Below are 115343 nucleotides of genomic sequence, written 5' to 3' on the forward strand. Positions count from 1 at the left end.
CGGCACTCGGCGCCGTGTCCGCAGCAGCAGTGCTGCGGGCCGAGCAGAAGTTTGGAGTGAAATGAGCGAGGAGCCGGCGGTCGTCACCGGACCCCCGAAGACGCTGGCCGGAGGCATCGTCAAGGCCGTCCGTCCGCGCCAATGGGTCAAGAACGTGCTCGTGCTGGCGGCCCCGCTGGCCGCCGGGTCCGTCACACAGGGCGACGTCCTGCTGCCGGTCGCGATCGCGTTCGTCGTGTTCTGCATGGCGGCGTCGGGCATCTATCTCGTCAACGACGCGATGGACGTCGAGGCCGATCGGGCACACCCCACCAAGCGGTTCCGGCCCATCGCGGCCGGCGTGCTGCCGGTCAACATGGCCTACGGCATGGCCGTCGTCCTGCTCGCCGGTTCGATCCTCCTGTCGTTCGTCGCGAACTGGCAGCTCGCGGTCGTCATGGCCGTGTACATCGGGATCCAGCTGGCGTACTGCTTCGGCCTCAAACACCAGGCCGTCCTCGACATCTGCATCGTCTCGTCGGGCTTCCTGCTGCGCGCGATCGCCGGTGGTGTGGCCGCCGAGATTCCGCTGTCGCAGTGGTTCCTGCTGATCATGGCGTTCGGATCGCTGTTCATGGCGGCCGGCAAGCGATACGCCGAGCTCCAGCTGGCGGAGCGCACCGGCGCGAAGATCCGCAAGTCCCTCGAGTACTACACCGGCACCTACCTGCGGTTCGTGTGGACGCTGTCGGCGACGGCTGTCGTGATCTGCTACGGGCTGTGGGCCTTCGAGCAGGATCGCGCGAACGACACCAACCTGTTCGCGATCTCGATGGTGCCCTTCACGATCGCTATCCTGCGATACGCAGTGGACGTCGACGGTGGCGAGGCGGGCGAGCCCGAAGAGATTGCGCTTGGTGACCGAGTGCTCCAGTTCCTCGCGATTGCCTGGATCGGAGTAGTAGGTGTCGCTCTCTACCTCATCTGAGCCGACACGCACCACCGACGAACCCGTAGTTGATCGGAGCCCCCAGGGCAACCGCATCAGCCGCGCCGTGTTCGTCGGTGGTGTCGTCGTCACGGCATTCCTTTTCGCCTGGGGTGCGTGGCAGCGACGGTGGATCGCCGACGACGGGCTGATCGTGCTGCGCACGGTCCGGAATCTGCTCGCCGGCAACGGTCCCGTCTTCAACGCGGGGGAGCGCGTCGAAGCCAACACCAGCACGCTGTGGACGTACGTCGTCTACGCCTTCGGCTGGATCACGCAGGCCCGGCTCGAGTACGTCGTGTTGACGATCGCCCTGGTCATGTCGGTCGGTGCGATGGTGCTGGCAATGTTCACCGCCCGGCGTCTCTACGCGCCGACCATGTCGGCATCGGGCAGCACGATGGTGCTTCTGCCCGCCGGAGTCCTCGTCTACATCGCCCTGCCCCCGGCCCGGGATTTCGCGACCTCCGGTCTGGAAACCTGCCTGGTCATCTTCTGGATCGCCCTGCTGGCGCTGCTGCTCGTGCGATGGGCGCAGGCCGCCGACCCGTCCCGCGCCTCGGTCCTCACACTGGCGTTCGTCGCCGGGCTGAGTCCGCTGGTGCGTCCCGAGATGGCGATCCTCGGCGCCCTCGCCCTCCTCATGGTTCTCCTCTCGACCGGAATGGACTGGCGCTCGAGGACCGCGGTCGTCGTCGTGGCGGGCCTGGTGCCGGTGGCCTATCAGATCTTCCGCATGGGCTACTACGGTCTGCCGTACCCGAACACGGCGGTGACGAAGGAAGCCGGCGGTTCCGAATGGAGCCAGGGCTTCACCTACCTCGGCAACCTGGTCGGGCCGTATCTGTTGTGGCTTCCACTGCTTCTGCTCGGCGTCGGTGCCGGGCTCGTCTGGTGCCTGACCCGGTCCACCCGCACCGCTGAGATCGCGGTTTCCGCGCCGTCGCGGGTACTCCGATTCCGCGGTTGGCTGCGCAGCACCCGTGGGGTCGTGGCCTTCATCCTGGTCGGCGGAGCCCTGTTGGCGGCGTACGCCATTCGCGTCGGCGGCGACTTCATGCACGGACGCACCCTGCTGCCGGCCCTCTTCTGCCTGCTGCTGCCGGTCGCCGTCGTCCCGATCCGCGTGCCGCGGGCAGGGGACCGGCAGGACCGGCGGGCGATGATCCTCGGTGCCGGATCGCTCGCGGTCTGGGTCGGCATCGTGGGGTGGGCCGCATGGGCCGCCAGCCTCGTCGGCATGCCGAACGGCACCGTTGTCGGCAGGAGCGGCATCGTCGACGAGCGAGCGTTCTACTCGCTCAACACCGGCCACAAGCACCCGATCCGTGCCGAGGACTACCTCGACTTCCCGCGGGTACGCGCGATCGTCGAGACGATCGCGGACACCCCGGACGGTGGTTTGTTGATGTCCTCCGGCGCCCAAGATTTCATGTGGGTGGTTCCGCCTCCGGTGCCGATCCCGCCGGGCGGCGCCGGCCACACGGTGTTCTTCCCGATGCTCGGAATGGCGGCGATGAACGTCCCGCTGGACGTTCGTGTGGTCGACAACATCGGACTGGCGAACCCCATCGCCGCGCACACGGATCGACTTGCCGACGGACGCATCGGCCACGACAAGGACCTGCTCCCGGACTGGCTCGTCGCCGACACGGGGATGGTGCCAGTGCATCCGTGGTTGCCGCCGTTCATCGATGAGCGCTGGGTGGCGGATGCTCGAACGGCGCTGACCTGCCCGCAGACCCAGGATCTGCTCACGTCCTATCGCTCGGATCTCACGTGGGCCCGGTTCAAACAGAACTTCCGACGGTCCTTCGAGTTCGCCGACTATCGGATCGACCGCATCCCGGCGTACGAGATCCAGAGGTGTGGGCTCGGAACTCCGACGTCGTGAGGGTTCACCCGGGTCGAAGTGTCTCGTTTGCGTAACGCTACGCTGCGACGAATCGATCCAATCACGTGACGAGCGGCACACGAGGAGATCCCTCGCCGTTGCATTGAGTGCCATTTGTGTCAACGCAAACCGTGACATAAAGTCCACCGAGCGCAGTGTGACTTGGATGAGGTCCGCTACCGGCCTTGTCGAAAGCGGGCCGGTAAATGCCTTGTTTCCCGACGGAATCCGACGGTGCCCACTCTCCTGAGCGGGGCGCCGCAGACGAAGACGAAGAGAGAGCAGTATCCATGCGTTTTGATCGACAAAGGTTGACCCGGCGCTTCAAGCAGCGGGTGATGGCGCTCGGTGCTGCCGCCCTGGTGCTGCCTCTCGCCGCCGGAATCGCGGGCGGTGCAGTCGCAACTGCCGCTCCGGCGCGCGCCGTTGCTCCCGCGGGCGGATACGAAGAGCTCTCGGTGCCTTCGTCGATGGGGCCGGTCAAGGTGCAGGTCCAGTGGGCCGCCCGTGGTGGCGACGCCGCTCTCTACCTGCTCGACGGTCTTCGTGCTCGTGATGACGCCAACGCGTGGACCTTCGAGACCAACGCACTCGACCAGTTCCGCCTCGACGACGTCACCCTGGTGATGCCGGTCGGCGGCCAGTCCAGCTTCTACACGGACTGGTACGCGCCCAGCAACTTCAACGGGCAGCAGATCACCTACAAGTGGGAGACGTTCCTGACCAAGGAACTTCCGGCCTACCTCGCGACCCGCGGTGTCTCGCGCAGCAACAACGCCGTCCTCGGACTGTCGATGGGTGGCTCGGCCGCACTGACGCTGGCCGCCTACCACCGGGACCAGTTCAAGTTCGCCGGGTCGCTCTCCGGGTACCTGCACATCTCGGCGCCTGGCATGCGTGAGGCGATCCGCGTCGCAATGCTCGACGCCGGCCGCTTCAACGTCGACTCGATGTGGGGCCCGCCGTGGAGCCCCAACTGGCTGCGCAACGACCCGTTCGTGTTCGCGCCGAAGCTCGAGGGCCTGTCGATGTACATCTCGGCGGCGAGCGGTCTGCCCGGCAAGTATGACAACCCGCGCAAGGCCATCGACTACTACAACGCGGCGAATGCGATGGGCCTCGAGGCGCTGTCGCTGGCGAACACCCGCGCGTTCCAGCTGCGCCTGGCCACGCTGAAGATCCCGGCCACCTACAGCTTCCCGGCGAACGGCACCCATGCATGGGGCTACTGGTCGGACGAACTGTGGAAGGCCCGTGGTCAGATCCTCGACGCGCTCGGCGCTCGGTGACCGCAACCATGACCTGAACCGATATGCCATCCTCCACGCCCTCGGGCGCGGGGGATGGCATGTCGCATTCTGTAACGACAAATTCACTATCCCACCAGCGCGGCAACCCCACTTCGAAGGTCCTTCCGTGTAGTAAGGAAGCGATGTTCTGGCCCAGTTGGGGGCGTCCGCCACGACGAAGGAGAGTTGTCCCGATGCGATTAGGTCTCGAGCGGCCACAGCGCCGCGAAGGAGCCGGGGGAGGTTGGCGCAAGCGGGCGCTCGGCTTCGCCGCGGCCGCGCTCGTGCTGCCGATCGCGGCGGGCCTGACGTCGGGTGGCACCGCTGTCGCCCAGTCGATCGGCTCCCCCGAGGCGCCCTCGACCATGCAGTCCGGGGTGCCGGGCACCGTCCAGCGCGTCGACTGGCTCACGGATCGTCGGGTCGCGGTGTGGGTCAATTCGCCGTCGATGGGCGTCCCGATCCAGGTGCAGCTGCTGCTCGCACGGGACTGGAATGCCAAGCCGGACGCCAAGTTCCCCGCCGTCTTCATGCTCGACGGCATGCGTGCGCGCGACGACGAGAACGGCTGGACGCTCGACACCGACGCCGAGGCGTTCTTCGCCGACAAGAACGTCAACGTGGTGCTGCCGATCGGCGGCAACTCCAGCTTCTACGCCGACTGGCTCGACCAGAACAACGGTCACAACTACCAGTGGGAGACGTTCCTCACCAAGGAACTCCCGCCGATCCTCGAGGGCCAGTGGCGGACCACGCAGACGCGTGGTGTCGTCGGCCTGTCGATGGGCGGCACGTCCGCGATGATGCTCTCGGCGCGCAACCAGGGCTTCTTCAAGTTCGCCGGTTCGCTGTCGGGCATCCTGACGACCACGACGCTCGGTATGCCGCAGGCCATCTCGTACGCGATCAACGACGCCGGCGGATTCGACGCCGACGCGATGTGGGGCAACCCCACCAACGACGCGTGGGCCGCGCACGATCCGTACCTGCTGGCCGACAAGCTCAAGGGCGTCAGCCTCTACATCTCCAGCGGCAGCGGAACGACGGGTCCCTACGACCAGCCGTCCGGCATCCCGGGCATCAGCACCAACTACGCGGGCATGGGTCTCGAGATCCTGTCGCGCCTCACGTCGCAGACGTTCACGACCAAGCTGCGCAAGCTGAACATCCCCGCAACCGTGAACTACCGTCCGTCGGGCACGCATTCGTGGCCGTACTGGGAGTTCGAGCTGCACCAGCTGTGGCCGCAGCTCGCCAACTCGCTCGGCGTCGAGGTCGACAAGCCGGCCTGCGGTCCGAGCGGTGCCATCGCGCCGGTCGCGAACGGCAACAAGTGGATCGGCGACTGCCTCACCGGTGAGTACTCCGTGCCCGGCGGTGTGGCGCAGGACTACCGCTTCGGTCGGATCTTCCACTCGGGTAGCGGTACGTACCCGGTCGCGGGACGCATCGGTGGTGCGTACCAGGGTGCCGGCGGACCGGCCGGTGACCTCGGAATGCCGACGACCCCCGAGATCGTGCTGGCCGACGGCCGCGGGCGTCTGAACCATTTCCAGAACGGTTCGGTCTACTGGACGCCGCAGACCGGCGCGCACGCGGTGAGCGGTCCGATCCGGGACACCTGGTCCAAGCTGGGCTGGGAGACCGGTGGACTGGGCTACCCGACTGACGACGCGGTCAAGATCCCGGGCAAGGAAGGCCTGATCCAGAGCTTCGAGGGCGGTGCCGTCTACTGGACGCCGCAGACCGGAGCGAATGCGGTTCAGGGCCTGATCATGAAGAAGTACGGCGAACTGAACTGGGAGAACGGCTGGCTCGGCCTGCCGCTGACCAACGAGGTTCCCGTGAAGGACGGCGGTCGCTTCAACCGGTTCCAGAACGGCAACATCTACTGGAGCCCCGCCAGCGGCGCATGGTCGGTCAAGAACGGCCCGATCTTCGACGCCTGGAAGGACGAGAACTACGAGAACGGCCGTCTCGGCTTCCCGATCGGTGACCAGCGAGACATCCCGGGTGGTGTCGAGCAGAACTTCCAGCATGGTGTCATCACCATCAAGGACGGCAAGGCAGCGATCCGCTGACCTGTAGCTGACCACGTGCGGGCGGTGACCGGATCAGACGATCCGGTCACCGCCCGTGCCGCATCTGTAGCCTGTTTCAAGAGTCTGTACCGGTACGTACACCGATACGACCCAAGTCAACGCAAGGACTGATATGCACTTCTTACGCACTCGTTCCGCGCTGGCCCGCACTGTGGCCGTCGGCGCTATGACGCTCGCTGCCGGCAGCCTGCTGGTCGCCTGTGGCGACGACGACACGACGGCGACGGGCAGCCCCACCACCACCACCACGGCGGCGTCCACCACGTCCAAGGCGCCCTCCGGTGGCGGCGCGTCGGCGGCCCCGGTGGCTCCGGAGCAGACTCCCGCCCAGGGATCGGGCGGCGGTGCCACCCAGCCGGTCGAGGAGCCGCAGGCAGTGCCGAGCGGCTTCCCCGGCCCGACCGAGGTGCCGATCTCCCCGCGCGGAGAGGCCTTCCTCAACGGGCTGAAGAAGGAGGGCATCACGCCCGCCTCCGACGGCCTCATCGCGGTCTCGACGGCCGACTACATCTGTGCTGCCGGCGAGCAGGGCAGCTCGGACGCGGAGATCGCCACGTTCGTCACCGCCGCCGTCGGCAGTGAGGCGAGCGCGGCCGGTCAGGAGCTGACACCGGAGCAGGCCGGGAAGAACGCCCAGGTCTACATCCGTGTCGCGCAGGCCGAGTACTGCAGCAAGTAGCAATCGATGACTGTGAGCGGACGCGGGACGCGTAAGTCGGGGAAGAATCGGGGACGTAGGCGGTTCGGGATCGTCGCCATCGTGGCGGCACTCCTCGTGCTGGTCCTCGTGCTGTTGGCGATCTGGTATCTGCTGGCGGGGCGCGTGCCCTCGCCGGTACCGCCGACGCCTCCGGGGCCGACGCCGCCCAGCGCGCAACCGGCCGACTGCCCGGATGTCCAGGTGATCTCGGTTCCGGGTACGTGGGAGTCGAGTGTCGGCGACGACCCGCACAACCCGACCGCGAATCCCGCGTCGCTCATGCTCAACGTCACCCGGCCGCTGCGGGAGAGCTTCTCTCCGCAGCGTGCCGACGTGTACACCGTCCCGTACGTCGCGCAGTTCTCCAATCCGATCGCGCTCCCGCCGGATGGTCAGGAGTCGTACAACAATTCCCGGGCCGCAGGTACCGAGGCCACCATCGACGTCATGGAGCGCCGGTACGCCGAATGCCCGCTCACGACGTACGTGCTGGCGGGCTTCTCGCAGGGCGCGGTCATCGCGGGCGACGTCGCGGCGCGGATCGGGGCCGGCGACGGGCCGGTGCCCGCGGACCTGGTGCTGGGCGTCGGCCTCATCGCGGACGGCCGGCGGGATCCGGCGGCGGCACCCACCGTCGGGCCGCCGGTCGCCGGTGTCGGCGCCGAACTGGCGCTCTCCGGGCTCAAACTTCCCGGCATCACGATGACCGGCCCGCGGCCCGGCGGGTTCGGCGCGCTCTCGGACCGGGCGTTGCAGATCTGCGCGCCCAGCGACGGAATCTGCGATGCCCCTGCCGAAGCGCTCAAGGTCGGAAACTGGCTCAGCAGTGCGTCGCGTCTCGGCGAGTACTACAACAATCCTGTTCACGCGCTGTACAACTCGTTCGTCGTCGACGGAAACGGGACCACCGCGACGCAGTGGATCACGAACTGGGCGACCGAGAAGATCGAAGCGGCTCCGACGCCTGCGCACGAGTAGCGGTTCGCGCCCGGGCGCACCGAGTCGCACCGAGTCGGCGGAAGTGGCTACCTGGCGGTCAGTTGCGCGGTAGTGTCCGTGCTCGCGGCCCGATCACGGGTCGTAGGGGTGGGTCCCTATGCTGATGGGTTGGTGCCCGACGGGCCCAACCATGCTCGCGTGCGTGAAGTGAGGAAGAAGGCTTTGATGAGTTCCACCGACGACTCGGGTATCCGAGTGCCGCGTAAGTTCCGGTTCGCGGCCGGTGGCGAGGGGAACGCCGAGGAAGGCGGTGCCCGTCGATTCGTCAAGCTGGCGCAGAAGGCCGAGGAACTGGGCTACGACAGCTTCATGATCCCGGACCATCTGGGCAACCAGGTCGGACCGATCGCCGCGCTCGGCGCGCTCTCGATCGCCACGGACAAGATCCGGCTGGGCACGGCTGTCCTCGCCAACGGCTTCCGTCATCCCGCGGTCCTCGCGAAGGACGCGGCCACCATTGACGTCCTGTCGGGTGGTCGCCTCGAGCTCGGCATCGGTGCCGGGTGGATGAAGGAAGAGTTCGACAAGGGCGGCATCGAGTACGAACGCCCCGGTGTCCGAATTGCGAAACTCGAAGAGTCCCTGCAGATTCTGGACACGCTGCTGCGTGGCCAGGAGTGCAACTTCGAGGGCGAGCACTACCGGATCAGTGGTCTCAAGGGCAGCCCGCGCCCGCGACAGGGCCCGCGCCCGCCGATCGCGGTCGGTGGCGGTGGACCGAAGATGCTGGCGCTGGCGGCCAAGTACGCCGACATCATCTCCGTGGCCACCCCGACCAATGCGGAGGGCCGGCTGCTGCTGTCGGGCATCACGATGGAGAACACCATCGCCCGCGTCGAGCGGATCCGGGACGCCGCGGGTGATCGCTTCGACGACATCGAGCTGAACTGGACCATCACGATGATCCTCATCACGGATGACCGTGAGCAGGCGGCGGAGATGGCACTGGCCGCCCTCGATCAGGGATTCCCCCCGAACATCGAGGTAGACGTCAAATTGTCGGTCGAGGAGATCCTGAACTCGCCGTACCTGGCGATCGGGTCGTACGACGAGATCGCGGATCAGATCCGTAACGTACGCGAGAAGACGTCGATGTCATATGTGGGTGTGTTCCCGACTCAGATGGAAGCTTTCGCGCCGGTGATCCCATTGCTCCGAGGCGAATAGATCGATGCACATCTGTAACATGTTGCTGGTTTCGAGTCGATGGAGTGACTCGTAGGCATGTCGTCTACGTCCCGAAAGTTGCGAGTGACTACCACTGAACAGGGTAGCCACGAGCGGCGACAAGTAGCAGGCCGGCACCGACCAAGCAGTGAGAAGCAATTGAATCCGCGCGGCGAAGGAAGTCTGGGGCGCAATCATGTCGGTTGATGGTTGTGTGATCGCTTCGACAGGAGAAGGAATGAACGCAATGTTCGACGACTACCTCGACGAACAGGGCCACATCCGGCTCACGCCGGGTCACACGCTGATCGACTATGTCGACGAGCACACGCGCAACAATGCGGGCGAACTGGTGTACCGGTACGTCGACTACTCGCGTGAGCGTGACGGTGAGGCCCACGAGCTGACGTGGGGTCAGTTCGGTCTGCGTCTACGCGCTGTGGCGGCGCGATTGCAGCAGGTCACCGAATTCGGTGACCGCGTCGCGATCCTCGCTCCGCAGGGCCTCGACTACGTCATCTCGTTCTTCGCGGCGATCCATGCCGGCCGTATCGCGGTCCCGCTGTTCGACCCGGACGAGCCCGGCCACACCGACCGACTGCACGCGGTCCTCGGCGACTGCGAGCCGGCCGCGATCCTCACCGCGACGTCGTCCGCTGCAGGTGTGCGCCAGTTCTTCCGCGCGCTGCCCGCCGCGAAGCGCCCCCGGATCATCGCCGTCGACGCGATCCCGGACAGCGTCGGCGACACGTGGGTCCGCCCGGACGTCGGTCTCGACGACATCGCGTACCTGCAGTACACGTCCGGCTCCACCCGCACCCCCGCGGGCGTCGAGATCACGCACCGTGGTGTCGCCACCAACGTGCTGCAGATGGTCGACTCCCTCGGGCTCAGTGAGCACTCGCGTGGCGTCACGTGGCTGCCGCTCTACCACGACATGGGTCTGCTGACCGTGATCCTGCCTGCGCTGGGCGGGCAGTACATCACGATCATGAGCCCCCGCGCGTTCGTGGCGCGTCCGTACCGCTGGATCAAGGAACTCGCGGCGATCGCCGACGGTGCCGGCACGTACGCGGCCGCGCCGAACTTCGCGTTCGAGCACGCCGCGGTGCGCGGTCTGCCGAAGGACGGCGAGCACCTCGACCTGAGCAACGTCATCGGCCTGATCAACGGCAGCGAGCCGGTCACGGTGTCGTCGATGCGCAAGTTCAACGAGGCGTTCGCGCCGTACGGCCTGCCCAAGACGGCGATCAAGCCGTCGTACGGCATGGCGGAGGCCACGCTGTTCGTGTCCACGACGCATCCGTCGGACGAGGCCAAGGTCATGTACGTCGACCGCGACGCGCTCAACAACGGCCGCATGGTCCAGGTCGACCAGGACGCTCCGGGCGCTGTCGCGCAGGTGGCGTGCGGTGCCATCTCGCGCAGCCAGTGGGCCACGATCGTCGATCCCGACACCGCGTCCGAGCGCCCCGACGGCTACGTCGGCGAGATCTGGCTGCACGGCGACAACATCGGCCAGGGCTACTGGGGTCGTGAGCAGGAGACTGCCGAGACCTTCCACAACAAGCTGCTCGAGCGGTTGCCGGAGAACACGCACGCTGCGGGCGCGCCCGACGACGCCAACTGGCTGCGCACCGGCGACTACGGCGTCTTCGTCGACGGCGAGCTGTACATCACCGGTCGCGTCAAGGACCTGGTGATCGTCGACGGTCGCAACCACTACCCGCAGGACCTCGAGTACTCGGCGCAGGAGGCCAGCGCCGCTCTGCGCCCCGGCTTCGTCGCCGCGTTCGCCGTGCCGGCCAACCAGCTTCCGGCGGTCGTGTTCGAGAACTCCCACTCGGGTCTGGAGTTCGACCAGGACGACGCGTCCGAGCAGCTGGTCATCGTCGCGGAACGGGCGCCGGGTGCCGGCAAGGCCGATCCGCAGCCCGTCGCCGACGCGGTCCGTGCCGCCATTTCGTCGCGTCACGGCGTCACCGCGCGTGACGTGCTGCTGGTGCCGGCCGGTTCGATTCCGCGTACGTCCAGCGGCAAGCTGGCGCGCCGGGCCTGCAAGGCGAGCTACATCGAGGGAACGCTGCGTGGCGGTCACGCCCAGACCGCTTTCCCCGATAGCGTTTCCGACTAGTCCTTTCCTGATGGGTAGCTTGGTGATTTGATGGCTGAACACGAGATGACGGTCGCGCAGCTGCGCGAATGGCTGCGTAAGTGGATCGCGGAGGCCACCGGGCAACCGGTCGCTTCGATATCCGACGATCGACCGCTGGAGGAGTTCGGGCTCTCCTCCCGCGACGCGGTCGCGCTGTCGGGCGAGATCGAGGATCTGGTGGGCGTCACGCTCTCCGCGACGATCGTCTACCAGCATCCGACCATCGCCTCGTTGGCCACCCGCATCATCGAGGGCGAGCCGGAGCTGCCCGCGGAGGCCGAGGACGCCTCGTACTATCGCGGTGGCTTCCCGGCCGGGCAGTCCCACGACATCGCGATCGTCGGTTTGGCGACGCGGTTCCCGGGCGCCGGGCACACCCCGCAGGAGATGTGGAAGCTGCTGATCGAGGGCCGCGACGCGGTCACCGATCTGCCGGAGGGCCGCTGGGCCGAGTTCATGGCCGATCCGTACGTGGCGGCGGCCGTGGAGAAGGCCGCCACCAAGGGCGGCTATCTCGACGACGTGCAGGGCTTCGACGCGGAGTTCTTCGCGATGTCGCCGCTCGAGGTCCAGAACGTCGACCCGCAGCAGCGCCTCGCGCTGGAGCTGACGTGGGAGGCGCTCGAGCACGCGCACATTCCGGCGAGCGCGCTCAAGGGCCGCGAGGTCGGTGTGTTCCTCGGCTCGTCGGCCAACGACTACCAGTTGCTCGCGGTGAGCGATCCGGTGTCGGCGCACCCGTATGCGCTCACCGGCACGTCCACCGCGATCGTCGCGAACCGTGTCTCGTACTTCTACGACTTCCGTGGCCCGTCGGTGGCGCTCGACACCGCGTGCTCGTCGTCGCTGGTCGCCGTCCATCAGGCGGTGCGCAGCCTGCGTTCCGGTGAGTCGGAGATCGCGCTGGCCGGTGGCGTCAACATGCTGCTCGCGCCGCCCGCGACCCTCGGCTTCGACGAGGGCGGCATCCTCACCGCGGACGGCAAGATCAAGGCGTTCTCGTCGGACGCGAACGGCATCGTCCGCGCTGAGGGTGGCGGCGTCGTCGTGCTCAAGCGTCTCGAGGACGCCGAGCGTGACGGCGATTCGATCCTCGCGGTCATCGCGGGCACCGCCGTCAACCAGGACGGCCGCTCCAACGGCCTGCTGGCGCCCAACCCGGACGCGCAGGCCGACTGCCTGCGACACGCGTACCACGATGCGGGGATCGCCCCGACCGGCGTCGACTACATCGAGGCGCACGGCACCGGCACCATCCTCGGCGACCCGATCGAGGCGGATGCCCTGGGCCGCGTCGTCGGGCGGGGGCGCGACGACGACAAGCCGGCGCTGCTCGGCTCGGCCAAGACCAACTTCGGTCACCTCGAGGCCGCCGCGGGCGCCGCGGGCCTGATCAAGGTTGTGCTCGCGATGCGTGAGGACGTCATCCCGGCGTCGCTCAACTACGCGGGCCCCAACCCGTACATCCAGTTCGACAAGGCGCACCTGCAGGTGATTCCGGAGGCCACCGCGTGGCCGCGGTACACCGGCAAGGCCGTCGCGGGCGTGTCCGGTTTCGGTTTCGGTGGCACCAACGCGCACGTCGTGGTCCGCGAGTACACCGGTCCCGCCGCGGTCGCCGACGCCGATGCGGCTCCCGTCGACCTCGACCACGAGAACACCACCATCGAGGCCGAGGCCGAGCGGATGCTCGCGGAGGCCGCCGAGTCGGTGGGCCTGTCGGATGCCACCGAGACGGCGGTCGTGCTCGCGGTGTCGGCGTCCCTGCCGTCCCGCCGTCGCCGCGCCGCGGAGGACCTCGCCAACTGGCTCGAGACGGAGGAGGGCAGCCGCACGCCGCTCGCCGACGTCGCGCGCACCCTCGCCAAGCGCAGCCACGGCCGCTCCCGTGCCGTCGTCATCGCCAAGACCCGCGCCGAGGCCGTCACCGGCCTGCGCGCCGTCGCCGCCGGCAAGCCCGCGCCGGGTGTGCTGTCCGCCGACGCACCCGCGTCGAAGGGCCCGGTCTGGGTGTTCTCGGGCTTCGGCTCGCAGCACCGCAAGATGGCCAAGCAGCTGTACCTCGAGAACGCGGTCTTCGCGGCCGCGATCGACGAGGTGGACGCGCTGATCGAGGACGAGGCCGGCTACTCCATGAAGGAGAAGTTCCTCGACGACTCGGTCGACTACGACGTCGAGACGTCGCAGGTCGGCATCTTCGCGATCCAGGTGGGTCTGGCGCAGACGCTGCGCCACCACGGCGCCGACCCGGCCGCACTCGTCGGCCACTCGATGGGCGAGGCCGCCGCCGCGTTCGTCTCGGGCGGCCTGTCGCTCGAGGACGCCGTCCGCGTGATCTGCTCGCGTTCGCGCCTGATGGGCGAGGCCGAGGGGCTGCTCGAGGGCGACGACATCCGCCTGATGGCGCTGGTCGAGTACACGGCCGACGAGATCGAGAAGGTCCTGCCGGACTTCCCGCATCTCGAGGTGTGCGTGTACGCGGCGCCGACCCACACCGTGATCGGTGGCCCCGAGCCCGAGGTGAACGCGATCGTCGCGCGCGCCGAGGCCGAGGAGAAGATGGCCCGGGTCCTCAAGACCAAGGGCGCCAGCCACACGTCGCAGGTCGATCCGCTGCTCGGTGAGCTCGCGGCCGAGTTGGCCGGTATCGAGCCGCACACGCTGAAGGTCGGCCAGTACTCGTCGGTCGACCAGGACACCTTCTACCCGGCCGGGCACGCCCCGATCCATCCGGTGGAGTACTGGACCAAGGGTCTGCGGCACAGCGTGTACTTCACCAACGCCGTCAAGGCCGCGGTCGACGCCGGACACACCACGTTCGTCGAGCTCGCGCCCAACCCGGTGACGCTGATGTCCGTCGCGGCCACCGCGTGGGCTGCCGGTGTCGCCGACACGCAGCTGATCCAGACGCTCAAGCGCAAGGAGGACGAGCCGCTCGGCGTGCTGACCGCCCTCGCGCAGCTGTACGTCCACGGGCATGCGGTGGATCTGCCGTCGCTGCTGCCCGCCGGCGACTACGCCGACCTGCCGCGCACCGCGTTCCTGCGCAAGCGGCACTGGATCGACGCGCGGGTGTCGTCGGCCGGCAACACCCGGGTCCCCGGCGCGCATGTCGCGCTGCCCGACGGCCGGCACGCGTGGGAGGTGCAGGCGTCCGCGGTCTCGGACCTGAACGCCCTGGTCACCGCCGCCGCGTCGCAGCTGTTCGCCGACGTCGCGCTCACCGGCGCCGTCGCGCACGGTGAGGTGCCGTCGACCGGAACCCTCACCACGACGCTGGTGCCGCACCTCGGTGGTGCGTCGGTGCAGGTGCATGGCAAGGCCGGCAACGCGTTCGCGCTGGTCTACGACGCCGTCGTGTCTTCGGGCGAGGCACTGCCGGAGCCCGCCCTCGCTGCCGTCGCCGCCCCGACCACCGTGTCGGACCAGGTGCAGGACGAGGTTGTCGAGACGTTCGGTGACCGGTGGGATCCGAGCAGCTCGCAGTCCCTCGAGGATCGGTTGACGATCATCGTCGCGGAGTCGATGGGTTACGCGCCGGAGGATCTGCCGGGGGAGATTCCGTTGGTGGAGCTGGGTCTGGACTCGCTGATGGCGGTGCGGATCAAGAACCGGGTCGAGTACGAGTTCGACATTCCGCAGTTGCAGCTGGCGGCCGTGAAGGACGCGAGCATGCAGGACGTCGCGAAGTACCTGCACTACGCGGTCGAGAACCGCGAGGAGGTCGCGGCCCTGGCCGCGCAGCAGCAGGCGGAGAAGGAGGCCGGGGAGACCGTTTCGGCGGCGGTCCCGGAGCTTCCGGATGCTGCCGAGGTCGAGGATGCTCCGGCCGAGTCCGGCGATGTCGATGTGCCGCCGCGTGATGCGGCCGAGCGTCTGACGTTCGCGTCGTGGGCGGTGGTGACGGGCAAGTCGGCGAAGAGCATCTTCGCGACGTTGCCGATCCTGGACGACGAGTCTGCCGAGAAGTTGGCGGCCCGTCTGACCGAGCGGTCCGGTGGCGAGATCACCGTCGACGACGTCCTCGACGCCGAGACCATCGAGCAGTTGGCCGAGACGGTGCGTCAGCATCTCGAGGACGGTCTGAAGATCGACGGTCTGGTGCGCACGTTGCGTCCCCGCGCCGAGGGTTCGGATGCGGTGCCGGTGTTCGTGTTCCATCCGGCGGGTGGTTCGACGGTGGCGTACGAGCCGCTGCTCAAGCGTCTGCCCGCGGACACCCCGATGTTCGGCCTGGAGCGGGTCGAGGGCCCGATCGACGAGCGCGCCGCGGCCTACGTGCCGCTGCTGCGCGAGATCCAGGGTGACGGCCCGTACGTGTTGGCAGGCTGGTCGCTCGGTGGCGTGCTCGCCTACGCGGTCGCCCGTCAGCTGCGCGAGCAGGGTGCCGACGTCCGGATCGTCGGACTGATCGACACCGTCATGGCCGGCGAGAAGGTCGAGGACACCCCCGACGAGATCCGGGCCCGCTGGCAGCGCTACGCGGCGTTCGCGAAGAAGACGTACGGCGTCGACGCGCCGCTGCCGTTCGATCGCCTCGCGGAGGCCGGCAGCGACGAGGAGCAGATCGGGATCCTCATGGATCTGCTGAAGCTGAGCGGCGCCAAGATCCCCGGCGGCATCATCGAACACCAGCGCACGTCGTGGCTCGACAACCGGGCCATCCAGACGGCGGACCCGCAGCAGTACGACGGCGACGTCGTGCTGTACATGGCGGACAAGTACCACGACGACGCGATCAACCTCGAGCCGTCGTTCGGGACGCGTCAGCCCGACGGCGGCTGGGGCGAGGTGGCGGAGAACCTGGAGGTCGTCTACATCGGTGGCGACCACATCCAGATCGTCGACGAGCCCTACATCTCCAAGGTCGGCGCGGACCTGTCGAACAAGCTGGCCGAGATCGAGAAGCGGAGCAACTGAGTGAGCACCACCACCGCAGAAAAACTTGCGGAACTGCACGAAAAGCTCGAGCTGTCGAAGGCCCCGGGTAACCCCAAAGCGATCCAGAAGCGCAAGGACAAGGGCCTGCCGACGCCGCGCGAGCGCATCGACATGCTCCTCGACCCGGGCACGTTCGTCGAGATGGGCCAGCTGGCCCGCCAGCCCGGTGACGCGTCCAACCCGTACGGCGACGGTGTCGTCACCGGCCACGGCCTGGTCGACGGGCGTCCGGTCGCGGTGTTCGCGCACGACCAGACCGTCTTCGGCGGTGCCGCAGGCGAGATCTTCGGCCGCAAGGTCGCCGCCGTCAACGACTTCGCCATCAAGATCGGCTGCCCTGTCGTCGGCATCAACGAATCCGCGGGCGCGCGCATCCAGGACGCGGTGACGTCGCTCGCGTGGTATGCCGAGATGGGTCGTCGCCAGGAGCCGCTGTCGGGCATGTGCCCGCAGATCTCGATCATCCTCGGCAAGTGCGCCGGCGGTGCGGTGTACGCACCGATCAACACCGACATCGTGATCGCGACCGAAGAGTCGTACATGTTCGTCACCGGTCCGGACGTCATCAAGTCGGTCACCGGCGAGGACGTCAGCCTCGACGAGCTGGGTGGCGCCCGCCACCAGGCCGAGTACGGCAACATCCATCACGTCGCGGCCGACGAGAAGGCCGCGTTCGAGTACGCGCGCGAGTACCTGAGCTACATGCCGTCGAGCTGCACCGAGAAGCCTCCGATCATCAACCCGGGCCTCGAGCCGGAGATCACCGAGGACGATCTGTCGCTCGACGCGTTCATGCCCGACGCCGACAACGCCGGCTACGACATGCACGACATCCTCATCAAGATCTTCGACGACGGCGAGTTCCTCGAGGTCCGCAGCCAGTCTGCGCAGAACCTCATCACCGGCTTCGCACGAGTCGACGGCCGCCCGGTCGGCGTCGTCGCGAACCAGCCGATGCAGCTGTCTGGTGCGCTCGACGCCGCGGCGTCGGACAAGGGCGCGCACTTCGTGCGGGTCTGCAACGCGTACGACATTCCGCTGGTGTTCGTCGTCGACACTCCGGGCTTCCTGGTCGGTGTGGAGCAGGAGAAGGTCGGCGTCATCAAGCGTGGCGGTCGCTTCCTGTTCGCGTACGTCGAGGCGACCGTCCCGAAGGTTACTGTCGTGGTTCGTAAGGCGTACGGCGGCGCTTACGCGGTGATGGGCTCCAAGCAGCTCGGCGCCGACGTCAACCTGGCCTGGCCTACCGCCCGCATCGCGGTCATGGGTGCCGAGGGCGCGGTCAACCTCATCGGCCGCAAGCAGATCGAGGCCGCCGGCGACAACGCCCCCGCCGTCCGCGCGCAGCTCATCAACTTCTACAACGAGCATGTCGCGACGCCGTACATCGCGGCCGAGCGCGGCTACATCGACGCCGTCATCGAGCCGTCGACCACCCGCCTCGAGATCCGCAAGGCACTCACCCTGCTCCGCGACAAGACGGTGTTCAAGAACCCGCGCAAGCACCACTTGCTGCCGTTCTGATCGCTTTCCCTGCTGTTGGCCGAATGTCACATACGTTCACGTCGATTGAACGTATGTGACATTCGGCCGTTCACGGGCCGACGCCTGCTCACACGCGATCACGAGATCCGCGATGACGGTGCTCGGATCGCGTTGGATCTGCTTCGGTAGGTGCGTCACGACGATGATCCCGTGCCGCTGCATCCGGGCGCGCCGGAGCATCGTCGCCTCGTGTGCCTGCGCGCTGAAATGGTGTTTGAGAGAGTCGATTTCCCAAGCGACGGCGAGGTCGTCGATCCACCCGTCGGGGCGTGCGAGCCAGGTGCCGTCGGCGCCGATGATGTCCTTGTTGTGCACCATCAGTGGCAGCGTGGTCGTCGCGTAGAGCTGCTGCGCAGCGATCTCCGCGACCGAATGAGCATCGTCGGACAGTTCGCGGACAACTCGCCGGGGCAGTGCGCTGCCACGGCAGCTTCCATTGTCGAGTTCTTCGGCGAGTTGGTCGACGTCAACGTCCCCGCGCTGTACTGCGCCGGTGAGCAGCGCCCGGCAGGCGTCGGGCAGCGATGTGCGTCGTGCCGCGTCGAGCAGGCTGCGGGCGATCGGAGCGATGCGCAGGGTGCCTCGAGTGAGATGGTCAGGCATTCGCCACGTCCGTTCGACCGTGACGAACGAGAAGTCGCGCCGGTGCTTCGTCGACGGAATGAGCAGCAGGACGTCGCCTTTGCTCGCGGACTGGTCGTATCCGTGGGCCCCGAGTGCCGCGTGGCCGGAGAGCACGGCGCCATCGCCGCCGTACAGCAGCGCTGCGGTGTTGCGTTGGAGGGTGCTCAGGGAACCGCTCTGGAGTGCTACGACACCGGGCAGCACGCGCTGCCAGGGTCCTCCGCGGCGACATCGCCCTGAGATGGCCCCGCGCGTGACGCCCTGCTCGAGGAGTGTTGCGGTTCGGACGATCCCGTTGACGCTCAGGTGGTGGAGTCCTGCCGCGCCGTCGTCGCCCCACGATCCTCGTCTCATGGAGGTCATGATTGCGGCTGGTCGAGCGAGTTCACGGCTCCTTGGCGCCTCTGTGGATAAGCAATGTGGTTATCCACAACCCTCTTAATGGCCGAATGTCACATACGTTCAATCGAACTGAACGCATGTGACATTCGGCCAACAGGCCAACAGGCCAACAGGCCAACAGGCCAACAGGCCGACAGGCCCTACGGCTCGTACACCCTCAGCGTCCCCGGGGACCAGAAGCCCGAGCGGTTGATCTGCTCGGTGTCGACGGTTGCCGTTGCGGCGTTGGGGTAGTGCCGGTCGTACCGCTCGAGGGAGCCCCAGTCGCGGCCCCAGTCGTTGTTCAGGTACGTCGGGACGGTGGTGGCGCCGGCGAGCATCTCGGTCCAGCCGAGGGGTCCGCCGTTTTCGAGGGACTGCCACGTGTCGGTGGAGCTGACGGCGAGGGGCCGGTCGGGCAGGATCCGGTAGTTCGGCATCTCGGCGACACCGTTGAGATGGTTGAACGGACGCTGGCACGGGAACTGCAGTCCGACGGCCCAGTCCAGCAGGACGGGCTGTGCGGTGCCGACGACGCTGCTGAGCGATTCGAGCTTGGGCACGCGCGGCGGCGTGAACGCGAACCACTGGTCGCCGGTCAGGTTGGGGTCGGACGCGTTGATCCGGACGACGTCGGTGTCGGCGGGCAGTTCGTCGAGCGGGATCCGCAGGTTCCGCCACGACGGCGCGGGGCCGATGTCGCGGGGGACGTAGGTGCCCTGGATGTCGACGGTGCCGTCGGGCTGACGCTTGCCGTACTCGAGGTTGAGCGGCTGTCCGTAGTTGGTCTGTCCGGTGATCTGGTCGACGGACCAGATGCGGCCGGCGGCGGAGATCACCACGAGCGGGGAGTCGTCGCTGCGTTCGGGCAGCTGGTACCAGCTGGAGACGACGGATGCCTGCTGCTGGACGCCGTCCTGGTAGCTGCCGAGGATCGGGGTGCGGGCGGGGTCGAGCCCGAACGGCAGTTTGACGGTGCTGCCGTTGACGCCGAGGGCGCCGACGCCGCCGGTGGTGCCGGATCCGCCTCCGGTCTCGAAGGTGGGCCCGATGCTCTGGCTGTCGGTGTTGCCCATGCCGGCCTTGACTTCGACGTAGTCGGCTGTCAGGTCGTCCGGCACACCGTTGGGGGTGAAGCCGACGGGCTTGCTGCCGGCGAGCGGATCGTTGGGGTCGGCCAGCGGGTTGGCCCGGTCGACGATCGGGCGCAGGGCGCCCGCGTTGGGGTCCTGTTCCACGAGCACGTCGTCGGCGAGGCCGCACGTCTTGCCGGCGAGCGCCTCGATGTTGGAGCGGCCCAGCGAGTAGGCCGGGTACTGCGACACCGCACCCTTGAGTAGCGAGAGCACCTCGAACAGCACCATGAGTCCGGCGATGACGGTCAGCGGGGCGGCCGCGAACTTGCGGATCCGCCGGCCCTTGGGGCTGGTGGGTTTCTCGGGCGGGGGGGCGTAGCCCTCACGCAGGTACTGCCACGCGATCAGTGCCACGGCGAGGCCGAACAGCACCAGGAACAGGGTGGAGGATTCGCGTCCGTTGAACTGCACCGTCTTGTCGAACCACGGCACGCCGTAGCTCGAGACGTACCAGTACCCGTTGATGCCGGAGAACGACAGCGCGAGCACGAACAGCAGGCCGGCGAGGAACATGGTGCGGTTGCGCCGCGATCGCAGCGCACTCGCCGACACGACGACGGCGGTCAGCGCGGCGAGGGATCCGGCGATGCCCGCGTACGCCCCGAAGTGGTGGGTCCACTTCGTGGGGTTGAACATCATGAAGAAGATCGTTCCGAACACGATGCCCATCAGGCGCCACGACGGTCCGGCGGCGACGCCGGGGATCCGCTTGCGGCGCAGGAACACGAACAGCACCGTGAACAGGCACAGCAGCATCGTCAGGAACGCGAAGCGGCGGGCCAGCGAGCCGTCCGTGGTCTGCACGAACAGGAAGTAGTAGCGCTGGTAGTCCTGGAACCATTCGAGGTTCGGTCCGATGATCGTGCGGACGCGCGTGGCCTCCATCACGGCCGCCCAGGTCTGGTCGGCGAACACCACGACCAGCACCAGCATGCCGGCTGCCGCCAGGGGCAGCAGCTGCGACAGTGTGCCGATCCGGTGGCGGCGTCGGACGATGATTCGGGTGATGGGGCGGATGCCGGCGAGCAGCGCGGCGATACACATCAGGCCGGTCGGGGCGGCGGCGAGAGTGAACGCGCCGATCAGCGCGGCGATCGCGGCGGGCAGGAGGCGGGCGGTGGCGATGGCGCGTTCGATCGAGCACCACGTGAGCAGTGCACCGACGGCGACGATCGGTTCGGGGCGCAGGCCGTTGTTGTAGGGCAGCCAGAACGCGAGGAACACGAGGCCGCCGGTCCACAGGGCGACGGAGTTGGTGCGCACCGCGCGACCGAGGCGCGGGACCACTTCGCGGCTGATGACCATCCAGCACAGGACGGCGGCGAGCAGTGCGGGCAGACGCATCCACGGGCTCGCGGTGGAGATCTTCGCCATCGCGGCGAGGACGTCGTAGTACCAGCCGAACGGCGCCTCGGGGACACCGAACCAGCGGAAGTAGTTGGCCATGTAGCCCGAGTGCTCGGATGCGCGGGCCATGGTGAGCAGGTAGCCGTCGTCGGCGGTGTTGGCGCCGAAGAAGTGCCAGCCGACGAGGGTGCCGACGACGACGCCGTCGACGCCGGTCAGCTTCCACCACCGGGCGGGCAGGAAGCGGCGGGAGTGGCGGCCGTCGACGCTGTCGAGGCGGTGCAGTGCGACCAGCGAGACGGCGGTCGCGAGGACGGCGCCGAGCATCGCGACGAGCTTGATCAGCGTCGGGCTCGACGAGAACCGCGAGTCGATGTCCATCGTGAAGCTCAGGCCGGGGACCGACTGGCCGTCGAGGTCGGTGAAGATGCCGACGACCTGCGGGCGGTAGTCGTGGAGCAGCTCGCCGGTGACCGGCTTGCCGTCGTCGTCGGTGAGGCCCACGAACTCGGCGGTGGTCCCGGTGACGTCGGAGGCGATGCGGATCTCGGTGCACCCGGATTCGACGTCGGAGCGCGGCGCGGTCGCGACGATGACGTTGCGGTCGAGGATGTCGACGGTCTCGGAGGAGACGCGCACGAACATCGCGTTGACCGCAGCCTTCTCACCCTGCGGGGGCGCGGTGGCCAGCAGGATGCCGCCCGCGTCGGGCAGCTCGGCGACGGCGCGGCACGGGATCGTCGCCGACAGCGACACCGGCACCTGCGACATCAGCGGCGCTTCGATGTTCGACGCGACCGGGCCGTCGGGCCACGACACCGTCGCCGCGGTCTGGGTGACCGGCAGGAACGGTGTCGCCAGCGCGAGCAGGACACCGAGGAGGCCGGTCACGACGGCGATCAGCCGAGCGTTGCGGACATCCGCGTTTCGGGCACGGGAAGCCGGGGGCGGAGCGCTGGCTTCGGGACCGGGCGCGGGGGCTGTCACAACGTCTGGCACGTTTGTCGATGGTAGGCGAGATGTTTCCGTTACCTAAATGAGCCCGATCCCTCTCAGGTACTTCACAGGCAGGTCACGCGGGCGGCGTGTTGCGGATCGGACCGGGCGACCACAGCCCTGAGCGGGTCGTTTGCTCCACATCGATGTCGGCGGCCTGCGCCGACGGGACGATCGGGGTGAACCGTTCCAGGGAACCCCAGTCGCGCCGCCAGTCCTGGTCGAGATACGTCGGGATGGTCTGCGCGTTCACCAACAGATGCGTCCAGCCGAGCGGGCCGCCACCGATCGCGTCCTGCCACGCGTTGGTCGCCTGGGCGCCGACGCGGTCCGGCAGGATCCGGTACTCGGGCACCTCGGCGACGCCGTCGTGGTGGGCGAACGGTCGTTGGCAGGGGAACGCCAGGCCCACCGACCAGTCGAGCAGCACCGGGGCGGTGCTTCCGACGACGGTCTGCAGTGTCTGCATGTGCGGCACCCGCGGCGGGGTGATGGCGAGCCACTGGTCGGGTGCGAGCCCGGTGTCGGAGGCGACGAGCCGGACGGCGTTCGCCTCGGCGGGCAGCTGGTCGAGCGGCACCCGCAGGTTCCGCCACGACGGCGCCGGACCGATGTCGATCGGGGCGACGCGTCCGAGGACGTCGATGCCGCCGTCGGCGGTGCGGGTGCCGTATTCGACGTCGAGCAGCTGGCCGTCGGTGACGACGCCGTCGGGGTCGACGGAGTGGATGCGTCCGGCGGCCGCGATCGTGAGGATCGGGGCGTCGTCGCTGCGCTCGGGCAGCCCGTACCAGCCGGTGACGAGGTCGGACTTCTGCTGGACCCCGGACTGGTAGCTGCCGAGCACCGGTGTGGTCGCCGGGTCGAGGCCGAAGGGCAGGGACACGCTGCTGCCGTTGACGCCCGCGGTGGTCTCGGTGCCGCCGCCCGTGCCGGCACCGGTGCCGGTGGTGGTCTGGGTGTCGGAGTCGGTGCCGCTGTCGACGCTGTTCGCGCCTCCGGCCGCGACGTTCTCCTTGTCGGCGGTGAGGTCGCGGGCCACACCGTTCGCCGTGAAACCGGTCGATTCGGTGGCGCCGAACGCGCCCGCACCGGCGGGATCAGTGGTCGGGGACAGGAGCTTCAGCAGCGATGCGTTCGTGTCGTCCTCGACGAGGACGTAGTCGGCGAGCGCGCACGAGTCGCCGGTCACGGACTTCAGGTTGGAGTGGGCGATCGAGTACGACGGGTACTGCGCGACGGCGCCCTTGAGGAGCGAGAGCATCTCGAAGAGCACCACCGCGGCGGCGGCCAGGGTCAGCGGTGCGGGCGACCAGCGCCGGACCCGGGCGAGTCGGCCGCCGTTGCCGTTGCCGTTCGCCTCGTCCTTCCCGGACGCCCCGCGGATGTGGTACCAGGCGGCCAGCAGCAGCGCGAGGACCGTCAGGCCCAGCAGCGCGGTGGAGAAGCCCTTCCCGCCGATGGACGGCGGCTTGTCCCACCACGGCACGCCGTAGCTCGAGACGTACCACCAGCCGTTGGAGCCGGTGAACGACAGCGCCAGGATGAACAGCACGGCCGCGGCGAACAGGGTCCGGTTGCGCTTGGAGCGCAGGCTCGCGCCGGCGACCGCGACGGCGGCGAGCGCGGCGACGGAGCCGGCGAGACCCGCGTACACGCCGAAGTGGTGCGTCCACTTGGTGGGCGTGAAGCTCATCAGCAGCAGCGACGCGAAGATGATGCCGAGGATGCGGCGGGACGGCCCGACGGCGGTGCCGGGGATGCGGCCCCCGCGGCGCAGCACCATCATCACGCACACCACCAGGCACAGCAGCATGACGAAGACGCCGAAGCGGCGGGCCAGCGAGCCGTCGGGGGAGACGTTGAGCAGCGCGTCCCAGCGCAGGCGCTCGTCGAACCACGGCACGTTGGGCCCGACGGCGGTGCGGACACGGGTGGCCTCGAGGACCGACGCGAGGGTCTGGTCGGCGAACACCGCGACGAGCACGACGGTGCCGGACGCCAGGATCGGCGCGACCTGCCCGGCGATGCCGACCTTCCGGCCTCGCTTCAGGAGCGTCTGCACGATCGGCCGGGATCCGGCGATGAGGGCGGCGAGCGCGATCAGTCCGGACGGGCCGGCGGCGAGCGAGAACGCCGCGATCAGCACCGCGACGGCGGCGGGCAGCAGGCGTCCGGTGGCGATGGCGCGTTCGATCGAGCACCACGTGAGCAGTGCGCCGAGCGCGATGATCGGTTCGGGGCGCAGGCCGTTGTTGAACGGCAGCCAGAACGCCAGGAAGACCAGGCCGGCGGTCCAGATGGCGGTCGAGTTGGTGCGCACCGCGCGACCCAGTCGCGGGATCACCTCGCGGCTGATGATCAACCAGCAGAGGATCCCGGCGATCAGTGCGGGCAGTCGCATCCACATGCTCGCGGTGCTCACCTTCGTGAATAGCACCAGCACGTCGTAGTACCAGCCGAACGGCGCCTCGGGGACGCCGAACCAGCGGAAGTAGTTGGCCATGTAGCCGGCGTTCTCGGAGACGCGGGCCATGTTGAGCAGGTAGCCGTCGTCGGACGTGTTGGCGCCCACGACGTGCCACAGCAGCAGCCCGCCGATGACGACCCCGTCGATGCCGGTGAACTTCCACCAGCGTGCCGGCAGGAAGCGGCGGGCGCGGCGGCCGTCGACGCCGTCGAGGCGGTGCAGCGCCACGAGCGAGGCCAGTGTCGCGAGCACGGCGCCGATCATCGCGACCAGCTTGATCAGGGTGGGGCTCGACGAGAAGCGGGAGTCGATGTCGGCGCGGACGTCCAGGCCGGCCGGCGGGGCGCCCTGCAGGTCGGAGAAGATGCCGACCATCTGTGGCCGGACGTCGCCGTCGATGGTGGTCGCCTGTTCGTCGGGCAGGCCGGCGACGGCGGCGGTGGTGCCCTGCGGGTCGGATGTCACGACGATCTCGGTGCAGCCCTGCAGGTCGTCGACCGGCACCGACAGCAGTGCGGTGTCACGCAGGATCGCCCGCAGGCGTGCGGGTTCGGTGCTCGACGCCGCATCCACCTTGATGACGAGGCCGTCGGCTTCGGCGCGGCCCGCCTGGGGCGGCGCGGTGGCGACGAGCGCCCCGCCGCTCTCGGTCAGCTGCCCGACAGCGCTGCACGGGATGCTCACGTGCAACTGCTGCGGGGTGTACGAGACCAGCGGCGCCTCGACGCTCGTGAGGCTGCCGTTCTGCGGCCAGCTCACCGATGCCGCGTCCTGCTTCACCGGCAGGAAGGGTGTCGCGATCGCGAGGATCGCGCCCAGTAGGCCGGTGACGATGGCGACGAGACGGGCGGTCCGCACGTCCCTCGTGGTGGAGCGATCGGCGGACGAGGTCGGGGCGGTCAGGTCGTCGGGCACGGTATTCGACTCTAGGTGAGCCGCCCGGTCAGGTCAGATTCCGCACGTCCCAGGCCCAGACGCCGTCCACCCATCGTCCGTCGACGCCGAGCAGCCGGTTCACGGTGGTGAGCAGGGCCTGCTGGTTCTTGCCGGGTGGCAGCACCACGACGTCCGCGTTCCAGAACCGCAGGTCCTCGAGCGCGGTCGCGCGGGTGGTGTCGTCGATCACCGGGGCCTGCCCGGTGCTCTGGGTCTTGCCGAGGAGCAGCGCGGTCGGACGGTCGTCGGGACCGTACTTGCCCTTGTCCTCCGGTCCGGCCGGCCCGACGAAGTAGCCTCCGGCGATGGGATACCCGAAGCGCTGGCCCACCTGCCATTGCAGGGCCTTGGCGTCCTCGGGCCGCGGCAGCGGAACGGTGACGACGGATCCGTCGGAGACGTACGACCGCCACGTGCCGTCCGCGAAGAACGCCGGCGCGGGGGCGCGCTTGGCGACGTCGAGCGGGGCCGGGGCGAGGGGGAGCAGGGCGACGGCCAGCCAGCCCAGCCACAGCAGGGTCGTCGACCGCTGTCCGGTGCGTCCGGCGGCGATCGCGCGGTCGGTGCCCAGTGCCAGGAGGATCGCGATGGCGGGGATGCACCCCATCGCGAAGCGTGATTCCAGGACCGATTCGAGCAGTGGCAGTTTCGCGAACCACGACCACGGAAGCGTGATGCCGGTCTCGGTGTGTGCGACGGTCAGTTCGACGCCCATAGAAAGCACGCCCATGACGACAGCCGTCGCGGCGGCGGCGCGGGCCATCGGCAGGCGCCACAGCCACACTGCGGTCATCGCGGCGAGCAGGAGCAGCGGCCAGCCGAAGAAGGCGTTCTCCTCGGTGGCGTTCATCGACAGGCCCGCAGCCGATCCCGGACCGCCGGCGAGCGACTGGGTGGGGAAGCGGGTGAACGCGTTGACGTCGTTGCCGACCGGCCCGTGTTCGATCGAGTGGTAGCTCTGTGGTCCGAGGAACTGCCACCACAGCGGGATCGCGACGATCGCGAGTGTGACGGCGCCGGCGACGCACAGCCCCTTGAAACCGCGCCGGACGGCGGCGACCGCCTTGCCGGGATGGGATGCACCGTAAGCGATTCCGAAGATCGTGAAGGCGATCGCGTAGATCAGCAGAGGTTCCTCGCCCAGGAAGATCTGGTAGGCGACGGCCAGGCCGAGCATGACGCCGTTGCGGATCAGGCGCTCGCCGCTGCCGAGGCGGATGACCAGCAGCGCGATGAACGGCAGCAGGAACAGCGCGACGAAATTGGGGTGACCGTTGGTGTGCGAGATCATCGCCGGCGCGAAGCCGCACACGACGCCGCCCACCGCAGCCGCGAACCGGGACTGCACCACGTACCGCGACAGCACCCAGTACCAGGCGGTGGCGGTGCCGGCCAGGCCCAGCGTGAGTGCGAGCGTGAAGGTGACGGTGGGCCCGAACAGCAGCGTGACGGGGGCGAGCGGGATGCTGACGCCGAACATCGCGGTGTTGGCCATCAGGTTCACGCCGAGCGGATAGTTCTGCAGCGTGCTCGACAGTATCTTCCCGGGACTCTCGAGGTTGGCGAGCGAGTGCGCAGTGACCGCGAAGAACCACTCCCACATGGTCTGGTCCTGGCCGCTGCGGACCAGGTATCCGTCGCCGAGGTGCTTCCACTGGCGTCCGAGTACGAACACCGCGAGCGCGAGGAACGAGACGGTGGCGACGAAGTCGGCGGGCGCGATCCGGATCCGCCGGGAGCGGGTGGGAGCGACGGTTGTCTGCGCCGGGGGAGTCGGTGCGGACGAGATGTTCCCGTCTGACAGTTGCAGGGTCTCGCTCACATCGCCCCTTTCGCGTCGCTGGACGGAAGGGGCGGGGCGCCGCGCAGCCGTCAGTTGGCCGGACGCGACATTACCGCAGCTAGCTGGGTGCCACCTGTGAGAAGAAACCGTCCTGGAACACGTAGCGGGCATAGCGGACAGCGGGACCTGGGCCGGCGGAACATCCCGATCCCTCCCGGTTGATGTGCAACTTGGGGGTTGCATCGGCCCGCGCGATCTGCAACCCTGGAGTTGCAAATAAATCTGAACGACCGGAGGGATGGAACCGATGGACGAGTTGGATCGAATCGAGCGCGAGATCGCGATCGACGCCCCGGCTGCGCGAGTGTGGAAGCTCGTGAGTGAACCGGGCTGGTACATCAACGACGAGCAGATCGTGCCGCATCGCGTCGAGCGTCGCGGCGACCTGGACGTCGTCCACGATCCCGATCACGGCGCGTTCGCGTTCGCGACGATGGAACTGGACGAGCCCCGCTACGCGGCGTTCCGTTGGCTCACCGACGTCGACGCGCCGGACGGGCCGTCGACGTTGGTGGAGTTCCGGATCGAGGAGACCTCACCGACGAGCGTCGTGTTGCGGGTCGCAGAGAGCGGGTTCGCGTCGTTGCCCGAGAGTGCGGAGGAGCGGCGCAGCCGGTACGACAGCCACGTCGAAGGCTGGCGCGCCGAGATGGCCCTCGCGAAGCGTCATACGGAGGAGGCGGTCGATGCGGTCGGGTGAAGCCCTCGATCCGCCCGTCGTGTTCGCGGCCCTCGCCGACGACACCCGCTGGAGCATCCTGCTCCGGCTCGGGCGGTCGTCGGCGTCGGCGTCGGCGCTCGCGCGCGAGCTCCCGGTGTCGCGGCAGGCGATCGCGAAACATCTCGCGGTGCTGCAGGAGGTGGGACTGGTGGAGGCCGAACGTGACGGCCGGGAGGTGCGATTCGTCGCCGTCGGCGCACGGTTGAGCGAGGCGGCTCTTCAGCTCGAGCGGATCGCGACCGGCTGGGGTCGCCGACTCGAACGCATCAAGATGCACGCCGAGGCGCCCGATCCGGATTGACGGACTCGTCCCCGAGGGCTGCGGCGATGCGGTCGAGGGAGATGTCGAGGACGCGTGCGACGGCGGCGATCGTGAAGAACGCCGGCGTCGCGATGCGTCCGGTCTCGATCTTGCGCAGCGTCTCCACCGAGATGTCCGCATCCAGCGCGACCTGCACCATGCTCGCGTCGCCGCGCGCCGATCGCAGCAGCTCGCCGAGTCGCCGTCCCCGTTCCAGTTCTTCCGCCGTCAGCGGCACGCGCACCATGATGCCTATAGTAATACCGGTATAGTTATTCGCAACACCGAACAAGAGGGCGAATCATGGTCGAACTGAAGACTGCAACCGAGATCGACGCGATGAAGCGGGTGGGACGTGTCGTCGCCGACGCTCTCGCGGCGGCGCGGGCGCACGCGGGGATCGGGGTGAGTCTGCTCGATCTCGATGCGGTAGCCGCGAAGGTCATCGCCGATGCGGGCGCCGCGCCGGTGTTCCTGGACTACCACCCGAACTGGGCGCCGTTCCCGTTTCCGGGCGTGATCTGCGCGAGCATCAATGATGCTGTCGTGCACGGTATCCCGTCGGACTACCGGCTGCGTGACGGCGACCTGGTGAGCATCGACTGCGGCGCGAAACTCGACGGCTGGTGCGGTGACGCGGCGATCAGTTTCGTCGTCGGCACCGCGGCATCCGCGGACGAGGCGCTCGTCGCTGCCACCGACGAGTCGCTGCGGCGCGGTATCGCCGCCGCGCAGCCCGGAAACCGTCTCGGCGACATCGGCGCCGCGATCGGTGACTACGCCCGAGACCAGGGTTACGGCCTGCTCGCCGACCACGGTGGTCACGGCATCGGCCGGGTCATGCACGAGTCTCCGGACGTGCCCAACGAGGCCCGCGCAGGCCGAGGCATGCGCTTGCGCCCCGGCCTGGTCCTCGCGATCGAACCGATGCTCATCGCCGACGGCTCCGACGACTATCGGCACGGCGCCGACGGCTGGACCCTGCAAACGATCACCGGCGCCCGCGCCGCGCACAGCGAGCACAGCGTCGCGATCACCGACGACGGCCCGGTGGTGCTCACGGCGCAGCACTAGGCTGCACCTATGCCGGACTGGACGCCGATCTCCGACGCGCTGCGCCGCGCTGGGGTGTGGGACGTCCGCGACGACGGCACCACCCGCGCGATGTATTCGTCGGACGCCTCGCTGTACCGGGTGCCGCCCACCACCGTGGTGTTTCCGCGTGCGATCGACGAGGTCGCGACGGTGCTCGACGTGTGCCGTGCCGAGGGTGTTCCGATCACGGCGCGCGGTGCCGGGACGTCGGTCGCGGGCAACGCGGTCGGTCCGGGCGTGGTCCTCGACTTCAGCCGCCACCTGGGCCGGGTGCTCGACATCGATCCCGAGGCGCGCACCGCCGTCGTCGAACCGGGTGTCGTGCAGTCGGTGCTGCAGGGCGCGGCGGCTCCGCACGGGCTGCGATTCGGACCGGACCCGTCCACCCACAACCGCTGCACCATCGGCGGCATGATCGGCAACAATGCTTGCGGTGCACGGACTCTCGGATACGGGCGGACGTCGGACAATGTCGTCGGGCTCGAGCTCCTCACCGGCGCGGGGGAGGCGCTGTCGCTGCCGGCGGCGACCGACACCCCGCTGCTCGATCGCCTGCGTGACGTCACGCGCACCGGATTGGCCACCATCCGAACCGAATTCGGCCGCTTCGGACGCCAGGCGTCGGGGTACGGCCTCGAGCACCTGCTGCCGGAGAACGGCTTCGACGTCGTGAGGTTCCTCGTCGGCAGCGAGGGCACGCTCGGGATCGTCACGCAGGCCACCGTGCGTCTGGTGCAGGATCCGGCGCACCGGGTGCTGGTCGCGCTCGGCTACGACGACATCGCCTCCGCCGGCGACGACGCCAAGGCCGTCCTCGGTTTCCGGCCGACGGCATGCGAGGGCATCGACTCGCGCCTGGTCGACGTCGTGCGCGAACGACGCGGACCGCAGGCCGTGCCGCCGTTGCCGCGCGGGGCGGCCTGGTTGTTCGTGGAGATCGCGGGGAACACCCGCGACGACGTGCTCGATCGGGCGCGGGCGTTGACCGACGGCTGCCGCGCGATCGACGCCCTCGTCGTCGACGACCCGGCGCGGGCCGCGGCGCTGTGGCGGATCCGGGAGGACGGCGCGGGTCTGGCCGGACGCAGTCCCGCCGGCAAGCCCGCGTACGCCGGGTGGGAGGACGCCGCCGTCCCGCCCGACCGGATGGGCCCCTACCTGCGCGACTTCGAGGCCCTGCTCACCGAGTTCGGCCTCACCGGCCTGCCGTACGGGCACTTCGCCGACGGCTGCCTGCACATCCGCCTGGACCTGCCGCTGGATCGGCCGTCCGGCACCGACGTCTTCCGACGCTTCCTGGTCGCCGCCGCCGAACTGGTGGCAAGGTACGGCGGGTCGTTGTCGGGGGAGCACGGCGACGGCCGCGCGCGCAGCGAGTTGCTGCCGCTCATGTACTCGCCCGACGCGCTGCGTCTGTTCGGCGCCGTCAAACACGTCTTCGACCCCGACAGCCTCCTCAACCCGGGTGTCCTGGTGGATCCGAGTCCGGTCGACGCCGACCTGCGCGTCCCGCAGACGTCCCCGCTGCGCACGAACCTCGCCCTGGCCTACCGCAACGACGACGGCGACTTCTCCCAGGCCGTGCACCGCTGCACCGGCGTCGGGAAGTGTCGCGCCGACACCACCGGCACCGGGGGCGTGATGTGTCCCTCCTATATGGCGACGCGGGAGGAGAAGGACTCGACGCGTGGACGCGCCCGCGTCCTTCAGGAGATGGTGAACGGCAGCCTTGTCAGTAAGGGGTGGCGATCGCCGGAGGTGCACGACGCCCTCGATCTGTGTCTGTCGTGCAAGGGTTGCGCGTCCGACTGCCCGACGGGCGTCGACATGGCCTCTTACAAGTCGGAGGTCCTGCACCAGAGTTACCGGGGGCGCCTGCGTCCGGTCTCGCACTATTCGTTGGGGTGGCTGCCGCGGTGGGCCGCGCTCGCCGGCCGGGCACCTCGTCTCGTGAACGCGATGACCCGGTTGCCGGGTGTCGCGTCGGCCGCGTTGACGCTCGGGGGCGCGGACCGTCGGCGGAACATCCCGCAGTTCGCGCCCGTCTCGTTCCGACGCTGGTTCGCCGACACCGCCGCCGATCGCCGTACCACCGGTGACCCGGTGGTGCTGTTCGTCGATACCTTCACCGACCGTTTCACGCCCGAGGTCGGGATCGCGACCGTCCGCGTCCTGGAGGACGCCGGCTTCCGGCCCCGACTGACTGCGAAGAGACAGTGCTGCGGACTGACCTGGATCACGACCGGTCAGCTCGACGCCGCCAGACGGATCCTCGGCCGCACCGTCACCGCGTTGGCGGGGGAAGGGGTACCGATCGTGGGGATGGAACCGTCGTGCACGGCTGTCCTGCGGTCCGACGGCGTGGACCTGCTCGGCACCGACGAGGCGCGCCGCGTCGCCGACTCCACCGCCACCCTCGCCGAACTGCTCACCGACCGGGACGGCTGGGCGCCGCCGGACCTGTCCGGTACCGCGGTCGTCGCGCAACCGCACTGCCACCACCACGCGGTGATGGGGTGGGGCACCGACGCGGCCCTGCTGCGCCGGGCCGGTGCGCGGGTGGAGCGGCTCGGCGGGTGCTGCGGACTCGCGGGGAACTTCGGGGTGGAGCGGGGCCACCACGACGTCTCCGTCGCGATCGCCGAGCATCAGTTGTTGCCGGCGGTCGCGAGCGCCGGACGGGACGCGGTGATCCTCGCGGACGGGTATTCGTGCCGGACCCAGATCGGTGATCTGACCGACCGACGCGGGATGCACCTGGCGGAAGTCCTGCTCACCGGCGACTGAGGCACAATCCAGTCATGGTCTCCACGCCTGTCATCGTCACCATCGTCTCCGTCTGTATCGGCTTCGTCCTGTTCGTCCTCGCGGCGAGCGGCGCGCGGGGAAAGTGGGACAAGCGGCTCGTGATCGGTCTGCTCGTCACGGCCGTCCTCTGCCTGACGGCGGTGCCGCTCTCCGTCGCACTGAGCGCGGCGGTGTGACGACGATGTCGCGACCCGACGGCTGGCCCAGCGAATGGCCGACGACCGCGCGGCAGATCGCGGTCGCCACCGACATCGCCCTGACCGCCGCCCGCGCCGCCTCCGCCGACCAGCTCGGTGAGGCCGTGGAAGAACTGATCGCCCTGCCGTTCGAGCAGGTGACCCTCGTGCACGCCGGTGTCGTGCGTGCGCTGCTCGAGGATCTGCATCCCGACGGTTTCTCGGGGGACGACATCCAGGACGCGCTGACGCGGGTCGCCGGCGCGGCACTCGCCTGGCTGCCCGGGCTCGACGTCACGGCGTTGGCTGCTGTTCTCACCGGTTCGCTCGGACTCACGGAGATGAGCGACGACGCGCAACGGATCGGTCAGGCCGACTACCTGCGCAGCGCGATCCTGGTGATCGCCGATCTCCTGGCAACCGCCGACGTGCCGTCCATCGGGTACATCCGGGCCGCGATCGGGGAGATCGCACGAGCGGAGACGGTGGAGATGCCCTGACGGGGTCCCCCGGCACCGGATGTTCACGCAAAGTACGCCGTTCATGCGCTCTGACCAGGCGATTTGGCATTCGGTGACAGGTTCGCGTAACTTATTCCAGGTCAGAGCGACACGGACACCGACCCGGACCTGAGGGACTGGGAAAACGAGGTTGTACGGAGAGCGCCTGGCGAATCTGCTTCGATCGGTTCTGGTTCACGGATTTGCGTCCGGGTCCGGATCTGGTTAGGCTGGAACAGTTGCCCCGAAACGAGGAGCCTGAGGGTTTCGAGTGGTGGTGTGCGCGTGTTCTTTGAGAACTCAACAGTGTGTCGATGAATGTCAGTGCCAATTTTTTGGTACCTCGCATCCTTTTTGGGTGCGGGTTTGCTGATCGTTCCATTCTTCCGTCTGGGATGGTCAGCGCAACAGCTAGTTTGAGTTTATTTTGCTAGTGATTTGACTCGATGTCTATGACTGATTGCCGGCTTTGGCTGGCCAATCTAGAGTCTTCAACGGAGAGTTTGATCCTGGCTCAGGACGAACGCTGGCGGCGTGCTTAACACATGCAAGTCGAGCGGTAAGGCCCTTCGGGGTACACGAGCGGCGAACGGGTGAGTAACACGTGGGTGATCTGCCCTGCACTTCGGGATAAGCCTGGGAAACTGGGTCTAATACCGGATATGAGCCTCCACTGCATGGTGGGGGTTGGAAAGGTTTACTGGTGCAGGATGGGCCCGCGGCCTATCAGCTTGTTGGTGGGGTAATGGCCTACCAAGGCGACGACGGGTAGCCGGCCTGAGAGGGCGACCGGCCACACTGGGACTGAGACACGGCCCAGACTCCTACGGGAGGCAGCAGTGGGGAATATTGCACAATGGGCGAAAGCCTGATGCAGCGACGCCGCGTGAGGGATGACGGCCTTCGGGTTGTAAACCTCTTTCAGCAGGGACGAAGCGAGAGTGACGGTACCTGCAGAAGAAGCACCGGCCAACTACGTGCCAGCAGCCGCGGTAATACGTAGGGTGCGAGCGTTGTCCGGAATTACTGGGCGTAAAGAGCTCGTAGGCGGTTTGTCGCGTCGTCTCAGAAAACCAGCAGCTCAACTGCTGGCTTGCAGGCGATACGGGCAGACTTGAGTACTGCAGGGGAGACTGGAATTCCTGGTGTAGCGGTGAAATGCGCAGATATCAGGAGGAACACCGGTGGCGAAGGCGGGTCTCTGGGCAGTAACTGACGCTGAGGAGCGAAAGCGTGGGTAGCGAACAGGATTAGATACCCTGGTAGTCCACGCCGTAAACGGTGGGCGCTAGGTGTGGGTTTCCTTCCACGGGATCCGTGCCGTAGCTAACGCATTAAGCGCCCCGCCTGGGGAGTACGGCCGCAAGGCTAAAACTCAAAGGAATTGACGGGGGCCCGCACAAGCGGCGGAGCATGTGGATTAATTCGATGCAACGCGAAGAACCTTACCTGGGTTTGACATATACCGGAAAGCCGTAGAGATACGGCCCCCCTTGTGGTCGGTATACAGGTGGTGCATGGCTGTCGTCAGCTCGTGTCGTGAGATGTTGGGTTAAGTCCCGCAACGAGCGCAACCCTTGTCCTGTGTTGCCAGCGCGTAATGGCGGGGACTCGCAGGAGACTGCCGGGGTCAACTCGGAGGAAGGTGGGGACGACGTCAAGTCATCATGCCCCTTATGTCCAGGGCTTCACACATGCTACAATGGCCGGTACAGAGGGCTGCGATACCGTGAGGTGGAGCGAATCCCTTAAAGCCGGTCTCAGTTCGGATCGGGGTCTGCAACTCGACCCCGTGAAGTCGGAGTCGCTAGTAATCGCAGATCAGCAACGCTGCGGTGAATACGTTCCCGGGCCTTGTACACACCGCCCGTCACGTCATGAAAGTCGGTAACACCCGAAGCCGGTGGCCTAACCCTTGTGGAGGGAGCCGTCGAAGGTGGGATCGGCGATTGGGACGAAGTCGTAACAAGGTAGCCGTACCGGAAGGTGCGGCTGGATCACCTCCTTTCTAAGGAGCATTCTCCAGTGCAGGTGCAACACAGGTTGCTACTTGGCTGGCAGAGCCCGTTTCTGTTCCCACATGTGGAGCGGCGGGCGCTCATGGGTGGAACACTGACTACCTCATCCGCGTATCGGGTGGCCAACATGGCCGGCCGGGCGGACGATATATCGGCATACTGTTGGGTCCTGAGAGAACACGCGAGTGTTTTTCTCCAGGAAGAAACGACAAGCGGGAAACGCAGGTCAAACCGCGGTGAGGGTGTGAGCCCATGCCGGTCCGGTGTCTGCATGAGTTTCCTGGTTGTGTGTTGTTTGAGAACTGCACAGTGGACGCGAGCATCTTTGTTGTAAGTAATGAAGAGCGTACGGTGGATGCCTTGGCACCAGGAGCCGATGAAGGACGTAGGAGGCTGCGATAAGCCTCGGGGAGCTGTCAACCGAGCTGAGATCCGAGGATTTCCGAATGGGGAAACCCAGCCACAGTGATGTGTGGTTACCCGCGCCTGAATATATAGGGCGTGTGGAGGGAACGTGGGGAAGTGAAACATCTCAGTACCCACAGGAAGAGAAAACAATAGTGATTCCGTGAGTAGTGGCGAGCGAAAGCGGAAGAGGCTAAACCATGGATGTGTGATAGCCGGCGGGCGTTGCATTCGTGGGGTTGTGGGATCCATTTTGTCAATTCTGCCGGGTTGGCCAACAGTAAGAAATCATCGTGTTAGTCGAAGTGGTCTGGAACGGCCTGTCGTAGAGGGTGAGAATCCCGTAGACGAAAACATGGTGACTGTTGTAGTGGACACCCAAGTAGCAGCGGGCCCGTGAAATCTGCTGTGAATCTGTCGGGACCACCCGATAAGCCTGAATACTCCCTGGTGACCGATAGCGGACTAGTACCGTGGGGGAAAGGTGAAAAGTACCCCGGGAGGGGAGTGAAATAGTACCTGAAACCGTGCGCTTACAATCCGTCAGAGCCTTCGAACACTTCGGTGTTGGGGGTGATGGCGTGCCTTTTGAAGAATGAGCCTGCGAGTTAGCGGCATGTCGCGAGGTTAACCCGTGTGGGGTAGCCGTAGCGAAAGCGAGTCCGAATAGGGCGTCCGTAGTGGCATGTTCTAGACCCGAAGCGGAGTGATCTACCCATGGCCAGGGTGAAGCGACGGTAAGACGTCGTGGAGGCCCGAACCCACTTAGGTTGAAAACTGAGGGGATGAGCTGTGGGTAGGGGTGAAAGGCCAATCAAACTCCGTGATAGCTGGTTCTCCCCGAAATGCATTTAGGTGCAGCGTCGCGTGTTTCACTCTGGAGGTAGAGCTACTGGATGGCCGATGGGCCCCACAAGGTTACTGACGTCAGCCAAACTCCGAATGCCAGAGTGTGAGAGCGCGGCAGTGAGACTGCGGGGGATAAGCTTCGTAGTCGAGAGGGAAACAGCCCAGATCGCCGGCTAAGGCCCCTAAGCGTGTACTAAGTGGAAAAGGATGTGGGGTCGCGAAGACAACCAGGAGGTTGGCTTAGAAGCAGCCACCCTTGAAAGAGTGCGTAATAGCTCACTGGTCAAGTGATCCTGCGCCGACAATGTAGCGGGGCTCAAGTACACCGCCGAAGCCGCGGCATTCACATAACACCCATTTCCTCCTGCGGGGGGTTGTGCAGTGGTGTGGATGGGTAGGGGGAGCGTCGTGCAGCCATGGAAGCAGCGGGGTGACCTAGTTGTGGAGGCTGCACGAGTGAGAATGCAGGCATGAGTAGCGAAAGACGAGTGAGAAACTCGTCCGCCGAATGACCAAGGGTTCCTGGGCCAGGTTAATCCGCCCAGGGTGAGTCGGGACCTAAGGCGAGGCCGACAGGCGTAGTCGATGGACAACGGGTTGATATTCCCGTACCCGTGTGAACGCGCCCCTGGTGAATCAGTGATACTAACCGTCCTGAAGCGTCCTTACTTCCCTTCGGGGAACCTGGATGTGGATGCACGGGACCTGATCTGGTAGTAGCCAAGCGATGGGGTGACGCAGGAAGGTAGCTGAGCCAGTCAGTGGTAATACTGGTGTAAGCGTGTAGGGCGTGGCCTAGGCAAATCCGGGTCACATACAGCCTGAGACGTGATGCGTAGCCGATTGAGGCGAATTCAGTGATCCTATGCTGCCGAGAAAAGCCTCTAGCGAGCTTTCACACGGCCCGTACCCCAAACCGACACAGGTGGTCAGGTAGAGAATACTAAGGCGATCGAGATAACTGTGGTTAAGGAACTCGGCAAAATGCCCCCGTAACTTCGGGAGAAGGGGGGCCTCGTCTGGTGATCCAACTTGCTTGGTGAGCTGGGTGGGGCCGCAGAGACCAGAGAGAAGCGACTGTTTACTAAAAACACAGGTCCGTGCGAAGTCGTAAGACGATGTATACGGACTGACGCCTGCCCGGTGCTGGAAGGTTAAGAGGACCGGTTAGCCAGCAATGGCGAAGCTGAGAATTTAAGCCCCAGTAAACGGCGGTGGTAACTATAACCATCCTAAGGTAGCGAAATTCCTTGTCGGGTAAGTTCCGACCTGCACGAATGGCGTAACGACTTCTCTGCTGTCTCAACCACAGACTCGGCGAAATTGCATTACGAGTAAAGATGCTCGTTACGCGCGGCAGGACGAAAAGACCCCGGGACCTTCACTATAGCTTGGTATTGGTGTTCGGTTCGGTTTGTGTAGGATAGGTGGGAGACTGTGAAGCGGGCACGCCAGTGTTCGTGGAGTCGTTGTTGAAATACCACTCTGATCGTATTGGACATCTAACCTCGGACCATGATCTGGTTCAGGGACAGTGCCTGGTGGGTAGTTTAACTGGGGCGGTTGCCTCCCAAAATGTAACGGAGGCGCCCAAAGGTTCCCTCAGCCTGGTTGGCAATCAGGTGTTGAGTGCAAGTGCACAAGGGAGCTTGACTGTGAGACTGACAGGTCGAGCAGGGACGAAAGTCGGGACTAGTGATCCGGCACCGGCAAGTGGAAGCGGTGTCGCTCAACGGATAAAAGGTACCCCGGGGATAACAGGCTGATCTTCCCCAAGAGTCCATATCGACGGGATGGTTTGGCACCTCGATGTCGGCTCGTCGCATCCTGGGGCTGGAGTAGGTCCCAAGGGTTGGGCTGTTCGCCCATTAAAGCGGCACGCGAGCTGGGTTTAGAACGTCGTGAGACAGTTCGGTCTCTATCCGCCGCGCGCGTTAGAAACTTGAGGAAGGCTGTCCCTAGTACGAGAGGACCGGGACGGACGAACCTCTGGTGTGCCAGTTGTTCCGCCAGGAGCACTGCTGGTTAGCTACGTTCGGAAGGGATAACCGCTGAAAGCATCTAAGCGGGAAGCCTGTTCCAAGATGAGGTTTCTCACCCCCTCGAGGGGGTAAGGCCCCCGGCAGACCACCGGGTTGATAGGCCAGAACTGGAAGCACGGTAACGTGTGGAGGTGACTGGTACTAATAGGCCGAGGACTTACCACAAAGAAGCTACGCGTCCACTGTGCGGTATCTGAAACAACACACAGATACCATTCACCCCCAACACCCCAGGTCTTGTGCCGGCGGGTGGTTCGGGCGGGGGAATTGAATGTGTGACAGTTTCATAGAGTTACGGCGGCCATAGCGGAGGGGAAACGCCCGGTCCCATTCCGAACCCGGAAGCTAAGCCCTCCAGCGCCGATGGTACTGCACCCGACAGGGTGTGGGAGAGTAGGACACCGCCGAACACCCTTTCACCGAAGGCCCCCACCCATCAGGGTGGGGGCCTTCGGCATTTCCGCATGTCTGCACCCGAAAACCCCTCCCGCCCGGCAGGCGGCGAGAGCGGGATGCGGGTTCCTACGGGCGGTCGGCTGCGTCGCTGTTGTACGCAATGCGACGTAGCAGCCGGGCCAACTGGGCGCGGTCGTCCTCATCGAGCCCGTCGAGAAGTCGGCGATCACGATCGACGCGCTCCGGAAACTCGGCGTCGACCAGCGCGCGTCCGGCGTCGGTCACCGCGAGCAGGACCACCCGCCCGTCGCGCTCGAAGCGCCGGCGTTCCAGCAGACCCATCTTGACGAGTCGGTCGGCGTGCTTGGTGGTGGCGGCGCCGCTGACCATCGTCACGGCCGTAACCTCACTGGCCCGAAGTGGACGATCGCTGCGGGCGAGGGCGCACAGCACCTCGAACTCTGCGCGGGAGACCCCGCTGTCGCCGAGCGCCCGCTCGAGTCGATGCAGTGCCTGGGAGCTGATGCGGGTGATCCGGCCGATGACCTCGATCGGTGAGGTGTCGACCTCCGGGTAGGACAGGGCCCACTCCTGGCGAACCTTGTCGATGAAATCGCGTTCCGGACTGTCGGTCGAATCCACACACCCATCCTATCGGTGTGCCAACATCACTTCATTAGTAATTTACTCGTGAAGTAATGCGTGTAGACTGGGGCGAGTGGCAGCACTCGATACGTCCCGAACCACCAGGATCGATCACGCGCGCAGCGCCCTCGCTCATTCCGTTTCGCCCAGAACGTGGCGTCGTGCGTTCGAGGTGCGGGCTGCGGACGCGACCATCGCGCCTGCGCTGCGGGTGGGGCTCGCTTCTGCGGTCGTGTTCGTCGGCGGTGGACTGCTCGGGTTCCAGGAGTTGGCCGGCCTGGCGACGCTCGGTGCTCTGTCGTCGGCGTTCGGCCGGTACGAGCCGTACCCGCGGCTGGCCGGGAAGGTCGCGCTGGTCGGCGTCGCGCTGATCGGGTTCGTCGCGTTCGGTGGCGCGCTCGGTGCAGCCGGGCTGCCGATGTGGGCGCAGGTGGGCGTGCTGTCCCTCGCCGCCGGTGTCGCGTCGGCGTACATGAACGCCTTCCGACTGCTCGGGCCCGGCCCGGTGATCCTCGTGTTCGCGGCCACTGGGGCCGCGGGCTACACCGCGTCCGCATCGGACATCGCCGCAGCCACTGCGGCCACTGCCGTCGGCGTCCTGGTGGGTTGGATCGCGGCGATGCTGCCGGCGCTGATCCTGCCGCTCGGTCCCGCGCGTCTCGCGGCGGCACGGGCCCTCGTGGCCGTCGGATCCCTCGAACGTGTCGGCGCCGACGGCGTCGCTCCCGCGCAGGCTGCAATCGCGCGGGCCCGTGAAGTGCTTGCGGCGAGCGGACGTTCGCGGACCGAACACGTGCATGCGCGCGACCTCGCGGCACTGCTGGACATGGCGGACGACGCCGTCGAGCTGTGGGTCGCGGAAGGTGACGTCACCCTCGTCCGGGACATCGCGCAGCACGAACGGGAGCTACGAAAGCTCAAGCGCGCCAGCGTCCTCGGTGGGGTGGCCGACGACCGGTCGTCGGGTCGATCGGAGCTGCCGACGCCGCACGGCGTCCTCGCGAACGGCGTCTCCCGCCTCCGGTCCGGCGAGGTGCGGCACACCGCGGTCCGGGTCCTTCTCGCTTCCGCGGCATCGGGCTGGATCGCGATGGCCGTGGGCGTCGAACATCCCCTGTGGGCATCGATGGGTGCGATCGCGGTGCTGCAGGGACTCAACTTCACGCACACGGTGCAGCGCGGAATCCAGCGTCTGCTCGGCAACATCGGTGGCGCCCTCATCGCCGCAGTACTCCTTGCCGCCAGCCTGGGTTACTGGCAGATGGTCGCCGTGGTCGTCGTGCTGCAGATCGCGGCCGAACTGATGGTGCTCGTGAACTACGGGCTCACGACGCTGGCCGTCACCCCGATGGCGCTGCTGCTGATCGGGTTCACGTCACCGATCTCCCCCGACGCGGGGATCAGCCGCGTCGTGGACACCCTCATCGGCGTCGTGATCGGGGTGGTCATTGCCGCGGTGACGGTCAGCCGGGCCGACCGTCACCACCTGGCCTGATCAGCCGACCCGGTTCACCACGACGAACGGGCCCGCTTCTTCGATCGTGAAACGCGGATCGTCGAACAGCTCCTTCGGGAACGTGACGCTGTATCGCCGGACGTTGGGGTCGTTGGGGTAGACGTCCTCCGCCAGCCGCAGGGTGTAGCCGTCGGAGCCCTTGCGGAACACGAACACATCCGGTGCGCGCCACGGCAGTTCGTCCAGCGCGGCGATCAGCTGGTCGGGTGTCTCGAGCTCGGTCCAGCTCTCGATGGCCGCCGCGCGCTCGCGGAACTCCGCGAGCGGATTCGCGTAGTGCGACGTGAGCGCCTGGAAACCGAAGTACGGGTAGAAGCTGAGGAAGCTGGTGTCGGAGGTCAGCACGACGGTGTCGTGGCGTTCGCCCGGGCGCTGCTCGGTGATGATGCGGTCGACGTCGCCGTAGTACGCGGCCGCGCCGGGAGGCCGCTTGTCGGCACGAACGCCGTCACCGTCGGTGTCGGTGTAGGCGATGGTGATGTCACTCGCGAGGACCTGGGGGATGTTCTGCGTGAAGGCGATCAACCCGGCGAGCCCGATCACGACGATCGAGGCCTTGACGCGGGGGTTCTCGCTGGTCGCGAGGACCAGCCAGCGGGAGAACTCGAAGAAGCCGAACACTCCGGCGGTGCCGAGCAGCAGGATCAGCACCGGCTCGAGCCGGAACGACAGCAGCGTGCTGCCGACGACGGTGGCCGTCATGGACAGCAGCGACCACAGGTAGACCGCGATCACGCCGATGCCGAGCGCCTGCGCCCGGCGCGACGATGCCGCCCGGCTGACCAGCCAGATCGTGCCCAGCATGCACAGTGCGCCGGCGAGCGAGAAGTGGAGCATCGGAAGCGGCAGGTGCGCACCGGCGTCGGGCAGGTAGTGTGTCGCGGTGCCGCTGTCCGCCGGGATCCCGCGCAGGGCCTCGAGCAGGTACGGCAGCCACACGGTGAGGGCGATCGCGATCGCGATCGCCGCGGTGACGATCAGTCGCAGAAGCGGATCCAGCATCGCACGCCACGACCCCTGCGCGCGGACGGCGAGGCCGGCCGAGACGATCGCCATGAGCGTGACCGCGAATGCCGCGAAGCCGAGGTACAGGGTGTAGAAGGCGGCTGCGACACCGAGGAACAGGCCCGTCCCGACGACGGCGCCCCATCCGCCGCTGCGGGTCTGTGTCGACTTCTCCGGCCGGTACAGGCCACCCCACGCGAGCACCAGCACCGGCGGGATCAGGACGGCGATCACGGCGCCGTACGGTTCCGCGGAGCCGTACGCGACCGTCAGCGCGGCCGCCGCGAGGGCCACCACGACAGCCCAGTCGGCGCGAATCAGCTTGTTCCACAAGACCAGCGCGAGCACGGCGGCCACGGCGATCGACGCGATCGCATACGGCTTGAACGCTTCCCAGCCGTCCATACCGAGCAGGTTCGCGACCCGTCCGCCGATCCAGAACCAGCCGGCCGGGTAGTAGGGCGGCAGATCCGCGTACGTCATGTCGTGCAGAGCCGCGGAATCGGTGAGGCGCGTGAGGTATTCGGTGCGGAACTCCTGGTCCACCGAGACCCCGTGCAGGTACAGCTTGGTCGCGCTCAACGGCATGCCGAGCGTGACCGTCACAAATCCGGAAAGTCCGGCCCACGACAGCACCGTCGCCGCGCGGACCCACCGTCGCGCTCGATAGAGGAGCACGCTCACGGCAAGGACGGCGATCGTGACGATCTGCCCCACTGTTGTCACGGCCTGCGTGACGTTCGACGACGGGAACGCGGGCCACGACACCTGGCCGAATGCGAACAGCCCCACCGCGGCCACGATCGCGGCGACCACGGCCGCGAGCAGCATCTCGACCGCGGTACCGGCAGCCCGTCGGGCAGGGGCGACGCGCGGCTCTACGAGGGGGGCGGCTCCTGATTGCGACACGGCCCGAGCTTACTTGGGTGCGACGCGCGAATCGGTGTTCAGTAGGTTCGAGGAATGAGCGACGAGCAGGCGCAGACCCCGCGGTGGTTCCTCGATGCGTTGGCGGCTCCGGTCGAGACCGGCAGCGTCGACGTCGACGGCGCCGAGGTGCGGTTCCGGGCGTGGGGCGAGGCCGGCCGCCCGGGCATCGTCCTGGTCCACGGCGGTGCGGCGCACTCGAGGTGGTGGGATCACGTCGGCCCGCAGCTGGCCGGAGACCGGCGCGTCGTCGCCCTCGACATGAGCGGTCACGGTGACAGCGGTACGCGCGAACAGTATTCGCTGGACCTGTGGGCGGACGAGGTGGCCGCGGTGGCCGGGGCGTCGGGCATCGAGGGGCGGCCGGTGGTGGTCGGTCACAGCATGGGCGGCATCGTCGCGTTCGTCGCGGCGCATCTGTACGGCGATCGGTTGGCCGGCGTGCAGATCATCGACTCGCCGATCCGTCAGCGCACGCCCGAGGAGGAGGCGGCCCGGCGCAAGGCCGCATTCGGACCCAAGAAGGTGTACGCCGATCGCGGCGAGGCACTCTCGCGGTTCCGGTTCGTGCCGCCACAGGATACCGGCGTGCCGGGCGTGCGCGATCACGTCGCCGAGACGTCGCTGACGGCCGTCGAGGGCGGTTGGTCGTGGAAGTTCGATCCGGCGGTGTTCACCCGTTCCGGCGGCAACACGTTGGCGGTCGCGCAGCCGCGGTGCCCCATTGCGTACTTCCGCGCCGAACACGGCATCGTCTCGCCCGAGCTGATGGCGGAGATGCGCGAGCGGTTCGGTCCGTCGGCGATCGTCGCCGAGATCCCGGACGCCGGGCACCATGCGATGATCGACCAGCCGCTCGCGCTGGTCACCGGCATTCGGACGGTGCTGTCCGCCTGGGCGGCCTCCGGCTGACCGCCGCTACTCGCGTTTTGCGCACTTATCGCTGTCCGGAGGGCCCCACGAACAACGATAAGTGCGCAAAACGCGGGTAGTGACGCCCTAGTCCGAGACCGTGACGGCTCGCGCCAGTGCGGTCGCCGCAAACTCGACGAACTCCGCCGTGTCCAGGTCCTGCGCCCAGTTGTTGACGATGGTGTCGGCCACGCCCTGCAACCCGGACAGGACGTACGGCAGGAGCGCGCGATCCTCGCGCAGGGTCCGGCCCTCGGCGGCCGCGGCTTCGTGGAGAGCCTTGCGGAGTTCCTCGTTGTACAGCTTGGCGGTCTTACGCACCTGGCGGACCGAATCGCGATCCGATCCCGCCGCGCCCTCGACGTCACGCCAGGTCGCGGTCAGGCGGCCGACCCGACCCCATTGTCTCGCCGACTCGGGGATCACCGCGGCGATCAGTGCGGCCACACCGTGATCGCGGGGTAGCGCCGCGACGAAGGCGGTGGACTCGATCTGGCTCTCGTTGAGCAGTGCGGTGAAGATCTCCTGCTTGTCCGCGAAGTATTGGTAGATCAGGCCGGTGCTCGTACCCGATCGTTTCGCCACCGCCCGGATCGTCAGCGCGGTGTAGCCGCCCTCGTCCAGGAGCGCGGCCGCGGCGTCCAGCGTGCGGCGGCGCCGAGCCTCCGCATCTCCGTAGATCGACTTGCTGCCCGGTACACCCATGGGACCACCGTATCGGGGGATCGTCTGAGGTCCAAGCTCGATCGAACAATGTTCATTCTGAGGCAGCGGAAACGCCCAGGAAGAATGAACAATGTTCGTTCTGGGATTGAACATGGTTCATTCTGTGGCTACAGTCACGTTCCATGAGCCATGAAGCCGCCATCACGACGCCACCCGATTCGACGGACCAGCGGGATGCGGACAGTCGCGCGGCGGTGGAGATCGCCACGGCGGCAGGCCGTCTGCTGCTCGATCATCGGCGCCGACTGGACGACACCGACGTCGATCCGGCCGAAGTCCGCAATGCCGCGGACAGGCTCAGTCACGAGTTCCTCGTCGGCGCGCTGGCGCAGTGGTTCCCGGGCGACGCCGTGCTGTCCGAGGAGGGCGCGGACGATCTCGCGCGCCTCGCCGCCGACCGCGTGTGGATCGTCGACCCCCTCGACGGCACCCGCGAGTACGGCGAGAAGGGTCGCGACGACTGGGCCGTGCACGTCGCGCTCGTCGAGGGCGGGGACCTGACGGTTGGCGCGGTGGCGATGCCTGCGCTCGGGACCACCTTCTCGACGGTCGACGCTCCCGCGTCGTACGCACCGCTGTTCGGCGCGCCCCGGGTGGTCGTCAGTCGCACTCGCCGGCCCGAACCCGTGATGGCGATGGCGGACGCGCTCGGTGCCGAGCTGATCGAGATGGGCTCGGCGGGTGCGAAGGCGATGGCGGTGGTCCGCGGTGAGGCCGACGTCTACGCGCACGCCGGCGGACAGTACGAGTGGGACTCGGCCGCGCCCGTCGCGGTGGCCCGTGCTGCGGGACTGCATGTTTCACGGATCGACGGATCCGCCCTGATCTACAACCAGGAGAACCCCTGGCTGCCCGACCTACTGATCTGCCGGCCCGAACTGGCAGGCAAAGCACTGGAGGCACTTCGGCGATGACCCGAACACTGACCCACCTCGAGCGGCTCGAGGCCGAGAGCATCCACATCATGCGGGAAGCCGTCGCCGAGAGCGAGAATCCCGTGATGCTGTACTCGGTCGGCAAGGACTCCGCCGTGATGCTGCACCTGGCGCGGAAGGCGTTCTATCCGTCGCGGCTGCCGTTCCCGCTCCTCCACGTCGACACCACGTGGAAGTTCCGTGAGATGTACAAGCTGCGCGACGAATCCGCTGCCGCAGGCGATTTCGACCTCCTCGTTTACAAGAACCCGGAATGCGTGGAGAAGGGCATCAACCCGTTCACACACGGCTCCGCGACGCATACCGATATGTGGAAGACCGAGGGACTCAAGCAGGCCCTCGACCTGTACAAGTTCGATGCCGCGTTCGGCGGCGCGCGCCGTGACGAGGAGAAGTCCCGCGCGAAGGAGCGGGTGTTCTCGATCCGCTCCGCCGAGCACCGCTGGGATCCCAAGCAGCAACGCCCGGAGTTGTGGCGGATGTACAACGTCCGCAAGTCCCCGGGTGAGTCCCTGCGGGTGTTCCCGCTGTCGAACTGGACGGAACTCGATGTGTGGGAATACATCCGGCAGGAGAACATCCCGATCGTGCCGCTGTACTTCGCGGCGAAGCGCCCCGTCGTGGAGCGTGACGGCGCACTGATCATGGTCGACGACGACCGCATGCCGTTGCTGCCCGGCGAGCAGCCGCAGCTCAAGAGCGTCCGGTTCCGCACTCTGGGCTGCTACCCGCTCACCGGTGCGGTCGAATCCACCGCCGAGACCTTGACCGACATCATCCAGGAAATGTTGTTGACCACCACCTCCGAGCGTCAGGGCCGGGTGATCGACCACGACAGCAGCGCCTCGATGGAGAAGAAGAAGCAGGAAGGTTACTTCTGATGACTCAGCCTTCGGATCTGATCGCCGACGACATCGAGCAGTACCTCGCCCGGCACGCGAACAAGTCGATGCTCCGGTTCATCACCTGTGGCAGCGTCGACGACGGCAAGTCCACCCTCATCGGCCGGCTGTTGTACGAGTCGAAGCTGGTGTTCGAGGACCAACTGTCGGCGCTCGAGGCCGACTCCCGCAAGGTCGGCACGCAGGGCGACGGCCTCGACTTCGCGCTGCTGGTCGACGGTTTGGCCGCTGAGCGCGAGCAGGGCATCACCATCGACGTCGCCTACCGCTACTTCTCCACCGAACGCCGCAAGTTCGTCGTCGCGGACACCCCCGGCCACGAGCAGTACACCCGCAACATGGTCACCGGCGCCTCCACCGCGGATCTCGCGGTGATCCTCGTCGACGCCCGCAAGGGTGTGCTCACTCAGACCCGCCGGCACTCCTACCTCGTCTCGCTCCTCGGTATCCGGAACGTGGTCCTCGCGGTGAACAAGCTGGACCTGGTGGACTATTCGCAGGACGTCTTCGAGGAGATCGTCGCCGAGTACGCGGGTTTCGCGGCCGAGATCGGGCTCACCGACGTCGTCGCGATCCCGTTGTCCGCGTACATGGGTGACAACCTCACCGAACGCAGCATGAACACCGCCTGGTACGACGGTCCGACGCTGATCGAGCACCTCGAGACCGTCGAAATCTCCAGCGAGCTGAGCAGCGGCCCGTTCCGGATGCCGGTGCAGTGGGTCAACCGACCGGATCTCGACTTCCGCGGCTTCTCTGGGCAGATCGTCGGCGGCATCCTGCGCCCCGGTGATCGTGTCCGGGTGCTGCCCAGCGGCAAGGAATCGACCGTCGATCGGATCGTCACGATGGGCGGCGATCTCGATGAGGCGATCGCCGGCCAATCGGTCACCGTCACCCTGACCGACGAGATCGACATCAGCCGCGGCGACGTCCTCGCCGTCGCCGACGCACTACCCGGGGTCGCCGACCAGTTCGAGGCGCACGTGGTGTGGATGGGCGAGCACGAGATGCTCCCCGAACGCCCGTACCTGTGTCAGATCGGGACCATGACCGTGCAGGCGCGGATCACCAAGCCCAAGCACAAGATCAACGTCAACACCCTCGAGAAGACGGCGACGAACACGCTGGCGCTCAACGAGATCGGCGTCTGCAACATCAGCTTCGACCGGCCGGTGCCGTTCGATCCGTACGCCGACAACCGGGACACCGGTGGTTTCATCCTGATCGACCGGCTCACCAACACCACCGTCGGCGCCGGCATGATCGCGCACTCGCTGCGCCGATCCGACAACATCCACTGGCAGGCCGTCGACGTCGACGGCCAGGCCCGCGCCACACTCAACGGTCATCGGCCGCAGGTGCTGTGGTTCACCGGCCTGTCCGGATCCGGGAAGTCGACCATCGCGAACGAACTCGAGCGGCAGCTGTATGCGCTGGGCTGCCACACCTACCTCCTCGACGGCGACAACGTCCGGCACGGCCTGAACCGGGATCTCGGGTTCACCGAGGCCGACCGGGTGGAGAACATCCGCCGCGTCACCGAGGTCGCCCGGCTGATGGCCGACGCCGGCCTGGTCGTCCTCGCCTCGTTCATCTCCCCGTTCCGGGCCGAACGCGACGCCGCCCGGGAGGTGATCGGCGTGGACCAGTTCTGCGAGGTGTTCATCGACACCCCCATCGCCGTCGCCGAACAGCGGGATCCCAAGGGGCTCTACAAGAAAGCCCGCCGCGGCGATCTCGCCAACTTCACCGGCATCGACTCGCCGTACGAGTCGCCGGAGGCGCCCGATCTGCGGATCGACACGACCACGACGTCGCCCGAGGATGCGAGCAGGCAGATCATCGCGCTCCTGCGCGGCCGTGGTGTCATCGCCTGATCGGACGGCTTCCGCCGATCCTGTCCCGTGTTCCACCGATCATACGAAGGAGATCCTGTTGCCCACTCGAGACGAAATCTGTTCGGCGATAGACGCGTACGTCAAGCATCTGGGAAACCACGATGTGGACCAACTGGTATCGCTATTCGCGGACGATGCGGTGCAGCACGAGCCGCTGGGAGTGCGGACCTACCGCGGTATCGACGAGATCCGGGAGTTCGACACTCAGAACGCGAAGGTGGCGTTCTCGGTGAGCCGCCACTCGCCGATCGTCGTCTCCGGTCGGTACGCCGCGACGCAGCTGCGCGTCCAGCCCGAGGGGATGCCGGCCTTCCTCGCCAGCGATCTCTTCGAGTTCGACGACGCGTGCAAGATCGTCTCCCTCAGTGTGGTTCTCGATCCCGAAGCACGCGCGGACTAGGGCGGATCGGTGACCATGTCGGGGATGGTGGACGCCGGGGCGGTGCGGACGAGACTCCCGCTGCTCGAGGGCAAGGTAGTCGTGGTCTCGGGCGTGGGTCCGGGGCTGGGTCGAGCGATCGCGGTGCGCAGCGCCGATGCGGGTGCGCGGGTGATCCTCGCCGCCCGCACAGAGTCGCGGCTGGACGCGGTGGCCGAGGAGATCCGGGACAGCGGTGGTACCGCGCTGTGTGTGCCAACCGATCTCACGGAGGCCGCCTCCGTCCAGGCGCTCGCAGACAGGGCTCTCTCGGAGTTCGGGCGGGTGGATGCGGTGGTGCACAACGCGTTCGTGCAACCCGCGTACGTCGGCCTGCTCGACGCGGCACCAGACGACGTGCGGCAGGGGATCGACATCAACCTGCTGTCGTCGCTGAACCTGACGCGGGTGGTGGCTCCGGCGCTCGTGGAGTCCCAGGGATCCGTCGTGATGATCAACTCGATGGTGATCCGCAATCAGTTGCCCAACTTCGGTGCCTATCGGGTGATGAAGGCGGGGCTGCTCGCGCTCGCCCGGAGCCTGTCGGTGGAGCTCGGGCCCGACGGGGTACGGGTGAATTCGGTTGCACCGGGATATATCTGGGCCGACTCGGTGAAGAAGATGTTCGAGCGCCGGGCGGAGGAGCGCGGAGTCGATCCCGCCGTGGTCTATGCAGAGGTTGCGGCCGACACCGACCTGCGCCGGCTGCCCGAGCCCGACGACATCGCGAACGCGGTGGTGTTCCTCGCCTCCGACTTCGCCCGCGCCATCACGGGACAGTGCCTCGACGTCAACTGCGGGCACACCCACCACTGAACCTCACTCTCACTCTCGCAAGGAATTACAGATGACACAGGAGGACGACGGTGTGGGCACGATCGGAGACCTGCACCAGGCCGCTCGCGAGGCGACCGGGCTCGACGACTTCGGTGGCACCGAGTATCTCGAGGGGCTGCGGGTGCTGCTCGATTCGTTCGAGCGGGAAGCGGACCTCACCCCGCACGGGCGTGTGATCGCCCGCAAGATGATCACCAGCGCGCTCTCGGGCCGCCTGATCAGCGAGGCCGGATTCGCCCGCCACCCCGAGCACGTCGACGTTCCGGTGCAGCGCCCCGTCTTCGTGTGCGGGCTGACGCGGACCGGGAGCACCGCGCTGCACCGGTTGCTCGGCGCGGACCCGGCACACCAGGGCGTCGAGATGTGGCTCGCCGAGTCGCCGCAGCCACGACCCGACCGCGAGAATTGGTCGCAGAACGAGGATTTCCTGCGTTCGGACGCGTTCTACCGGGCCCGCCAGGCGAACGAGGCGGCTCTCATGAAGGTGCACTTCATGGGGGCCGAGGAAGTGGAGGAATGCTGGCGCCTGCTGCAGCAGACGATGCTCTCGATCTCATTCGAATGTGTGGCGTACGTGCCGAGCTATTCGACGTGGCTGGCGGGACAGGACTGGACCGAGACCTACGCGCGGCACAAGAAGAACCTGCAGTTGATCGGGCTGCGGGACCCGGGCCGGCGGTGGGTGCTCAAGAGCCCCAGCCATGTGTTCGCGATCGACGAGATCATGCGGGTGTACCCGGATGCGTTGATCGTCCGGACGTTCCGGGATCCGCAGACGTCGATGGCGTCCACGTTCAGCCTCGCCGAGCAGGGAAAGCACGACATGTCGACTGCGTTCGACCGTGAGACCATCGGGCGTACCCAGCTCGACCTGTGGGCGCGCGGCAATGCGCACTTCAACAGTGCTCGGGCACGGTACGACCCGGATCAGTTCGTCGACGTGGACTACAAGGATTTCGTTGCCGATCCGATCGGAACGGTCGAGAAGATCTACGCCCGGTTCTCGCTGCCGTTCACCGATGAGGCGCGCCGTGCGGTGACGGAGTCTCACCAGAGCAGCCTCGCAGACCATCGGCGGCCGGCGCACCAGTACGCGCTCGAGGAGTTCGGCGTGACGGCAGCCGACGTCGAGGCGAAGTTCGCCGCCACCGCCTGAAGCACGTCCTCGAAACATCAACCAGAACAGGGATACTCACATGAACGCCACCTGGGAGAAGTTCTGCGCCGATCTGCTCGACACCGGCAACATCCTGCAGCACGAGGTCGTCCCGCAGGATCCGCTGACGCAGGCCGAGGGCGTCCGCTACCTGTCACGCCTTCTGCGTTATGCGACGATCAACTGCGTCGAGTACACCGATCCACGGTGGCCGCAGTTCACGTCGGCGCCCAACCCGAACATGATGACGAAGATCGGCGCCGACAACCCCGACAACATGTACATGCGCGCCAACATCTCCGGGAACTACACCTACCGGATCACCGGCACGCGGGGCACGGTCCCGCTGGTGACGTTCGGGTCGCGCGTCAACCGCTACCACATCGACGGCACCATGATGCAGACCGGCGACCTGCACATTCACGACATCGAGGTCGATGAGCACGGCCGCTTCGAGTTCATCGCGAGCGTCGACAAGCCCGCCGAGGGTGCCTGGCTGCCGATGGCGCCGGACAGCAACCTCATCTCCGTCCGCCAGACCTACCGGGACCGGCGCAACGAGGTCCCCGCCGAGCTGTCCATCGAATGCCTCGACCCCGACGGTGAATTCGTGCCGCTGAGTCGCGAGGAGATGGGCGAGCGCCTCGGGAAGGCGGTCGGCATGGTCCGCGGCACCGCCAACACGTTCCTCGAGTGGTCCCGCAAGTTCCAGCCTCACACCAACGAGGTCTTCGACTGGGGGCAGGACTACTTCCAGAACGCCGGCGGCGACCCGACGATCTTCTACCTGCACGGTTACTGGAAGCTCGCCGAGGACGAGGCGTGGGTGATCGAGACCGAGGTCCCGAACTGCGAGTACTTCAACTTCGTGCTGCAGAACTTCTGGGTGGAGTCGCTCGACTACAACCGGACGAACATCTACATCAACAACCACACCGCGAAGCTCAACGACGACGGCACCCTGACGATCGTGGTGTCGGCCAAGGATCCCGGCTACGGCAACTGGATCGACACCGACGCCCACACCGAGGGGACGTGGGCGATGCGCTGGATCAAGGCGGACTCGCACCCGATCCCGACATCGAAGGTCGTGAAGATCTGATCACCGTGGACTGAGGTGCGTCTGTCGGGGGAGGGGAAGGGTGGGCGAATCGGCATCCTCGGGTGCCTGGTGGCGGTCACCGCGGGAGGCCATTGTTGTTTGTGTCCAACCGGACCCGACACCGACCAGAAAGACCGCCACATGATCTCTCGAACCGTAAAGACCCTCGCCGCTTCGCTTCTCGTCGCCGGCGGCGTACTCGGCGCCCAGGCCGCAGTAGCCCACGCCGACATCCGCACCGCACCCGACGGGACACAGACGACCGTGTGTGTCTACGACGGCAAGGACTACAGCGTCGGCAGTAAGGTCTACCACCCGGACGGCACGTACCAGACCTGCAAGAGCGACGGCACGTGGCAGCGCGTCAAGCCGAACACCGGCAACGACATGAGGGCCGTCCCCGCTCAGCCCCGTTCGGCGATGTAGGAACAGCGATACCCCGGAACGAGATTCGGCCCACCACAGTGCACTGTGGTGGGCCGAATCGTGAACGGCTGTTCCTAGATGGGCAGCTTGCGGAAGATCGCGCGCGGCACGTGCCGCAGCCCCATCATGACGAAGCGCCAGGGTCCCGGCGTCCAGACGATTTCCTTGCCCTTGTCGGACGCCGCCACCGCGAGCGCGGCGACGTCTTCCTTGTTCACCGTCAGCGGGGCTTCCTTGACGTGCGCGCTGAACTGGGTGCGCACCATGCCCGGGCGGACGACGGTGACCTTGGGGCCGAACGGCGCCAGGGCCTCGCCGAGGCCGAGGTAGAAGCCGTCGAGGCCGGCCTTGGTGGAGCCGTAGACGAAGTTGGCGCGCTTGACGCGCTCACCGGCTACCGACGACATCGCGATGATGCGGCCGAAGCCCTGCGTCTTCATCTTCTCGCCGACCAGCACGCCGACGGAGACCGCGGCGGTGTAGTTGACGTTCGCGATCAGTACGGCCTTGCGCTGGTTCTGCCACAGTTCCTCGGCGTCGCCGTCGAGCGCGAACGCGACGATAGCGACGTCCACGTCGCCACCGGCCCACGCCTGGTCGATGACCTTGGGGTGGCTCTCGGTGTCGAGGGCGTCGAAGTCGATGACGTCGACCTGGGTGGCGCCCGCGGCCTTCATCTGCGCGACGGCGCCGTCGCGGCCCGGATCGTTCGGCAGCGCAGCGAGAATCACGCGCAGCGGCGCCTTCTTCAGGTATTCCTCGCAGATCGCCAGACCGATCTCGGACGTGCCGCCGAGGAGCAGCAGGGTCTGGGGGTTACCGACGGCGTTGATCACTGCAGTTCCAACCTTCTGGACATGTCGGAGGCGAAAACGCCTGTGGGGTCGACGGATCGGCGGACCTTGATCCACTCGTTGATCCGGGGGTACATGGCGTGGAACGTCTCGGCCGTGGTCCGCGAGTCCTTCGCGGTGTACAGCCGCCCGCCGAACTCGAGCACACGCTTGTCGAGTTCGGTCACGAACTCGTTCAGGCCCGGCTTGATCCGGAAGTCCACGCAGATGTTCCACCCGGCCATCGGGAAGCTCAGCGGCGCCTTGTTGCCCTCGCCGAACAGCTTGAACACGTTGAGGAACGAGTGGTGTCCCGACGACTGGATGTCGCGGATGATCTGCTTGAACTCGCCCACGGCCTCCGGCGGCACCACGAACTGGTACTGCAGGAAACCGTTGGAGCCGTAGCCGCGGTTCCACTCACCGAACAGATCCAGCGGGTGGTAGAACTGCGTCAGATTCTGGATCTGGTTGTCCGCGTTCTTCGTCTTCCGGTAGTACAGCTCGCCGATCACCGAGAAGTTGAACTTGTTCGCGAGGCCGTTGGGGAAGACGTCCGGCAGCGTCAGCAGCGTCGGAGCGTCGAACTTGAGCGGATCCTTCTGCAGCTTCGCGGGCAGCTGATCCAGCTTGGCGAGACTGCCCCGAGAGACCGCGGCCCGGCCCAGCTTCGGCTCCGGCGAGATCGCGTCGAACCAGGCGCTCGAGTAGTCGTAGTTCTCCTCGCTGCCGTCGCTGTGCAGGGCGATGGTCTCGTCGAGGTCGGCTGTGCGACGGCTGTCCGCGATGAAGTACGCGGTCTCCGTCGGCGTCATCTCGATGGTCGCCTTGAGGATGATGCCCGTCAGGCCCATGCCGCCGACGGTGGCCCAGAACAGCTTCGCGTTCCGGCCGGCCGGGGTGAGCGTGCGGATCTGGCCGTCGGCGGTCAGTAGATCCATCGAGCGCACGTGATTGCCGAAGCTACCGGCGCTGTGATGGTTCTTGCCGTGGATGTCCGACGCGATTGCGCCGCCGATCGTGACCTGGCGGGTGCCCGGAAGCACCGGAACCCACAGGCCGAACGGCAGTGCGGCGCGCATCAGCTGATCCAGGCTCACACCGGCATCCAGCGTCACCAGGTGGGTGTTGGAGTCGATGTTGTGGATTCGCTTCAGGGCGTTCATGTCGACGACGAGTCCACCGGCGTTCTGCGCCGGGTCGCCGTACGAGCGGCCCAGGCCGCGCGCGATGACGCCTCGCCGCAGGTGTGCGGGCTTGGACTCGTTCTGCTCCGCCACCTGGGCGACCGCCTTGGCGATCACCTCGACGTCGGGCGTGGACAGCACCTGTGCCGTGGTGGGCGCGGTGCGCCCCCAACCGGTGAGGGTGCGGGTCTGCGTGGGGAGGGGCTCGTGAGCCGTCTCTTCTGCTGGCGTGGACATCGCGTACGAGGTTACCTGGCGGTAGTGCGTGGGCCCCTGTGTGAGTGCGCCGATCCACAACTTCTTTACTCGCGTTTTGCGCACTTGTCGGCCTTTTCGGGGCCTCGGGAACAACGACAAGTGCGCAAAACGCGGGAGAGGGAGATCGGATCAGGCGGGGACGATGAGTCCGGCGGTCTGGGTGCGGGCGGCGGCGAAGCGGGTGGCGACGTCGTTCCAGTTGACGATGTTCCAGAAGGCGTTGACGTAGTCGCCCTTGACGTTCTGGTAGTCGAGGTAGAAGGCGTGTTCCCACATGTCGAGCATGAGTAGGGGGGTCAGGCCGATGGAGATGTTGCCCTGCTGGTCGTAGAGCTGGACGATGATCAGGCGCTGGCCGATGGAGTCCCAGGCGAGGATGGACCAGCCGGAGCCCTGGATGGCGTTGGCGTTGGCGGAGAAGTGGCTGCGGAAGGCGTCGAAGCTGCCGAACTGGTCGTCGATGGCTGCGGCGAGTTCGCCTTCGGGCTTGTCGCCGCCGTCCGGGCTCAGGTTGTTCCAGAACACGCTGTGGTTGGTGTGGCCGCCGAGGTGGAAGGCGAGGTTCTTCTCGTGCAGGTTGACCACGGGGGCGAGGGCGTCGGCCTCGCGGAGCTCGGCGAGCTTGTCGAGGGCGGTGTTGGCGCCGGCGACGTAGGCGGCGTGGTGCTTGTCGTGGTGCAGCTCCATGATCTTGCCGGAGATGTGCGGCTCGAGGGCGGCGTAGTCGTAGGGGAGATCGGGCAGCGAGTAAACGGTCATGTAGTTGATCATGCAACCTCGAGTGCGCTCGAGGTCTACCGCTTGTGCCGGATGTCACCACGGATCCGCGCGTACGGTTCGCCTACGCTCGTTCCCGTGTCCGGAACCCCCCACGCCCACGAACCGCACGTCCCGCTGCCGGTCGAGATCCCCGTCACCGAGTCCATCGCCGACGACGCGCCGGACCTGAAGACGCAGATCGTGCGCTTCGTGCTGACCGGTGGCCTGTCCGCCGTCGTCGACTTCGGGCTGTACGTGCTGATGCTCGCACTGGGGCTGCAGCGTGACGTCGCGAAGGCCATCAGCTTCGTCGCCGGCACCACCACCGCGTACCTCATCAATCGTCGTTGGACGTTCAAGGCCGAGCCGAGTCGGGCCCGCTTCGTCGCCGTCGTGGTGCTGTACGGCGTGACTTTCGGTGTGCAGGTGGGCCTCAACGCGGTGATGAACAACGTGTTCCCGGACGAATGGTGGCGCGTGCCGCTGGCATTCGTGATCGCGCAGGGCACCGCGACGGTCATCAACTTCGTGGTCCAGCGCGCGGTGATCTTCAAGATCCGCTGACGCTGCTGGACACCTGTCTGGAGACACTTCCGGTTTCGGTTGGAACAGGTTACATTTCCTGAACCGAACCACGCGGAGGAGTCAGATCGTGCGCTACGGCATCAGCCTGTTCACCAGTGACCGAGGAATCACCCCCGCGGCCGCCGCGCAGGCAGTGGAGGAATGCGGCTTCGACGCGTTCTACGTGCCCGAACACACGCACATTCCGGTGAATCGCGAGTCGAACCACCCCGGTACCGGCACCGAGGCCCTGCCCGACGATCGCTACATGCGCACCCTCGACCCGTGGGTCGCGCTCGGCACCGCCGCATCGGTGACATCGCGGATCCGGCTCGGCACGTCGGTGGCGCTGCCGCTCGAGCACGACCCCATCACGCTCGCCAAGACCATCGCGTCCCTCGATCACCTGTCGGGTGGGCGCGTCACGTTCGGCGTCGGCTACGGCTGGAACGCCGAGGAACTCGCCGACCACGGTGTCGACCCCAAGAAGCGTCGGACCGCGCTGCGCGAATACCTCGAGGCGATGCAGGCGCTGTGGACGCAGGAGGAGGCGTCGTACGACGGGCAGTTCGTGAGCTTCGGGCCGAGCTGGGCGTGGCCCAAGCCGATCCAGCAGCCGCGGCCGCCCGTCCTCGTCGGCGCCGGGGCGTCGGAGAAGACGTTCGCGTGGATCGCCCGCTCCGCCGATGGCTGGATCACCACGCCGATCGAGCAGGACATCGAGGACAACGTCACGCTGCTGCGCAAGATCTGGGCCGACGCCGGCCGTTCCGGGCAGCCCGAGATCATCGTCCTCGCCGGCAAGCCGGATGCCGAGAAGCTGGCCCGCTGGCAGGATCTCGGCGTCAGCGAGGCACTGTTCGGGATGCCCGACAGCTCCGAGGAGGAGGTCCGCGCGTACCTGCAGCGCCTGGCCGGCAAGCTCGCCATCGGCTGACACCGGTCAGCGCGGCGGGCCCTCCTGCAACACCAGCGACCCCGATCGCGGGGCGCCGGTGGCGTCGATCCACTGCAGCTGGACGGGGTCACCCGGGTGGAGGGCGTTCATCCGGATCGTGAGGTCGGCGGCGGCGCGGACGGGTACGCCGTCGAATTCGACGATCACGTCGCCGCGTGCGAGTCCGGCAACCTCGGCCGGGCTGCGAAAGCTGACGAGCGTCACCTCCGCACCCGCCGGCGTGTTCGACATCGCGTCGCGGTGGTCGCGGACACTGACCCCGAGCATCGGGGTGGGGCCGATGTGGACGGTGTCCGACGGCCGGCCGGTCAGCACCTGGTCCACCAGCTCCATCGCCGAGTCGATCGGGATCGCGTACGACTTCGGCGCGGGCGCCTGCGGCACGTCACGTTCGACGGCGTTCCCGGCGCTGCTGACCCCGATCACCTCGCCGAACGCGTTCACCAGCGGGCCGCCCGAGTCGCCGGGCCGGACGTCGGCGTCCACCTCGATCAGCCCCGACAGCTGATTGCGGGAGCCGTCGGTGGAGTTGCGGGTGGTGACCGTGACGCCGAGCCGGGTGACGGCGCCGGGTGCCGGCACCGGCACCCCGCCGCCCTCCGCGTTCCCGATCGCGGTCACCGGATCGCCGACACGCGCCGAGTGCGCCGACCCCAGCGCCGCGGTCGGCAGGGCGTTGCCGCCGGGCAGTCGGAGCACCGCGAGATCGCGGGAGCTGTCGTAGCCGACGACCTCGGCGGGATACCGGCGCATGTCGTGCATGCTGGTCGCGGCGATGTCGGTGCCGCCGTCGATGACGTGATGGTTGGTGAGCACGATCGCCGCGGAATCGGCCGGGTGCAGGACGATTCCGGTCCCCGCCGTCGTACCGAGCGCCGAGTGGGTCGTGACGGTGACGATCGTGGGAACGACGCGGGCCGAGAGTTCCTGTGGGGCAAGCGGAACGGCCGGCGGGGGAGCCGGTGCCACGACCGACGTCGTCGCCGGCGGTGACGCGTCGATTGTGCCGTGTTCGAGAGGTATGGCCAGGAGCGCGAGGCCTGCGGCCACGAGCACTGCAACGGCAGCACTGGCGCGGCGCACCCTCGTCGCTCTCATGGGTTCAGTCGCTTCCCTCCCGGTACACCGGAAGCAGACCGGAATCGCGGGCCTGCAGCAGTGTCGGCGCGGCGAGATCCTTGTCGGACAGCGTCCACTGCAGCGGTGTGCCGTCGCGTCCGACGCCCGGCCACTCGATGCCGATGCCGGGGTCCAGCGGGCTCACCTCGTGCTCGCGCTCGGGGTTGTAGCCGGACGAGCACAGGTAGATCACCGTCGAGTCGTCCTCGAGCGACAGGAACGCGTGCCCGAGGCCCTCGGAGACGAAGAGCGCGCGACGGTCGACGTCGTCGAGCAGCACCGAATCCCACTGCCCGAACGTCGGCGACCCGACCCGCAGATCCACCACGACGTCGAGGACCGCGCCCTTGACACACGTGACGTACTTGGCCTGACCGGGCGGGACGTCGGCGAAGTGGATGCCGCGCAGCACGCCCGCGGCGGACACCGAGCAGTTCGCCTGCTGCAGGTCCAGCGTCCGGCCGATCGCCGCGGAAAAACCGGTGAAGCCCGGCTCCTTGAACCATTCGAGGAACACCCCGCGGTGATCGCCGAACTGTCGGGGCGTGATCTCCCACGCCCCCGGAACCTTCAACTCCCGATAATCCATGTCACCATTCTCTGCCGCGGTCGAGCAGTCCCAGCAGGTACGTGCCGTACCCGGACTTGACCAGCGGCTGCGCGCGCTCGCGCAGTTCGTCGTCCGAGATGAAGCCGCGCCGCCACGCCACCTCCTCCGGAACGCCGATCTTGAGGCCCTGCCGCTGCTCGATGGTGCGCACGTAGTTCGACGCGTCGAGCAGTGAATCGAACGTGCCGGTGTCGAGCCACGCGGTGCCCCGCGGCAGCACCTCCACCTGCAGGCGTCCGGCCTCGAGATAGGTGCGGTTGACGTCGGTGATCTCGTACTCGCCGCGCGCCGACGGCGTCAGGTCCCGCGCGATGGCGACGACGTCGTTGTCGTAGAAGTACAACCCCGGCACCGCGTAGTTGGACCGCGGCGCCGCCGGCTTCTCCTCCAGCGAGATCGCGGTGCCCGAGTCGTCGAACTCGATGACGCCGTACGCGCCGGGATCCGACACCCAGTACCCGAACACCGCGCCGCCCTTGACGTCGTGGAATCGGGTGAGCGTGGTGCCCAGGCCAGGGCCGTAGAAGATGTTGTCGCCGAGGACGAGCGCAACCGAATCCGAACGGATGTGGTCCGCGCCCAGCACGAACGCCTGGGCGAGACCGTTCGGTTCGTGTTGCACCTGGTAGCTCAGCGAGATGCCGAACCGGGAGCCGTCGCCCAGCAGGTTGCGGAACTGGTCGGCATCGCCGGGGGTGGTGATGATCAGGATGTCGCGGATCCCGGCCAGCATCAGCGTCGAGAGCGGGTAGTAGATCATCGGCTTGTCGTAGACGGGCACCAGCTGCTTGCTCACGCCCAGCGTGATCGGGTGCAGCCGGCTGCCCGTGCCACCAGCCAGAATGATTCCGCGCATGTACTGAAGTGTTTCACGGGCGGCGGCGGGATTTCGGGGGAGTGCCGAGGCCGGTCGGCTACGACGCGATTGTGGTGGATTCGCGGTCACGTTCCGGTATTCGGCGGGAGCAGCCGATCGCCGCTGACTACGCTGGGCCGTCACAGCCTGGTCGGGGCGGATCCCACCGTGGAGGCACCCAGTGCGCTGTCCGACGATCCACCGTCTACTCGTCGCGGGAACTGCCGTGTCCGCGACCGTCCTGGCGCCGATTCTCGGTTCGCGCGCCGCGATTGCGGACCCGATACCCGGTCCGGCACCCACGACCACGGTCTTTCAGATTCCGGTCACGTTCCTGTCAGGATGCCGGGTCGGATTCCGATGTTGGATCCCGCCGGTGGTCCCGCTGGCCCCGACCGCCACGACAGCAGCCCCGGGCGAAGTGACGTTCCAGTTGGCGCGTCCGGCGACCTACTCGATCGACCTGTACGACTGCATCGGCGTCAGTGTGAACTGGAAGAACTTGACGACCGGGGCTACCGGCACCGCCGAGGTCCGCCGTGTTCCGATCGACTACAGCCGCCCGATTCCGCAGGAAGACCTCTGCCGGTACGTTCCTGCGACGGTGGTCACCGGTAGCGGCACGGTCGTCGCAACTGCAGCCTCCTATCAGACCGGGGATCACGTCCCCGTGGGGTCGGGAGTTGCACTCTTCGAGGTCCCCTGATCTCCGGTCCCGCCCCGTCCTCGTGCCAAGCAGAGTCGTACATGTCCCGTTAGCGTCGAATCGACCGATGACCAAAGACCTGCCCCCGGCAGTTCCCCGCCTGAAGGGACCAAACGCATGCAGGAATCGACGACGTGCGGTCCCGGAGAACGGTCGGCTACGAGCTCCGCCGCTGCCGGCCAGGACGTGGATCGCCGTACGTTGCGCAAAGCCATCACTGGCTCGGCGATGGGCAACGCGACGGAGTGGTTCGACTACGGCGTGTACGCCACTACCGCCACGTATCTGACCCAGAATTTCTTTCCCGGGCATCTCGGCTCGATCGGGACGATGCTCGGATTCGCGATCTCGTTCGTCCTCCGCCCGCTGGGCGGCATGATCTGGGGCCCGCTCGGCGACCGGTTGGGACGAAAAGCGGTGCTGGCGACCACAATTCTGCTCATGTCGGGTGCAACGGCGCTGATCGCAGCGATCCCGTCGTACGCGTCGATCGGCATCGCTGCTCCGCTTCTGCTGATCCTCCTGCGTGTGGTGCAGGGCTTCTCCACCGGCGGCGAGTACGGCGGCGCCGCCACCTTCATGGCCGAGTGCGCGCCCGACGACAAGCGCGGCCGGTACGGCAGCTTCCTCGAGTTCGGAACCCTCGGTGGATTCGCCGCCGGTACCGCCGTCGTGATGCTGTGCGAGCTGATGATCTCGGACGACGACATGGCGGCGTGGGGCTGGCGGATCCCGTTCCTCATCGCCCTGCCGCTCGGCCTGGTCGGGTGGTATCTGCGCAGCAAACTCGACGAATCGCCCGTGTTCAACGAGGTGGACGCGCAGGGCGACAGCCAGGACTCGATCCTGGGCGGGCTCGCCGACCTGCTGAAGAACTACTGGCGGCCGATCCTGATCCTGACCGGCATGGTCGTCGCGTTGAACGTGGTCAACTACACCCTGCTGACCTACCAGCCGACCTACCTGGAGTCGACGCTGGGTCTGAGCACGCAGTCGACCACGATCATCGTCCTGGTCGGCGAACTGGTCATGATGGCGTGCATTCCGTTCTTCGGCCGCTGGTCGGACACGCTTGGACGCAAGCCGATGTGGTGGGCGTCGCTGATCGGACTGTTCGTGGCCGCCGTGCCGATGTACTGGCTGATGGCGCAGGGATTCGTGTGGGCGCTCATCGCCTTCGCGGTCCTCGGCCTGCTGTACCTGCCGCAGTTGGCGACGATCTCCGCGACGTTCCCGGCGATGTTCCCCACGCAGGTCCGCTACGCCGGATTCGCGATCGGCTACAACGTCTCGACGGCGCTGTTCGGCGGCACGGCCCCGCTCGTCAACGACGCCGTCATCCACGCGACCGGCTGGAACCTCTTCCCAGCGATCTACATGATGGGTGCCTGCGTCATCGGTCTCGTCTCGGTCGCCTTCCTCCGCGAGACGGCCGGCGTCTCTCTCCGCGGCACCTCCATCCCCGGCGAGGCGGAGGAGGAGGCGAAGCCGGAACCGGCGTCGGCGTGAGCGGGCACTGTCCCTCGGTACTCTCCCGGTATGAGGCTGCTCGTCACCGGTGGCGCCGGATTCATCGGCACCAACTTCGTCCACCAGACCGTCGCGGAACGACCCGATGTCCGCGTCACGGTCCTCGACGCGCTGACGTATGCCGGAAACAAGGCCTCGCTGGACGCGGTCGCCGACCGGATCGAGTTCGTGCACGGCGACATCGCCGACGCGGAGGTCGTGAACCGCCTGGTCGCCGACTCCGACGCCGTGGTCCACTTCGCCGCCGAGTCGCACAACGACAACTCGCTCGCCGACCCGTGGCCGTTCGTCCGCACCAACGTCGTCGGCACGTTCACGCTGCTGCAGGCCGTCCGTGACCACGACGTCCGCTACCACCACATCTCCACCGACGAGGTGTACGGCGACCTCGAACTGGGCGATCCGGCCCGGTTCACCGAGTCCACCGCCTACAACCCGTCGAGCCCGTACTCGTCGACCAAGGCGTCGAGCGACATGCTGGTGCGGGCGTGGGCGCGCTCGTTCGGGATCCGGGCGACGCTGTCGAACTGCTCCAACAACTACGGCCCGTTCCAGCACGTGGAGAAGTTCATCCCGCGGCAGATCACCAACCTGCTCGACGGCGTCCGCCCCAAGCTGTACGGGCAGGGTCGCAACGTCCGCGACTGGATCCACGTCGACGATCACAACCGTGCGGTGTGGGACGTCCTCGAGCGCGGCCGACTGGGGGAGACGTACCTGATCGGCGCGGACGGCGAGGTCGACAACCGCACCGTGATCGCGATGCTGCTGGAGCTTTTCGGGCGACCTGCTGACGACTTCGATTTCGTCCCCGACCGGCCCGGTCACGACCTGCGGTACGCGATCGACTCGACACGCCTGCGCACCGAACTCGGCTGGGAGCCGCGCTACCGGGACTTCCGCAGCGGCCTCGAGGCCACCGTGCAGTGGTACCGGGACCATCCCGAGTGGTGGCGTCCGGCCAAGGAAACGACCGAGGCCGGATACGCGCGCACCGGGCAGTAGCCCCAGCCTGCCCGAACGCCCCGATCCGGCCACGTCGGGTGCCAGGTCGCGGTAGCGTGACCAGCATTCGTGTCGGGACAGTTCACTCGGTCGTCGAACCGGAGGGGGCACTCGTATGGGGGCCGGACCGCAGAACAAGTCATGTCGCAGCCGCCGTCTGTCCGTGAGGGCCGGCATGGTTGCAGCCGCCGTCGCGGCGGTGAGTCTGGGCACGGCAACGGGTCAGGCCGCGGCCGACCCCGTCGCCGGTTCCCCACCGTGCTCGCCGGTCCGGGTGGAAGGTCTGCTGGCCAACGTCACCAATGCGGTGGCGCCGGGCCTCGAGCTGCCGCTGCCGTGCCAGGACGCGGTCGGAGTCGGCGTCGTCGGCCCCGCCGAGGTGCAGGCCGGGGTGATCGGTTCGGCCGTCGTCGCCGGACTCGGCAGTCTCGGACTGCTCGGCGCGAGCAGCATCGACTGGAACAACATCGGCCCCGACAACACCGGTTCCTTCAACCTGGGATGGGCCAACACCGGATCGAACAATGTCGGGTCGGCCAACACCGGGTCGGGCAACGTCGGGTCCGCGAACACCGGTTCCGGCAACGTCGGTTCGGCCAACACCGGTTCCGGGAACCTCGGGTCTGCGAACACCGGGTCCTTCACCTACGGCTCGCTCAAGACCGGGATCGGTTCGCTGGCCGCCGGCTCGCTCGGTATCGGCACGCTCAGCTGAGCATGCCGGGCGTGCTCACGCCTTGCTGGGGAGCGGCACCCGTGACTGCTCGTGCACCAGCGCGTTGCGCAGGGCCCGGTTGCCGGCGAGCGCGGCCACCGTTCCCGCGAGCACCTCGCAGAGCGTGAACAGCAGCCGCGACGTCAGCGCCAGCGCGAGTGCGGTGCCGGAGTCGGCCACCGGGGCGAGCGCCGCGACGATCACCGCCTCGCGGACGCCGATCCCGGACGGCACCACGAAGACCAGTACGCCGGCGCACATCGCCAGCGCGATCGCACCGATCGACGCGATCAGCCGGTCGGTGCCGAACCCGCCGAACGTGGACGCCAGGATCCACAGGTGCACGCCGTACGCGACCCAGCTCACCGAGCACCAGATCAGCGCCAGGCCGATCTTGTGCATCGTGAGCGGCCGCTGCAGCGGCGCGCGGCGCAGCACCTTGAGTGCGATGTTCACGAGCCGGGTCAGCACCGGCGGATACGCGCAGATCAGCGCGATGGGCACCAGCGCAATCACCGCGACCGCGGCCGGGGTGCCGATCTGGAACAACGCCGGCAGCCCGAGCAGGCCCACCAGCAGCGCCGACGTGGTGCTCAGCCCCACCGTGACCAGCACGGTGATGAACGCCGCCGCCCCGGAGACGCCGGCCCGGCGCGCCAGTTCGGTCTGCAGCACGAACGCCCACACGCTGCCCGGCAGGTACTTGCCGAGCTGGCCGACGAGGTAGCAGCGGGCCGCGTCGAACGCGGGAATCGGTTGCTCGAGCGCGCCGAGCGTGTGCTGCCACGCACGGACGGCGGCGCCCATGCCGAGGAAGATGAAGACAGTCGACGCGACCAGCGACCACCACGACAGGTCGTGGATCGTCCCGCGGACCTCGGTCCACTGCGACTTCACCGCGAATCCGATCGCCACGACGATCGCGACGGTCACGACGATCCGGAGGGCGTTCACCAGCAGCGTTCGCTTGGTGTTCGGCGGCGACTCCGGCGGTTCGGCGACGGAATCGGTGTCGGATGTCATCCGAGTCCACTCCTCGCGTGGTCCGTCAGGGCTTCTCGACCATAGCAACCGGTCATACGGTGGCCGGGAAAGCGAGCGGCTTCGCTGCACGCTCACGCCACCAGTCGAACGCGGTCGCGAGGGCGTCCGGAACGGTGCCCGCGGACGTTCCGGGCGTATACAGCTGCGCGATCGCGGCGACATCGGATTCCGCGATTCCCGACCGGCTCATGCCGATCGTGTTGGCACCCCGCAGCTCCACCGGATTCCCGAACGCCTTCGCGAACGGGGGCACGTCCTTGACGACGACGGTGCCCAGGCCGGTCACCACGCCGGCGCCGACGACGCGGCGCTGATGCACCACGGTGTGCATGCCGATGTTCGCGCCGTCGCCGACGCTGACGTGCCCGGCGAATGTCGATCCCGCCGAGACGACGCAGCGGTCGCCGACCTGGACGTCGTGCTCGATCGCGACCCGGTTCATGACGAAGCACCCGGCGCCCACGGTCGTCACCCGCTCGCTGCCCTGGTGCACCGTCGACAGTTCGCGGATCGTGGTGTCGGCGCCGATCACGATGCCGCGGTGCGGCGCCGGCTCCGACCACGAGGCGGGGTGCGCGGCACCGAGGATCTCGGGGGGCGCGCCGAGCACCGCGCCCGCGCCGATCCAGCACCGGTCACCGATGGTGAGCGGACCGGTGAGGACCGCGTGCGGTCCGACGGTCACGTCGTCGCCGATGACGACGGCGTCGCCGATCACAGCGGTGGGGTGGATGTGACAGTTCTGTCCGATCGACATGGTCCGGCGGGAATCCTTCCGGGGGCGGGAGGCAGCACTTCGCTACCCTCAGGCGGTTGCCCCCGATGATTCGCGGGGTGTCTCGAAGGAATCTATCGGAGGGCCATTCAGTGATTGCAATCTCGAGCATCTCGTTCGGGGAGGACGTCGAACGGGAGGTCCTGGACACGCTGCGGTCGGGGATCGTGGCGCAGGGCCCCAAGGTCAAGCGGCTCGAGGAGGAGTTCGCGGCGCTGGTCGGTGTCCGGCACGCGGTGGCCGTGAACAACGGCACCACGGCGCTCGTCGCGGCCCTGCAGGTGCAGGACCTGCAGCCCGGCGACGAGGTGCTGACCAGCCCGTTCACCTTCGTGGCGACGCTCAACGCGATCCTGGAGGCCGGTGCGACGGCGCGTTTCGCCGACATCTCCGAGGCCGACTTCAACCTCGATCCGGCCGTCGCGGCCACCCGGATCACCGACCGGACGAAGGTCCTGCTGCCGGTGCACCTGTACGGCCAGTCGGCGGACATGGCGGCGCTGATGCCGCTCGCCGGCGAGCACGGGCTGTCCGTCGTGGAGGACGCCGCGCAGGCGCACGGCGCGACATTCGACGGCCGCGGCGCCGGCAGCTTCGGGCTCGGCTGTTTCTCGTTCTATGCGACGAAGAACCTCACCACCGCCGAGGGCGGCATGATCACCACCGACGACGACGTCCTCGCCGACCGCCTGCGCGTGCTCCGCAACCAGGGCATGCGGGAACGGTACGTCTACGAGATGGCGGGCCAGAACTACCGGATGACGGACCTGCAGGCCAGCCTCGCGCTGCCGCAGATGGCGTCGTACCCGCAGCAGGTCGAGGCGCGGCGCCGCAACGCGGAGGCCCTGCAGGCGGGCCTGAAGGATGTCGCCGGTCTGCAGTTGCCGAGCGAGCTGCCCGGCCGCGAGCACGTGTGGCACCAGTTCACGCTGCTGCTGGCCGAGGACGCGCCGATCGATCGCGACACCCTGTCGGCCCGGCTGACCGAGCGGGGTGTCGGCAGCGGCATCTACTACCCGAAGGCGGTCTACGACTACGAGTGCTACCGCGAGCACCCGCGCGTCGTCATCGAGGACACCCCGGTCGCGACGTCGGTCGCGGCCCGCTGCCTGAGCATCCCCGTCCACGCTCGACTGTCGGAGTCGGACGTGGACCAGATCATCGCCGCGGTCCGCGGCGCGATGGAGGCATGAGCATGAGCAACCCGAAGATCGCCCTGATAGGTGCCGGCAAGATGGGCTCGCTGCACGCCCGCGTCGTGTCGCAGTCGCCGCTGACCGACCTCGCGCTCGTGATCGAGCCCAACGCCGAGCAGGGCCAGGCCGTGGCCGAGCGCTGCGGTGCGCAGTGGGCGCCCGACTTCACCGACCTGTCCGGCGTCGACGCCGTCGTCGTCGCGGCGGCCACCCCCGCGCACTACGAACTCGCCGGACGCGTCCTCGACCTCGGCAAGCCGCTGCTGGTGGAGAAGCCGCTCGCCGCCACCTACGAGCAGAGCGTCGACCTGGTGGAGCGTTCGGCGCGCGCCGACGTCCCGCTGATGTGCGGTCTGCTCGAGCGCTTCAACCCGGCCGTGCGCACCGCCCGCGAGTTCGCGGGCGAGGTGTGGCAGGTGACCGGCACGCGGCACTCGCCGTTCGTGTCCCGCATCCCGACCGGTGTCGCGACCGACCTGCTCATCCACGACCTGGACCTCGCGATCGGGTTCGTCGGCTCGGAGCCTGTCCAGGCCCGCGCCGAGTTCGGCTACTTCCATCCGACCTCGATCGAGAACCGCGCCGAGGACAGCGCAGACGCCGTCATGCGCTTCGAATCCGGCGCGGTGGCAACCATTTCCGCGAGCCGGCTCAGTCAGCGCAAGATCCGTCAGCTGTCGCTGCTCGAGGCGGACCGTCTCATCGAGATCGATCTGCTGCGCCGCGACATCACCGTCTACCGGCACGTCGACGACGACATCACCGCCGACGGCAGCAGTTACCACCAGCAGACGATCATCGAGATCCCCACGATCCGGTACAGCGAGGAGCCGCTCTCCGCGCAGCTCGGACACTTCGTCGGACTGCTGAACGGCACCGGCGACGTTGCCGCCGAACGGGCCTCGATCCTGCCCGCGCACCGCGCGGTCCACGAGGCGACAGTGTCTGCGGTCTCGGCGATCAGCTGAAGTTGCGGGCGATCATCGCTTGCACCAACGCGGCGGTCGGGAAGTCGGCCATGACGACTCCCGCCCGCCTGCGACCAGTGCATCGCCGGGCGGCGAAGCGCGCCCAGTATTACTGGACCTACCCGGAAGCCACGCCCAGCGGCCGCCGGAGGCGCTGTCTCGTGGTCTCGTAGAGCACGACGGATGCCGCGTTGGCGGCGTTGAGCGAGCTGGCCGAACCCGTCATGGGGATACGCACGACCCGGTCGACGCCCTCGCGCCACGCCGCGCTCAGGCCGGTCGTCTCGTTGCCGACGACGAGCAGCGTCGGCAACGTCAGGTCGACATCGAAGACATCGGCGTCGCCGTTCTCGTCCGTTCCGACGATCTGGATGGGGACACCCGCGGCGCGATGCGACCCGACCCACGAGAAGACGTCGTGTGGGGACGACACTCGTACGGTCGGCACGGCGAACAGCGATCCGGTGCTCGCCCGCACGGCGGCACTGTCGTACGGGTCGGCCGCGTGTCCTGTCACGATGACGCCCGCCGCCCCGAACGAGTCGGCGGAACGGATGACGGAGCCGAGGTTGCCGGGGCTGGTGGGCCGGTCGAAGGCAACGCCGAGGAAGTCGTGCGCGACCGGGATGCGTCCCAGATCGTCACTGGGAAGGGACATTACGACGATGAGCTCGGGGGCGTCGGCCCCCTTCTCGCCGAGTTCGACGATCAGCTCGCGCGTGAGGGCGAATCGCTCGCCTTCGGCCCTGTCCAGGACGTCCCGCGCCCACTCGGACGGCCGGCGGTCGGCGTCGAAGAGGACGGCCTCGACGGCCCATCCTCGGTCGAGTGCGATCGTGATGGGCCGCACGCCCTGTACGACGAACGCGCGCAGGCGCTGCCGCTTGTTGCGGTTCGTCAGCAGCGCCTGCCATTGCTGGAAACGCGCGTTGCGCGTGGTGATCTTGTTGGCTGCCGGCGACATGCCGACACTCTAGAGACCTTCGACCCGAATCCGCAGCGGGGTATCCCCGGCCGGCCTACCGTCTCTCACCGGCGTTCGACGTCGGTGACGGCGACGGGGTAGGAGTCCGCCGCTTTCCGGAACTGTTCCTCGAGTCGCGGCCACCGGGGCTCGGCACCGAACCGCGAGCGCGCACGCAGATACTGCTCGCGCGCACCGGACTCGTCACCCGTGGCGAGTCGGTAACGCAGGACGTCGAAGTCGATGTCCGACCCCACGGATCGGACGATGTCGTCGGGGCCGCGAAGCTGACCCATCGCCGCCAGCGCCTCGGTGAGTGCAGCGCGCAGCTGGCCGGCGACGGCGGGAACATCGGTGTCGGCCTGCACGGTCACGTGCGGTCCGATCCCGGTCGCGATGTTCTCGATCCGGCGCCGGTACTGGCAGTCCACCTCGGCGGGACGGTCCTGCACCGGCCGTCCGATGACCCGGTCGAACTCCGGGGAGTAGACGCCGCAGTTGGTGTAGAAGCGGATCGACTCGTAGCTGTTGCCCGCCGAGCGTTGCAGGTTGACGACGTCGACCAACCCGTCCCGCTCCCGGGTGAAGGTCAACCTCCGCTTCCGGAATCCGTGCTCCTTCAGGAGCGGGACAGCGCTCTCGCCGAGGAGGGTGGCGAATACTTGCTCAGCCGATGGATGCTCCATTCGGACATGCTCGCAGACCCGGGCGGCTCCCCGCCACAGATGAATTCGTCAGGTCAGTGGTTCGGCCGGTGATTGCTCCCAGCCGTCCCCGGTCCACGAGATGTCGATGGGGTATTCACTGTTGACGCCGGTGGCCCAGTAGTCGATGGTGCCGTGGTGCGGCGAGTCGAGTTCGATCCAGCCGATGGAGAACTCGTCGCGCAGCAGGCGTCGGGCGCGACGGTCGACGGCGCCCAGCGAGGTGCACAGCCCGCGGATCCGCGACTCGATCCAGTCGGCCGAGGGGTCCGGGACCGTGATCTCCAGGCTGCTCCCGTCGCGCAACGGGATCACGACCAGCAGCTCACCGGAGTCCGGTCGTATCTCCCGGGTCGCGCGACGCTCATAGGCGCGCAACAGCTCCCGCGGGTCGTAAGGCGCACCACCGGACCGTCTGGACTGACCGAAGCGAAACACCGGCTCATTCTGGCTCACCCGACGCGGGGCGCGACCCGTTCCAGCTTCCAGACCTTCCCGGAGGGCGGCGGCCGCTTCGAGTCCCGGACAACACCGACGGGCAATAGGTGCGGGTTCCGCAGGTGGTAAATCGGTGGCGTGGGCGGCTCGGTACCGCGATCATGAACCGGCCACCGATACGCAACCGATGAGGAATCGCTCCCCATGCCTGTGTCTGCCGACCCGACGATCCTCCATCCGATGCCTGAGCAGCCGCGAGTGGTGCTACTCAGGCCGATGCTGAAGTCGCCGCTGATCGAGGTCGGGGAGTTCTCCTACTACGACGATCCGGACGATCCGACCGCGTTCGAGACGCGCAACGTGCTCTACCACTACGGGCCGGAAAAGCTGATCATCGGGAAGTTCTGCGCGCTGGGCACCGGAGTGCGGTTCATCATGAATGGCGCAAACCACCGCATGGACGGCCCCTCGACCTTTCCGTTCCCCACCATGGGCGGCTCGTGGTCCGACCACTTCGACCTGCTCACGGATCTGCCGAACCGAGGGGACACCATTGTCGGAAACGACGTCTGGTTCGGCCACAGCGCGACGGTGATGCCCGGCATACGGATCGGACACGGCTCGATCATCGGCTCCGGTGCCGTGGTCACCCGCGACGTACCCGACTACGGCATTGTCGGCGGCAATCCGGCCCGTCTCATCCGCACCCGCTACAACGACGAGGACATCGCCCGACTCCTAGCCGTGGCCTGGTGGAACTGGCCGACCGAGCACATCACTGACCATGTGCGAACGATCATGTCGGGGAGCATCGCCGATCTGGAAGCCGCTGCCCCGCACATCCCGCAGGTGTGACGCCTTTCAGCGTCGGGACATCGGCTGGCCCACCTTCCTCCGCCGCACCGCGAACCATGCGCCCTGGCCGAGGGCGACGAGCAGTCCGGCGCCGGCGAGGCCCCAGCCGAGGTTGCTTCCGGGAGGGGTGAATCGGAGGGTCAGCGTCGATTCCGCGCCGCCGCTGTCGGGCAACTCCACCTGCAGCAGCCCGCCGGGGCTTTCGGTGATGTCGACCGGCTCGCCGTCGACGGTGGCCGTCCACCCGGGCCATGCGAGGAGCGCGAACGTCGCAGTGCCCGAACCGGTGTACGTCAGCGTCTCGTGCGTGTCGGTGGAGGCGGAGTCGCCGGTGACCTCGAGTCCCGGAGTGGTCGCGGACAGTCGCCCGTCGGGCCACTGGTGCGGCGCGGTGCGGGTGCCGACGGTGACGCCGTGCTCGACGCGGACGTCCCATTCGTCGGTGGGCAGCGCGTCGAGCGCGTGCGGGCCGCCGTACGGGCCGCTGTTCTGCACGACGACGGTGTCGATGCGCATAGCGTCGAGCCACGAGACCCCGGTGCCCGGCGACTCGGCGAGCAGGCGGCCGACGCCGTCGCCGCAGGGGACGCCGCCGTAGTAGTTGATGCACAGGTCGTCGACGAACGAGTTGAAGCTGATACCCGCGTAGTTGTTCACGGCCTCCACCCCGGCGGGCTGGTACAGGCTGCCGAACAGCACGTCACCCCACTGGCCGGTTGGGTCGTCGGGGTTGATGTTCTCGCGGTCCGCGATCACGAACGTCGTGCCGGGATAGCGCTTCTCGAAGTGCTCGTCGAGGAACGCCTCCTGGCGCGGGAACTTCCAGGGCGTGACGTTGTAGTTGCCCGTGAACCACAGGTTGGTCTGCGCGGCCAGCGCCACGACGGTGCCGGCCACGAGCGCCCCCGCGAGCAGGCGGGGCTTGCGGAACGACACCACGAGCGCGAGCGTGGTGAGCGCGACGGTGATCGCGAGTGCCGCGAGGTGGGTGCCGATGTCCTCGGGGATCTCGGCCCACGACAGGTAGAACTGCGCGACGATCAGCCCGGCGGTGATGCCGAGGCGCAGCTTCCACCGGTCCCGCGCGAGCCCTGCGGACAGCGCGACGGCGGCGATGACGATCACCGGCAACTGCCCGTACTCGATGAGGCGGGCGGGCCAGCGGAACAGCCACAGATTCGACGGGCCGAGCAGCAGGATCAGGTAGATGCCGCCGAACACGGCCAGCGAGATGCTGCTGCGGCCGAGGCGCCGCAACGACCCCCACCGAATCCACGGCGCGAGCGGAACCAGGAACCAGGCGAGGTAGACGAGTGGGACGGTGGCGGCGGTCGATTCGAAGATCGGCCCGTACGGCCGGTTCGACAGCGCCGACAGGTTGATCAGGTCGCCGAGGCCGGGGCGCAGGGCGTCGTCGTTGCGGATGCCGGTCTGGGTGCGGACCGAGACGCCGGTGGTGAACGCGAGCGGCAGGTAGACGATGAGCGACATCATCACGATCGCGACGCCGCTCACGATCAGCGACCGGATCCCCGGGAACGGGCGTTCGGTGTCCCCGGCCCGGTTCCGGACGACGGTTTCGGCGAGCACCGCCAGATAGACGACGGCCACCGCGACGGCGCCGTACGGATTGCCGGTCGTCATCGCCAGGAAACCGAACAGGATCGGCACCAGCGGATTGACCCGGCCGGCCGCGCTGGCGCGCGTCGACCACCACACGTGCGGGATCCAGGCGAAGGCGATCAGGCCCGACGCCCACGTGGACGCGTCGAAGTACAGGGTGTATCCGGCGAACGGCATCGCGAAGCCGGCGACGAACGCCATCGACCGGGAGGCGCCGTACTGCCGGGCGAGAACGTAGACACCGACGGCGAGCAGCGCCAGGAACTGCATCTTCACGAGCGTCATGCCGACCGCGAGGTTGGGCACGAGCGCGACCAGTGCGGCCTCGGCGAGCAGGACCGGGTTGTAGGTGCCGTACAGCGCCTCGGCGGTGATGTTGCCGCCCGCCCACATCTCGGGGAACAGGGTGGGCCACGAGCCGTTCAGGAGCCGTTCGCCGATGGTGTGCCAGCCGGGCGCGAACGCCGCGGCGCTGTCGTCCCAGTAGTAGAACCACCGGTTCGACAGCAGCGGGACGGCCGCGACGAGGGCCACGAGCGCGGCGAGCAGGGCGGGTGGCGTCACACGTTTGAGCAGCGGCAGATCAGAATTCACGGCGGGCTTTCGTCGTCGGACGGATTGCGCGGCGGCAGCATCCCTGTCGTCGGAGCGTAATATTCCGCCCGGTTCACAATGAAGTCGGGGAAAAACGAGTAGGTCGGAGGACATCGGGTGCAGACGAGCTCCGGAGGCGGCGTCGACGGTGGCTACGACCTGTCCGTCGTGATTCCGGCGCACAACTCGGCCGACGTCCTGGCGACCACGGTGCGACGGTTCGCCGAGCGCTTCGACGGCCAGGCCGTCGAGATCATCGTCGTCGAGAACGGTTCCACCGACGCCACGGCCGCGATCTGCGCCGACCTGGCCGCCGGATGGGACGCCGACGGTGTCGCGTTCGTGCCGATGCAGAGCGACAAGGGCATGGGCAACGCGCTGCGGACCGGCGCGCTCGCGTCGCGCGGTGCGCGCGTGCTGCTGACGGCGGACGACCTGCCGTTCGGTTTCGACGACGTCGACGGCGCCGACCGGCTCGCCCGCGAGAGCGGCCGGGCACCGGCGGTGGTGATCGGCTCCAAGGCGCACCCCGAGTCGGTGGTCGACCGCGGCCTGGCCCGTGCCGTGATGACCCGCGGGTTCGCGCTGCTGCGCCGCACCATCCTCGGGACCCGCACCGGCGACCCCCAGGGCACGTTCGTGGTGGACGGCGACCTGCTGCGGGCGCTGGCCCCGCACCTGACCGAGACGGGCTTCCTGTTCACCACCGAACTCGACTACGCCGTCGAATCCGCCGGAATCAGGCCGGTGGAGGTGCCGATCCGGCTCAGCGACGAGCACCGTGCGCACGCCAGCCGCATCTCGGTCGGCGACGTCGTGCAGATGGCCAAGGGCCTGCTGACGCTGCGTCGGCGCAAGGAGTCGCTGCGCTCGGCGGCCTTCGCGGCCGCCTGACCGTACCGGCCGGTCAGGTCGGATGCGGCGCGCGTCGGCGGGCCGTGTCGCGATACCCTGCCGGGTGTGGATTCAGCTGACTCGTCCGAGACCCGTACCGCCTCCGACAGCGGGCTGACCCCTCGCCTCCTGGCGCAGCGCACCCTGTTCGCCGGCACCTCGCCGGTCGCGAACGAGGAACTGTATGCCGTGGTCGAGAAGGGCGAATCCACCCGTGATCGCTTCTCGCTGAGCCTGCACGCCGGCGCCCGCGCCAACACCAACACCTTCTTCGGACGGTTCCCGGCCAGCTACTGGCAGCGGTGGACCGCTGTCCGTGAGGTCACCGCCAGCGTGCGGGTCCTGTCCACCACGTCGTGCCGGGTGCTCCTCGTCGCGTCGGACATCGGCGGCCATCGCCGCATCGTCGGGGCCACCACCGCGGACGGTCAGGGCACCGTTGCCCTCAGCAGCGCCCTCGACCAGTTCGTCGACGGCGGCTCGCTGTGGCTCGAATTCGAGGCGTTGGACGCGGAGGTGACGTTCGACCAGATCGAGTGGAGCGTCGAGGCGGCCCTCCCGCCGCGCCCTGTCGCGGTCGCGATCTGCACGTTCAACCGCGCCGACGACTGCGCGAAGACGGTGGCGGCGCTGGCGTCGGACACGACCGTCGTCGAGCGCCTCGAGACCGTGTACGTCGTGGACCAGGGCACCGACCCGGTCCAGGACCGCGAGCTGTTCCAGCAGGTCGCGCCCGCGTTCGGAGATCGCCTGCAGTACATCCGCCAGCCGAATCTCGGTGGCGCGGGCGGCTTCACCCGCGGGCTGTTCGAGGCGTCGGCGTCCGGCGACGACACCGACGTGATCCTGATGGACGACGACATCCTGTGCGAGCCGGAGACCGTGCTGCGGCTGAGCGCGTTCGCCAACTGCACGATCACCCCGGCCCTGATCGGCGCCGAGATGCTGTTCCTGTACAACCCCAACTACCTGCTGGCCACGGCCGAGCGGGTGGACCTGGCGACGCTGCGGCGCGGATTGCCGACGGACCAGTACAGCGAGCACAACTACAACGTGCTCGAGGAGCTGCCGGAGCGGCGCGTCGACGCCCAGTACAACGGCTGGTGGTCGTGCCTGATCCCGGCCGAGGCGCTGCGCCGGATCGGGCTGCCGCTGCCCGTGTTCTTCCAGTGGGACGACGTCGAGTTCAGCCTGCGCGCGGGCCGGGCCGGGATCCCGACGATCACGCTGCCCGGCGCCGCGGTGTGGCACGCGGACTTCTACTGGAAGGACGTCGACGGCTTCGCGCACTACTTCAGCACCCGCAACGGCCTGATCACCGCGGCACTCGATCCCGGTTTCGCGCCGTCCGCGCTGGCGAAGAACCTGGCGCGCGACATCTCCCGGTCGATCGTGAGCATGCAGTACGGTCTCGCGCACACCCAGCTGCGTGCGCTCGAGGGATTCCTCGAGGGACCCGGTGCGTTGGTCGACGGCGGACAGGCGGCGCTCGCGTCCGTCAACGCCGAGCGAAAGCGCTTCTCTGAGACTGTGACCCGTCCCGCGTCGGAGCTGCCGATCGTGCCGGTGCGGCGGGCGGATCCGCCGCCGCAGTCGCACCGCGAGGACCTGGTCCTCGCCAAGCGGGCGCTGTGGCAGGCGCGTGGCCGGCTCGAGCCGGGGCCGGTGACGGTCTCGTTCGAGGACGCGCAGTGGTGGCACGTGAGTCGATTTGCGCACGTGTTCGTGACCGACGCGTCGCAGTCCGGGGTCCGGGAACGCCGGTTCGATCGCGAACTGGCGGCCGAGATGACCGGACGCCTGTTCGGGGTGATGAAGCGCTTCCGCGCCGACGCGCCCACTGTCGCGGAGGCGTACCGGCGCGAGTTCCCGCAGCTGACGAGCCGGGAGAACTGGGCGCGCCTGTACGGAAAGTGATCCGCGGCCGGATCATTCGCGGAGCCGCACCACGACCTGTTCGTGGTTGGCGGTGTACGCGAGGTAGTCGAACTCGAGTCCCGTGCGGGTGGCGAACTCGGTCCACGCGCGGTGCTCGTGGTCCTGCCAGCCGGGGTAGTTGAAGTACTCGTCGAACATCAGCACCGTGCCCGGCACCAGCCGGTCGGCGAGCAGTTCGAGCACCGTGCGAGTGGACGAGTACAGGTCGGCGTCGAGGTGCGCGAAGGCGACCGGGCCGGGATGCTCGGCGAGGAAGCCGGGCAGCGTGTCCTCGAACAGCCCGGACACGAGCTGCGCGCCGGGCACCGACGGCACGTCCTGCTGTGCGAACTCGCCGGCCGGGAATCCCGTGCGCCACGCCTCGGGCAGTCCCGTCCACACGTCGAAGCCCCACACCTCGTGCCCGGTGGGGCGCAGCGCCTCGCTGATGATCTTCAGGGTCGTGCCGCTCGCGACGCCGAACTCGAGCGCCAGCCCGTCGACCTTGACCACCTCGAGCCCGTACCGCAGCGTGTCGTGGGGGTGCCAGAACACGGGTGCCTTCGGCATGTGGTCGAGCACGAACTGGGCGCTCTCGGCGGTGGCCTGGATGTCGAGCGCGTGCGAGATGTCCCGGCGGGCGCGCTGTTCGAGCTCCTCGAGGCGCTCGGTCACCGACGCCACCTGCCCGCGCGCCTCCGCGAGTTCGTGCAACACCCGTTTCATCTCGCCGTTGTTCGCGGCGAGCTCCGCCAGCAGCTGATCGTGCCGGTTCTCGCTCTCGATCCGGGCCTGACGGTCCGAATCGCGGAGCACCTCCGCGACGGCCCGTTGCAGTTTGAGCCGGGACGACTTCTTGAACCGATCGAGCATGCGCGGACCCCTCCCACGTGAACGTCGAGTTCGTCCCCATGCTGCCAGGGTTGCCCCCGCCGCGCAGGGTGGCGCCCGGCCCCGCCGGGGTGAAGCGCGGGGGTGAGGGTCAGGGCCGCTGGAACCGCTCCCGACGTCCGAGCCCGCGCAACCGCATCCATTCGGCGAACCCCTTGGGGTCCCGGCGGGAGACGAGGAAGTACCAGCCGAAGCGCGCGTACTCCTGTGGCAGCAGCTTGCGCATGCCCGGCTGAGACATCAGATAGCCGCGGTTGCGGTACGTGAAGAAGCGCTTGGTCTCGTTGTCCGGGTACTGCGTGTGCATCCGGCCGCCGAGGATCGGCTTGAATTCGTCGGCGCCGTTGGGGTGCACGTACGCGGTCTGCAGGCAGGTGCCGAACGGCAGCCCGGAACGGACCAGGCGGCGATGCACCTCCACCTCGTCGCCGCGCACGAACAGGCGCAGATCCGGGACGCCGACGGCGTCGATCGCGGACGCCGAGAACAGGGCGCCGTTGAACAGCGACGCGATGCCGGGCAGCAGGTCGTCCTCGCCGAGTTCGGAGCGCAGCCGCTTCCATTCGGTGCCCCGTCGGAGCGGGAACGCGAGCCGGTCCGGGTCGTCGATGTCGCACACGACGGGGGAGACCTCGGCCAGGCCGTGCCTCTTCGCGCAGCCGAGCAGGGTCGCGAGCACGTCGGGGCCCTCGGGGCGGCCGTCGTCGTCGGCGAGCCACACCCAGTCGGCGCCGAGCGACAGCGCGTAGAGGATGCCGAGCGCGAAGCCGCCGGCACCGCCGAGGTTGTGCTTGGAACCCAGATAGGTGGTGGGGACGTCGGCGCCCTCGACCAGCTCGCGGACGTCGGGCTCGTCGGCGTTGTCGACCACCACGAGGTGGTCGAGCGGACGGCTCTGCCCGGCGAGCACCTTCAGCGACTGGGCGAGCAGTTCCCGACGCTTGTGGGTGACGACGACGCCCACGATCTTCTCGGTCGCCGTGTCACTGATGCGTTCGGTCACGAAGCGCGCTCCTGGCCCCGCTCGCGCTCCATGTCGGCGATGGTCTGACGCACGTGGTCGGCGGCGTCGTCGCCCTCGTACGCGCGGACCACGTCCTCGATCTCGCCGTGCATGCGGATCTCGCCGTGGTCGATCCACATCGCGCTGTCGCACAGTTGCGCCAGGAACTCGTTGGAATGGCTCGCGAACACGAGGATGCCGGAGCGCTCGACCAGCTTCTGCAGCCGGATTCGCGCCTTCTTCATGAACTCGGCGTCGACCGCGCCGATGCCCTCGTCGAGCAGCAGGATCTCGGGGTCGATGCTGGTGACCACGCCCATCGCGACACGCACCCGCATGCCGGTCGAGTAGGTGCGCAGCGGCATGTTCAGGTACTCGCCCAGCTCGGTGAAGTCGGCGATCTCGTCCATCTTCGCGAGCATCTGCTTACGCGTCTGCCCCAGGAACAGGCCGCGGATGATGATGTTCTCGTAGCCGGAGATCTCCGGGTCCATGCCGACACCCAGGTCGAAGACGGGCGCGACTCGGCCGCGGACGCGGGCGCTGCCGCGGGTCGGCTCGTAGATGCCCGACAGCAGGCGCAGCAGCGTCGACTTGCCGGCGCCGTTGTGCCCGACCAGCCCGACGCGGTCGCCCTCCTTCAACGACATCGTGATGTCGCGCAGCGCCTCGACCACGACGACGTCGGAGTCGTTGCGGCCGATCGTCCCGCCGGCCTTGCCGAGGAACGCTTTCTTCAACGACCGTGACTTGGCGTCGAAGATCGGGAAGTCGACGCACGCTCCGTGCGTCTCGATGCTCACGTTGCTCGTCATGTGGTGTCCCCCTAGACCCAGTAGGCCACGCGGGCCCGGTACTTGCGTAGCGCGAACAGTGCGACCGCCCAGCCGACGACGGTGAACGCCAGCACGATGTACCAGTGGTAGGCCTGCTGGTCCGCGCCGATCATGGGCGCGCGGATGATGTCCAGGAAGTGGAACAGTGGGTTGATCTCGGCGATCTTCGCTCGCTCGGCGACGTCGCCACCCTGCGCCTCGAGCGCGTCGGTGGACCAGAAGATCGGGGTGAGGACGAACAGCAGCAGCGTCAGGCTGCCCAGGATCTGGGCGATGTCCCGGTAGCGGGTCGCGAAGATGCCGAACACGATCGACACCCACAGCGCGTTGAGGACGATGAGCCCCAGCGCGGGGATCGCCGCCAGGGACGTCCAGCTCATGTGCCGCCACACCCCGAACGCGAACACCATGATCACGTAGATCAGCAGGTTGTGGCCGAAGAACAACAGTTGCCGCCACACCAACCGGTAGATGTGCACGCTCAGCGGCGACGGCAGCTGCTTGATCAGCCCCTCGTTGGCGATGAACACCTCGGAGCCCTCGAGGATCGACGCACTGATCAGGTTCCACACGATCAGGCCCACCGTGACGTACGGCAGGAATGTCTGCAGCGGCATCCCCAGCAGCGCCGAGTACAGGATGCCCATCGCGGTGGCCTGCACGCCGGTGGCGATCGTGATCCAGAACGGACCGATCACCGACCGGCGGTACCGCTGCTTGATGTCCTGCCAACCCAGATTGAGCCACAGCTCACGCTGCGCAAACCCCTCCCGCAGGTCCTGGAACGCGCGACGGAACGTCTGCGAATCGGACATAACGGCAGGGGTGTCGGCGTCGGACGCCGGCTCGTGATCCAAGGCTGCTGCTGACACGGGTTCCGAGCCTACCGTTCGCGGTGGAGTTGCCGGTTTCGGCGCACTCGATCTGTTCCTGCGTGCGCTACAGGTACTGCCCGGTGCCGGCCTGCGGATTGTCGTCCGGACCCTGCATGCGGTGCTGCGGTCCCATGCTCATCCCGGGCGGAAGCGCGCCCTGACGCATCTGCTCGAGCTGCGCGCGGGCGGCCATCTGCTGTGCGAACAGCGCGGTCTGGATGCCGTGGAACAGTCCCTCGAGCCAGCCGACCAGCTGGGCCTGCGCGATCCGCAGTTCGGCGTCGGTGGGCACGGAATCGTCGTTGAACGGCAGCGTGAGCCGCTCGAGCTCCTCGCGCAGCTCGGGGGCGAGACCCTGCTCGAGCTCGCGCACCGACGACTTGTGGATCTCCTTGAGCCGGGTGCGGCTGGCGTCGTCGAGCGGTGCGGCGCGCACCTCCTCGAGCAACTGTTTGATCATCGTGCCGATGCGCATGACCTTCGCCGGCTGCTCCACCATGTCGGCGAGCGCGTCCTGGTCGCTCTGGCCCGACGAGTCGTCTGCGGCCCCGTCGGTGCGGGTCGCGGCCGCGGACACCGGAACCGGATGGCCGTCGGGTCCGATCACCAGCACGCGTTCGTTCTCCGGTTGCGTCATGGCTCCATCTTGTACGTTTCGGTGCCGGTTTGCCGAGGGTGGGTCGGCAGTGTCGGAAGTGTCGTGTGCTAGAGCACGTTCCGAAAAGTCGGATCTGAATCACGCGGTGTTGACAGTGGGACTTAGAGTGTCCGTCATGGCTTACGACGTTGCCCGGGTACGGGGACTGATCCCGTCACTGGGCGATGGATGGGTCCACCTCGACCCGCAGGCCGGTATGCAGATCCCGGACGCGGTCTCCCGCACCGTCTCGACCGCGTTCCGCGCATCGGCGTCGTCGTCAGGCGGACGGCACGTGTCGTCGCGCCGCAGTGCCGCCATCGTCGCGGCAGCGCGAGAGGCCGTCGCCGACCTGGTCGGCGGCGACCCGGCGGGTGTCGTGCTCGGTGCCGACCGTGCGGTGCTGCTGGCCTGGCTGGCGGAATCGCTCAGTTCCCGGCTGGGTCTCGGTACCGGGCTGGTGCTGTCGCGCCTCGACGAGGAGGCGAACGTCGCGCCCTGGCTGCGCGTCGCGAGCCGGTACGGCGCGCAGGTCCGGTGGGCCGAGGTGGAGATCGAGACGTGTGAGCTGCCGAGCTGGCAGTTCACGGAACTGGTGCAGCCGACGACGCGCCTGATGGCGCTCACCGCGGCGTCCCCGATCGTCGGATCCGCGCCCGCCGTCCGGGCGGCCGCGGACTGCATCCACGAGGTGGGCGGACTGCTCGTCGTCGACGCCGTCGGGGCCGCGCCGTACGCGCACATCGACATCAACGACCTCGGGGCCGATGTCATCGCGGTCAGCGCGCCGTCGTGGGGCGGCCCGCAGGTGGGTGCGCTGGTGTTCCGGGACCCGACGCTGCTCGACCGCATCCCCGCGGTCTCGCTCAACCCGTACGCGCGCGGTGCCGAACGCATGGAGGTCGGCGGCCACCAGTTCGCGCTGCTGGCCGGGCTGACCACGTCGATCGACTTCATGGCCGGGCTCGAGGAGACCGCGACCGGCACCCGCCGGGAGCGCCTCGAGACGTCCATCAGCTCGCTGCAGGCCTACCACGACCAGCTGTTCGAATACCTGATGCGGTCGCTCGATTCGCTGCCTCAGGTGACGGTCATCGGCCGGTCCCCGATCCGGGTGCCCACACTCAGCTTCACCGTCGCCGGGGTGCCGGCCGACAAGGTGGCCGCGCACCTCGCCGACAACCGGATCGCGACCGTCAGCGGCCTGCAGTGCGGCAACCGCCTGCTCGACGCGCTGGGTGTCAACGACGAGGGCGGCGCGATCACCGTGGGTCTCGCGCCCTACACCACCCGCTACGAGATCAACCAGCTCGTCAAGCATCTCGGAACGCTGGGCTGACCAGGCCCGTCAGTCCTCGCGCACGCTGAGCACCACCTTGCCGACGGTGTCGGGGGAGTCGAGCATCTCGTGCGCGGTGGGCGCCTCGGTGATCGGCAGTTCCGCGTGCACCACCGGCGCGACGATGCCCTCGCCGACCAGCGGCCACAGCTTGTCCCGGACCGCCGCGATCACGGCGGCCTTGCTCGACGGACCCGTCTCGGGGCGTCCGCGCAGTCCGGTGGCCAGCACCCGGGCCCGCTTGGCGAGCAGCTTGCCGATGTCCAGTTCGCCCTTGCGTCCGCCCTGCATGCCGATGATCACCAGCTGACCGTCGGGGGCCAGCGCGTCGAGGTTGCGACCCAGGTACGACGCACCCATGTTGTCGAGGATCAGGTCTGCCCCGCGGCCGCCGGTGTCCTCGCGGAGCACCTGCACGAAGTCGGCCTCGCGGTAGTTGACCAGGATGTCGGCGCCCAGTTCGGCGCAGCGCTCGAGCTTGTCGGCGGAGCCGGCGGTGACGGCGACCCGCGCGCCGAGCGCCTTGCCGACCTGGATCGCGTGGGTGCCGATGCCCCCGCCGCCGCCGTGCACCAGCAGCACCTGGCCGGCGTGCAGGCCGCACTCCATCACCAGGTTGGACCACACCGTGCAGGCGACCTCCGGCAGCGACGCCGCCGCCCGCAGGTCCAGGCCCTCGGGCACCGGCAGCAGCTGGGTGGCGGGGACGGCGACCTTCTCGGCGTAGCCGCCGCCGGCGAGCAGCGCCGCCACCCGGTCGCCCACCTTCCAGCCGTGGACGTCGGGGCCGACCTCGGCGATCACGCCGGAGCATTCCAGGCCCAGGATGTCGCTCGCGCCGGGCGGCGGCGGATACATGCCGCGCCGCTGCAGCAGGTCGGCGCGGTTGACGGCGGTGGCGGCGACGTCGATCAGGACCTCGCCGGGGCCGGGTGTCGGATCGGGAACCTCGGACCAGGTCATCACTTCGGGTCCGCCGGGCTCGGAAATCGTGATCGCGTACATACCCGTGACGCTAGTCGGACCGCGCTAGCGTCACCGGATGACCTTCTTCGGCAACATGCAGAACGAGATCTACCTGACCGGCATCGGCGGCGCCCGCCCCGAGTTGCCGATGACCGCCGCCGGACTCGAGGCGCGGGCCCGCGAGGAACTGAGCACCGAGGCCTACGCGTACATCGCGGGCAGCGCCTCCACCGAGCGCACCGCCGCGGCGAACCTGGACGCCTTCACCCGCCGCGCGCTGGTGCCGCGGATGCTGCGCGGGACCGGGTCACCCGACGCGCGGGACCTGAGCGTCGACATCCTCGGCACCCGGCTCGCGGCACCGGTGCTCACCGCCCCGATCGGGGTGCTCGGTCTGGTTCGTGAGCGGGGTGAGGCGATCGTCGGCGAGGTGACCGCCGAACTCGGGATCGGCTCGGTGCTGTCGACGGCGGCGTCGTCCACCATCGAGGACGTGGGCGCCGTCTCGGGCGACAACTGGTGGTACCAGCTGTACTGGCCCGCCGACGACGAGCTGGCGCAGTCGTTGGTGCAGCGGGCCGCCAAGGCTGGCGCCAAGGCGATCGTCGTCACCGTCGACACCCCGGGAATGGGCTGGCGGCCAAGGGATCTGGAACTCGGTCACCTACCGTTCCTGCGGGCGCAGGGCATCGCGAACTACCTGTCGGATCCGGTCTTCCGCTCGCGGCTGGCGACCCCGCCGGAGGAGAGCCCGGAGGCGATGCAGATCGCGGTGCTCACGTGGGTGTCGCTGTTCGGCAACCACGCGCTGCGCCCGTCGGATATCGCGAAGATAAACGAGTGGACCGGTCTCCCCGTTTTGGTGAAAGGCATTGTCCACGAGGACGATGCGCGTGCCGTGGTGGACGCGGGCGCCGACGGGGTGGTCGTGAGCAACCACGGCGGCCGGCAGGTGGACGGTGCCATCGCCGCGCTGGACGCGCTCGGCCCCGTCGCCGCGGCGGTGGGGGATCGGGCCACCGTCCTGCTCGACTCCGGAATCCGTTGCGGCGCAGATGTGTTGATCGCGCTGGCGCTCGGTGCCGACGCGGTGCTCTACGGGCGGCCGTGGGCCTACGGTCTCGGCCTGGCGGGCGCCGACGGTGTCCGGCACGCGCTGCGAATACTGTTGGCGGATTTGGACGTCACAATGGGGTTGGCCGGTTTGTCCAGCGTCGCCGAGGTCGATTCGAGCGTGCTTCGCGCTGTCGGACGATAGGTAGCACTACTATGCATTCGTGACAGCAGATGCTCGAGTAACCACGGGTGCCGGGGTGGCGTGGCTCGGTGCCGACGAGATGCGCGCGTGGCGCGGTTTCATAGACGGCAGTCAACGACTGATGGACGTACTCAACCGAGAGTTGGAGACAGGGCACGACATGTCTTTAGCCGAGTACCGGATCTTGGTGATGCTGTCGGAGTCCCCGGACGGATCGCTGCGGATGAGCGACCTCGCGGACGGCGTGCTGTCGTCGCGCAGTCGCCTCACGCATCAGATCCGCCGTATGGAGGCCGAGGGCATGGTGGAGCGCAGCCAGTGCGTCGAGGACGGTCGCGGCGTGCTCGCGGTCATCACCGACGAGGGCCGGCGACGGCTCGGCGAGGCCGCTCCCACCCACCTCTCCGGGGTCCGCCACTACCTGATCAATCTGCTCAGCAAGTCGGAGATGCGGATGCTCGCCGACGTCTTCGAACGGGTCGACGAGGCCATCGGCGACCGCGCCGCCAGCTGATCGGTTTCACCCCCCGTCGCGCATGCGGTTAGGATCTGCCACGGAAGCGTGGCAGAGCGGCCGAATGCACTCGCCTTGAAAGCGAGCGTGGCGTTAAACCCACCGGGGGTTCAAATCCCTCCGCTTCCGCCAAGGTCAGGGGCGGTTTTGAGAAACCGCCCCTGACGTCGGAAGATCCAACAATGTTCCGACATGACACAGCTATGACACGCGATCGCTAGTATCGCGAGCGTGGCGTTGCGAAATGGCGTTGAGAAAGTCGAGCTGCCGAGCGGGGACATCCGGTACCAGGTCCGGGTGCGGGTAGCCGGCCCAGACGGCACGAGACGTCAGCTACGCAGGAGATTCGAGACCTCGAAGGCGGCGGGGGAGTTCCTCGACGAGTTGCAAGACAACCTCAAGGAAGAAGCCACTCAGGCTGCGGCCGACGAGGCGGGGGTCGTCACGGTGGCTCAGGCGGTCGAGCGTTGGCTCGCGGCGCAGCGGATCAACCCGACTACGCTCGCGGCCTACACGGCGGCGCTGTCGCCGCTGGTCGACCGGTTCGATAGTCGCGATGTGCGGACGATCGGCGACAGCGAGGTGGAGCAGCTCGTGCAGGACCTGGCCGCTGGTACCGGACCAGGCGGGCGGAAGTGGAAACGAACCTCGATCAATCCAATGCTCGCGCGCACCAAGGCCGTCTGGAAGGACCTGGAGCGGCGGAAGGTACTTAGCGACAATCCAATCCAGTACATGAAGCCGCTACGCAAGAAAGACGACGCCGACGCCTACGATGGCGCCTTGGACTTGTCCGACCGACTCGGTGAGGACGAGGTTGCGCGGTTGGTGAAGATGCACTCCGCGGTGGATTTGCCCTTGGTCGGCGGGCCACGGTCGCCCCAGCACATGGCCGTGGTTCATGCGCCGATGGTGCACCTTGCGCTGATCGGGCTGCGGCGCGGTGAGCTGGCGGGGCTGCGTTGGAGCGCAATTGATTTGGATGCCGGCCGTATTGCGGTGGCCGTGCGGACCCGAGTGCGCGTGACGGGCCGCACGATCGATCAGGGGAACGGCAAGACCGCTCGCGCGCGGCGATCACTGAAACTGCCAGCCTCGGTGCTGACGGTTCTGCGGGGCACGCAGGAACGACAGCAGATCGCCAGAAAGCGCGCTGGTGACGCGTGGGTAGGGGAGCGAGACTCCACGTGCTCACGCACTGGGACGGGCGGCCAGTGGCACCGCGGACTCTGGACGACTGGTGGAAGGAGGCACTGCGGTACGCCGGGGTCCCCCACCGCAGGCTCCACGCCGCTCGCCATACCGCGGCGTCACGGCTGATCGCCGCGGGAGCGACACCGTCCGCGGTTGCGGCGTGGCTCGGTCACGCAGACGGCGGGACGCTCGTGCTGCGGACCTACGCCCACACCGATGCGTCGGAAGTGGACGCGCTGGCGGAGCTGCTGGGGTAATCGAGGATCTGTCGGTGGCGGGATCTGCCGCACCACAGCAATGTGTGATCAGGGTCACACATTGAACTTGGGTCGCAGCTTTGTGGCCAGAGTCAGAGCTTCTTGCAGTTTCTCGCGCTAGTTATTCGGCAGTGGGGCCGACATGGGCCAACGGGCCGACGCGAGATATTCGGGCGATTTCTCGCTACTACTCGCCGTGAGCATCTCTGGCTCGGCGGCGGGCTGTGAGCCGAGAAGTGTTGGTGGTGAAGGTATTCAAGGTGTGCAAGGTTGGTCTCGAACCGGTTGATGCGGAAGGAGCCAACAATGGCAATGGCAAGCAAAGGACCGCGCACACTCGTCGCCTCACGCGTCCCTGACGACGTGTACCAGATCCTCGAGGAGCGGCGGCTCGCCACCGGAGTCGGTTCCGTGAGCCAATTTGTCGCCGACCTGCTGTCGGGTTATGCCGGCCGCGCCGATCTGATGCGGGAGCTCGACCACGAGGCTCTGTTGAAGGGGGTAATGCCTGCGGCCTGACGGAACAGGCCCCCATAGCCGGGCACCGCGTCTCACGGGTGACCCTCCCCAATACATCCAGCAGCGCCAGCTCACCTCGACAAGCGAAAACCCCCGCTCCTGATCCGAACAGGAACGAGGGTTATCGACTGAATTCTGGTTGAGAACCAAGCGCCAACTTGATTCTCTGCGTTGCTATTCCCCGAAGGGACTGTCTTGGACGACAGGTCTCACGGTACATCGTGCCCTCACGCCTCTTCAAGATTCGACGATGACGGCGGAGAGTCGACACCGGAAACCGTGTGGCGATCGCTCGCCCCGCTGATGGCCGCGCGCCGTTCCATGCGCCTGTCCGCGCCCAGCGACGACGGCAGTTTCGCCACGCCGCGCCCCCTGACCAGGCGATTACCCGATGCGCCGGCTGCGGTTCCGCTCTACAACCAGCACGGCCGCACCGTGCTGCTGGCATTGGACTTCGACGCCAAGCGCCACAAAGCCGCCCAGGTCGACGCCGACGTCGAGCAGGTCCTGGCCTGGCTGCACGAGTGCGGCGGCCGCGCGGTCACCGACCGATCCACCAGCGGCGGCCGGCACGTGCTCGTCCCGCTCGCCACCGACACACCGCTACGGGTCGACGACCTCCGCATACTGCTCGGGCTGCTCGAGAAGCGCCTACCCACCTTCGACAAGCAGCCCATGCTCGGCAGCTCACACGGCTGCATCAGCGTCCCCGGGTCGCTGTGCCGCGAAGGCGGTCACCGGCGCCTCGACGGCCCCCTCGCGACTGCGGTCGAGGCGTTCACCCTGCGATCCGACCGCGGTGTTGTCGCCCGCCTGGTCGCTCTGCTCGGCGGTGCCGATACGCGCCGGTCTCGTCCTCGCACCGCGGTCGCGGTCGTGGAGGCTGCGCTGGCCTGCGAGGAGCGTCTCGTCGGCGTCGGCGACGACCGCCGCCTGCATCCCCGCTACCGACTGACCAGCGCCATACCGACGCCGGTGGCCACGTTCGCGCGGACCGGCAAGATCACCGACTCCTCCCGCTGGCCGTCGCCCTCCGAGGCCAGGCAGTCGGTGATCAGCAGCGCCGTGCTGCGGGGCGCCAGCGCCGCCGACATCGAGGCTGCGCTCGGGACCGCCGACTACGCCGGCCTGCGCAAGGCCTACGCCCGGTACGTGGCCCCGAGCCAAGTCGCCAGATCCCTGCGGGGGGACGTTGCCAAAGCATTGACCTGGGCCGCGAGAGTGGCCTCCCAATTCCGTGATCTCACGCACGAGAACAAGCACACAGGGGGGCGGGGGGGACCACGGTTCCGAGAACTACCGACTTCCGCAACGATCCGATCCGACGCCGCTGGCTCGCTGCCGCACAGACGTGGATCGATCAGAAGTTCCTGGGGTCTCGCCAGCGGCCCATCCTGCTAGCCGTGATCCAGGCCCTCGCTTACTCGTCCGCACTGGCCGGTGAGCTCGTGGAGGGCGTGCCGGTGGTGGCTGTCGGCGGCCGCAGTCTGTCGCACTCGGCTGGACTGATGTCGGAGTCCACCGTGTGGGCCGCGCTGCGGCTGCTCCGGGATACACCCGGCTCCCCTGTGCTGCGTATCGCCCGCGGTGCGGGGCAGCTGCCCGATCGGTACGCCTTGACCGCGCCTGCGGGCGCGGCCGCCGATGGGCCTGACCGAGTCGCGCTCGAGAGGGCCCGTGTCGAGCCCGTCCACCATGCCTGGAGCGTGATCGGGCTGCGCGGCCGGACGCTCTACGACCTGATCCGCAGTGGTCAGGTGACCACCGTGCCGGACGCGTTGGCTGCCGCGAAGCTGGGCCAGTCGGCCGGGTACGCCATCCTCACTGACCTGCGGGTAGCCGGGCTGATCACCCTGGACAAGGGTTCGCTCGCGCTCGGCGACCGGACCCTGGACGACGTTGCCGCCGACGCTGGTCTCGCCATCGTCGCGGCCGAGCGGATCGTCCGGCACCGCGCCGAGCGCCTGGTCTGGCATGCCTGGCTCGAGTGCCGTTTCGGGCCGCCTCCGGCCGACCAGGACACCGCGGACCAGCGGGGCGCCACTCTGGCAGCCGCGATCGCGGCTGCGCCCGTACTCGATGCACAGGATTCCGAGCTGATTTGGGCCGCGACGATGGCCGCGGGTCCACTGCCGGCGGACCAGCTCCTCGACGCGCTGGACCTACTCAGTGACGCGCTCGGTGCAGTGATCGTCGCAGCACCGAGCTGAGCACCACGATCAAGTGGAGCGCCGAATCGAGCGAGATCACGCTGGTCGAGTACGGCCCGAATGCGGGGATCGCGGTCTCGGTGACCAGTCCGGCCAGGGTGCGCGTCATGAGGTCCATCACTGTCTCCTTGGGTGCTCTGCGGGGACAGGGGTACGGCGGCTTCTCGAAAGGGCGCTCGGGCACCGGAAGTCACGCGATCACCCTGTGGGCATTTTCCGTGTTTGTCTCCGGCCTGGGCGCCGCCCTGGCTGTGTTGCGATTGACGGGTGCACTCTTGGACGTCGACGCTTCTGCGAGTGACTTCCTCGCTGCTCGCCCGACTGACCGTGGCCTGCGAGACAGTCGACGATCGCGATTCCGGAACGGGAGAATGTAGGAGTGAGACTCGAGGGCTGGAACAGCATCCCGAAGGGGTTCGGGGCACGCTTCGATATGTCACGTGCGCCGTGGTGGCTGCGAGCGTGGATGAACACGCCGTTCATCGACCGGTTCGCGTATCCGGTGGTGGTCGCCCGGGGGCTCGGATACCTCACCGCCCATCCTGGATTCGATCCCGCAGCGCTGTCCTCAGATGCAGCGGCCCGTGGTTGGCGGTTGGGAGAGCCGCCCGGCAAGGGCGGTGGGACGCCTCTGTTACGGCGCGATTGACTGAGGCTGCTCCTGAACGTAACGGCGTGGGCGACATTCGCGGTAGTCGACACATGAACGGTTGGCGGGTACTGCTGGGCGTAGTGGTGGTGGCGGCGCTGGTCGGCTGCGGAAGCGGTGCCGGAGAGGACGATTCGCCCTCGCCGGTGACGACAAGTTCGTCTGCGCCGACGAGCACTCTCTCGCAGACGCCTGTCGTCGAGTCGCCACCGCCTACTGCGTCACCCGAACCCGTTGAGGAGACGGCGGAGCAGCCCGCGAGCCCGGTGGTGACGCAGCCGGCCCCCGTCATCATCAGCTGCCAGGATGGGATGGGACCGATCGAGACGTACTGGTCCGACGGCTCGGTCACCGGGTACTCGGACTACTGCCAAGCGCAGCACGACGCGGCGCTGGCCGCCGAAGTGGAGGCCAATCGCAACGCGCCGTACCGCGGGCAGGAGTCCACCTACACGCCGCTTCCGCAGGTCGAACCGAAGGACGAGTACGACACGTCGTACCGTTGCACGAACCGGATCAACTACGCGGGTGATCCCCGGTCGAACGCCGAAATCAACGGCATCGGCTTCACCACCGGTTACTGCCCCGAACCGATCAACTGACTGTTCAGGCTTCACCGTCGAGGACGGCGAGAAGCCTCTCGGGGATCGCGTCGGCCTGGCCCTCGATGTCCTCGAGTGCAGCAGTCTGCGCAGCGTGCTCGCCCAGGCTTTGTGAGCAGGATCCCCGATCGCGTCCTCAACCCCGTGCCCCTCGGGATCGTGGCCGTTGGGGCCGTCCTTGGACGGTGCAGACCCCTCGGTGACTATGCCTGTAAACGGTTTGGTAGCTATGTCTTCCGCCTAGCGCGCGGCTGTGTTGTGCAAATTCGAGGTTGCGGTCATACTCGAGACGAAGGCAGGGGTGAAGTACCCCAACCCGGATCGGGGAGTGGTTCCCCGGAGAGCATGGTGATTCCCATGACGGACGTTGTTTTCGTGTCGGTCGAGCAGACGTTTGACGAGTCGATGACCATTCCTGAGCTCGAGGAACGAGCGTCGTGGGCGTGGGGTACGACGGTTCAGGCCGTCAAGGATGCTGACCGTGTCGTGGCGGTGAAATCTCAACGGCCGGTGGCGGCGTGGGTGTTGAGGGGCGCGTATCCGACGGCGTCGTACACCTACAGCAAGGGCAACGGTGACGAACGTCCGCGGATCGCACTCGACCTCGGTGATCCGCTTCCCATACTCCCGGCGTACGGCGAGGTACCCAACATGCGCAGGGGTATCCGTGTCATTGACCTCGACGTGCAGCCACTGCCGCATGATCGGCCGCTGCCGAGCGGGCTGTAGGTCGTCAACGCATAGAAAGCCGACCGGTCCTGCCTGCCTCTCATCACCGGCAGGTCGGACCGCGCAGGCGTTGCCGGATTCAGTCGTCATCCTCGCTGGTGATCGCGCGGAGAGCTTCTTGTAAGGCTTCGAATATCCCTGCGTGTTCATCTTCCAAACTGGACGTTAGACAACCGGACCGCCGCGGTAGTCTCCGCCCGCGCCGCCGGGAGTAATTCGGTGGGCCAGGATCGCCGGGCTGATGCCGACCCCGCACCATCACCATGGCCGCGCACGCGGGGGTGATCCCGCCCAACAACCTGTTGGACGGTTGCCGACCTTTCGGTGCTTCGCGGGCTGTCTCTGCTCGTTCGTTGCGAGCAGAGGTCTCGCTCGACCTGTTCCACGCGAGTCACATGCAGCGCGCGGTGACATCGGTGTAGGCAACGAGGTAGCCGAAGCTGACGCCGAGAAAGGTCTCGGTTTCACCCTTGCACCCCAGGGGATTGACCTCGGAAAGTCGGACGGCGAACTTCGCCACGTGGTCCTTCACGCGCTTCTCGGCAACGTCCAGGGAGCAACTGCGGCGGTCCTTCCTGTCGAAGTACTCGGTCCCGGAGAACTTGTCCGTCGTCGATAGGCGCACGTCGGATATCCAACGATTCGTGACGTCCCAGCCGCGTGACGCGCGAAACTCGCGACCAACGCTGTCGAGCCGCTCCGTGTCCGAACGCGAGGAGGCCGTCTGCCCGACTTTCACCCACCCGGAACTGAATTCGATGACGTACAGGATCCCGCTCGGCGCGCCTGGGAGCAACGGCGCCTCCGAGAACTGGGGTTCGTTGAACCGCAGACCGTTGATGTCGTACTTGTAGTCACTCACCCGACCCCCATCCACCCGAATCGATGCCCCTACACCGGCGGCAATGTGTGTCAGACGGTACCCAGGCGCGCGACTTGTCATCCTGCGGTGACTAGTCAAGACACTCGGCGATGTCGCCGACCAGGAGCACCGCGGCCAGGGCCGTGAACGGGTCGCCGGGAATCCAGTAGCCGTAGGCCTCTTCGTAGCCGAACACTGTTGAGTTCGGTGCCCGTGACCGCCAGCGGGTTAGCCCGTCGTCGTGAATGTGCGGGTAGTCGCGGTGGACGGCCTCGGGGTCCTCGACGGATGCTTCGTCGGGCGGGATCTTGAAACTCGGTCGCAGCAGTGGTCCTCGGAAGATCATGACTAATCCGGCGCGCTGACCGGTCGGCGCCATCGTGTACTCCAGAGCCTTGGAGAGGTCGCCGCTGCAGAAGATCGCTGCGTCGGTGGGGTGCGCGTCGACGCCGCGGGTGATGATCGCGGGGTACCTGTCGATAGGCACGCCGCGAAACAGTGGCCAGTGGCCAGCGGATGCCAAGTTTGTTGTCAGCTCCGAAACCGGCGAATCGAACTCAGACGGCAGGTCGTCAGGTGTGAATCGCCACGTAGGAACTCGTTCGCCCGGAATCTCGATGTACGCCACGGGGTCAAGGTAGCGCTCCGAATACCGAATGGAGTGCTGAGGTGGCCTTTTGCCGGAGACGCTGCGGGAACTGAAATTCTCATCGGTAACCGCGCAGAAATCAGGAGTGAAGAGGGGGCGGATCTGGAAACGGGGTCCCGGCGTCATTTCCGGAGTCGTACGTCGGAGGCCACTCGATGCCGTACTTGTCGATCGGCTCGAGGGTCTCCGGGACCGTGACGATGTCGTCCTGGACGAGCGCCGCGACGAACTCATGATCCGTCGGACGGCCGGCGATGCACTTCGACACGCACAGGTCGACCGGATCCAGACACAGCCCAGTCCGCCCGTACAGCTCGGACGAGCCGTCCGCGACGGTGAAGTGCACCAACCTGCTGTCCCAATGCTTCGGCAGCACGACGACGTCCTTGTGGATCCCCTCGACATAGAACCCGTGGTGCTCGTGGAACGGGGAGTTCTCCCCCAGGCGCGCATCCAGCATGAGGAGCTTCTCCTCGACCGCCGGCGGATTGGTGATGCCGCTCAGCGGCAGGATGTCGACCTCGCGGGACTGGAACGCGGCCTCGGGCAGCTCAGCGGTGTCGTAACTGCCGAGGATCGACTGGGAGCCCAAGACGACGACCGGCGACTCGTCCAAGTTCGCGCACGCGGCCCCTTGATCGCCCGCCCGAGTTCTTCCCGGTTCACCGCTTCAGCAGGTCACGCAGATCGTCGAGCACCTGCAGGCGCTCGTCCTCGTCCAGCAGCACCGACAACGGCGAGAGGTTCCGCATCTCCTTGGCCGTCTCGTCGTCCGAGTCCACGATGTTCCGGAAGGACTTGATGTCGTTGTCGCGGACGATCTGCTCCCACCGGTCCATGTAACTGGTCATCAGCGGGCCGCGAGAGACATGCTGGCGGATCGTGTCGAGATTCCGGCGCACCTTGTCCGTGTCGACAGACAGATGCTCCCGGTCGATCTTGGTCAACACCGCGCTCTGCATGAGCTTCTGGCGGGTGACCTTCATGTTCACGACGGTCATCTCGCACTCCTCTCATGCTCAGGCCGCCGGCGCAGCGTCGATTCGCCCATTCTACGGGGCTCGTCCAGAGTTTTCCCTGGTTGTCCACCTGTTGTGTGGGTATGGCCCCAACCACGCAGCAGCCACGCGGGACGAAAGAGCGCGGGTCGTGCCGTCGACGACGCGGCCGGGCCAAGTAACAAGGCTGCTGCGAAACCGGAGAAGAACGCTCCGGTTCCTTGCCACATGGTTCCGCGGTCGCCCCGAGTCGGAGGTCGATGAGACAAGTCACGTAGAAGCCCCAACCCAGCGTGACGAATCGGGCGAGTCTTTGGTGTTGCACTGCCGCGTGCGCTCGAGCGGCTTCCTATTTATCCCTTTCAGCCACAGCAGACCGTTGAGTCGGTACTGTACCTCGGAGCGCTGACCTGCGGCGTGCTCACCTGGGCCCTTCCCGATCGGGAATCGCCTTCCAGCTTCGTTGATCGATCGAATCGTTACTTGTAGTAAGTCCAGCCAATATCTGCCAGTGCACGAAAGAACTTCATGAGTCTGGAGATGATGCAGTGAGACGAATGTTAAAGATCGCCGCGGCTGCGGCAGGGGCGGTCAGCCTTGTGTTGGTCCCGACGCTGCCGGCGAACGCCGAAACCGACACTCCCAACGCCATGGTTGTGCAAATCCCTGAGGCACTAGACGATCCCGCCCCGGTTCTGAGCCAGAGCGAGCTGGAACTCGATCCCGATTTCCAGGCCTACCTTCAGCAAGAACAGCAATACCAGCAGACGGTTCAGACGGCGCCGACGGTTGCGTCGCCGGACAGTGGCGGGGCCGGCCAGGTTTCCGCTCGCAGCACCAACCCTGTCGAGACGCGTCACGACGGCGTCGGAGCACTCTATTTCACCGCGGTCGCCTACTCCTACCGCTCGTGCACCGCGAACTACATCGGTGGAAAGTTCTGGCTCACCGCCGATCACTGTGTCAGAACCGCCCCTTGGGCGCCAGGATTCATTCAGCAGTCCGACGGGCAGTTCGCCGGGATCGAGAACATCTACCGCATTAACCAGCCGAACGTGGACTTGGCACTGATCAAGGTCGGGTCCGGCATCAGTGCGACACCATTCAGCTTGTCAACCCGCACACCGACCATCTCCGACACCCTCAAACTCGTCGGGTACTCCGGGATCAACAACACCAACACCCCGCAGAACTTCTCCTCTTCGTCGACACTCGACTACGAGTACCACATCCCCTCTATTACGTTCGTCGACGGCTCAGTGTTCAATGACCTCTCGTCGTTCACTGCCACCGATTACCCCACTTGCAAGGGCGATTCCGGTGGCGCCTATTTCTCCGGCGGATCGATGTTCGGTGTCCATACCGGCCAGGGAGTTGTTGTGTCCCAGAACACGATTTACAATTGCACAAATTGGTCAATGATGACCAACCTCACCCCGTATATTCCGTGGATTCAGAATATTATGGCGACGCAATCCCAATCCAACCTCGGTGAGATTGCCCGTGCATTCACCGGCGGGGTGGGCGCAAACTTGCCCTTCCGAAACGCTGGATATGCCCCGAATATCGGCTACATAGGAAGCTGACCACCATGCGACTCACTTTGACTCGATCCGTAATCCTGACCGCGGGGCTATTCCTGGCCGCAGCCCCGGCCGTTGCCCATGCTCAAGACTCCACCGGCGGCGGGAGCCTTCCCGCAAGCGGCAGTAGCCTCTTCCAGACGGGTTCCGCCGAGACCATCTCGGACGCCATTCGGTTTAACCGGACCTTCACCGAGCAAGAGATCGCTCAGTGTCTGAAGGACGCTGAAGGTGGCGCCTCAACTGGCTCCCGCCCCTGCCCTCTGCGACCGATCACCGAGATGGACCTCGCTGTAGCACGACTGCTGTTCGGCTCTGGGTACTTACTGTTCGGCTCCATGGGTTGATTTAGCGCACAGCCTGTCGGGTCGGCGCCACATTCTGTGGTGTCGACCCGATCGGTCACCGCAGCGCCGCATCCGCGGACGAGGCTGCAGCGATACCGAAGAAACATCAAGGGCACCAGAAACCCTCCGACTCCGGGCCTCAGGAGGCGCTGAGCCACCAGCTGGCGGTTATCCGTAGCGAACTCATGGAAGTCCGATCGATCAGAGCTGCCAGGTCGACTCGAGACAGGACCACGCAATGACTGCGACGTCGGGGTTTCCAACGCTCCGAGGAAGGCGATCAACGGCAGGCTCGAGCACCTGTGGGGCATCAGGGCGCCTCGCAGACCGCCTCGCGGAGGTCGCGTTCGAGCAACGCTGGGTGATCCGCGGTCACCACCGACGATCAGGGCGCCTCACATCAGAAAGAGCGCAGGTCTTCCTGCACACCTGACTGCGTCCGATTGGAACTCGCACCACCGTCCGGTCACACCTCGAGCCGTCACCCCGGGCCGTTTAGGTTGACACAGGCGCTTCCCGCCTTGGGTATCCCGGCCCGTTGATTGCAGATCTCACGGATCCGCTCGCTACGGGCGATTCGAGGATCACGACAAGAACGCAAGAATCCTGATGCGACATTTGCGCGAGAATGCGCAGGTTACCGACGTCTGTGGCCGACAAGATGGATGAGAACCTACATTTCGGTCGGGGATGTCTATCGATTCCGTGGCCCTGGCATCGGCAAGTAGTCGCTGTGTTTAGCTGCGCGCACGGGGTGGGCTACGCGGGAGATCGGTATTTCAGCCGGAGTCGGAGTTGCAGCGGCCGCTGCATGGTGTCTGCCCGCGGGCATTGGTGGGTTGACCCTGGTGGCGTTAGCCTCGATCTTTCGTGAGCGCGGCGTGCCGGCCTGATCGAGTTCGGATTTCTTGTCCCGGTGATGGTTCCGGTTTCCGGACGTGGCGGGGTGGCCGACGCGGTCGGGTTGCGTCGGGGTCCACGGCCCCGAATGATGGTGCTCCTTTCGTCCCGGCGGGGAAGATTTCCGCTGGTCAGGTCACTGTTTTTGGTGTCGTCACGCGTGTGATCGCGGCGACGAGCAGGTCGACGTGGGGTGCGTGGGCGGCGAGTTTGAGGTGGATGCGTCGGGCGTGACGGACGATGCGGCCGGCGATGTGGAACAGCCGGAGTCGGAGTCGTTTCGGTTCCCAGCGTCGGGCGGTTTCGGTGTCGAACGCGAGGAGTTGTGTCCAGGCGATCAGTTCGCCCGGCGAGTTGCACGATCTGCAGCCAGATCCGGTTCTGGTCGAACCCGTGTAGCGGAAGGTTCTGCAGGCCAGTGTCTTTCGCGCCCCGGATCCGGTCCTCGCAACGGGCCCGGCGGCGGTGCCGCAGCTCGAGATCCGGGAGTTGGCCGCGGGTGGTGTTGGTGGCGAACGCGGTCAACCGCAGACCCTCGTGGTCGGTGAACCGCAGTTGCGCGCCGGGGTGCGGCCGCTCCTTGCGGACGATGACCCGCATCCCAGCGGGCCAGGTAGACAGGTCGATCAGCCCGGTGAGCTCGGCGACCCAGGCGCCGTCACGGACCTTCCCGTCGGCGTCGTAGGCGGGCGTCCACACGGTCTTCGGGATCAGGTCGATCGCCGCGGTCATGGTGTCGGTGAGCCCGAACCCGATCGAGTACGCCAACCGCCGCTTGGTCAGGTAGTCGAGAAAGTCGTGCGTGCCGCCCGGCGCCATCGGTGCGGATCAACACTTTCTTCCCGACCCGGTAGCCCGGATCGAACGGCAACTGCGCCAACGCATCCTTGACCACGGTCACATGGTCTGCAGCGGTGTTCGAGCCGGCATTTCCGGGCCGCAGGAGCATCGCCACCGGCTCACCGGTCCCGCCATCACCGTGGTCGACGAACGCGCACAACGGATGAAACCCGAAGCCACGCTTGAATGTCGGGGCTGCGGATTCCTTCTCCGAGTGCGCGGTCACCAGGGTGGCATCGATGTCGACGACCAGCGGATCCTTCTCGTCGATCCGATGATCGGGTGTCCGGTCTCCGGCCGCGGCCCATGCACGGCGTCGGGCCGCAGCGCGAGCACTCCCGATCGCCGCGAGTGCGGCGCCGGGGTCCGCGGCCAGCGCGGTGACCAGCCTCGATACGGTCGGGTCGGAGGCGACCGGACCGAACACCTGCGGGTGCGCCCGCAACTGCGCGATGTCGGCCAGGCAGTCACCGCCGAGCGCGAGCGTGACCGCGAGATCCAACACGATCTTGCCCGGGTCGTGCGTCGCGAGGGGCTTGCGCCACGGCTCGAGCGCGGCCGACAGGGCGGTGGTCAGGCCTGTTTTCTCGGCGGTACGCAGCAACAAGACCGTCCCGGCATGCGACACGACGCCGGTTCCGGTGGCCGATGCGGACAGGTGTGGGTACGGGGACGTAGACTTGGCCACCTGAAAGGTGCTCCTTGATCACGCGATTGTTCAACGTCAGTGACACAGGTGTTCAGCCGAATTACCGTGAAAGCGGCAGGTTAGTGGTGGGTGGGTTCATCGGGGTCGTGGTCGGTTCGGTGTCAGTCGTGGGCGGCGCTCTGGCGGTGCGATCGGCGCAGGTGCGGCCGCCACGGTCGGCACGCTGTTGGCGGCACAGGTTCGCTGCATGTTCGGCAGCGGCGGTGTTCCTGCTGGTCACGGTGGTCTTTGTCTGGAGAGTGTCGGCTTCAGCGACGCCTGGGCAGTTCCTCCCACCGTTCGGAGGTTGGTTCCTGGGGATCTCGGTGGCATGGTCGGCGGTGACGTACGCATGCACGCTGTTTCTTGCGCCTGCGGCCAGAGTGGATTGACAGATGGGTGAGGGCGGATCGATGGCGAAGGCGGCACGGTACGAGACTCGGGTTTCGTCCACTCGGAGCCTGTGTCGAGTCGGCGCAACAGCACTCCTCGCGGTAGGAGTGGCAGCATGCGGCGCTCCATCCGAGCCGGCGCCCGACAAGATCGAGGATGGCACCGGGTACGCGTTCGACATGTACACCCACTGCGGCGCGCGGGAAGCGCTCTTTGCGGGTGAGTACTGGGAAGCAGTGCCAGTCACTCCCGGCCCCACTTCCGAACCGGCGAACTCGCCGGCCGGGTGGGACGACCCCTATCAGGCGGGGACCATGACCCGGGTATCGGAGACATCGGCAGTGTTCGAGGCGAAAGGGCAGGAAAAGCACTTCCAGCTGAGGCCGGGTGCCACCGGCTTCCTGCAGACCTGCTCATGATTCGAAGCCAAGAGCCAGAGGCCGCGAACTGTCGGACACCGTGGCCCAGCATCATCCGGATGCCCGGATCCGTTCCCGCGCAATTGAACCGCAGCCGCCTCGCCAGCTCTCTGATGGCGTGTGTCGCACTACTCAATGTGTCCGCGTGTGTGAGCGACCCAGACCGGCCACCTCGCGCAGAAGTGGTTCCCAGCCCGAATTGCATTGCCCCGAATCTGCTTCCGATCCTTCTGCCCGTTGCAGTTGTTCCACCACCCGGCCAGGCAGACGCTCCCGCACCCGGATCCCTACCCGATGGATTCGTTCCGACCGCCGTCGTCGCATGCAGGCCCGGAGGTCCCGACACTCCGACAGCCTCGGGCGAAGTAGCGGTAGCCGAAACACGATACGAAGGCGACCTGAGTGGTGTCCTCGACGCGCTCAGCGAACCCTCGGACCGACGGGATCGGGGATGCACTCCGAGCCACGTGCGGGTCCCGGCGCTGTGGTTGGTTGACGAGGGTGGTCGCGCTATACGCCCGAGCGTGCCCAAGGACGAGTGCGGTGCGCTGAAAGCACGCGTGTTCAGCGAAGTGGAAGGCCTCATCTCCGTGTCCGAAACGCCCCATCTACTGGTGACTCAGCAGTAAGATCAGAGGACGCCATGTCGGGGGACCCGTTGCCGGCTCCACAACAGGGAGATGGTGTAGGCATTGCCCATTGTCAGGATCATGAATGGGGCCGCAAAGACTGCCGCTTCACCGACCGTGAGCTGTGGCGCCCAACGAGTTTCGCTCAGACTGGGCGGGATCGGAGCGGTGTCCTGGAAACCCACGACGACGATGTAGATGTAGAGCAGGCTCATCCCGACCAGCCCGATCGTCGCGAGGATCCGCGCGGCCCGCGGGTATCGTTCGAGGCGCTCGGCGCCGTACACGGTCAGAGCGATCGCGGGCACGAACAACAGTGCGCTGATCATCAACACGAACAGCCAGTTGGAGATGATGTCGGCAATCGCGAACCCGGTGCCGTTCAGGATCGGCATGCCGACCAGCGCCACCCCGAGAAGTCCGACAGGAGCCGCAGCGGAACCGATCGTCCATGTCCACACACTGTCGTTGTGCATACCGCCCACTGTCACACAAACCGCGTCTCAGGAATCGGTCGACACGACGGCCGGCGCATCTGACGCAACGGCGACTTCGTGTAGGGCTACCACCTTCGACCTAGGAGGATGCACCCGTGCGACGTCCTCCGATGATGGTGGATCGGCGCCTGGTTCGGAAAGACCCGCCGGCCACCGTCCGACCACTATCCCGGGACGACGTGCCCGCTGCTGTGGTTGGTCAACCGTGATGGTCGAGCCATCCGCCCGTCGATTCCGGTAGACCGGTCCAGGGCAGAAAAGGTCGATGCCCGCTACGCCACCGCGCACATGCCGATGGTCAGCCGTGTCGAACACAGACTGGACGCGCCAACCACGTCCGGCTGATTCGCTCGCGCCCGGCAACTCCACGGGTGCTTCTCTTCTTCGGGCTTCGACGCCGCACCGGATCCCGGACACCCTGCCACTTCGCCCCTCAGAACCGTGCCATCTATCACTGAAGATCACAGACACCTTCTTCCGCATTTCAGATGCAGTCCTGTTTGACGATCGCTGAGCGGGACGCTTGTAGTTGACCGCGAAGGATGAGTGCCTCCTGCCCCGGTTAAAGTCGAGCGGGAGTAGCGCGGTCAACCGCGACCTCGCACTCATTGGGGGAGGGCGGGACAGTGGTGGATGCAGAGACTCAGCAGCAGCGGCAGGACCCCCGTGGCCTGCTCCGAGAATGGGCGAACTCATCCGATGAGTGGGTGCGCTACATCGTCCGTCAGGTTCTTAGCTGCGGCGGCCCACTGGGAAGCGACGAAGAAGCCCAGGCATACGCACTGTTTCGGCAAGAGAAGGCCTTCGACGCTCGCGAACTCCCTACCGAGGAGCCGCTGGCGACCCTTGAACGCAAGGATGAGGAAATTGAGCCTCTCACGCTCACCTCACTTTCCGCTGTCACCGGCGTCAACGCCCTAGTAGAGGGCGGGGGCATCTCACCGCATGAGGGGCTGACAATCCTGTTCGGGGAGAATGGAACCGGCAAGACTGGGTATTCTCGGATCTTCAAAGCTCTCGCCGCCAGCCGGACCGCCGATGTGATCCTTGGCAACGTCAGAGAGACAACGCCCCAGGCCAAGTCGGCGCTCGTCGGCTACACACTCGGTTCGGAGTCGAAGACATATACCTGGACAGGTCAACAGGGTGTCGCCCCGTTCACCAGGATGTCGATCTTCGACAGTCCCTCCGTCAGCTTTCACGTCGATGACGACCTTGAGTACGTCTACGTGCCGGCTGCATTGGCGTTGTTCAACCACGTGATCGCCGGTATCAAGTCAGTACAGACTCAAATCGGCCAAGCCGTCCAGGATCTGACGCCTGGCGCCGCTGGGGTTGCGGCTCGGGTCCCTCGCGGCGCCACGGTGTATCCACTCATCGAAACACTCGGAGCAGCCACAGATCTGGAGCAACTGAAAGCGGCGGCTGACGATGATCCAAACGTCGATACCCGCATCGGAAACCTACGCCGCACGGTCGCGGCGCTGGAAGCAGACACAATCAGCGCTGAGATCAAGGTTCAACAGCGAGTCGAACGCATCCTCACCGAGGCATCTGCGGCAGCCTCCGCGATCGCCGATTTCAACGTGTCCGCTTACAACCGCGAACTCGCTACGCTTACCGGGTTTGAAGAGGACTACCGCACCTTCCGCGTGACCTTGTTCGCGGCAGCCGACCTTCCCGCCGAGCCAGATGACACCTGGAGTGCGTTCCTTGAATCCGCTGAGGCGTACAAAGCGCACCTCACCGCCCTGGAAGTGCACGATGCTGAGCGGTGTTTGTACTGTCGACAGCCATTGGGCGATGCTGCGCGATCCCTCATCGGCAAGTACGCCGAGTACCTCGAGGACAAAATCACCACCGAGATTGCCGCTTCGAAAGCTAGGCTGCATGCGCTCACCAACCAAGTCACCTCGATCAAGGTCGGTGACGCCGAGGCCTACGTCAACGACTACGCCGGCGCGGACGACAAGCCGCCTTTTCACGCCGAACTCGACCGTATCCTCGCGTTGATCGTTGGTCTGACTGAGCACGTTCGAGCCGTATCGAACGTCGATCCCACCCTGACTGCGCATGCCGGGATGGACTCCAAGGCGGTTGCAGCCGCGCTAGCAATCACTACACAAGCACTCGGCGAGCTGAGAAATCAGGCCGCCACACGGGCAGAGACGCTCACCGAAAAGAAAAAGGAACTTGTCGAGCTCGAAGCTGCTGCCGAACTCGCAAAGTCGTGGACTGTCATCGAAGCGCACGTACGCGACGCTAAGCAGGCTGAACGACTACTCCTCCTCACCAAGCCCATGCCGGGCCTGTCGCGTTCTGTCACGGGTCTGGCCAAGGCTGCGAGCGACCAGATGATCAATGAGAGCTTCGACACGCTCTTCAGCGAAGAGTGCACAGCCCTCCGCGCACCCGAACTGCAGGTTGAGTTCGTCGGACGTCAGGGTCGCGCACAACGTCGGAAGGTCCTCAGCGGGAAATACAGGCCTTCCGCGGTTCTATCCGAAGGCGAGCAGAAGGTCCTGGCGATGGCGGACTTCCTCGCAGAGGCCCGCCTCACAGGAATTACCGCGCCCGTCATCTTCGACGATCCCGTCTCCAGTCTCGACCACCGACGGATCCACGAAGTCGCGCAGCGCATTGCCTCGCTGGCTGAGACATCGCAGGTGATCGTGTTCACTCACGACATCTTCTTCGCCAGCACGCTGCTTGCGCTCATGGAGTCGTCCAAGCGGTGCTCCTACTTCCAAATCACCGACGAGGATGGAAAGGGGCACGTCACCCGCGCCACCGGCCCCCGGTGGGACAGCCTGAACAACCTCAAGAAGCACATCAACACCACCATCCAGGACGCCAAGACCCAGCACGGCGATGCAAGGGCAGCGCTCGTTCGGACGGGCTACAGCTGGATACGGTCTTGGTGCGAGGTATTCACCGAGACAGAACTCCTCCAGGGCGTCACCCAGCGCTACCAACGTAATGTGCGTATGACCAACCTGGCGAAGATCAAGCCTGGGGCGCTGCCCGCCGCGATCGAGACGGTCAACCGCATCTTTGAGGACGCATGTCGGTACATCGACGGCCACTCGCAGCCTCTACCCACCCTCAACGTGAGTCCCACTCTCGCTGGGCTTGAAGCACACTGGGCCGAACTGGCCCAAGCACGTGAGTCCTACTCCGCTGCCATCGACTAGCTCCGGAGTTCACGGGGGAGTTGCTAACAGCGGGACAGCACACGACCGTAAAACGCCATGTAACAGTGCAGTCGACTTCTGAAACTGACAGCGGCCGCGGAAGCGAGGTGACTCGTGAACGACAACGGACCGGGCGCGCTTGAACAGCACGCCTATCTTGACCTTCGCCAGGGCCGGTGGTGCCGGGAGTATTTCGCAGTGAGGTCAATGGAGCGCAATATGACACAGATGTGACACACAATTGGGCAGTGTCGAGCTGTTGGAACAGGTCATTCGAGAGGCAAAGGCACTGACCAGCGGAAATTTTGTCTGGATTTCGTATTTGTACCCGCTCACTTCTTGAAAGCGAGCGTGGCGTTAAACCCACCGGGGGTTCAAATCCCTCCGCTTCCGCCACAGCCCCTCACCTGTTTCGGCAGGTGAGGGGCTTTTTTGTGCCACCGTCACGTCGGTGTCGAGTCGGTGGCGAACCGGTCCTGGGTGGCCGCCCAGCTGGCGAGGAGTTGCAGCGCGTCGGGGGTCGGGAACGTTCGGGTCGAGGATCTGCCGGATCCGACACTGCAGCAGCCGTCCAACGCGATCGTGCGGATCGTGCGCACGTGCGTCTGCGGATCCGACCTGCACCCGTACCACAACCTGCCCGCGACACCCGGCGGTACGCCGATGGGGTACGAGTTCATCGGGGTGGTCGAAGAGGTCGGTGGGGAAGTGTCGACGCTGAAGAAGGGCGACTTCGTGATCGGCCCGTTCGCCTGGTCGGACGGAACGTGCGACTTCTGCCAGGAGGGTCTGCAGACGTGGTGCCGCCACGGCGGGTTCTGGGCCGGGAACGGGATCGGCGGCGCGCAGGCCGAGGCCATCCGGGTACCGCTGGCGGACGGCACCCTGGTAAGGCGAGTTCAGCGGTCGACGGGTGCTACCCGGAGTCGGTTACCGTCCAGATCCGCGGCCACGAACGTCAGCCCGAATACGTCCTCGCATGGTTCCTCCAAAATCTCGACGCCCTTGTCCAGCCACTCGTCGTAGATCTCTCGGATCTTCGGGCTTCCACCTTCGACCAGGAGCCCGACCTCGAACGCCGGGACCGAGGGAGCGTCGGCCGTTCGAGTCTTCCCTCCCCACAGTGCGAGAACGACCCCACCACCCAGGTCGAAGATCGCGTAACGGTGGCTGAGCATCTGAGCTTGCATGCCGAATAGCTCGCCGTAGAACGCCGCCGACGAGGCGGTGTCGCTGACATAGATCAAGAACTGATTGGGCAGGCGCATGCGATGTCCTTTGCTCGGCGGAATATGACGGCCGTCGTGTGCCCGTCCGACCGGAACCAAACCCGTGATGGACGCAGATCACTCGGCGGAGGGTAGGCCGCGTGACCACGCTAGGTTCGACAGCAGCGATACGTCCAAGAGCTGGTTCGTCTCGCAACTAGAATCAACGGTTATGGAACTGCGCCAGCTGCGGTACTTTCTGGCTGTCGTCGACGAGGCGAACTTCACCAGAGCTGCGGATCGACTGCATGTCGCGCAACCGGGTGTCAGTGCGCAGATACGCCACCTGGAACGCGAACTGGGGCATGCCCTTCTGGACCGCTCGGGGCGAACGGTGACACTGACCGAGGTCGGTGCCGCTGTACTTCCCTACGCGCGCGCCGCGGTGGCTGCAGCATCGGCGACGCGCGATGCGGCCGATGCGGTGGCAGGCCTGGCGCGCGGGCACGTCGGTATCGGCTCGGTGCCCTCGGCGGCACTCGACCTCGTCGAACTGCTGGCAGACTTCCACGCCCGCTACCCAGACATCGAAATGACCATGACCGAACAGAGTTCGGAGGCCCTCCTGACGGAGGTCCGCACCGGACGACTGGACCTGGCTTTCGTAGGCCTGGCCGGGGACTCGCCGTCGGGTATCGCCTGTCGAGTCATTCGCGAAGAGGAGCTCGTGGCCGTCGTCGCCCATACCGATCCACTGGCAGAGAAACCCACAGTCTCGCTTCGCGAGCTCACCGCGCGCCCACTGATCACGCTGCCGCGCGGAACGGGGATCCGTTCTGCTCTCGACGCAAGCTTCGCCGAGACCGGCCTGCCCGCGCACATCGCCTTCGAGGCCAGCGATCCACAGGTCGCGGCTCGACTCGCACACCGAGGACTCGGAACGGCGATCCTGCCGGCATCCGAGGTCTCGCAGGACGATGCCGGAGAGCTGATCCGCACGGTCGCGATCACCCCGCGAGTGTCGGCCCGTCTTGCTCTGGTGTGGCGAGCGCATGGGCCGCTGAGCCCCGCAGCGGGCGCCCTACGCGCGCTGGTCACAGTGCGAGCATGATGCGGCTCATCTCGGACGGTCTGCATCTGGCTGAGATCCATCACGCAATAGGAGACAAGCCCTAGCTGTACCTGGCCATCAGGTTGGTTGCAGTCGGCTGATCGGTGGGAGTCCTCCGAGTGCGCTGTGGCGTCGTCGAGTGTTGTAGTACTCGAGCCAGGGTGCAAGTGCGTGGGCGCGTTCGCTGTTGCTGGTGAAGACCTGACGGTAGGCCCACTCGGTTTGCAGGGTCCGGTTGAGGCGTTCGACCTTGCCGTTCTGCCACGGGCAGTGCGGTCTGATGAACTTCTGCTTGATCCCGTGTTCGGCGCAGACTGCGCGTAGGGACCATCGGTAGGCCCAGGCGTTGTCGGTCATCAACCGCTCGATTCTCGTGATGCCGCGGTCCGCGAAGTAGTCGATCGCACGGGTCAGGAAACCCGAACAGGTGGAGCCCTTTTCGTCTGGGAGGATCTCCGAGTAGGCGAGTCGGGAGTGGTCATCGACGAGCGAGTGGACGTAGTCGAATCCGGTCCGGGTGCTGCGGTCGCGGGCTGTCGATCCGGCGGCTCGTCCGTGTGCGCGCCATCCGCCACCGTCGGGGATTCTGCCGAGCTTTTTGACGTCCATGTGCACCAGTTCGCCGGGCCGCTCACGTTCGTAGCGCACGGCGGTGGTTTTCGACGAGCGGATCACCTGACCGGTCATCGGGTCCAAGTCCGCCAGGTGTGGCACCTGGTGGCGCCGTAGGACTCGGGAGACTGTGCGGGCCGGCACCCCGAGTTCTGCTGCGAGCCAGTCCGGCCCGCGTCGCTCACGCACACGGAGCTCGACGATCCGGGTCTCGACTTCGGCTGCGGTTCGGGTCGGCATGGTGTGCGGGCGGGAGGACCGATCGTGTAACCCGGCTTCGCCCTCGGTCTCGTAGCGGGCCACCCACGTCGACACGCACTTCCGGGATATCCCCATTGCGCTGGCGATATGCGCTTTCGGCCAGCCATCTCGGTAGCGCTCGACGATGAGCAATCTGCCGAGATATGTGGTTCGGGCATTACGGTGGGACACGAGAACCTCCGAGCGGATGTGGGCCTTAGACAAGCCACACCCCACTCGGAGGTTCTCTTCACATCAAGCCGACACGCCCGCTACCAACGTCCTGACCGGGTACACCTAGCTCCGTTGGTCCCGGTCCTGCGGATCGGCGTGACCGAGCAACGCGCGCAGGATCGGTTCGGCGTGTGTCCACAGGACGGCGCCGCCGATGCCGGGCACCAGGTGGCGAACAGCTCCGGGGATGCGGGCGGCCAGACTCTCACCGTTGTCGGGTGAGTGGCCGGTGTCCTGATCGCCGTACCAGATGTCCACGGGGACAACGATCGTCGTGAGGTCGATGGGCCAGCGGCCCATCGCCAACACCGTGTCGCGTGCGTAGCCGGCGGGGCCCGGCGCGAACGCCTCACGCATGCTGGCACGATAGGAACCCTCGAACGTGGGGTCCCGGTAGACGGCGAGGTCGGACGCGGGGCTGGAGTCGATCACCATCTGCCACATGGCGTCCGCGTCGAACGTCGCGAAGAGACGCTCCGCGGCGTCCGGATCCGACGCGGTCAGTTCGACGAGATCGCGGAGTGGTTCGGGCAGGGCATCGGCGAACTGCGGTGCCGCCACCTCGTCCGCACCGGACACGATCGCGACCGCGCCACTGACACCGGCCGCCGCGCAGGCGAGGGCGAAGGGCGCCCCCTGAGAGTTCCCCACGATCGCCGGCCTGCCGAGCCCACGCAGCGCGGTGAACTCGCCGACATCGGCCGCGAAGTCTCGAAACGTCTTACCGGGCAGCGGTGTCGACCGGCCGAGGCCCGGACGGTCGAGCGAGACGAGCCGCGCGCCGAGCGCATCGACGACGCCGGCGCCGAACCCGAGTGATCGGGTGGTGGCGGCGCCCGGGCACACCAGCACCGGAACGCCGTCCTCGCGTCCCCATTCGGCCCACCCGATCACTCGCCCGTCGGCGAGGCGCGATTCGCCCAGTCGGGCCGGCGCCGAGATATCCACAGACATGGGCCCGATCCTCGTCCGCCCTGCCGGGCCTTGTAAACGGATTTTCGATGCCTAGACCCGTGCGGTGCTAGTCGGTGACGGGGCGGTAGGTGCACACGAGTACCCCGGTGCCCGTGGTGACCGACGAGACCAGCTCGAGCGGGCGCTGGACGCCGTCGTCGGGGAAGATCGTCTTCCCGCCGCCGAGGAGCACCGGCTCGATCATGAGCAGGAGTTCGTCGACCAGGCCCTCACGCAGCAGCGTCCGCACCAGCGTCGTGCTGCCCATCACCGACAGGTCGCCGCCTGCGGTGGCGCGCAGCTTCCGGATCTCCGCGATGGCGTCGCCGGCCGGGATGCGCGTGGTGTTGGTCCAGGTCAGCTGGTCGTCGGTGAGGGTGTCGGTGACGACGTACTTGCGGATGTTGTTCATGTGGTCGGCGAACGGGTCTCCGGCCCGCTCCGGCCACGCGGCCGCCATCGTCTGCCACGTGCGGCGCCCGAACAGCAGCGCCTCCGTCTGCTGCGCCGCGGCACCGATCGCCGCGCCCATCACCTCGGCGTCGAAGTACGGATGGGACCACCCGCCGTGGGCGAAGCCACCGTCGGTGTCCTCCTCGGGCCCACCCGGTGCCTGCACGACGCCGTCCAGGCTCATGAACTCACTGACCACGATGCGCACGGACTGTCTCCTTCGTCTCGACGAACTGTTCGGTGATACAGACCGACGATCCACCCCAAACTCATCGGTGTCGAGGTGCCCGCCCGGCGTTCGCCCCAGTGTCCCCCGACGACCGCGCGTCGTTCACCTCGACGCGCTGCAATGACGGTCGGGCATTCCCCCCTCACCACGGATCTTCGGGCACGTTCCTGCCCGTGACAGGAAGCACCTACGTCCGCCGGTCTCAGTCGATCATGCAGCGGCGCATGACCCGTCGCTCGGTGCGAGTCCCGAGACCTACACGGTGAGCTTGGTATTCAATGCGGTGATCGTGTCGGCCGACAGCCCGAGCCCGGAGGTCAGATAGTTGTCGAACGTACCGAAGTTGGTGCTGATCTCGTCGAACCCGGCCTGGAGGAACTCGGGCGAGACGCCCATGAGAACCTTCATGGCCGCACCGGCCTGCTCGCCCTTCGCGGCCGCGACCTGTGCGGCGGTCGCCTCGATGGAATCCTTCGAATACTCGTTGGTGAGTAGGTAATTGCTCATCACCGTCGCGTCGTCGACACCGGCGATCTTCAGCAGAACCGCGCTGGTCCAACCGGCTCGGTCCTTGCCCGCGGTGCAGTGGAAGAGCTGCGGCCCGTCGGTGGTCGCGATGTCGGTCAGCAGGGTCGCGAACTGTGCGCGCATCGCCGGATCGGTCACGAACCGTCGGTTGGCATCGGTGAGCACTGCCGCGGCGCTCTCGGGCGTGGAGAGATCCACCGACGACGTGACCGCGCCGCTCGCGGCGTCGCCGAGGATGTTGACGTGGGTGTAGCGCGCGCCCGCGGGAACACGATCCGGACTCTTGCCGATCTCCGCCGTGGTTCGGAGGTCGTAGACAGCCTTCACGCCGAGGGCGTCCAGCGTCGCGGCGTCCGCGTCGCTGGTGGCCAGTGCGTTGGAGCGGTAGAGAACGCCCTCGCGAACACGACGTCCGTCGGAGGTGGTGTAGCCGCCGTCCGGCCCGGCAAGATCGCGGAAGTTGTTGACCGACATCAGACGCGGAGTCTGCGCCGTCGCGGTCGAACTCGCCGGCAGCGAGGACGTGGTCGACGAGACGGTCGGGGCGGTTGCGGTGTCGGCGGTCGTCGACTGGCTGCATCCGGCGAGGACAACGGTCAATGCCGCAGCGACACCGACAACTTTGAGACGGGAATTCAACGCTTCTCCTTCGAACACTCGCAACAGAACGACCGAATCCTGATCGAAGGAACTGGCGGAACCGTGGCCGCCCGGTGAACGGTCGGTGGCCGGCGGCTGTGGTTCGTGAGATCGGCGTGACGTATACGTGGCGATTTCGGGGGAGGGACACTGTCGGATGGGCATGCTGTCGAAACGAGAAGTGGATCGGTGCGCTCGGTCGCCTCACGGCGAAAGGCGCAACGCGGCTCCAGCCGGACGGAACTCCGCGAGGGCAATGGGTTGAGCCCGGGGGACACGGAGCGCACCGATCCGAAGTCCACAACGCCGACCGGTAGCGGGGTATTCCGGAACCGCGGGTGTGATGTGGATTGTCCGCGTCCGGCAGCGACGTGATCCGGCCGCGTCCACTTGTAACGGACTGCTCTCACATTTCCCCCTCACCTGCGGCCCGGCGGCACATCAGCGGCGGCGGATGTCGTCGAGAACCCGGCAGCGAACCGGATCGCTCCGTACCGTGGAGTGTCAACTGATACCCAGGGGGTGGGCGGAGTAGTGATGGGGCGATCAGCCATGACGACGGTGGGCCTGACGGCCGCGCTGTCGATGTTCAGTCCGGCATTCGCGGCGAATGCCGTGCCGATCGAGCAGATGCCACCGGCGGTTGCCGCGGCGGCGCACGTCGACCACGTGGTGGAGTTGACGGATCAGCGCACGGCACTGTTCGTGTTCTCGCCGGCGATGAACAAGGTCGTCCAGGTGCAGATCCTGCATCCGAAGGGCGCGGCCGCACGGCCGTCGCTGTATCTGCTCGACGGTGTCAGCGCCGGATCCGAGTCGGACTACCAGGAGAGCACCTGGACGCAGAAGACCGATGCCGTCGAGTTCTTCGCGGACAAGAACGTCAACGTCGTCCTGCCCGTCGGTGGCACGGCCGGCTACTACACCGACTGGGAGCGAATCGATCCCGTTCTCGGTGAAAACCGTTGGGAGACATTCCTGACTCGCGAGCTGCCGCCGATCGTCGACGGGCGGTTCCGGGGCAACGGCGTCAACGCGATCGCCGGCCTGTCGATGGGTGCACAGGGCGCGATGACACTCGTCGCCCGCAATCCCGACCTCTACCGCGGGGTCGCCGCGCTCAGCGGTTGCATGGACACCGGCCGCGTCGAATCGCAGGCCGCGGTGCGCGGCACCGTCGCGTCGAAGGGCGGCGACGCCGACAACATGTGGGGGACGCCGGGCGACCCGGCGTGGCCCGCACACGATCCATCCGTGAACGCGGAACAGTTGCGTGGCAAGGACATCTTCGTCTCCACCGGCAACGGGCTGGCGGGCCCGTACGAGCTCGGCGCACCCGATGCGCTCGAGAAGGTGGTCGTCGGCGGGCCGCTCGAAGCAGCGTCGCACTCGTGTACCCAGCTGTTCGACGGCAGGCTGGCGCAACTCGGCATCCCGGCCACATTCCTGTACCGCCCGTACGGAACTCACTCCTGGCCGTACTGGCAGGACGACCTGCGGGAAGCGTGGCCGACGCTGGCCCGCGCCTTGGGGATCTAGCAGGATCTGTTGGCTGACTGCCAAACTCGCCCACCGAGCCTGACACCCGCCTTCGATCGGCGCCGGCTCGGACGGTGAATCTCTGTGGTGGTGATCGATCGGCTGTGGTGCTGCGTATCGGATACGCAGCACCACAGCCGATGTCATCGATCTCAGCCGCCGAGGGGTCTCATGGTGGTCATCAGTTCGGTGCCGCGAGCGCGATCCGACCCGGGGCCGGTGGCGCTACGGGGGAGTGGCTCTCCAGGTAGGCGGTGAGCGCATCGAGATCGGTTCCGGCGGAGGCGGGTTCGGTGGCGTCGCGCAGGACGGTGAAGCCGTCGCCGCCGTCGGCGAGGAACTTGTTGACCGCCACCCGGTAGAGGCCGTCCGGATCGACGGGACCGCCGTCGACGCGGATGTCGGCGATGCGCGAACCGAGCGGCGATCTGCGGTCGATCCGGTAGGTCAGTGTGGCCGACGGTGCCAGGATCAGCTCCAGCACGGACCCGTCGTCGCGAGGCTGGAACTGTTGCTCGAGAACCTCTTTCAGCTGCGCTCCGGTGAGGGTTCGGACCTGGAGCGAGTTCGCGAACGGCTGGACCTGGTAGGCGTCACCGAAGGTGACGGTGTCGTCGTCGCCGGCGAGCAGGTCGGCCCGGACGCCTCCGGGATTGGTGAGGGCGATCTGTGCCCCACGCCCGCGCGCCGCCTCGAGTTGGGCGTCGGCGATCAGGTCGCCCAACGGGCTCTCGCCGCCCGTGCCGGGTTCGCGGGTGATGTCCGCGGTGACGGCGCCGACCGGCCGCTGGGCCACCTCGCCGGACTGCGTACTCGCCCGGTCGACGAGTTCGGCGACCCGCGGGTCGGGCGTGATGTCGTGCGTGACGATCTGGTTGAAGGCCTGCGTCTGTTCGCGATCCACCTCACCGGTCGCGCGGTCGAGACTCATGTCGACCACCGACACGATCCGTCCGTGCGAGGCCGCCTGCATCATCGGCCGCGGGTTGCCCGCCGGGTCGTCGACCGTGCAGTTGTACTGGGTGTGGCTGTCGGCGGTGAAGATCGCGTCCACCTTCGGGGTCGCCCGGGTCGCGATGTCGCGGGCCGGACTGTCGCTGACGTCGCACGCGTTGGGGCCGCCGGTGGCCTGCTCGTCGCCGCGGTGCAGGAGGACGACGATCGCGCGCACCCCGAGGAAGTCGAGGGAGTCCGCCGTGCGGTCGATGGCGTCGATCTCGTCGCCGAACTGGAGACCCGCGACGCCGTCGACGCTGACCTTCGACGGTGCGTCGAACGGCATCACGCCGATGACGCCGACGGGCACGCCGTCGACGTAGTTCACCGAGTAGGGGAGCGTGGCGGGGGTGCCGTCGGAGAAGGTCATGTTCGCGGCGAGCAGCGGAAACTGCGCGCCGGTGAAGTCCGCTTCGAACTGGCAGCCGTCCACCGGGTGGCAGCCGCCGTCCTGCAGGCGGCGCAGCTCCCCGAATCCCTCGTCGAGCTCGTGGGTTCCGATCGATGCCGCGTCGACGCCCATCTCGTTCAACAGGTTCACGGTCGGTTCGTCGTGAAACAACGCCGACTCGATCGGTGACGACCCCCAGCTGTCGCCGACCGAGTAGAGCAGCGAGTGGGAGGCCTGCGCGCGCAACTGGTCGACGTACGCGGCGAGGTAGGCGGCGCCACCGGCGTCGGTCGCGGGACCGTCGGGCCGTGAGATCTGGGCGCGCGCCCCCTTGGGCGGCTGCAGGCTGCCGTGCAGGTCGTTGATCGCGAGCAGACGCACCGGAACGGTGTCGACGTCCGGCGGGCGGGCGTCGACGGCATGCGTGCCGACGGTCAGCGACGCCCCGAGCGCCGCGGCGAGAACCGACACACGACCCCGCGTCCGGCGTCCGGACAAACCGCTCCCTGGTCGACACACCGCCCAGAGTCTGCCAACGATTCGGCGGCGGTGAAACTGCCGACCGATAACGGTTGGATTACGTCGTGGGGGAGCCCGCCGTGAGGCCGGCGAGTTCCAGTGCCGCACCGGATGTCGCGAACGCGAGGAACGCATCGTTCTCGTGCGGGTCGCCGATCGTGATCCGCACGCCGTCCACACCGTAGGGGCGGATGAGCACGCCGGCCTCGGCGCTGGCCTCGCCGTATGCGGCGGAGCGGTCCAGCAGCGGCAGCCACACGAAGTTGGCCTCCGTCACCGGGACGTCGTAGCCCGCGGCGAGGAGCGCGTCGCGCATCCGCTCGCGCTCGGCGACCACGGCGTGGGTGCGGTGCAGCAGCTCGTCCTGCGCGTCGAGGCACGCGATCGCCGCGGCCTGTGCCACCGCGTTGACGCTGAACGTGATGTGCACCTTGGCCAGTGCGGTGACGATCGCCGGATCGGCGACCGCGTAGCCGACGCGGATGCCTGCCAGCCCGTACGCCTTGGAGAACGTGCGCAGCACCACGACGTTGCGGCGGGTGCGGGCCAGCTCGACGCCATCGACGCCGGAGCGGTTGTACTCGAAGTAGGCCTCGTCCAGTGCGACGACGATGTTCGCCGGGACGGCGTCGAGGAACCGCTCGAGCTCCTCGCGGCCCAGCGCGGAGCCGGTGGGGTTGTTGGGGTTGCACACGAAGATCAGGCGGGTGCGGTCGGTGATCGCGGCCAGCATCGCGTCCAGGTCGTGGCCGTGCTCGGCGGTGAGGGGCACCGGGACCGGCGTCGCGCCGGCGACCTTCGTGACGACCGGGTAGGCCTCGAACGAGCGCCACGCGTAGACGACCTCGTCACCCACGCTGCACGTGGCCTGCACCAACTCCTGGCACAGCGCGACGGAGCCGCATCCGGTAGCGATGTTCTCGGTGGGAACACCGAGCGACTCGGACAGCGCGCGGATCAGCGCCGCGGAGGTGTTGTCCGGGTACCGGTTGGCGGTGGCGGCGGTGTCGGCGATGGCCTGCGCGACGCCGGGCAGCGGGCCCTGCGTCGTCTCGTTGCTCGCCAGCTTGATCGCCCCGGGATAACTACGGCCCGGCACGTAGGTGGGGATGGAATCAAGATCGGCGCGGGTCGTCACGGGGGTCACGATGCGATTATGCGCCCTGCGATCACGTGCACTGTCGACGTGGTCGTGCCAAGGTTGAATCATGCCGGGAATCTTCCGGGACAGCGCCCCCCTGCGCGCCGACGACGACGCCGTCGTGGAGGCGCCGCGGGTACCGCTCACCGCCGTCCAGCCCGATCGCCATGCGCGTGGCGGCATCGTGGTGCTCCACGAGTCCCGCCAGTTCACCCCCGCGCTGATCGACCTGATGCGCGCCCTCGCCGCGGAGGGCTGGCTGGTGGTGGCCCCGCACCTGTTCCATCGCGAAGCCGCGCACAGCGACACCGAGGTGTTCGGCCAGAACCTCTTCGACGACTTCGATGCCACCTTCGACTGGCTCGTCGACCGTGGCATCTACACCGACTGCGTCGGGGTGCTCGGATTCGACGACGCCGGCACCGCCGCGATGATCGTCGCCACCAATCGGCCGGTCGCGGCCGCCGTGAGCGTCTCCGCCCACGGCATCGTCGAACCCCTCAACGCCGACACCCCCACCCTCGTCGAGGCCGGGCCGTCGCTCAAGGCGCCGTGGCTGGGCCTGTACGGCGAGGACGATCCGATGACCCCGCGCGACCACGTCGAGCGGCTACGAGACGCGGTCGCGCGGGCCGACGTCGCCACCAACATCGTCAGCTACAGCGGTCTCGCGCACCGGGCCGACGAGCCGCCGGTCACCGAGGCGGCCGCCGGCGACGAGGACCCGCTCGTCGTGGCGATGCTCGACGCCCAGCGCCGGATCTTCGACTGGTTCGACGGGAACCTGCGGTGATTGCATGTGCTTGGGCCGCTGACCAGCGGTTTTGCGTTTGCCGGGGATCTCTGTGTAATGTTTCGCCCGGCGGTTCGAAAGGGCCGGCCCCCAAGGAGGCGTGCCAGAGCGGCCGAATGGGACTCACTGCTAATGAGTTGTCCCCCTTAAAGGGGACCGGAGGTTCAAATCCTCTCGCCTCCGCCACACTGGTGCTTCGTTGGGCCAGTAACAAATGAACACTGTTTGGACATGCGCCCGTAGCTCAACGGATAGAGCACTTGACTACGGATCAAGAGGTTAGGGGTTCGAATCCCTTCGGGCGCACATCAGAAATCCCCCACCAGCACCGCTGGTGGGGGATTTCTCGTTTTGCGTCAGCCGGTCACGACGGCACGTTCTCGGGGCGTTCGGGTATACCCACTTGGAACTGTGGGGTGCGATTCACGTCAGCTGCGCGGCAAGCTCAGCCGCCGTAGGCGCACTGCTCAGTCCATCCGGTCGTTCCGTCGGTGAACTGCGTGGTGCCGCGTTGATACATCGACTGATCCATGCAGTAGTCCACCGTCTTGCCCGTCAAGGGCCCGGGTGCCCCATTCGGTGCACCCGTGAATCCGATCGGCGCCTGCGGCTCCCCGGCGGCGGGGGCCTCGTAGGTCGGCGTCACCTGCCGGGCAGTCGCCACGGCCGGTGCCTGCGTCACCCCGGGTGTTTCGACCGCTGGCGCGGAAACGGAGGTAGCTGGTGCCGGAGCAGCGGACTGAGTCGCGACGACCTCGTCATGGTTCGGCATCCGTGACGGCGGCGCCGACTCAGCCGCACCGGGCACGGTCCACGTTGCAGCAGGGAAGGCGCCCTCTCGTAAGTACGAGATCTTCGAGACCTGGATGTCCGGCTTGCCGGTCCATGTCACCATCCCCGCGCGCTGCTGGCCGGCGGGGATGTCCGGTCTGGATGTCATCCGACTCGCCGCCGATTGACAGCGTGAGGCTCGCCCCGTCTGCGGAGATGGCCTCAAACGCATTCGACGCGAGTGGAGTCGCGCCGCTGACGGACCGGACCGCGACTAGCGCCCGGTATTGCCGTTCCGGCTTGATCTCGCCGTAGTAGTCCATCTCGCGCGTGACGAGATCCGCGACGGTGACCTCGGCTTCCCAGCCGTCGCCCTTCACAGTTTGCGTGGCGCCGAGCTCCGCAGTCGGGGTCGAGTCCGATGGTCCAGGATCCGAGCTGGAGCACCCTCCGATCACCAGCGCGGCAGCAGATATAGCGATTGCGGTGATTGTCCGTTTCATGCCCGGGATGAATCAGACCAGTCGGACTGATTTTTGGCGATGGCATCCATCGTGGTCAATGACACCTCGATTGGCTGTCAGCGCCCTCCTCGAGTACGACACGGAACGAATCGGAAGTCGCACTTCCCGTGGGCGGCCCGCTCCAGACGTTGGAGCGGGCCGCTGATACTTCGTTCCCCTGCTACTGCAAGGGCTTCGGTCTACGAGCCGAACGGCAGACTGGCCGAGCCGAAGGAGAGCCCGGCCGAGCCGACGGACGAGCCCGTCGAGGTTCGCCAGGGGCCCCGGATCGCGACGGTGATGCCGGGGGTCTGGATGTTGGCGTAGAGCGTCTGGCCGTCGTGGCTGAATGCCGGACCGCAGAACTCGCTCTCGTTCAGTTCGTTCCGGGCGACCGAGAACGGCTCGCCGTTCTCGGTGACCCCGATCAGATGGCTGATGCCGTCGCCGTCCTCGGCGAGGATCAGGCCGCCGTGCGGCGACACAGTGATGTTGTCGGGCCCGTCGTAGTTGCCGGTGTCGACGGAGGGGTCCGGGTTCACACCGAACAGGGTCTTCAGCTCGATCGTCTGGGTGGCCGGATCGTAGAACCACACCTGCCCGTCGTGCTCGGCGACGCTGCCGTCGCTGGTGCGGGCGAAGCTGGCGACGACGTAGACGCCGCCGTCGCCCCACCACTGCCCCTCGAGCTTGCGGCTACGGGTGACCTGGTCGTTGGTGA

The 115343-nt window shown here is 67.2% G+C and carries 94 protein-coding genes, 3 tRNA genes, 3 rRNA genes and 2 pseudogenes (2 of these 102 only partly in view); 60 read left to right on the forward strand and 42 right to left on the reverse strand.

Annotation, left to right across the window (positions count from 1 at the left end):
* The 11 genes from HUN07_RS01290 to HUN07_RS01340 form a co-directional block, all read left to right on the forward strand.
* Positions 1–65, forward strand: the final stretch of a protein-coding gene (locus HUN07_RS01290) for a phosphatase PAP2 family protein (protein WP_114724124.1). 451 nt of this gene lie to the left of the window's left edge; 65 of the gene's 516 nt are visible here — the last part of the coding sequence; its start codon lies beyond the left edge, outside the window; the stop codon is at positions 63–65.
* A complete protein-coding gene (locus tag HUN07_RS01295; protein ID WP_114724123.1) occupies positions 62–967 on the forward strand; it encodes a decaprenyl-phosphate phosphoribosyltransferase in 906 nt (301 codons plus the stop codon). The genes HUN07_RS01290 and HUN07_RS01295 overlap by 4 nt, the downstream gene beginning before the upstream one ends.
* The gene (gene zomB, locus HUN07_RS01300) at positions 945–2861 is read left to right on the forward strand and encodes a flagellar motor control protein ZomB (RefSeq protein ID WP_302675470.1); all 1917 of its coding nucleotides are present in this window, start codon (positions 945–947) and stop codon (positions 2859–2861) included. The genes HUN07_RS01295 and zomB overlap by 23 nt, the downstream gene beginning before the upstream one ends.
* Before the next feature lie 290 nt (positions 2862–3151).
* Positions 3152–4150, forward strand: coding sequence for an alpha/beta hydrolase (locus HUN07_RS01305; protein ID WP_174907480.1), 999 nt, complete (start codon positions 3152–3154; stop codon positions 4148–4150).
* Positions 4151–4344: 194 nt separating this feature from the next.
* On the forward strand, positions 4345–6231 hold the full coding sequence (locus HUN07_RS01310; protein WP_174907481.1) for an alpha/beta hydrolase-fold protein: 1887 nt from the start codon (positions 4345–4347) through the stop codon (positions 6229–6231).
* A 133-nt stretch (positions 6232–6364) separates the two neighbouring features.
* Positions 6365–6931 carry a DUF732 domain-containing protein gene (locus HUN07_RS01315; RefSeq protein WP_174907483.1) on the forward strand — a complete coding sequence of 189 codons (567 nt, stop codon included), beginning with the start codon at positions 6365–6367 and terminating at the stop codon, positions 6929–6931.
* A gap of 6 nt (positions 6932–6937) precedes the next feature.
* Positions 6938–7930: a cutinase family protein gene (locus tag HUN07_RS01320; protein ID WP_174907485.1), complete on the forward strand. Its 993-nt coding sequence runs from the start codon at positions 6938–6940 to the stop codon at positions 7928–7930.
* A gap of 186 nt (positions 7931–8116) precedes the next feature.
* Entirely contained in the window at positions 8117–9118 is a 1002-nt protein-coding gene (locus tag HUN07_RS01325) for an LLM class F420-dependent oxidoreductase (protein WP_114724117.1), read from the forward strand.
* Between the two features lie 238 nt (positions 9119–9356).
* Positions 9357–11252 (forward strand): long-chain-fatty-acid--AMP ligase FadD32, encoded by a 1896-nt coding sequence (gene fadD32, locus HUN07_RS01330; protein ID WP_174907487.1) that lies wholly within the window; start codon positions 9357–9359, stop codon positions 11250–11252.
* 45 nt (positions 11253–11297) lie between these two features.
* Complete coding sequence (gene pks13, locus HUN07_RS01335) at positions 11298–16193, forward strand: polyketide synthase Pks13 (protein ID WP_302675499.1); 4896 nt, start codon at positions 11298–11300, stop codon at positions 16191–16193.
* Positions 16194–17738, forward strand: a complete 1545-nt coding sequence (locus tag HUN07_RS01340) for an acyl-CoA carboxylase subunit beta (protein ID WP_174907490.1) — start codon at positions 16194–16196, stop codon at positions 17736–17738.
* Between the two features lie 36 nt (positions 17739–17774).
* Here HUN07_RS01340 and HUN07_RS01345 read toward each other — a convergent pair whose 3' ends face one another.
* The 4 genes from HUN07_RS01345 to HUN07_RS01360 form a co-directional block, all read right to left on the reverse strand.
* On the reverse strand, positions 17775–18737 hold the full coding sequence (locus HUN07_RS01345; protein WP_174907491.1) for a hypothetical protein: 963 nt from the start codon (positions 18735–18737) through the stop codon (positions 17775–17777).
* A 188-nt stretch (positions 18738–18925) separates the two neighbouring features.
* Positions 18926–22246 (reverse strand): arabinosyltransferase domain-containing protein, encoded by a 3321-nt coding sequence (locus HUN07_RS01350; protein ID WP_174907493.1) that lies wholly within the window; start codon positions 22244–22246, stop codon positions 18926–18928.
* A gap of 73 nt (positions 22247–22319) precedes the next feature.
* Positions 22320–25628, reverse strand: a complete 3309-nt coding sequence (locus HUN07_RS01355; protein WP_441346793.1) for an arabinosyltransferase domain-containing protein — start codon at positions 25626–25628, stop codon at positions 22320–22322.
* A 28-nt stretch (positions 25629–25656) separates the two neighbouring features.
* Positions 25657–27459 carry a glycosyl transferase gene (locus tag HUN07_RS01360; RefSeq protein ID WP_174914320.1) on the reverse strand — a complete coding sequence of 601 codons (1803 nt, stop codon included), beginning with the start codon at positions 27457–27459 and terminating at the stop codon, positions 25657–25659.
* Positions 27460–27739: 280 nt separating this feature from the next.
* Here HUN07_RS01360 and HUN07_RS01365 point away from each other — a divergent pair, with 280 nt between their 5' ends.
* Together HUN07_RS01365 and HUN07_RS01370 are read left to right on the forward strand one after the other, a co-directional pair.
* Positions 27740–28192, forward strand: coding sequence for an ATPase (locus HUN07_RS01365; RefSeq protein WP_254622729.1), 453 nt, complete (start codon positions 27740–27742; stop codon positions 28190–28192).
* Complete coding sequence (locus HUN07_RS01370; RefSeq protein WP_174907495.1) at positions 28179–28514, forward strand: ArsR/SmtB family transcription factor; 336 nt, start codon at positions 28179–28181, stop codon at positions 28512–28514. The genes HUN07_RS01365 and HUN07_RS01370 overlap by 14 nt, the downstream gene beginning before the upstream one ends.
* On the opposite strand, the gene HUN07_RS01375 is transcribed toward HUN07_RS01370, so the two are convergent.
* Positions 28480–28761, reverse strand: coding sequence for a helix-turn-helix domain-containing protein (locus HUN07_RS01375; RefSeq protein WP_114724548.1), 282 nt, complete (start codon positions 28759–28761; stop codon positions 28480–28482). The genes HUN07_RS01370 and HUN07_RS01375 overlap by 35 nt on opposite strands.
* A gap of 56 nt (positions 28762–28817) precedes the next feature.
* Here HUN07_RS01375 and map point away from each other — a divergent pair, with 56 nt between their 5' ends.
* The 7 genes from map to rrf all read left to right on the forward strand — a co-directional run bounded on the left by map (position 28818) and on the right by rrf (position 38817).
* Positions 28818–29588, forward strand: coding sequence for a type I methionyl aminopeptidase (gene map, locus HUN07_RS01380; protein WP_174907497.1), 771 nt, complete (start codon positions 28818–28820; stop codon positions 29586–29588).
* A 9-nt stretch (positions 29589–29597) separates the two neighbouring features.
* Complete coding sequence (locus tag HUN07_RS01385; protein ID WP_174907499.1) at positions 29598–32396, forward strand: FAD-binding and (Fe-S)-binding domain-containing protein; 2799 nt, start codon at positions 29598–29600, stop codon at positions 32394–32396.
* A 14-nt stretch (positions 32397–32410) separates the two neighbouring features.
* Positions 32411–32593 (forward strand): hypothetical protein, encoded by a 183-nt coding sequence (locus tag HUN07_RS01390; protein WP_114724545.1) that lies wholly within the window; start codon positions 32411–32413, stop codon positions 32591–32593.
* A gap of 5 nt (positions 32594–32598) precedes the next feature.
* Complete coding sequence (locus tag HUN07_RS01395; RefSeq protein WP_114724554.1) at positions 32599–33093, forward strand: hypothetical protein; 495 nt, start codon at positions 32599–32601, stop codon at positions 33091–33093.
* Positions 33094–33584: 491 nt separating this feature from the next.
* Positions 33585–35101, forward strand: a 16S ribosomal RNA gene (locus HUN07_RS01400).
* Positions 35102–35439: 338 nt separating this feature from the next.
* Positions 35440–38572 (forward strand): 23S ribosomal RNA (locus HUN07_RS01405).
* Between the two features lie 128 nt (positions 38573–38700).
* Positions 38701–38817: ribosomal RNA gene (rrf, locus tag HUN07_RS01410) — 5S ribosomal RNA — on the forward strand.
* The 16S, 23S and 5S rRNA genes sit together here, the layout of an rRNA operon.
* 112 nt (positions 38818–38929) lie before the next feature.
* Here rrf and HUN07_RS01415 read toward each other — a convergent pair.
* Positions 38930–39445 carry a MarR family winged helix-turn-helix transcriptional regulator gene (locus tag HUN07_RS01415; RefSeq protein WP_114724557.1) on the reverse strand — a complete coding sequence of 172 codons (516 nt, stop codon included), beginning with the start codon at positions 39443–39445 and terminating at the stop codon, positions 38930–38932.
* A gap of 76 nt (positions 39446–39521) precedes the next feature.
* Here HUN07_RS01415 and HUN07_RS01420 point away from each other — a divergent pair, with 76 nt between their 5' ends.
* A complete protein-coding gene (locus HUN07_RS01420) occupies positions 39522–40943 on the forward strand; it encodes an FUSC family protein (protein WP_174907501.1) in 1422 nt (473 codons plus the stop codon).
* Here the strand turns inward: HUN07_RS01420 and HUN07_RS01425 are convergent, their stop codons facing one another.
* Positions 40944–42800: a galactan 5-O-arabinofuranosyltransferase gene (locus HUN07_RS01425; RefSeq protein WP_174914322.1), complete on the reverse strand. Its 1857-nt coding sequence runs from the start codon at positions 42798–42800 to the stop codon at positions 40944–40946.
* Between the two features lie 132 nt (positions 42801–42932).
* Here HUN07_RS01425 and HUN07_RS01430 point away from each other — a divergent pair, with 132 nt between their 5' ends.
* Positions 42933–43808: an alpha/beta fold hydrolase gene (locus HUN07_RS01430; RefSeq protein WP_174907503.1), complete on the forward strand. Its 876-nt coding sequence runs from the start codon at positions 42933–42935 to the stop codon at positions 43806–43808.
* A gap of 87 nt (positions 43809–43895) precedes the next feature.
* Here the strand turns inward: HUN07_RS01430 and HUN07_RS01435 are convergent, their stop codons facing one another.
* The gene (locus tag HUN07_RS01435; protein ID WP_174907505.1) at positions 43896–44513 is read right to left on the reverse strand and encodes a TetR/AcrR family transcriptional regulator; all 618 of its coding nucleotides are present in this window, start codon (positions 44511–44513) and stop codon (positions 43896–43898) included.
* Between the two features lie 143 nt (positions 44514–44656).
* Here HUN07_RS01435 and HUN07_RS01440 point away from each other — a divergent pair, with 143 nt between their 5' ends.
* The 8 genes from HUN07_RS01440 to HUN07_RS01475 all read left to right on the forward strand — a co-directional run bounded on the left by HUN07_RS01440 (position 44657) and on the right by HUN07_RS01475 (position 52211).
* Positions 44657–45448 (forward strand): 3'(2'),5'-bisphosphate nucleotidase CysQ, encoded by a 792-nt coding sequence (locus tag HUN07_RS01440; RefSeq protein WP_174907507.1) that lies wholly within the window; start codon positions 44657–44659, stop codon positions 45446–45448.
* Entirely contained in the window at positions 45445–46350 is a 906-nt protein-coding gene (gene cysD / locus HUN07_RS01445) for a sulfate adenylyltransferase subunit CysD (protein WP_114724563.1), read from the forward strand. Before HUN07_RS01440 ends, cysD begins: the two co-directional genes overlap by 4 nt.
* Complete coding sequence (cysN, locus tag HUN07_RS01450) at positions 46350–48251, forward strand: sulfate adenylyltransferase subunit CysN (RefSeq protein ID WP_114724564.1); 1902 nt, start codon at positions 46350–46352, stop codon at positions 48249–48251. The genes cysD and cysN overlap by 1 nt, the downstream gene beginning before the upstream one ends.
* Before the next feature lie 58 nt (positions 48252–48309).
* Entirely contained in the window at positions 48310–48672 is a 363-nt protein-coding gene (locus tag HUN07_RS01455; RefSeq protein ID WP_114724565.1) for a nuclear transport factor 2 family protein, read from the forward strand.
* Positions 48673–48687: 15 nt separating this feature from the next.
* Positions 48688–49506 (forward strand): SDR family oxidoreductase, encoded by an 819-nt coding sequence (locus tag HUN07_RS01460; protein WP_254622930.1) that lies wholly within the window; start codon positions 48688–48690, stop codon positions 49504–49506.
* Positions 49507–49537: 31 nt separating this feature from the next.
* Positions 49538–50683, forward strand: a complete 1146-nt coding sequence (locus tag HUN07_RS01465; RefSeq protein WP_174907509.1) for a sulfotransferase family protein — start codon at positions 49538–49540, stop codon at positions 50681–50683.
* Positions 50684–50723: 40 nt separating this feature from the next.
* Entirely contained in the window at positions 50724–51785 is a 1062-nt protein-coding gene (locus HUN07_RS01470) for a DUF1214 domain-containing protein (RefSeq protein WP_174907511.1), read from the forward strand.
* 141 nt (positions 51786–51926) lie between these two features.
* Positions 51927–52211: a hypothetical protein gene (locus HUN07_RS01475; RefSeq protein WP_174907513.1), complete on the forward strand. Its 285-nt coding sequence runs from the start codon at positions 51927–51929 to the stop codon at positions 52209–52211.
* 74 nt (positions 52212–52285) lie between these two features.
* On the opposite strand, the gene HUN07_RS01480 is transcribed toward HUN07_RS01475, so the two are convergent.
* From HUN07_RS01480 to HUN07_RS01490, 3 genes are all read right to left on the reverse strand, one after another.
* Complete coding sequence (locus HUN07_RS01480; RefSeq protein WP_174907514.1) at positions 52286–53047, reverse strand: decaprenylphospho-beta-D-erythro-pentofuranosid-2-ulose 2-reductase; 762 nt, start codon at positions 53045–53047, stop codon at positions 52286–52288.
* A complete protein-coding gene (locus tag HUN07_RS01485; RefSeq protein WP_174907516.1) occupies positions 53044–54468 on the reverse strand; it encodes an FAD-binding oxidoreductase in 1425 nt (474 codons plus the stop codon). Before HUN07_RS01485 ends, HUN07_RS01480 begins: the two co-directional genes overlap by 4 nt.
* Before the next feature lie 150 nt (positions 54469–54618).
* Complete coding sequence (locus tag HUN07_RS01490; protein ID WP_174907518.1) at positions 54619–55248, reverse strand: superoxide dismutase; 630 nt, start codon at positions 55246–55248, stop codon at positions 54619–54621.
* A 51-nt stretch (positions 55249–55299) separates the two neighbouring features.
* Between HUN07_RS01490 and HUN07_RS01495 the strand changes: the two genes are divergently transcribed.
* Positions 55300–55812 (forward strand): GtrA family protein, encoded by a 513-nt coding sequence (locus HUN07_RS01495; protein WP_429519023.1) that lies wholly within the window; start codon positions 55300–55302, stop codon positions 55810–55812.
* An 88-nt stretch (positions 55813–55900) separates the two neighbouring features.
* Entirely contained in the window at positions 55901–56749 is an 849-nt protein-coding gene (locus HUN07_RS01500) for an LLM class F420-dependent oxidoreductase (RefSeq protein WP_174907520.1), read from the forward strand.
* A gap of 6 nt (positions 56750–56755) precedes the next feature.
* Here the strand turns inward: HUN07_RS01500 and HUN07_RS01505 are convergent, their stop codons facing one another.
* Genes HUN07_RS01505 through rfbA form a run of 3 tightly spaced genes read right to left on the reverse strand, consistent with a single transcriptional unit; the run spans position 56756 to position 59355 of the window.
* Positions 56756–57868: a S1C family serine protease gene (locus HUN07_RS01505; protein WP_174907522.1), complete on the reverse strand. Its 1113-nt coding sequence runs from the start codon at positions 57866–57868 to the stop codon at positions 56756–56758.
* 4 nt (positions 57869–57872) lie between these two features.
* Positions 57873–58478: a dTDP-4-dehydrorhamnose 3,5-epimerase family protein gene (locus tag HUN07_RS01510; RefSeq protein ID WP_174907524.1), complete on the reverse strand. Its 606-nt coding sequence runs from the start codon at positions 58476–58478 to the stop codon at positions 57873–57875.
* Between the two features lies 1 nt (position 58479).
* Positions 58480–59355 (reverse strand): glucose-1-phosphate thymidylyltransferase RfbA, encoded by an 876-nt coding sequence (rfbA, locus tag HUN07_RS01515; RefSeq protein WP_174907526.1) that lies wholly within the window; start codon positions 59353–59355, stop codon positions 58480–58482.
* A gap of 226 nt (positions 59356–59581) precedes the next feature.
* On the opposite strand from rfbA, the gene HUN07_RS01520 reads away from it, so the two are divergent.
* The 4 genes from HUN07_RS01520 to HUN07_RS01535 all read left to right on the forward strand — a co-directional run bounded on the left by HUN07_RS01520 (position 59582) and on the right by HUN07_RS01535 (position 63311).
* Positions 59582–60061 (forward strand): hypothetical protein, encoded by a 480-nt coding sequence (locus HUN07_RS01520; protein ID WP_174907528.1) that lies wholly within the window; start codon positions 59582–59584, stop codon positions 60059–60061.
* A 117-nt stretch (positions 60062–60178) separates the two neighbouring features.
* On the forward strand, positions 60179–61570 hold the full coding sequence (locus tag HUN07_RS01525) for an MFS transporter (protein ID WP_254622730.1): 1392 nt from the start codon (positions 60179–60181) through the stop codon (positions 61568–61570).
* Between the two features lie 30 nt (positions 61571–61600).
* The gene (gene rfbB, locus HUN07_RS01530) at positions 61601–62596 is read left to right on the forward strand and encodes a dTDP-glucose 4,6-dehydratase (RefSeq protein WP_114723732.1); all 996 of its coding nucleotides are present in this window, start codon (positions 61601–61603) and stop codon (positions 62594–62596) included.
* A gap of 175 nt (positions 62597–62771) precedes the next feature.
* Entirely contained in the window at positions 62772–63311 is a 540-nt protein-coding gene (locus tag HUN07_RS01535; protein WP_114723783.1) for a pentapeptide repeat-containing protein, read from the forward strand.
* Between the two features lie 15 nt (positions 63312–63326).
* On the opposite strand, the gene HUN07_RS01540 is transcribed toward HUN07_RS01535, so the two are convergent.
* On the reverse strand, positions 63327–64334 hold the full coding sequence (locus tag HUN07_RS01540; RefSeq protein ID WP_114723733.1) for a lysylphosphatidylglycerol synthase transmembrane domain-containing protein: 1008 nt from the start codon (positions 64332–64334) through the stop codon (positions 63327–63329).
* Positions 64335–64386: 52 nt separating this feature from the next.
* Positions 64387–65112, reverse strand: coding sequence for a DapH/DapD/GlmU-related protein (locus HUN07_RS01545; protein WP_174907530.1), 726 nt, complete (start codon positions 65110–65112; stop codon positions 64387–64389).
* A gap of 110 nt (positions 65113–65222) precedes the next feature.
* Between HUN07_RS01545 and HUN07_RS01550 the strand changes: the two genes are divergently transcribed.
* Together HUN07_RS01550 and HUN07_RS01555 are read left to right on the forward strand one after the other, a co-directional pair.
* Positions 65223–66323 carry a DegT/DnrJ/EryC1/StrS family aminotransferase gene (locus tag HUN07_RS01550; RefSeq protein ID WP_174907532.1) on the forward strand — a complete coding sequence of 367 codons (1101 nt, stop codon included), beginning with the start codon at positions 65223–65225 and terminating at the stop codon, positions 66321–66323.
* Positions 66320–67294, forward strand: a complete 975-nt coding sequence (locus HUN07_RS01555) for a Gfo/Idh/MocA family protein (protein ID WP_174907534.1) — start codon at positions 66320–66322, stop codon at positions 67292–67294. Before HUN07_RS01550 ends, HUN07_RS01555 begins: the two co-directional genes overlap by 4 nt.
* A gap of 118 nt (positions 67295–67412) precedes the next feature.
* Here the strand turns inward: HUN07_RS01555 and HUN07_RS01560 are convergent, their stop codons facing one another.
* From HUN07_RS01560 to HUN07_RS01570, 3 genes are all read right to left on the reverse strand, one after another.
* The gene (locus tag HUN07_RS01560) at positions 67413–68258 is read right to left on the reverse strand and encodes a TrmH family RNA methyltransferase (protein ID WP_174907535.1); all 846 of its coding nucleotides are present in this window, start codon (positions 68256–68258) and stop codon (positions 67413–67415) included.
* Between the two features lie 65 nt (positions 68259–68323).
* On the reverse strand, positions 68324–68944 hold the full coding sequence (locus tag HUN07_RS01565; protein WP_174907537.1) for a DUF4304 domain-containing protein: 621 nt from the start codon (positions 68942–68944) through the stop codon (positions 68324–68326).
* A gap of 48 nt (positions 68945–68992) precedes the next feature.
* A complete protein-coding gene (locus tag HUN07_RS01570; RefSeq protein WP_174907539.1) occupies positions 68993–69400 on the reverse strand; it encodes a hypothetical protein in 408 nt (135 codons plus the stop codon).
* A 204-nt stretch (positions 69401–69604) separates the two neighbouring features.
* Between HUN07_RS01570 and HUN07_RS01575 the strand changes: the two genes are divergently transcribed.
* On the forward strand, positions 69605–70255 hold the full coding sequence (locus HUN07_RS01575) for a CatB-related O-acetyltransferase (protein ID WP_114723740.1): 651 nt from the start codon (positions 69605–69607) through the stop codon (positions 70253–70255).
* A gap of 6 nt (positions 70256–70261) precedes the next feature.
* On the opposite strand, the gene HUN07_RS01580 is transcribed toward HUN07_RS01575, so the two are convergent.
* Positions 70262–72472, reverse strand: a complete 2211-nt coding sequence (locus tag HUN07_RS01580; RefSeq protein WP_174907541.1) for a hypothetical protein — start codon at positions 72470–72472, stop codon at positions 70262–70264.
* 117 nt (positions 72473–72589) lie between these two features.
* Between HUN07_RS01580 and HUN07_RS01585 the strand changes: the two genes are divergently transcribed.
* Positions 72590–73366, forward strand: a complete 777-nt coding sequence (locus HUN07_RS01585; RefSeq protein ID WP_114723742.1) for a glycosyltransferase — start codon at positions 72590–72592, stop codon at positions 73364–73366.
* A 66-nt stretch (positions 73367–73432) separates the two neighbouring features.
* Positions 73433–75283 (forward strand): glycosyltransferase, encoded by a 1851-nt coding sequence (locus HUN07_RS01590; RefSeq protein WP_254622733.1) that lies wholly within the window; start codon positions 73433–73435, stop codon positions 75281–75283.
* Positions 75284–75295: 12 nt separating this feature from the next.
* Here HUN07_RS01590 and HUN07_RS01595 read toward each other — a convergent pair whose 3' ends face one another.
* The 5 genes from HUN07_RS01595 to HUN07_RS01615 form a co-directional block, all read right to left on the reverse strand.
* Entirely contained in the window at positions 75296–76156 is an 861-nt protein-coding gene (locus HUN07_RS01595) for a class I SAM-dependent methyltransferase (protein WP_114723744.1), read from the reverse strand.
* 109 nt (positions 76157–76265) lie between these two features.
* Positions 76266–77177, reverse strand: coding sequence for a galactofuranosyltransferase GlfT1 (gene glfT1 / locus HUN07_RS01600; RefSeq protein ID WP_254622734.1), 912 nt, complete (start codon positions 77175–77177; stop codon positions 76266–76268).
* Positions 77174–77992, reverse strand: a complete 819-nt coding sequence (gene wzt / locus HUN07_RS01605; protein WP_114723746.1) for a galactan export ABC transporter ATP-binding subunit Wzt/RfbE — start codon at positions 77990–77992, stop codon at positions 77174–77176. The genes glfT1 and wzt overlap by 4 nt, the downstream gene beginning before the upstream one ends.
* 11 nt (positions 77993–78003) lie before the next feature.
* Positions 78004–78885: a galactan export ABC transporter permease subunit Wzm/RfbD gene (wzm, locus tag HUN07_RS01610; protein WP_174907543.1), complete on the reverse strand. Its 882-nt coding sequence runs from the start codon at positions 78883–78885 to the stop codon at positions 78004–78006.
* Positions 78886–78952: 67 nt separating this feature from the next.
* Positions 78953–79525 (reverse strand): bacterial proteasome activator family protein, encoded by a 573-nt coding sequence (locus HUN07_RS01615; protein WP_114723748.1) that lies wholly within the window; start codon positions 79523–79525, stop codon positions 78953–78955.
* A 136-nt stretch (positions 79526–79661) separates the two neighbouring features.
* Between HUN07_RS01615 and HUN07_RS01620 the strand changes: the two genes are divergently transcribed.
* Entirely contained in the window at positions 79662–80864 is a 1203-nt protein-coding gene (locus HUN07_RS01620; RefSeq protein WP_114723784.1) for a cysteine desulfurase-like protein, read from the forward strand.
* 9 nt (positions 80865–80873) lie between these two features.
* On the opposite strand, the gene HUN07_RS01625 is transcribed toward HUN07_RS01620, so the two are convergent.
* A complete protein-coding gene (locus HUN07_RS01625) occupies positions 80874–81869 on the reverse strand; it encodes an NAD(P)H-quinone oxidoreductase (protein WP_174907545.1) in 996 nt (331 codons plus the stop codon).
* A gap of 37 nt (positions 81870–81906) precedes the next feature.
* Here HUN07_RS01625 and HUN07_RS01630 point away from each other — a divergent pair, with 37 nt between their 5' ends.
* The 8 genes from HUN07_RS01630 (at position 81907) to HUN07_RS01665 (ending at position 87782) form a co-directional block, all read left to right on the forward strand.
* On the forward strand, positions 81907–83088 hold the full coding sequence (locus tag HUN07_RS01630; RefSeq protein ID WP_174907547.1) for an alpha-hydroxy-acid oxidizing protein: 1182 nt from the start codon (positions 81907–81909) through the stop codon (positions 83086–83088).
* A gap of 79 nt (positions 83089–83167) precedes the next feature.
* Positions 83168–83602 (forward strand): MarR family winged helix-turn-helix transcriptional regulator, encoded by a 435-nt coding sequence (locus HUN07_RS01635; protein WP_114723785.1) that lies wholly within the window; start codon positions 83168–83170, stop codon positions 83600–83602.
* A gap of 42 nt (positions 83603–83644) precedes the next feature.
* Positions 83645–83734: transfer RNA gene (locus HUN07_RS01640), tRNA-Ser, on the forward strand.
* A 99-nt stretch (positions 83735–83833) separates the two neighbouring features.
* Positions 83834–84922 carry a tyrosine-type recombinase/integrase gene (locus HUN07_RS01645; protein WP_174907549.1) on the forward strand — a complete coding sequence of 363 codons (1089 nt, stop codon included), beginning with the start codon at positions 83834–83836 and terminating at the stop codon, positions 84920–84922.
* The gene (locus tag HUN07_RS27345) at positions 84817–85053 is read left to right on the forward strand and encodes a tyrosine-type recombinase/integrase (protein ID WP_174907551.1); all 237 of its coding nucleotides are present in this window, start codon (positions 84817–84819) and stop codon (positions 85051–85053) included. The genes HUN07_RS01645 and HUN07_RS27345 overlap by 106 nt, the downstream gene beginning before the upstream one ends.
* A gap of 312 nt (positions 85054–85365) precedes the next feature.
* The gene (locus tag HUN07_RS01655) at positions 85366–85572 is read left to right on the forward strand and encodes a toxin-antitoxin system (RefSeq protein ID WP_174907553.1); all 207 of its coding nucleotides are present in this window, start codon (positions 85366–85368) and stop codon (positions 85570–85572) included.
* A gap of 279 nt (positions 85573–85851) precedes the next feature.
* Positions 85852–86973, forward strand: coding sequence for a hypothetical protein (locus HUN07_RS01660; RefSeq protein ID WP_174907555.1), 1122 nt, complete (start codon positions 85852–85854; stop codon positions 86971–86973).
* A 2-nt stretch (positions 86974–86975) separates the two neighbouring features.
* Entirely contained in the window at positions 86976–87782 is an 807-nt protein-coding gene (locus HUN07_RS01665) for a hypothetical protein (protein ID WP_174907556.1), read from the forward strand.
* Here HUN07_RS01665 and HUN07_RS01670 read toward each other — a convergent pair.
* The gene (locus HUN07_RS01670; RefSeq protein ID WP_174907558.1) at positions 87739–87900 is read right to left on the reverse strand and encodes a hypothetical protein; all 162 of its coding nucleotides are present in this window, start codon (positions 87898–87900) and stop codon (positions 87739–87741) included. The two genes, HUN07_RS01665 and HUN07_RS01670, sit on opposite strands and share 44 nt — an antisense overlap.
* Before the next feature lie 557 nt (positions 87901–88457).
* Here HUN07_RS01670 and HUN07_RS01675 point away from each other — a divergent pair.
* Both HUN07_RS01675 and HUN07_RS01680 read left to right on the forward strand, forming a co-directional pair.
* Entirely contained in the window at positions 88458–89033 is a 576-nt protein-coding gene (locus tag HUN07_RS01675; protein ID WP_174907138.1) for a hypothetical protein, read from the forward strand.
* A gap of 357 nt (positions 89034–89390) precedes the next feature.
* On the forward strand, positions 89391–89762 hold the full coding sequence (locus HUN07_RS01680; RefSeq protein ID WP_174907560.1) for a hypothetical protein: 372 nt from the start codon (positions 89391–89393) through the stop codon (positions 89760–89762).
* Between the two features lie 391 nt (positions 89763–90153).
* Here HUN07_RS01680 and HUN07_RS01685 read toward each other — a convergent pair whose 3' ends face one another.
* From HUN07_RS01685 to HUN07_RS01700, 4 genes are all read right to left on the reverse strand, one after another.
* On the reverse strand, positions 90154–90624 hold the full coding sequence (locus HUN07_RS01685; protein WP_174907562.1) for a hypothetical protein: 471 nt from the start codon (positions 90622–90624) through the stop codon (positions 90154–90156).
* 91 nt (positions 90625–90715) lie between these two features.
* Positions 90716–91111: a hypothetical protein gene (locus tag HUN07_RS01690; RefSeq protein ID WP_174907564.1), complete on the reverse strand. Its 396-nt coding sequence runs from the start codon at positions 91109–91111 to the stop codon at positions 90716–90718.
* Positions 91112–91352: 241 nt separating this feature from the next.
* Positions 91353–91889, reverse strand: a complete 537-nt coding sequence (locus HUN07_RS01695; RefSeq protein WP_254622735.1) for a hypothetical protein — start codon at positions 91887–91889, stop codon at positions 91353–91355.
* Positions 91890–91935: 46 nt separating this feature from the next.
* Positions 91936–92274 carry a hypothetical protein gene (locus HUN07_RS01700; protein ID WP_114723759.1) on the reverse strand — a complete coding sequence of 113 codons (339 nt, stop codon included), beginning with the start codon at positions 92272–92274 and terminating at the stop codon, positions 91936–91938.
* Between the two features lie 554 nt (positions 92275–92828).
* Here HUN07_RS01700 and HUN07_RS01705 point away from each other — a divergent pair.
* On the forward strand, positions 92829–93857 hold the full coding sequence (locus tag HUN07_RS01705) for a trypsin-like serine protease (protein ID WP_114723760.1): 1029 nt from the start codon (positions 92829–92831) through the stop codon (positions 93855–93857).
* Between the two features lie 1375 nt (positions 93858–95232).
* Here the strand turns inward: HUN07_RS01705 and HUN07_RS01710 are convergent.
* Positions 95233–96629: pseudogene (locus HUN07_RS01710) on the reverse strand (IS1380 family transposase).
* Between the two features lie 1443 nt (positions 96630–98072).
* Positions 98073–98546, reverse strand: a complete 474-nt coding sequence (locus tag HUN07_RS01715) for a hypothetical protein (protein ID WP_174907565.1) — start codon at positions 98544–98546, stop codon at positions 98073–98075.
* Positions 98547–99274: 728 nt separating this feature from the next.
* On the opposite strand from HUN07_RS01715, the gene HUN07_RS01720 reads away from it, so the two are divergent.
* Both HUN07_RS01720 and HUN07_RS01725 read left to right on the forward strand, forming a co-directional pair.
* A complete protein-coding gene (locus tag HUN07_RS01720) occupies positions 99275–101761 on the forward strand; it encodes an AAA family ATPase (RefSeq protein ID WP_254622736.1) in 2487 nt (828 codons plus the stop codon).
* A gap of 492 nt (positions 101762–102253) precedes the next feature.
* A pseudogene (locus tag HUN07_RS01725) lies at positions 102254–102655 on the forward strand (alcohol dehydrogenase catalytic domain-containing protein); the annotation flags it as partial.
* A gap of 5 nt (positions 102656–102660) precedes the next feature.
* On the opposite strand, the gene HUN07_RS01730 reads toward HUN07_RS01725, so the two are convergent.
* The gene (locus HUN07_RS01730; RefSeq protein WP_114723792.1) at positions 102661–103029 is read right to left on the reverse strand and encodes a VOC family protein; all 369 of its coding nucleotides are present in this window, start codon (positions 103027–103029) and stop codon (positions 102661–102663) included.
* A 172-nt stretch (positions 103030–103201) separates the two neighbouring features.
* Between HUN07_RS01730 and HUN07_RS01735 the strand changes: the two genes are divergently transcribed.
* Positions 103202–104080, forward strand: a complete 879-nt coding sequence (locus HUN07_RS01735; RefSeq protein WP_174914334.1) for a LysR family transcriptional regulator — start codon at positions 103202–103204, stop codon at positions 104078–104080.
* A 78-nt stretch (positions 104081–104158) separates the two neighbouring features.
* On the opposite strand, the gene HUN07_RS01740 is transcribed toward HUN07_RS01735, so the two are convergent.
* From HUN07_RS01740 to HUN07_RS01755, 4 genes are all read right to left on the reverse strand, one after another.
* Entirely contained in the window at positions 104159–105124 is a 966-nt protein-coding gene (locus HUN07_RS01740; RefSeq protein ID WP_174907568.1) for an IS481 family transposase, read from the reverse strand.
* A 105-nt stretch (positions 105125–105229) separates the two neighbouring features.
* On the reverse strand, positions 105230–106120 hold the full coding sequence (locus HUN07_RS01745; protein ID WP_217487171.1) for an alpha/beta fold hydrolase: 891 nt from the start codon (positions 106118–106120) through the stop codon (positions 105230–105232).
* Positions 106121–106187: 67 nt separating this feature from the next.
* Positions 106188–106781: a dihydrofolate reductase family protein gene (locus tag HUN07_RS01750; RefSeq protein WP_114723795.1), complete on the reverse strand. Its 594-nt coding sequence runs from the start codon at positions 106779–106781 to the stop codon at positions 106188–106190.
* 276 nt (positions 106782–107057) lie between these two features.
* Positions 107058–107969 carry a tyrosine-protein phosphatase gene (locus HUN07_RS01755; protein ID WP_174907570.1) on the reverse strand — a complete coding sequence of 304 codons (912 nt, stop codon included), beginning with the start codon at positions 107967–107969 and terminating at the stop codon, positions 107058–107060.
* A 537-nt stretch (positions 107970–108506) separates the two neighbouring features.
* On the opposite strand from HUN07_RS01755, the gene HUN07_RS01760 reads away from it, so the two are divergent.
* Positions 108507–109508: an alpha/beta hydrolase gene (locus HUN07_RS01760; protein ID WP_174907572.1), complete on the forward strand. Its 1002-nt coding sequence runs from the start codon at positions 108507–108509 to the stop codon at positions 109506–109508.
* A gap of 181 nt (positions 109509–109689) precedes the next feature.
* On the opposite strand, the gene HUN07_RS01765 is transcribed toward HUN07_RS01760, so the two are convergent.
* Both HUN07_RS01765 and hisC read right to left on the reverse strand, forming a co-directional pair.
* A complete protein-coding gene (locus tag HUN07_RS01765; protein ID WP_174907574.1) occupies positions 109690–111393 on the reverse strand; it encodes a bifunctional metallophosphatase/5'-nucleotidase in 1704 nt (567 codons plus the stop codon).
* 79 nt (positions 111394–111472) lie between these two features.
* Positions 111473–112561: a histidinol-phosphate transaminase gene (hisC, locus tag HUN07_RS01770; RefSeq protein WP_174907576.1), complete on the reverse strand. Its 1089-nt coding sequence runs from the start codon at positions 112559–112561 to the stop codon at positions 111473–111475.
* A 61-nt stretch (positions 112562–112622) separates the two neighbouring features.
* On the opposite strand from hisC, the gene HUN07_RS01775 reads away from it, so the two are divergent.
* The 3 genes from HUN07_RS01775 to HUN07_RS01785 all read left to right on the forward strand — a co-directional run bounded on the left by HUN07_RS01775 (position 112623) and on the right by HUN07_RS01785 (position 113654).
* Complete coding sequence (locus tag HUN07_RS01775) at positions 112623–113348, forward strand: dienelactone hydrolase family protein (protein WP_174907577.1); 726 nt, start codon at positions 112623–112625, stop codon at positions 113346–113348.
* A 94-nt stretch (positions 113349–113442) separates the two neighbouring features.
* Positions 113443–113534, forward strand: a tRNA-Ser gene (locus HUN07_RS01780).
* 47 nt (positions 113535–113581) lie between these two features.
* A tRNA-Arg gene (locus HUN07_RS01785) sits at positions 113582–113654 on the forward strand.
* A 139-nt stretch (positions 113655–113793) separates the two neighbouring features.
* Here HUN07_RS01785 and HUN07_RS01790 read toward each other — a convergent pair.
* A complete protein-coding gene (locus HUN07_RS01790) occupies positions 113794–114288 on the reverse strand; it encodes a hypothetical protein (RefSeq protein ID WP_174907579.1) in 495 nt (164 codons plus the stop codon).
* Between the two features lie 534 nt (positions 114289–114822).
* Positions 114823–115343 carry the 3' portion of an alkaline phosphatase PhoX gene (locus HUN07_RS01795; protein ID WP_174907581.1) on the reverse strand. The gene runs 949 nt beyond the window's last position, so only the last 521 of its 1470 coding nucleotides appear in the window; its start codon lies off the right edge, out of view; the stop codon is at positions 114823–114825.

Origin of the sequence: Rhodococcus sp. W8901 (genome assembly GCF_013348805.1) — a bacterium.
GTDB lineage: Bacteria > Actinomycetota > Actinomycetes > Mycobacteriales > Mycobacteriaceae > Prescottella.

Bases quoted from the DNA above. Each gene is read 5' to 3' on its own strand.
- HUN07_RS01310 (WP_174907481.1), top strand. From the start codon at position 4,345: ATGCGATTAGGTCTCGAGCGGCCACAGCGCCGCGAAGGAGCCGGGGGA.
- cysN (WP_114724564.1), top strand. From the start codon at position 46,350: ATGACTCAGCCTTCGGATCTGATCGCCGACGACATCGAGCAGTACCTC.
- HUN07_RS01595 (WP_114723744.1), bottom strand. From the start codon at position 76,156: ATGCTCGATCGGTTCAAGAAGTCGTCCCGGCTCAAACTGCAACGGGCC.
- wzt (WP_114723746.1), bottom strand. From the start codon at position 77,992: ATGACGAGCAACGTGAGCATCGAGACGCACGGAGCGTGCGTCGACTTC.
- HUN07_RS01320 (WP_174907485.1), top strand. From the start codon at position 6,938: ATGACTGTGAGCGGACGCGGGACGCGTAAGTCGGGGAAGAATCGGGGA.
- HUN07_RS01315 (WP_174907483.1), top strand. From the start codon at position 6,365: ATGCACTTCTTACGCACTCGTTCCGCGCTGGCCCGCACTGTGGCCGTC.
- HUN07_RS01575 (WP_114723740.1), top strand. From the start codon at position 69,605: ATGCCTGTGTCTGCCGACCCGACGATCCTCCATCCGATGCCTGAGCAG.
- HUN07_RS01295 (WP_114724123.1), top strand. From the start codon at position 62: ATGAGCGAGGAGCCGGCGGTCGTCACCGGACCCCCGAAGACGCTGGCC.
- rfbB (WP_114723732.1), top strand. From the start codon at position 61,601: ATGAGGCTGCTCGTCACCGGTGGCGCCGGATTCATCGGCACCAACTTC.
- HUN07_RS01615 (WP_114723748.1), bottom strand. From the start codon at position 79,525: ATGACGCAACCGGAGAACGAACGCGTGCTGGTGATCGGACCCGACGGC.
- HUN07_RS01325 (WP_114724117.1), top strand. From the start codon at position 8,117: ATGAGTTCCACCGACGACTCGGGTATCCGAGTGCCGCGTAAGTTCCGG.
- HUN07_RS01475 (WP_174907513.1), top strand. From the start codon at position 51,927: ATGATCTCTCGAACCGTAAAGACCCTCGCCGCTTCGCTTCTCGTCGCC.
- HUN07_RS01545 (WP_174907530.1), bottom strand. From the start codon at position 65,112: ATGTCGATCGGACAGAACTGTCACATCCACCCCACCGCTGTGATCGGC.
- HUN07_RS01745 (WP_217487171.1), bottom strand. From the start codon at position 106,120: ATGTCTGTGGATATCTCGGCGCCGGCCCGACTGGGCGAATCGCGCCTC.
- HUN07_RS01495 (WP_429519023.1), top strand. From the start codon at position 55,300: ATGTCACCACGGATCCGCGCGTACGGTTCGCCTACGCTCGTTCCCGTG.
- HUN07_RS01790 (WP_174907579.1), bottom strand. From the start codon at position 114,288: ATGACATCCAGACCGGACATCCCCGCCGGCCAGCAGCGCGCGGGGATG.
- HUN07_RS01485 (WP_174907516.1), bottom strand. From the start codon at position 54,468: ATGTCCACGCCAGCAGAAGAGACGGCTCACGAGCCCCTCCCCACGCAG.
- HUN07_RS01620 (WP_114723784.1), top strand. From the start codon at position 79,662: ATGGCTTACGACGTTGCCCGGGTACGGGGACTGATCCCGTCACTGGGC.
- fadD32 (WP_174907487.1), top strand. From the start codon at position 9,357: ATGAACGCAATGTTCGACGACTACCTCGACGAACAGGGCCACATCCGG.
- HUN07_RS01715 (WP_174907565.1), bottom strand. From the start codon at position 98,546: ATGCACAACGACAGTGTGTGGACATGGACGATCGGTTCCGCTGCGGCT.
- HUN07_RS01565 (WP_174907537.1), bottom strand. From the start codon at position 68,944: ATGGAGCATCCATCGGCTGAGCAAGTATTCGCCACCCTCCTCGGCGAG.
- HUN07_RS01370 (WP_174907495.1), top strand. From the start codon at position 28,179: ATGCGGTCGGGTGAAGCCCTCGATCCGCCCGTCGTGTTCGCGGCCCTC.
- HUN07_RS01440 (WP_174907507.1), top strand. From the start codon at position 44,657: ATGAGCCATGAAGCCGCCATCACGACGCCACCCGATTCGACGGACCAG.
- pks13 (WP_302675499.1), top strand. From the start codon at position 11,298: ATGACGGTCGCGCAGCTGCGCGAATGGCTGCGTAAGTGGATCGCGGAG.
- HUN07_RS01470 (WP_174907511.1), top strand. From the start codon at position 50,724: ATGAACGCCACCTGGGAGAAGTTCTGCGCCGATCTGCTCGACACCGGC.
- HUN07_RS01430 (WP_174907503.1), top strand. From the start codon at position 42,933: ATGAGCGACGAGCAGGCGCAGACCCCGCGGTGGTTCCTCGATGCGTTG.
- HUN07_RS01490 (WP_174907518.1), bottom strand. From the start codon at position 55,248: ATGACCGTTTACTCGCTGCCCGATCTCCCCTACGACTACGCCGCCCTC.
- HUN07_RS01385 (WP_174907499.1), top strand. From the start codon at position 29,598: ATGCCGGACTGGACGCCGATCTCCGACGCGCTGCGCCGCGCTGGGGTG.
- HUN07_RS01680 (WP_174907560.1), top strand. From the start codon at position 89,391: ATGACGGACGTTGTTTTCGTGTCGGTCGAGCAGACGTTTGACGAGTCG.
- HUN07_RS01525 (WP_254622730.1), top strand. From the start codon at position 60,179: ATGCAGGAATCGACGACGTGCGGTCCCGGAGAACGGTCGGCTACGAGC.
- HUN07_RS01735 (WP_174914334.1), top strand. From the start codon at position 103,202: ATGGAACTGCGCCAGCTGCGGTACTTTCTGGCTGTCGTCGACGAGGCG.
- HUN07_RS01655 (WP_174907553.1), top strand. From the start codon at position 85,366: ATGGCAAGCAAAGGACCGCGCACACTCGTCGCCTCACGCGTCCCTGAC.
- HUN07_RS01375 (WP_114724548.1), bottom strand. From the start codon at position 28,761: ATGGTGCGCGTGCCGCTGACGGCGGAAGAACTGGAACGGGGACGGCGA.
- HUN07_RS01390 (WP_114724545.1), top strand. From the start codon at position 32,411: ATGGTCTCCACGCCTGTCATCGTCACCATCGTCTCCGTCTGTATCGGC.
- HUN07_RS01505 (WP_174907522.1), bottom strand. From the start codon at position 57,868: ATGAGAGCGACGAGGGTGCGCCGCGCCAGTGCTGCCGTTGCAGTGCTC.
- HUN07_RS01705 (WP_114723760.1), top strand. From the start codon at position 92,829: ATGTTAAAGATCGCCGCGGCTGCGGCAGGGGCGGTCAGCCTTGTGTTG.
- HUN07_RS01700 (WP_114723759.1), bottom strand. From the start codon at position 92,274: ATGACCGTCGTGAACATGAAGGTCACCCGCCAGAAGCTCATGCAGAGC.
- cysD (WP_114724563.1), top strand. From the start codon at position 45,445: ATGACCCGAACACTGACCCACCTCGAGCGGCTCGAGGCCGAGAGCATC.
- HUN07_RS01775 (WP_174907577.1), top strand. From the start codon at position 112,623: ATGCCGGGAATCTTCCGGGACAGCGCCCCCCTGCGCGCCGACGACGAC.
- map (WP_174907497.1), top strand. From the start codon at position 28,818: ATGGTCGAACTGAAGACTGCAACCGAGATCGACGCGATGAAGCGGGTG.
- HUN07_RS01345 (WP_174907491.1), bottom strand. From the start codon at position 18,737: ATGAGACGAGGATCGTGGGGCGACGACGGCGCGGCAGGACTCCACCAC.
- HUN07_RS01395 (WP_114724554.1), top strand. From the start codon at position 32,599: ATGTCGCGACCCGACGGCTGGCCCAGCGAATGGCCGACGACCGCGCGG.
- HUN07_RS01305 (WP_174907480.1), top strand. From the start codon at position 3,152: ATGCGTTTTGATCGACAAAGGTTGACCCGGCGCTTCAAGCAGCGGGTG.
- HUN07_RS01540 (WP_114723733.1), bottom strand. From the start codon at position 64,334: ATGACATCCGACACCGATTCCGTCGCCGAACCGCCGGAGTCGCCGCCG.
- HUN07_RS01630 (WP_174907547.1), top strand. From the start codon at position 81,907: ATGACCTTCTTCGGCAACATGCAGAACGAGATCTACCTGACCGGCATC.
- HUN07_RS01560 (WP_174907535.1), bottom strand. From the start codon at position 68,258: ATGTCGCCGGCAGCCAACAAGATCACCACGCGCAACGCGCGTTTCCAG.
- HUN07_RS01670 (WP_174907558.1), bottom strand. From the start codon at position 87,900: ATGGACCTCATGACGCGCACCCTGGCCGGACTGGTCACCGAGACCGCG.
- HUN07_RS01635 (WP_114723785.1), top strand. From the start codon at position 83,168: ATGCGCGCGTGGCGCGGTTTCATAGACGGCAGTCAACGACTGATGGAC.
- HUN07_RS01730 (WP_114723792.1), bottom strand. From the start codon at position 103,029: ATGCGCCTGCCCAATCAGTTCTTGATCTATGTCAGCGACACCGCCTCG.
- HUN07_RS01365 (WP_254622729.1), top strand. From the start codon at position 27,740: ATGGACGAGTTGGATCGAATCGAGCGCGAGATCGCGATCGACGCCCCG.
- HUN07_RS01535 (WP_114723783.1), top strand. From the start codon at position 62,772: ATGGTTGCAGCCGCCGTCGCGGCGGTGAGTCTGGGCACGGCAACGGGT.
- HUN07_RS01555 (WP_174907534.1), top strand. From the start codon at position 66,320: ATGAGCATGAGCAACCCGAAGATCGCCCTGATAGGTGCCGGCAAGATG.
- HUN07_RS01425 (WP_174914322.1), bottom strand. From the start codon at position 42,800: ATGCTGCTCGCGGCCGTGGTCGCCGCGATCGTGGCCGCGGTGGGGCTG.
- rfbA (WP_174907526.1), bottom strand. From the start codon at position 59,355: ATGCGCGGAATCATTCTGGCTGGTGGCACGGGCAGCCGGCTGCACCCG.
- HUN07_RS01760 (WP_174907572.1), top strand. From the start codon at position 108,507: ATGGGGCGATCAGCCATGACGACGGTGGGCCTGACGGCCGCGCTGTCG.
- HUN07_RS01510 (WP_174907524.1), bottom strand. From the start codon at position 58,478: ATGGATTATCGGGAGTTGAAGGTTCCGGGGGCGTGGGAGATCACGCCC.
- HUN07_RS01625 (WP_174907545.1), bottom strand. From the start codon at position 81,869: ATGTACGCGATCACGATTTCCGAGCCCGGCGGACCCGAAGTGATGACC.
- HUN07_RS01435 (WP_174907505.1), bottom strand. From the start codon at position 44,513: ATGGGTGTACCGGGCAGCAAGTCGATCTACGGAGATGCGGAGGCTCGG.
- HUN07_RS01465 (WP_174907509.1), top strand. From the start codon at position 49,538: ATGACACAGGAGGACGACGGTGTGGGCACGATCGGAGACCTGCACCAG.
- HUN07_RS01460 (WP_254622930.1), top strand. From the start codon at position 48,688: ATGTCGGGGATGGTGGACGCCGGGGCGGTGCGGACGAGACTCCCGCTG.